The 113,900-nt window shown below is 66.1% G+C and carries 102 protein-coding genes and 1 pseudogene (1 of these 103 running past the window's edge); 38 read left to right on the top strand and 65 right to left on the bottom strand.

Annotated elements, in window-relative coordinates; translation table 11 throughout:
* Nucleotides 1-129: the 5' portion of a class II aldolase/adducin family protein gene (locus FOZ70_RS10530; RefSeq protein ID WP_059556137.1), read on the bottom strand. 552 nt of this gene lie to the left of the window's left edge; the window shows 129 of its 681 coding nt (coding positions 1-129); it begins with the start codon at nt 127-129; its stop codon lies beyond the left edge, outside the window.
* 380 nt (nt 130-509) lie between these two features.
* Here FOZ70_RS10530 and FOZ70_RS10525 point away from each other — a divergent pair, with 380 nt between their 5' ends.
* The 8 genes from FOZ70_RS10525 to FOZ70_RS10490 all read left to right on the top strand — a co-directional run bounded on the left by FOZ70_RS10525 (nt 510) and on the right by FOZ70_RS10490 (nt 8,019).
* Nucleotides 510-1,793: a lipase family protein gene (locus FOZ70_RS10525; RefSeq protein WP_219705809.1), complete on the top strand. Its 1,284-nt coding sequence runs from the start codon at nt 510-512 to the stop codon at nt 1,791-1,793.
* A 142-nt stretch (nt 1,794-1,935) separates the two neighbouring features.
* Nucleotides 1,936-2,226, top strand: coding sequence for a co-chaperone GroES (groES, locus tag FOZ70_RS10520; RefSeq protein WP_027790739.1), 291 nt, complete (start codon nt 1,936-1,938; stop codon nt 2,224-2,226).
* Nucleotides 2,227-2,238: 12 nt separating this feature from the next.
* On the top strand, nt 2,239-3,879 hold the full coding sequence (gene groL, locus FOZ70_RS10515) for a chaperonin GroEL (RefSeq protein WP_021156751.1): 1,641 nt from the start codon (nt 2,239-2,241) through the stop codon (nt 3,877-3,879).
* A gap of 177 nt (nt 3,880-4,056) precedes the next feature.
* Entirely contained in the window at nt 4,057-5,349 is a 1,293-nt protein-coding gene (locus FOZ70_RS10510) for a hypothetical protein (RefSeq protein WP_219705807.1), read from the top strand.
* 431 nt (nt 5,350-5,780) lie between these two features.
* Complete coding sequence (locus FOZ70_RS10505; protein WP_021156747.1) at nt 5,781-6,152, top strand: DUF6697 family protein; 372 nt, start codon at nt 5,781-5,783, stop codon at nt 6,150-6,152.
* Nucleotides 6,153-6,199: 47 nt separating this feature from the next.
* On the top strand, nt 6,200-6,418 hold the full coding sequence (locus FOZ70_RS10500; RefSeq protein WP_021156746.1) for a hypothetical protein: 219 nt from the start codon (nt 6,200-6,202) through the stop codon (nt 6,416-6,418).
* A 137-nt stretch (nt 6,419-6,555) separates the two neighbouring features.
* The gene (locus tag FOZ70_RS10495) at nt 6,556-7,077 is read left to right on the top strand and encodes a PTS sugar transporter subunit IIA (protein WP_219705805.1); all 522 of its coding nucleotides are present in this window, start codon (nt 6,556-6,558) and stop codon (nt 7,075-7,077) included.
* Between the two features lie 48 nt (nt 7,078-7,125).
* A complete protein-coding gene (locus FOZ70_RS10490) occupies nt 7,126-8,019 on the top strand; it encodes an acetylglutamate kinase (protein WP_219705803.1) in 894 nt (297 codons plus the stop codon).
* 41 nt (nt 8,020-8,060) lie between these two features.
* Here the strand turns inward: FOZ70_RS10490 and FOZ70_RS10485 are convergent, their stop codons facing one another.
* The 10 genes from FOZ70_RS10485 to FOZ70_RS10440 form a co-directional block, all read right to left on the bottom strand.
* Entirely contained in the window at nt 8,061-9,209 is a 1,149-nt protein-coding gene (locus FOZ70_RS10485) for a porin (protein WP_219705802.1), read from the bottom strand.
* A gap of 363 nt (nt 9,210-9,572) precedes the next feature.
* Nucleotides 9,573-11,132 (bottom strand): methyl-accepting chemotaxis protein, encoded by a 1,560-nt coding sequence (locus FOZ70_RS10480; protein WP_111999559.1) that lies wholly within the window; start codon nt 11,130-11,132, stop codon nt 9,573-9,575.
* Nucleotides 11,133-11,867: 735 nt separating this feature from the next.
* On the bottom strand, nt 11,868-13,868 hold the full coding sequence (locus FOZ70_RS10475; protein WP_059653971.1) for a family 2A encapsulin nanocompartment cargo protein cysteine desulfurase: 2,001 nt from the start codon (nt 13,866-13,868) through the stop codon (nt 11,868-11,870).
* On the bottom strand, nt 13,843-14,775 hold the full coding sequence (locus tag FOZ70_RS10470; RefSeq protein WP_021156739.1) for a family 2A encapsulin nanocompartment shell protein: 933 nt from the start codon (nt 14,773-14,775) through the stop codon (nt 13,843-13,845). Before FOZ70_RS10470 ends, FOZ70_RS10475 begins: the two co-directional genes overlap by 26 nt.
* A 138-nt stretch (nt 14,776-14,913) precedes the next feature.
* Complete coding sequence (locus tag FOZ70_RS10465; RefSeq protein WP_021156738.1) at nt 14,914-15,135, bottom strand: helix-turn-helix transcriptional regulator; 222 nt, start codon at nt 15,133-15,135, stop codon at nt 14,914-14,916.
* 8 nt (nt 15,136-15,143) lie between these two features.
* Nucleotides 15,144-16,082: a serine O-acetyltransferase EpsC gene (epsC, locus tag FOZ70_RS10460; RefSeq protein WP_059653974.1), complete on the bottom strand. Its 939-nt coding sequence runs from the start codon at nt 16,080-16,082 to the stop codon at nt 15,144-15,146.
* A gap of 28 nt (nt 16,083-16,110) precedes the next feature.
* The gene (locus FOZ70_RS10455) at nt 16,111-16,581 is read right to left on the bottom strand and encodes a rhodanese-like domain-containing protein (RefSeq protein ID WP_021156736.1); all 471 of its coding nucleotides are present in this window, start codon (nt 16,579-16,581) and stop codon (nt 16,111-16,113) included.
* Between the two features lie 422 nt (nt 16,582-17,003).
* Nucleotides 17,004-18,404, bottom strand: a complete 1,401-nt coding sequence (locus FOZ70_RS10450; protein WP_219705800.1) for an amidase family protein — start codon at nt 18,402-18,404, stop codon at nt 17,004-17,006.
* Between the two features lie 76 nt (nt 18,405-18,480).
* Nucleotides 18,481-19,272: an alpha/beta hydrolase gene (locus FOZ70_RS10445; protein WP_219705798.1), complete on the bottom strand. Its 792-nt coding sequence runs from the start codon at nt 19,270-19,272 to the stop codon at nt 18,481-18,483.
* An 83-nt stretch (nt 19,273-19,355) separates the two neighbouring features.
* On the bottom strand, nt 19,356-19,682 hold the full coding sequence (locus tag FOZ70_RS10440; RefSeq protein WP_059817577.1) for a DUF4148 domain-containing protein: 327 nt from the start codon (nt 19,680-19,682) through the stop codon (nt 19,356-19,358).
* A gap of 593 nt (nt 19,683-20,275) precedes the next feature.
* Between FOZ70_RS10440 and FOZ70_RS38030 the strand changes: the two genes are divergently transcribed.
* On the top strand, nt 20,276-20,407 hold the full coding sequence (locus FOZ70_RS38030) for a hypothetical protein (protein WP_258025592.1): 132 nt from the start codon (nt 20,276-20,278) through the stop codon (nt 20,405-20,407).
* A gap of 134 nt (nt 20,408-20,541) precedes the next feature.
* Complete coding sequence (locus FOZ70_RS10435) at nt 20,542-21,885, top strand: virulence factor (protein ID WP_219705797.1); 1,344 nt, start codon at nt 20,542-20,544, stop codon at nt 21,883-21,885.
* 235 nt (nt 21,886-22,120) lie between these two features.
* Here FOZ70_RS10435 and FOZ70_RS10430 read toward each other — a convergent pair whose 3' ends face one another.
* Both FOZ70_RS10430 and FOZ70_RS10425 read right to left on the bottom strand, forming a co-directional pair.
* Entirely contained in the window at nt 22,121-22,666 is a 546-nt protein-coding gene (locus FOZ70_RS10430) for a cytochrome P460 family protein (protein ID WP_219705795.1), read from the bottom strand.
* Nucleotides 22,666-23,709: an alpha/beta hydrolase gene (locus FOZ70_RS10425; protein ID WP_219705793.1), complete on the bottom strand. Its 1,044-nt coding sequence runs from the start codon at nt 23,707-23,709 to the stop codon at nt 22,666-22,668. The genes FOZ70_RS10430 and FOZ70_RS10425 overlap by 1 nt, the downstream gene beginning before the upstream one ends.
* Before the next feature lie 339 nt (nt 23,710-24,048).
* Between FOZ70_RS10425 and FOZ70_RS10420 the strand changes: the two genes are divergently transcribed.
* Nucleotides 24,049-24,453, top strand: a complete 405-nt coding sequence (locus FOZ70_RS10420; protein ID WP_219705791.1) for a hypothetical protein — start codon at nt 24,049-24,051, stop codon at nt 24,451-24,453.
* Nucleotides 24,454-24,573: 120 nt separating this feature from the next.
* On the opposite strand, the gene FOZ70_RS10415 is transcribed toward FOZ70_RS10420, so the two are convergent.
* From FOZ70_RS10415 to FOZ70_RS10385, 7 genes are all read right to left on the bottom strand, one after another.
* Complete coding sequence (locus FOZ70_RS10415; protein WP_021156724.1) at nt 24,574-24,828, bottom strand: hypothetical protein; 255 nt, start codon at nt 24,826-24,828, stop codon at nt 24,574-24,576.
* A 24-nt stretch (nt 24,829-24,852) separates the two neighbouring features.
* Nucleotides 24,853-26,031 carry an acetate/propionate family kinase gene (locus FOZ70_RS10410; RefSeq protein WP_048021656.1) on the bottom strand — a complete coding sequence of 393 codons (1,179 nt, stop codon included), beginning with the start codon at nt 26,029-26,031 and terminating at the stop codon, nt 24,853-24,855.
* 4 nt (nt 26,032-26,035) lie between these two features.
* On the bottom strand, nt 26,036-26,974 hold the full coding sequence (locus FOZ70_RS10405) for a phosphate acetyltransferase (protein WP_060230116.1): 939 nt from the start codon (nt 26,972-26,974) through the stop codon (nt 26,036-26,038).
* A gap of 19 nt (nt 26,975-26,993) precedes the next feature.
* Entirely contained in the window at nt 26,994-29,342 is a 2,349-nt protein-coding gene (locus tag FOZ70_RS10400) for a DUF3141 domain-containing protein (protein WP_219705789.1), read from the bottom strand.
* A 68-nt stretch (nt 29,343-29,410) separates the two neighbouring features.
* Nucleotides 29,411-30,190: an enoyl-ACP reductase FabI gene (fabI, locus tag FOZ70_RS10395; protein ID WP_196481696.1), complete on the bottom strand. Its 780-nt coding sequence runs from the start codon at nt 30,188-30,190 to the stop codon at nt 29,411-29,413.
* Between the two features lie 441 nt (nt 30,191-30,631).
* Nucleotides 30,632-31,909 (bottom strand): epoxide hydrolase, encoded by a 1,278-nt coding sequence (locus FOZ70_RS10390; RefSeq protein WP_021156719.1) that lies wholly within the window; start codon nt 31,907-31,909, stop codon nt 30,632-30,634.
* A gap of 203 nt (nt 31,910-32,112) precedes the next feature.
* Complete coding sequence (locus FOZ70_RS10385; RefSeq protein ID WP_027790713.1) at nt 32,113-32,817, bottom strand: SDR family oxidoreductase; 705 nt, start codon at nt 32,815-32,817, stop codon at nt 32,113-32,115.
* Between the two features lie 134 nt (nt 32,818-32,951).
* Here FOZ70_RS10385 and gcvA point away from each other — a divergent pair, with 134 nt between their 5' ends.
* Entirely contained in the window at nt 32,952-33,893 is a 942-nt protein-coding gene (gene gcvA / locus FOZ70_RS10380) for a transcriptional regulator GcvA (RefSeq protein ID WP_059556132.1), read from the top strand.
* A gap of 26 nt (nt 33,894-33,919) precedes the next feature.
* Nucleotides 33,920-34,201 (top strand): hypothetical protein, encoded by a 282-nt coding sequence (locus FOZ70_RS10375; RefSeq protein WP_219705787.1) that lies wholly within the window; start codon nt 33,920-33,922, stop codon nt 34,199-34,201.
* 10 nt (nt 34,202-34,211) lie between these two features.
* Here the strand turns inward: FOZ70_RS10375 and FOZ70_RS10370 are convergent, their stop codons facing one another.
* The 6 genes from FOZ70_RS10370 to FOZ70_RS10345 form a co-directional block, all read right to left on the bottom strand.
* Nucleotides 34,212-34,808: a pyridoxamine 5'-phosphate oxidase family protein gene (locus FOZ70_RS10370; RefSeq protein WP_219705785.1), complete on the bottom strand. Its 597-nt coding sequence runs from the start codon at nt 34,806-34,808 to the stop codon at nt 34,212-34,214.
* Between the two features lie 95 nt (nt 34,809-34,903).
* Complete coding sequence (locus FOZ70_RS10365) at nt 34,904-35,095, bottom strand: hypothetical protein (RefSeq protein WP_048021647.1); 192 nt, start codon at nt 35,093-35,095, stop codon at nt 34,904-34,906.
* A 12-nt stretch (nt 35,096-35,107) separates the two neighbouring features.
* The gene (locus FOZ70_RS10360; RefSeq protein ID WP_219705783.1) at nt 35,108-36,307 is read right to left on the bottom strand and encodes a PLP-dependent aminotransferase family protein; all 1,200 of its coding nucleotides are present in this window, start codon (nt 36,305-36,307) and stop codon (nt 35,108-35,110) included.
* Nucleotides 36,308-36,614: 307 nt separating this feature from the next.
* Nucleotides 36,615-37,583, bottom strand: coding sequence for a hypothetical protein (locus FOZ70_RS10355; protein WP_219705859.1), 969 nt, complete (start codon nt 37,581-37,583; stop codon nt 36,615-36,617).
* Nucleotides 37,584-37,689: 106 nt separating this feature from the next.
* Entirely contained in the window at nt 37,690-39,333 is a 1,644-nt protein-coding gene (locus FOZ70_RS10350) for a DUF2334 domain-containing protein (protein WP_176129778.1), read from the bottom strand.
* Nucleotides 39,334-39,345: 12 nt separating this feature from the next.
* A complete protein-coding gene (locus FOZ70_RS10345) occupies nt 39,346-39,642 on the bottom strand; it encodes a hypothetical protein (RefSeq protein ID WP_048021737.1) in 297 nt (98 codons plus the stop codon).
* 973 nt (nt 39,643-40,615) lie between these two features.
* Between FOZ70_RS10345 and FOZ70_RS10340 the strand changes: the two genes are divergently transcribed.
* Both FOZ70_RS10340 and FOZ70_RS10335 read left to right on the top strand, forming a co-directional pair.
* The gene (locus tag FOZ70_RS10340) at nt 40,616-42,574 is read left to right on the top strand and encodes a glycosyl transferase family protein (protein ID WP_258025591.1); all 1,959 of its coding nucleotides are present in this window, start codon (nt 40,616-40,618) and stop codon (nt 42,572-42,574) included.
* Entirely contained in the window at nt 42,571-44,265 is a 1,695-nt protein-coding gene (locus FOZ70_RS10335; RefSeq protein ID WP_219705778.1) for a bacteriophage N4 adsorption protein A, read from the top strand. The genes FOZ70_RS10340 and FOZ70_RS10335 overlap by 4 nt, the downstream gene beginning before the upstream one ends.
* A 40-nt stretch (nt 44,266-44,305) precedes the next feature.
* On the opposite strand, the gene FOZ70_RS10330 is transcribed toward FOZ70_RS10335, so the two are convergent.
* Nucleotides 44,306-45,208, bottom strand: coding sequence for a hypothetical protein (locus FOZ70_RS10330; protein ID WP_224052045.1), 903 nt, complete (start codon nt 45,206-45,208; stop codon nt 44,306-44,308).
* 745 nt (nt 45,209-45,953) lie between these two features.
* Complete coding sequence (fabF, locus tag FOZ70_RS10325; RefSeq protein ID WP_219705858.1) at nt 45,954-47,243, bottom strand: beta-ketoacyl-ACP synthase II; 1,290 nt, start codon at nt 47,241-47,243, stop codon at nt 45,954-45,956.
* A gap of 99 nt (nt 47,244-47,342) precedes the next feature.
* Here fabF and FOZ70_RS10320 point away from each other — a divergent pair, with 99 nt between their 5' ends.
* Nucleotides 47,343-47,978, top strand: coding sequence for a TetR/AcrR family transcriptional regulator (locus FOZ70_RS10320; RefSeq protein WP_060129648.1), 636 nt, complete (start codon nt 47,343-47,345; stop codon nt 47,976-47,978).
* 74 nt (nt 47,979-48,052) lie between these two features.
* On the opposite strand, the gene FOZ70_RS10315 is transcribed toward FOZ70_RS10320, so the two are convergent.
* Nucleotides 48,053-50,353 (bottom strand): NADP-dependent malic enzyme, encoded by a 2,301-nt coding sequence (locus FOZ70_RS10315; protein WP_021156702.1) that lies wholly within the window; start codon nt 50,351-50,353, stop codon nt 48,053-48,055.
* A gap of 136 nt (nt 50,354-50,489) precedes the next feature.
* Here FOZ70_RS10315 and FOZ70_RS10310 point away from each other — a divergent pair, with 136 nt between their 5' ends.
* Nucleotides 50,490-51,461: a LysR substrate-binding domain-containing protein gene (locus tag FOZ70_RS10310; protein WP_021156700.1), complete on the top strand. Its 972-nt coding sequence runs from the start codon at nt 50,490-50,492 to the stop codon at nt 51,459-51,461.
* An 86-nt stretch (nt 51,462-51,547) separates the two neighbouring features.
* Here FOZ70_RS10310 and FOZ70_RS10305 read toward each other — a convergent pair whose 3' ends face one another.
* From FOZ70_RS10305 to FOZ70_RS10270, 8 genes are all read right to left on the bottom strand, one after another.
* Nucleotides 51,548-52,225, bottom strand: coding sequence for a hypothetical protein (locus tag FOZ70_RS10305; RefSeq protein WP_219705776.1), 678 nt, complete (start codon nt 52,223-52,225; stop codon nt 51,548-51,550).
* A 105-nt stretch (nt 52,226-52,330) separates the two neighbouring features.
* The gene (locus FOZ70_RS10300) at nt 52,331-54,223 is read right to left on the bottom strand and encodes an SAM-dependent methyltransferase (protein ID WP_104765749.1); all 1,893 of its coding nucleotides are present in this window, start codon (nt 54,221-54,223) and stop codon (nt 52,331-52,333) included.
* A 44-nt stretch (nt 54,224-54,267) separates the two neighbouring features.
* Complete coding sequence (locus FOZ70_RS10295; protein ID WP_258025590.1) at nt 54,268-54,852, bottom strand: GNAT family protein; 585 nt, start codon at nt 54,850-54,852, stop codon at nt 54,268-54,270.
* Between the two features lie 60 nt (nt 54,853-54,912).
* Complete coding sequence (locus FOZ70_RS10290; RefSeq protein WP_059627684.1) at nt 54,913-55,356, bottom strand: hypothetical protein; 444 nt, start codon at nt 55,354-55,356, stop codon at nt 54,913-54,915.
* A gap of 157 nt (nt 55,357-55,513) precedes the next feature.
* On the bottom strand, nt 55,514-55,741 hold the full coding sequence (locus FOZ70_RS10285; protein ID WP_021156695.1) for a hypothetical protein: 228 nt from the start codon (nt 55,739-55,741) through the stop codon (nt 55,514-55,516).
* 127 nt (nt 55,742-55,868) lie between these two features.
* On the bottom strand, nt 55,869-56,243 hold the full coding sequence (locus FOZ70_RS10280; RefSeq protein WP_021156694.1) for a VOC family protein: 375 nt from the start codon (nt 56,241-56,243) through the stop codon (nt 55,869-55,871).
* Nucleotides 56,244-56,985: 742 nt separating this feature from the next.
* The gene (locus FOZ70_RS10275) at nt 56,986-57,900 is read right to left on the bottom strand and encodes an alpha/beta hydrolase (RefSeq protein ID WP_060160006.1); all 915 of its coding nucleotides are present in this window, start codon (nt 57,898-57,900) and stop codon (nt 56,986-56,988) included.
* Between the two features lie 87 nt (nt 57,901-57,987).
* Nucleotides 57,988-58,854, bottom strand: a complete 867-nt coding sequence (locus tag FOZ70_RS10270; protein WP_081052753.1) for a helix-turn-helix transcriptional regulator — start codon at nt 58,852-58,854, stop codon at nt 57,988-57,990.
* A gap of 196 nt (nt 58,855-59,050) precedes the next feature.
* On the opposite strand from FOZ70_RS10270, the gene FOZ70_RS10265 reads away from it, so the two are divergent.
* Both FOZ70_RS10265 and FOZ70_RS10260 read left to right on the top strand, forming a co-directional pair.
* The gene (locus tag FOZ70_RS10265) at nt 59,051-59,557 is read left to right on the top strand and encodes a GNAT family N-acetyltransferase (RefSeq protein WP_219705774.1); all 507 of its coding nucleotides are present in this window, start codon (nt 59,051-59,053) and stop codon (nt 59,555-59,557) included.
* Nucleotides 59,558-59,886: 329 nt separating this feature from the next.
* A complete protein-coding gene (locus FOZ70_RS10260; RefSeq protein ID WP_021156690.1) occupies nt 59,887-60,798 on the top strand; it encodes a LysR family transcriptional regulator in 912 nt (303 codons plus the stop codon).
* 129 nt (nt 60,799-60,927) lie between these two features.
* On the opposite strand, the gene FOZ70_RS10255 is transcribed toward FOZ70_RS10260, so the two are convergent.
* From FOZ70_RS10255 to FOZ70_RS10205, 11 genes are all read right to left on the bottom strand, one after another.
* Entirely contained in the window at nt 60,928-62,088 is a 1,161-nt protein-coding gene (locus FOZ70_RS10255; RefSeq protein ID WP_059488899.1) for a mandelate racemase/muconate lactonizing enzyme family protein, read from the bottom strand.
* A gap of 59 nt (nt 62,089-62,147) precedes the next feature.
* The gene (locus FOZ70_RS10250; protein ID WP_048021618.1) at nt 62,148-63,338 is read right to left on the bottom strand and encodes a benzoate/H(+) symporter BenE family transporter; all 1,191 of its coding nucleotides are present in this window, start codon (nt 63,336-63,338) and stop codon (nt 62,148-62,150) included.
* A gap of 39 nt (nt 63,339-63,377) precedes the next feature.
* Nucleotides 63,378-65,009, bottom strand: coding sequence for a glutamate--cysteine ligase (gene gshA / locus FOZ70_RS10245; RefSeq protein WP_219705856.1), 1,632 nt, complete (start codon nt 65,007-65,009; stop codon nt 63,378-63,380).
* A gap of 66 nt (nt 65,010-65,075) precedes the next feature.
* A complete protein-coding gene (locus tag FOZ70_RS10240) occupies nt 65,076-66,392 on the bottom strand; it encodes an LLM class flavin-dependent oxidoreductase (protein ID WP_021156686.1) in 1,317 nt (438 codons plus the stop codon).
* Between the two features lie 68 nt (nt 66,393-66,460).
* A complete protein-coding gene (metC, locus tag FOZ70_RS10235) occupies nt 66,461-67,651 on the bottom strand; it encodes a cystathionine beta-lyase (RefSeq protein WP_219705772.1) in 1,191 nt (396 codons plus the stop codon).
* A gap of 2 nt (nt 67,652-67,653) precedes the next feature.
* Nucleotides 67,654-69,495 carry a dihydroxy-acid dehydratase gene (gene ilvD, locus FOZ70_RS10230; protein ID WP_219705770.1) on the bottom strand — a complete coding sequence of 614 codons (1,842 nt, stop codon included), beginning with the start codon at nt 69,493-69,495 and terminating at the stop codon, nt 67,654-67,656.
* Between the two features lie 51 nt (nt 69,496-69,546).
* On the bottom strand, nt 69,547-70,617 hold the full coding sequence (locus FOZ70_RS10225) for a DUF6421 family protein (RefSeq protein WP_258025589.1): 1,071 nt from the start codon (nt 70,615-70,617) through the stop codon (nt 69,547-69,549).
* A gap of 26 nt (nt 70,618-70,643) precedes the next feature.
* Nucleotides 70,644-71,168 (bottom strand): flavin reductase, encoded by a 525-nt coding sequence (locus FOZ70_RS10220; protein WP_027790681.1) that lies wholly within the window; start codon nt 71,166-71,168, stop codon nt 70,644-70,646.
* Nucleotides 71,169-71,205: 37 nt separating this feature from the next.
* Nucleotides 71,206-72,510, bottom strand: a complete 1,305-nt coding sequence (locus tag FOZ70_RS10215) for an MFS transporter (RefSeq protein WP_059589336.1) — start codon at nt 72,508-72,510, stop codon at nt 71,206-71,208.
* Between the two features lie 467 nt (nt 72,511-72,977).
* The gene (locus FOZ70_RS10210) at nt 72,978-73,493 is read right to left on the bottom strand and encodes a gamma-glutamylcyclotransferase family protein (RefSeq protein WP_219705766.1); all 516 of its coding nucleotides are present in this window, start codon (nt 73,491-73,493) and stop codon (nt 72,978-72,980) included.
* A complete protein-coding gene (locus tag FOZ70_RS10205; RefSeq protein WP_175850750.1) occupies nt 73,490-73,798 on the bottom strand; it encodes an acyl carrier protein in 309 nt (102 codons plus the stop codon). The genes FOZ70_RS10210 and FOZ70_RS10205 overlap by 4 nt, the downstream gene beginning before the upstream one ends.
* A 169-nt stretch (nt 73,799-73,967) precedes the next feature.
* Between FOZ70_RS10205 and FOZ70_RS10200 the strand changes: the two genes are divergently transcribed.
* Nucleotides 73,968-74,603: a glutathione S-transferase N-terminal domain-containing protein gene (locus FOZ70_RS10200; RefSeq protein ID WP_048021612.1), complete on the top strand. Its 636-nt coding sequence runs from the start codon at nt 73,968-73,970 to the stop codon at nt 74,601-74,603.
* 463 nt (nt 74,604-75,066) lie between these two features.
* Here FOZ70_RS10200 and FOZ70_RS10195 read toward each other — a convergent pair.
* The 3 genes and pseudogenes from FOZ70_RS10195 to FOZ70_RS10185 all read right to left on the bottom strand — a co-directional run.
* Nucleotides 75,067-75,186 (bottom strand): annotated as a pseudogene (locus tag FOZ70_RS10195) (IS3 family transposase); the annotation flags it as partial.
* Between the two features lie 400 nt (nt 75,187-75,586).
* Nucleotides 75,587-75,997, bottom strand: a complete 411-nt coding sequence (locus tag FOZ70_RS10190; protein ID WP_059624121.1) for a GNAT family N-acetyltransferase — start codon at nt 75,995-75,997, stop codon at nt 75,587-75,589.
* 178 nt (nt 75,998-76,175) lie between these two features.
* The gene (locus tag FOZ70_RS10185) at nt 76,176-77,303 is read right to left on the bottom strand and encodes an aminotransferase class V-fold PLP-dependent enzyme (RefSeq protein ID WP_219705765.1); all 1,128 of its coding nucleotides are present in this window, start codon (nt 77,301-77,303) and stop codon (nt 76,176-76,178) included.
* A gap of 335 nt (nt 77,304-77,638) precedes the next feature.
* On the opposite strand from FOZ70_RS10185, the gene FOZ70_RS10180 reads away from it, so the two are divergent.
* Nucleotides 77,639-78,820: a serine hydrolase domain-containing protein gene (locus FOZ70_RS10180; RefSeq protein ID WP_219705763.1), complete on the top strand. Its 1,182-nt coding sequence runs from the start codon at nt 77,639-77,641 to the stop codon at nt 78,818-78,820.
* Nucleotides 78,821-78,912: 92 nt separating this feature from the next.
* On the opposite strand, the gene FOZ70_RS10175 is transcribed toward FOZ70_RS10180, so the two are convergent.
* The 4 genes from FOZ70_RS10175 to FOZ70_RS10160 all read right to left on the bottom strand — a co-directional run bounded on the left by FOZ70_RS10175 (nt 78,913) and on the right by FOZ70_RS10160 (nt 83,714).
* Nucleotides 78,913-80,085, bottom strand: coding sequence for an FAD-binding oxidoreductase (locus FOZ70_RS10175; RefSeq protein WP_175925175.1), 1,173 nt, complete (start codon nt 80,083-80,085; stop codon nt 78,913-78,915).
* A gap of 195 nt (nt 80,086-80,280) precedes the next feature.
* A complete protein-coding gene (locus FOZ70_RS10170; protein WP_021162611.1) occupies nt 80,281-81,432 on the bottom strand; it encodes a branched-chain amino acid ABC transporter substrate-binding protein in 1,152 nt (383 codons plus the stop codon).
* A 416-nt stretch (nt 81,433-81,848) separates the two neighbouring features.
* On the bottom strand, nt 81,849-82,040 hold the full coding sequence (locus tag FOZ70_RS10165) for a CsbD family protein (RefSeq protein ID WP_021162612.1): 192 nt from the start codon (nt 82,038-82,040) through the stop codon (nt 81,849-81,851).
* 141 nt (nt 82,041-82,181) lie between these two features.
* Nucleotides 82,182-83,714, bottom strand: coding sequence for a PAS domain S-box protein (locus tag FOZ70_RS10160; RefSeq protein WP_021162613.1), 1,533 nt, complete (start codon nt 83,712-83,714; stop codon nt 82,182-82,184).
* Between the two features lie 371 nt (nt 83,715-84,085).
* Between FOZ70_RS10160 and FOZ70_RS10155 the strand changes: the two genes are divergently transcribed.
* The 3 genes from FOZ70_RS10155 to FOZ70_RS10145 all read left to right on the top strand — a co-directional run bounded on the left by FOZ70_RS10155 (nt 84,086) and on the right by FOZ70_RS10145 (nt 84,937).
* The gene (locus FOZ70_RS10155; protein ID WP_021162615.1) at nt 84,086-84,250 is read left to right on the top strand and encodes a hypothetical protein; all 165 of its coding nucleotides are present in this window, start codon (nt 84,086-84,088) and stop codon (nt 84,248-84,250) included.
* A gap of 82 nt (nt 84,251-84,332) precedes the next feature.
* Nucleotides 84,333-84,683: a BON domain-containing protein gene (locus FOZ70_RS10150; protein ID WP_021162616.1), complete on the top strand. Its 351-nt coding sequence runs from the start codon at nt 84,333-84,335 to the stop codon at nt 84,681-84,683.
* Nucleotides 84,684-84,739: 56 nt separating this feature from the next.
* Entirely contained in the window at nt 84,740-84,937 is a 198-nt protein-coding gene (locus FOZ70_RS10145; RefSeq protein WP_021162617.1) for a CsbD family protein, read from the top strand.
* A gap of 371 nt (nt 84,938-85,308) precedes the next feature.
* Here FOZ70_RS10145 and FOZ70_RS10140 read toward each other — a convergent pair whose 3' ends face one another.
* Nucleotides 85,309-86,337: a DUF1338 domain-containing protein gene (locus tag FOZ70_RS10140; RefSeq protein WP_059488881.1), complete on the bottom strand. Its 1,029-nt coding sequence runs from the start codon at nt 86,335-86,337 to the stop codon at nt 85,309-85,311.
* A 226-nt stretch (nt 86,338-86,563) separates the two neighbouring features.
* On the opposite strand from FOZ70_RS10140, the gene FOZ70_RS10135 reads away from it, so the two are divergent.
* Nucleotides 86,564-87,511 carry a LysR family transcriptional regulator gene (locus FOZ70_RS10135; RefSeq protein WP_021162619.1) on the top strand — a complete coding sequence of 316 codons (948 nt, stop codon included), beginning with the start codon at nt 86,564-86,566 and terminating at the stop codon, nt 87,509-87,511.
* An 89-nt stretch (nt 87,512-87,600) separates the two neighbouring features.
* Here the strand turns inward: FOZ70_RS10135 and FOZ70_RS10130 are convergent, their stop codons facing one another.
* From FOZ70_RS10130 to FOZ70_RS10115, 4 genes are all read right to left on the bottom strand, one after another.
* Nucleotides 87,601-88,092 (bottom strand): hypothetical protein, encoded by a 492-nt coding sequence (locus FOZ70_RS10130; protein ID WP_048021602.1) that lies wholly within the window; start codon nt 88,090-88,092, stop codon nt 87,601-87,603.
* Nucleotides 88,073-89,326, bottom strand: coding sequence for a hypothetical protein (locus FOZ70_RS10125; protein ID WP_048021600.1), 1,254 nt, complete (start codon nt 89,324-89,326; stop codon nt 88,073-88,075). Before FOZ70_RS10125 ends, FOZ70_RS10130 begins: the two co-directional genes overlap by 20 nt.
* Before the next feature lie 12 nt (nt 89,327-89,338).
* Nucleotides 89,339-92,152 carry a type VI secretion system Vgr family protein gene (locus FOZ70_RS10120; protein ID WP_219705761.1) on the bottom strand — a complete coding sequence of 938 codons (2,814 nt, stop codon included), beginning with the start codon at nt 92,150-92,152 and terminating at the stop codon, nt 89,339-89,341.
* A gap of 729 nt (nt 92,153-92,881) precedes the next feature.
* A complete protein-coding gene (locus FOZ70_RS10115; RefSeq protein WP_219705759.1) occupies nt 92,882-95,011 on the bottom strand; it encodes a TonB-dependent siderophore receptor in 2,130 nt (709 codons plus the stop codon).
* 925 nt (nt 95,012-95,936) lie between these two features.
* On the opposite strand from FOZ70_RS10115, the gene FOZ70_RS10110 reads away from it, so the two are divergent.
* Complete coding sequence (locus FOZ70_RS10110) at nt 95,937-97,565, top strand: NADP-dependent glyceraldehyde-3-phosphate dehydrogenase (RefSeq protein ID WP_048021595.1); 1,629 nt, start codon at nt 95,937-95,939, stop codon at nt 97,563-97,565.
* Nucleotides 97,566-97,644: 79 nt separating this feature from the next.
* Here FOZ70_RS10110 and FOZ70_RS10105 read toward each other — a convergent pair whose 3' ends face one another.
* Nucleotides 97,645-98,277, bottom strand: a complete 633-nt coding sequence (locus FOZ70_RS10105; RefSeq protein WP_060275560.1) for a LysE family translocator — start codon at nt 98,275-98,277, stop codon at nt 97,645-97,647.
* A 297-nt stretch (nt 98,278-98,574) separates the two neighbouring features.
* The gene (locus FOZ70_RS10100; protein WP_185633901.1) at nt 98,575-98,724 is read right to left on the bottom strand and encodes a hypothetical protein; all 150 of its coding nucleotides are present in this window, start codon (nt 98,722-98,724) and stop codon (nt 98,575-98,577) included.
* Nucleotides 98,725-98,872: 148 nt separating this feature from the next.
* Here FOZ70_RS10100 and FOZ70_RS10095 point away from each other — a divergent pair, with 148 nt between their 5' ends.
* The 8 genes from FOZ70_RS10095 (at nt 98,873) to FOZ70_RS10060 (ending at nt 107,219) form a co-directional block, all read left to right on the top strand.
* Nucleotides 98,873-99,196 carry a hypothetical protein gene (locus FOZ70_RS10095; RefSeq protein WP_021162626.1) on the top strand — a complete coding sequence of 108 codons (324 nt, stop codon included), beginning with the start codon at nt 98,873-98,875 and terminating at the stop codon, nt 99,194-99,196.
* A gap of 88 nt (nt 99,197-99,284) precedes the next feature.
* A complete protein-coding gene (locus FOZ70_RS10090; RefSeq protein WP_059488873.1) occupies nt 99,285-99,518 on the top strand; it encodes a hypothetical protein in 234 nt (77 codons plus the stop codon).
* Nucleotides 99,515-100,060 carry a hypothetical protein gene (locus tag FOZ70_RS10085; RefSeq protein ID WP_027789773.1) on the top strand — a complete coding sequence of 182 codons (546 nt, stop codon included), beginning with the start codon at nt 99,515-99,517 and terminating at the stop codon, nt 100,058-100,060. Before FOZ70_RS10090 ends, FOZ70_RS10085 begins: the two co-directional genes overlap by 4 nt.
* Nucleotides 100,061-100,165: 105 nt before the next feature.
* The gene (locus tag FOZ70_RS10080) at nt 100,166-100,651 is read left to right on the top strand and encodes a hypothetical protein (RefSeq protein WP_219705757.1); all 486 of its coding nucleotides are present in this window, start codon (nt 100,166-100,168) and stop codon (nt 100,649-100,651) included.
* A 242-nt stretch (nt 100,652-100,893) separates the two neighbouring features.
* Nucleotides 100,894-102,363 carry a PepSY domain-containing protein gene (locus tag FOZ70_RS10075; protein ID WP_219705755.1) on the top strand — a complete coding sequence of 490 codons (1,470 nt, stop codon included), beginning with the start codon at nt 100,894-100,896 and terminating at the stop codon, nt 102,361-102,363.
* On the top strand, nt 102,341-102,766 hold the full coding sequence (locus FOZ70_RS10070) for a DUF2946 domain-containing protein (protein ID WP_219705753.1): 426 nt from the start codon (nt 102,341-102,343) through the stop codon (nt 102,764-102,766). Before FOZ70_RS10075 ends, FOZ70_RS10070 begins: the two co-directional genes overlap by 23 nt.
* Nucleotides 102,767-102,939: 173 nt before the next feature.
* Nucleotides 102,940-105,051 carry a TonB-dependent receptor gene (locus FOZ70_RS10065; RefSeq protein ID WP_219705752.1) on the top strand — a complete coding sequence of 704 codons (2,112 nt, stop codon included), beginning with the start codon at nt 102,940-102,942 and terminating at the stop codon, nt 105,049-105,051.
* 50 nt (nt 105,052-105,101) lie between these two features.
* Nucleotides 105,102-107,219, top strand: a complete 2,118-nt coding sequence (locus FOZ70_RS10060; RefSeq protein WP_219705750.1) for a TonB-dependent receptor — start codon at nt 105,102-105,104, stop codon at nt 107,217-107,219.
* Nucleotides 107,220-107,261: 42 nt separating this feature from the next.
* On the opposite strand, the gene FOZ70_RS10055 is transcribed toward FOZ70_RS10060, so the two are convergent.
* Nucleotides 107,262-108,506: an NADH:flavin oxidoreductase/NADH oxidase family protein gene (locus FOZ70_RS10055; protein WP_219705748.1), complete on the bottom strand. Its 1,245-nt coding sequence runs from the start codon at nt 108,504-108,506 to the stop codon at nt 107,262-107,264.
* Between the two features lie 77 nt (nt 108,507-108,583).
* On the opposite strand from FOZ70_RS10055, the gene FOZ70_RS10050 reads away from it, so the two are divergent.
* From FOZ70_RS10050 to FOZ70_RS10040, 3 genes are all read left to right on the top strand, one after another.
* Nucleotides 108,584-109,048, top strand: coding sequence for a MerR family transcriptional regulator (locus FOZ70_RS10050; protein WP_193094911.1), 465 nt, complete (start codon nt 108,584-108,586; stop codon nt 109,046-109,048).
* Nucleotides 109,049-109,151: 103 nt separating this feature from the next.
* The gene (locus tag FOZ70_RS10045; protein ID WP_219705746.1) at nt 109,152-109,850 is read left to right on the top strand and encodes a hypothetical protein; all 699 of its coding nucleotides are present in this window, start codon (nt 109,152-109,154) and stop codon (nt 109,848-109,850) included.
* A gap of 212 nt (nt 109,851-110,062) precedes the next feature.
* Nucleotides 110,063-110,383, top strand: a complete 321-nt coding sequence (locus FOZ70_RS10040) for a DUF1330 domain-containing protein (protein WP_059488857.1) — start codon at nt 110,063-110,065, stop codon at nt 110,381-110,383.
* Between the two features lie 25 nt (nt 110,384-110,408).
* Here FOZ70_RS10040 and FOZ70_RS10035 read toward each other — a convergent pair whose 3' ends face one another.
* Nucleotides 110,409-111,245, bottom strand: a complete 837-nt coding sequence (locus tag FOZ70_RS10035; protein WP_021160051.1) for an NAD(P)-dependent oxidoreductase — start codon at nt 111,243-111,245, stop codon at nt 110,409-110,411.
* An 82-nt stretch (nt 111,246-111,327) separates the two neighbouring features.
* Here FOZ70_RS10035 and FOZ70_RS10030 point away from each other — a divergent pair, with 82 nt between their 5' ends.
* Complete coding sequence (locus FOZ70_RS10030; protein ID WP_021160050.1) at nt 111,328-112,431, top strand: LacI family DNA-binding transcriptional regulator; 1,104 nt, start codon at nt 111,328-111,330, stop codon at nt 112,429-112,431.
* A gap of 93 nt (nt 112,432-112,524) precedes the next feature.
* Here FOZ70_RS10030 and FOZ70_RS10025 read toward each other — a convergent pair whose 3' ends face one another.
* On the bottom strand, nt 112,525-113,817 hold the full coding sequence (locus FOZ70_RS10025) for an MFS transporter (protein ID WP_059589565.1): 1,293 nt from the start codon (nt 113,815-113,817) through the stop codon (nt 112,525-112,527).
* Nucleotides 113,818-113,900 lie beyond the last annotated feature (83 nt).

Here is a 113,900-nt window from a genome sequence, read left to right as displayed (position 1 = left end):
CTGGAACGTGTTGGTCGCGGACAGCGTGCGCGTGTCCTTCAGCACGCGTGCAGCCTGCGTGAATTCGCGCGTGGCGCGCTCGACGAATGCCACGAGTTCGCCGCTGTCGATGGTTGGGGTGACGGACATGAGGACGGTTTCCTTGATCGGGTGGACGGAAAGGATCGCAACGCAACGTCGCGACTCACGCCGACCGGATCAGCAGCAATCGTGCCAGCCGGGCGCGCACGCATCGAACGCCCGCGCCGCGGTGCGGGCCTGTCATGCACGACGCACGCGGCACGATCCATGCACCCGCCTTTGTTGCGGGAGCAACAGCCCGCCGGCCCGAATTGCTGCGCGACGCGCAGCCGGCGCATGCGCGCGGCGCACGCGGTACGACGCAACGGCCCGTCGCGCGGCGCGCCGCACACGCAACGGGTGCGCTGGTTCGAAACTTGCGTCGTGGTCGGCCCGCGCCATGCACCGTCCGGCGCTTCCGATCCGATCTCATCGACCTCCATCCGACCATGACGCTTCTCCCCCTGCGCGGCTGGGCCGCGCGCGCACTGCTGGCTTCGGCGCTCGCCGTATCGTCCTTCCTCTCGCACGCGGCTTCGCCCGGCCGTGTTCCCGCGCCCGACCCGCTGCAGGGCGACGGCCGCGTGTCCGCGTTCTATACGTGGGACCGCGACATTCCGGCGACGCCCGGCGCGCTGCTGCGCACCGAGCCGCTGCCCGCGACGCTCGGGCTCGCGAGCGCAGCGCGCCAGTTGCGGATCCTCTACGCGTCGACCGACGGTGTCGGCGGTCACACGCCGATCGCCGTGTCGGGTGCGCTGTTCGTGCCGCGCGGCACGCCGCCCGCCGGCGGCTGGCCGATCGTCGCGTGGGCGCACGGCACGTTCGGGATGGCCGACATCTGCGCGCCGTCGTGGTTCGGCCGCTCGTATCGCGACGTGCGCTACCTTAACGCGTGGCTTCAGCAGGGGTTCGCCGTCGTCGCGACCGACTATCAGGGGCTCGGCACGCCGGGCCCGAATCCGCAGCTCAACAACCGCTCGAACAGCTACACGCTGCTCGACAGCGTGCGCGCGGTGCTCGGCGGCGTGCCGGGGCTCGCGAACGAGGTCGTGCTCGTCGGCCAGTCGCAAGGCGGCTCGGCCGTATTCGCGGCGGCCGGCTACGCGCCCGCGTATGCGCCGGAACTCGCGATCCGCGCGACCGTCGCCACCGGCACGATCTACAACGCATCGCCCGCCACGCTCGCGTCGCTGCCGAAGTTCGACAGTGCCTACCGGCGCGACCCCGAGCGCGTCGATCCGACACTCGCGTACCAGTTCTACTCGGTGCTCTCCGCCCAGCAGACCGACCCGTCGCTGCGCGCGGACGAAGTGCTGACCGACCAGGCGTTGCCGATCCTCGAACAGGCGCGCATCGGTTGCCTCGCGTCGCTCGAGGACGATGCGGCGCTCGCGCACCTCACGCATGCGAACACCGTGAAGCCCGGCGGCGATGCCCGGCTGAAAGCGTGGTGGGACGCGTACCTGACGTACCCGACGCTGAAGATCGCGACACCCGTCTTCATCGGCGCGGGCGCGGACGACGGGCTCGCGCCGCTCGAACTCGCGCTCGCGAAGGACGCGTGCGCGGCGGGCACGACCGTCGAGGCGCACCTGTATGCGGGCCGCGAACACAACGGCACCGTGAACGCGTCGCTCGCCGATTCGATTCCGTTCGTGAAGCGCGTGCTTGCCGGCGAGACGATCCACCCGGTCTGCACGCCCGCCGCGCAGCAGGCCGTGTCGCGGTAACGCGCGCCGCGCGCTTTGCACGCCGGCGCGAATGCATTTCCGAATCCGTTATTGGATCGCGCCGCCGCGCATTTTTATACTCGTCAGCACTCTCTTCCAAAGAGTGCCAGCCAATCTCGACAGAACAGCACAGGACGAACCTATGAGCCTACGCCCCTTGCACGACCGCGTAATCGTGAAGCGACTCGACCAGGAAACCACCACCGCGTCGGGCATCGTGATCCCCGACAGCGCCGCGGAAAAACCCGACCAGGGTGAAGTGATCGCCGTTGGCCCCGGCCGCAAGGATGCGGACGGCCAGCGCATCGTGCCCGACCTGCAGGTCGGCGAGCGCGTGCTGTTCGGCAAGTACGCGGGCCAGGCCGTCAAGCTCGACGGCACCGAGTTTCTCGTGCTGCGCGAGGAAGACATCGTCGCAGTCGTCAACCAGTAACGGAGCGCAATCATGGCAGCGAAGGAAATCATTTTCAGCGACGTCGCACGGGCCAGGCTGACCGAAGGCGTGAACATTCTCGCGAACGCGGTAAAGGTCACGCTCGGGCCGAAGGGCCGCAACGTCGTGCTCGAACGCAGCTTCGGCGCGCCGGTCGTCACGAAGGACGGCGTGTCGGTCGCGAAGGAAATCGAACTCGCGGACAAGCTGCAGAACATCGGCGCGCAGCTCGTGAAGGAAGTCGCGTCGCGCACCAGCGATGCGGCAGGCGACGGCACCACGACGGCCACCGTGCTGGCGCAGGCGATCGTCCGCGAAGGCCAGAAGTACGTTGCGGCCGGGCTCAATCCGCTCGACCTGAAGCGCGGCATCGACAAGGCCGTCGCGGCGGCCGTCGACGAGCTGAAGAAGATCAGCCGTCCGACCACCACGAGCAAGGAAATCGCGCAGGTCGCGACGATCTCCGCGAACGGCGAGGAATCGATCGGCCAGCGCATCGCGGAAGCGATCGACCGCGTCGGCAAGGAAGGCGTGATCACCGTCGAGGACGGCAAGTCGCTCGCGGACGAGCTCGATGTCGTCGAAGGGCTGCAGTTCGATCGCGGCTACCTGTCGCCGTATTTCATCAACAATCCCGACAAGCAGATCGCCGAGATCGAAAGCCCGTACATCCTGCTGCACGACAAGAAGATCTCGAACATCCGCGACCTGCTGCCGGTGCTCGAACAGGTCGCGAAATCGGGCCGGCCGCTGCTGATCATCGCGGAAGACGTCGAAGGCGAAGCGCTCGCGACGCTGGTCGTCAACAACATCCGCGGCATCCTGAAGACGGTGGCCGTGAAGGCGCCGGGCTTCGGCGACCGCCGCAAGGCGCTGCTCGAAGACATCGCGATCCTGACCGGCGGCCAGGTGATCGCCGAGGAAACTGGCCTGACGCTCGAGAAGGCGACGCTGGCGGAACTCGGCCAGGCGAAACGCATCGAGGTCGGCAAGGAAAACACGACGGTGATCGACGGCGCGGGCGATGCGAAGAACATCGAGGCGCGCGTGAAGCAGATCCGCGTGCAGATCGAGGAAGCGACGTCGGACTACGACCGTGAAAAGCTGCAGGAACGCGTCGCGAAGCTCGCGGGCGGCGTTGCAGTGATCAAGGTCGGCGGGGCCACCGAGATCGAGGTGAAGGAGAAGAAGGACCGCGTCGACGACGCGCTGCACGCCACGCGCGCGGCCGTCGAGGAAGGCATCGTGCCGGGCGGCGGCGTCGCGCTGATCCGCGTGCGGCAGGCGATCCGCGAACTGCAGGGCGTGAACGCCGACCAGAACGCGGGCATCAAGATCGTGCTGCGCGCGCTCGAGGAACCGCTGCGCCAGATCGTCACGAACGCGGGCGAGGAAGCGAGCGTCGTCGTCGCGAAGGTGGCTGAAGGCTCGGGCAACTTCGGGTACAACGCGCAGACCGGCGAATACGGCGACCTCGTCGAATCGGGCGTGCTCGATCCGACCAAGGTCACGCGCACGGCGCTGCAGAACGCGGCGTCGGTCGCGGGGCTGCTGCTGACGACCGATGCAACCGTCTTCGAAGCGCCGAAGGATGCGGCGCCGGCGGCTGCGCCGGGCGGCCCGGGCGCGGGCGGGCCGGGGTTCGATTTCTGACGGCGTGTCGCGTGTGCCGGTTCGCCGGCATGCGCGACTGGCACGCACAGCAAAACGCAGGCAACGCGTGGCGACGAAAGTCGTCACGCGTTTTTTGCATGTGACTGGCGAAAACGGGCGGCGTGCCGGCACGCTCGGGTAAGATGAACGCCCGTCCGCCGCGCCGCCGTCCACGCCATGCCGACCGTACAAACCATTCTCGACGACTACGAACGCCTCGGCTGGAGAGGCAACGATCCGATGTCGCAGATGCTGGCGCTGCGACGCGACAGTCCGGCCGCGCTCGCCGACCTCGTGATCGCATCGTTCGATCGCGATCTGTCGCATGCGACGTTCCTCGATGCCGCACTCGACCTGATGGACGACCTCGCTTTCGCGCAGATTGCGGCCGAAGCGTGGCAAGACGTCCGCAACGGCGCGTGGAACGAGCGGCTCGCGAGCGTGTTGTCGAGCGTGGTGATGCAGACGCCGCAGGTATTTTCCGATCACTGGGACGTGTTCCTCGACATCGCCACCACGAAGCGGTCGCCGCGCGTGTACTACGAGGAAAACGCGTGGCGGATGCTCGATCCGGCGACGGTCGATGCATGGCGCGGCCGGCTTGCCGAGCCCCCCTCCGGCGACGACGCGGCGCGCGAACGCGCCATCGCGCTGCTTCATTCGCGACACCCCGCGGCCGTTCGCGACGCGGCGGCGTGGCTGTTTTCCGACGATCCGGGCAAGTGCGCCAACTGGCTTATGTCTGCCGGCTATGCGCAGGAATACGACACGTTGCGCGCGCTGCATGGCGAGTCGCCGCTACACATCGACTTCGGCCCGACGCTGCGTGCGCCGAGGCTCCGCGAGATGCCGAAGTGGAAACGCGAGATTGACGCGCATCACCCGACCTGGCACGCACGCGATTCGCATCGATCTGGCGCGCGCTTCGGCGGCGTGTCGACGCATCGATGCGGCCTGTGTCACGAGCCGCTGCATCGGTTGCTGACGCTACCGCAACCCGCGGCAGCCGGCATCGACAGCGCGACGCCGGTATCGTTCGACACCTGCCTGTCGTGCGTCGGCTGGGAGAGCGACGGCCCGCTGTTCCACCGGCACGACGACGCAGGCAACGCCTGCGCGCACCCGTCCCAGCAACGCGACATCGCGATCCAGCCCGAGTATCCGGCGGCCGCGTTCGTGGAAGCAGACGTTGCACTCTTCGCCGCGCCGGCACGCTGGACGCGGCAGGAATGGGGCGAATCGAACGACAGGCAGAACCTGAGCCGTGTCGGCGGCGCACCGTCGTGGGTACAGTCGGCGTGGTATCCCGACTGTCCGGATTGCGGCCGCAAGATGTCATTCGTCATGCAACTCGACTCCCACTTTCCGCAAACGGACGGCGGCGAATGGCTGTGGGGCAGCGGCGGCGCGAACTACACGTTCTGGTGCGCGCCGTGCCGCACCAGCGCGCATCTCTGGCAGTGCACGTAACACGCACCGGCCACGCAACCTTTACGACCTTTTTACTTGCGCCCGCGCATGCGTTCACTAGAATGTGTTCGCAATCGATCCATCACCGAGTACGCACCATGCGCATCCGAAGTCCTCGCCCTCCGAGTTGCTTTTCTGCCTGACAGGCAGGACGCCTGCGTCTCTCTTTTCCCGAGCCACCGTCCTGCCCGCAGGCGGACGGTGCGCGCCGCAGTCATTCCCGTGCACGCTTGAACACGACGTCGATGCGTTGATCGCGCGTCGTGCGATGCGAACGTGTTCGCACGGAAATTCCCGCATCACGACGCGCCGCCGATCCGCCACCCCGGCAACGGTCGATTGGCATGCCTGGCACCCCGCATGCCGATCCAGCCTTATTGCTTTGCATACCTAATTTAACCCACGGAAGTTCCCGATACCGGAGCCCGATCATGTTCGAGATCGACAAGCAGTACACCCGCGAATTCATCCATACCGCGTGCGGTGGCAGCAAACAGGCATTCCTGCCGACGAAGAACGGCAAGGTCGTGGCCGCCTGCCTGCGCACGGACCTCAACCCGCACGCACCCGACGTGATCCTCTGCGACGGCAGTGCATCCGCGCGCGCGGCCGGCAGGACGCTCGCCGCGCAACGCGATGCGATTCCGGTGTTCATCCGCATGGCAACCGACGCATACCGCTTCGTCGGCCGGTACGTCGTCAGCGAATCGCTCACCGCACCGCTCGACTGCGCACCCTACGTGCGCAACAGCGGCTTCACGCCCGGGCAGATCTCGCGCGTGCTGAAGCTCAAGCGTTGCTGACGCGCGCAGCGCGCGCCTTTCCGGTCGCCTTTCATCAAGGAGCAATCATGCTTGGCCTGACGTTCTGGAAACACGTGATCGGCACACGACCCGATGCCGCCCGCGACGATCGCGCAACGGCACTCGGCCGCCACCGCGTGCGCTCGAGGACGCTGGTGCTGACGAGCGCCGCGGTGGCATTTGCGGCGATCGCGTTCGGTGCGCCGGTCGTCGGCATTTCGGTGTTCCTGCTCACGACGTTGCCGTTCGTGCTGTCGGGTACCTGACGATGTCCTTGTCGGACACGCGGCGGACGCCGTCGCAATCGATACGAAATTTTAATGCGGCGCCCCCGCGTCTCTGACACCGTCTTTACGCGCTTTTGTCTAGGATTTCCCTGTCATCCCGACACGGAGAGATCCGCATGCAAACGCAGCAGGCCGCCATCGGCGGCCACCCCGACCTTCCCCGCCGCCGCGTCGCCACGCCTGCCGCGATCCGGCTGGCCGACGCGTGCCCGCCGCACAACATCCTGCTCGACGTGCCGGTCGAAAGCGCGATCCAGTTGTTCGACCTCGCCGCGCGATACATCGAGCGCGGCAGCGGTATGCCGGCGGAGCACATCAGGGCCGAACTGATCAGGCGCGAACAGCTGGGCTCGACCGGCCTCGGGCAGGGCGTCGCGATTCCGCATGCGCGCATCGACGGGCTCGGCTCGGCCGTCGCGCTGTTCGTGCGCGCACTGTACCCGTTCGCGTTCAACGCGCCGGACCGCAAGCCCGTGCGCGAATTCATCGTGCTCGCCCTGCCGAAAACGGACGATCGCGCGCACCTCGAACTGCTCGCCGACGCGGCGCGGTGTTTCAGCGATCGCCCGTTCCGGCAAGCGTCGCGCGACGCGCTGACGCCCGACGAGATTCACCGGCTGATGCAACGCACGCATTGACGCCGCACCGTGCGGCGTCAGGCACTCCCTTCATCCATTCGAATTCCCATGTTCCCAGCCCCTGAAAGCTCCACCCTTACGTCGCATCGCGTGGCCGGCCTGGCGCGCTCGCTGCCGTTCATGCAGGCCCTGCACGGGCAGACCGTCGTCATCGTCGAAGGCGGCGCCGCGAGCGACGCACGCGCCCGCCACGCATTCGCGCAGGACGTCGCGCTGCTCGCACTCACCGGTGTTCGCCCGATCGTCGTGCAGGGCGTGCCGGCCGCATCCCGTACGCAATCGATCCACGCCGTTCATGCGGCGATGGCGGGCGTCAATCATGAACTGGTGCGCCTGATCGGCAGTCACGGCGCCAAGGCGATCGGCATCGACGGCCACGACGGCGGCCTGCTGGTGGCGAGCGCCCGTTCCGACCGCACTGACACGAGCGCAGTCGCCCGCTTCGACGGCACAGCGCTGAACGCGTTTCTCGAGAACGGGCTCGTGCCCGTCGTGATGCCGGTCGCCCCGGACGATGCAGGCCATGATCACCTGCTGCGCGCGGAACGGCTCGGCAGCCTCTTCGCGCAGCGCACGGGCGCCGTGACGCTGGTGATGATGGTCGACGGCACGCTGCTGCGCGAACTCGGCGAGCTCGCCGGGCTCTATGGCATCACGGAACTCGAGCAATGGCTGGCCGAGCATCCGGCCGCAACCGCAGCGCCTTGCGTGCGGGACGCGCTCGATGCGCTCGCGCACGGCGTGCAGAACGTCCATCTCGCCGATATCGGGCAACCCGAATCGCTGATCGACGAACTGCTGACCGAGGAAGGATCGGGGGTCGTGTTCTGCCGGCGCGGCAACACCGACCTGCTAGCGGAAACCCGCCGCTACTTCGCGGATTCGGCGAGCGTGCTGCGCGACGGCTTCAACGTCGAGCAGAAGCAGGTCGTGCGGTTCTGAATCTTCCAGCAGAAACGCTCGCCGCGCGGTGCGCAGTGCCGTCAGAACATCTGGCGCAGGCCGACGGCAGCCCCGACGTTGTTGGTCCTGCCGATCTGGTCGACCTTGCCGGTGAGCCGGTTGGTGGCACCCGGATAGTCGGCCGCGAACGCACCGTTGCCGCGCGAGAAATCGACCGTGCCGTAGACCTCCGTATGCTTGGACAGCGCATACTCGGCCAGCACGGTCGCCGAGTAGTTGATCCCCGAGCCGAGCGTGCCGTCGAGCCGCTCCGCGTTGCGTGCGTGGCCGTAATAGCCGGCCACCGTGATCAGCAGCGGCGCGGTGGCCTGCCAGTTGGCGCCGACGTAGAACGTGTCGTCGATGCGGTTCGGGCTCCCGCCGCTCAACGCCGGTGCGCCGGCCTGCTGCATGTTGAAGTCGGTCGTGCCTGTCTTGTCCTGGCCGTGCAGCCAGCCGGCCAGCAGGCGGACGGAGGGCGTCACCTGATACGCGCCGCTCACGTGCAGAAAGTTCACCTTCGCGCCGTTGGTCGCACTGCCGTTCACGGACGACACCGAGGTCTGCTGGAAGCCTGCGTTGATCGACGCGGGCCCTTGCGCGTAGGTGAGCTCGGCGCCGTACGTGCTGTCGAGGCCCATCGCACCGGCATGATTGCCGAAGCCGTAGATCGCATCGACGCTGAACCCGTTGTACGTGAATGCGTACTTCACCGAGTTCGGCACCGTCAGGTAGTTGCCAATGCCGTTGTACGCCCAGCTGTCTTGCCAGTAGTCGCCGACGGTCATCGGATCGAATACGTCGCCCATCGTGTCGTACAGCGGCGCGTACTGGTTGCCGAACGTCAGCGTGCCGTATCGGCCGCTCGACAGGCCCACGTAGGCCTGCCGGCTGAACAGCGTGTTCGCGACGTGCAGCTTGCCATCGCCCAGCTCGAAACCGTTCTCGAGACGGAAGATCGCCGACAGCCCGCCGCCGAGATCCTCGCTGCCGCGCAAGCCCCAGCGGCTGTGCGTTTCCGGGCCGACCGTCATTCCGATCAGGTCCTTGCCGTCAGGGCCGGCATTGGTCTGATAACGGATCGCCGTATCGACGAGGCCATACAACGTAACCGAACTCTGCGCGAACGCGCACGATGCCGACATGGTGAAAGCGGCGCCGATACAACCGGTGACAACGGTGCGTCTCATGAAAGGCCTCCCTGAGCCATTGATTTTGTAAGCAGTCCGACAGTATTCGTGGACGGACGCCATTACTGCGAACGGGAGAATAATCGGCCATATTCGCGGCACCTATTACCACTTCTGGATTGGACCTTTCCAGCGTCGTCAACAATCGCTGTCGTGCACGATGCGGCGGCCCGGCGCGATCGAGATCCGCTGTCGCGGCCTGCCGGACGGCGGGCGAATCACGTGCCGCCCCGATGAATCGCACCGTGCCGAAACGCGGCACCGACAGTTCGATGCCCGGCTGTCGGAGCATGGCCACCGCGCGCGGAGCAGGAACGATCCCGACACGGTGCGTCCTTCGCGACCGGATGCCCCGGCGTCGAATCAGGCGCAGGCGGCATCGATCCGGAATACCGCGATCGTCGCTTCCAGCTGCCCCGCCTGCGCTTTCAGCGCCGCCGCAGCAGCCGATGCCTGCTGCACCAGCGCGGCATTCTGCTGCGTCACCTGATCCATCTGCGCGACGGCCTGATTGACTTGCTCGATGCCTCGCGACTGCTCGTCGGACGCGGCGGTAATCTCGCTCATCAGTACGTCGACCCGTCGCACCGACGCCAGTATTTCCGTCATCGTCCCCGTCGCGCGATCGACCTGCCGTGCGCCGGTGTCGACGCGCCTGAGCGAATCCGTGATCAGTTCCTTGATTTCACGCGATGCCGCGGCACTGCGCTGGGCCAGCGAGCGCACTTCGCCCGCCACGACCGCGAACCCGCGCCCCTGTTCGCCGGCCCGGGCCGCTTCGACCGCGGCGTTCAACGACAGGATGTTGGTCTGGAAAGCGATGCCTTCGATCACCGTGATGATCTCGGCGATCTTGCCTGACGATTCCGACAGCCCCCGCATCGTCCTGACGACCTCTTGCGCGGCCTGATTGCCCTGCTCGGTCAGCAGCGCCGCGTCGCTCACCACCTGGCTGGCCTGCTTCGCGTTCTCGGCGTTCTGGCGAACCGTCGACGTCAGCTGCTCCATGGACGCGGCCGTCTCCTCCAGCGACGCGGCCTGCTCCTCGGTCCGTTGGGATAGATCCATGTTGCCCTCCGCGATCTCCCGAGCGGCAGCGTCGATCGCGTGCGAGCCGTTCTGCACCGCCCGGATCGTCTGGAGCAGTTCGCCCTGCATCGTCTGCAAGCCGGTCAGCAGTTGCCCCATTTCGTCGGTCGAATGAACCTCCACCCGGGTCGTCAGGTCGCCTTCGGCGATGGCGCCGAAATGGCCCAGTGCGTTCGCCAGCGGTGTGCCGATCGCCCGTTGCAGCGACCACCATGTCAGCGTGGCCGCCCCGAGCGCGACCAGGCTCCCGGCAAACGCCATGCCGATGAACCAGTGGAAGCGCGCCTGCGCGGCATCGAATGTCGCCCGCGAAGCCGTGATCTGGAGCTGTCCGAGCGCATCCATGGCGTCGGACGCGTCGATGAACAGCGACGGCGGGATGCGTCGCCAGACTTCCGGAATCTTGGCCGCATCATGGGTGGCGATGACCTCGAACATCGGCTCCAGACCGTTGTCGACCAGCGCCTTGAACTTGCTGCCGGCGTCGGCCGCGCGGCGGGCCTCTTCGGGGCCGGAAAACGGCAGCGCACGATAGGCGTCCCATGCCTTCCTCGATGCGGCCAGCATGTCGCGGGCCACACCGGTTTCCTGCGGAACTTCGTCACTGGCCGGATCGAGCGCGATGCGATACAGCCACAGGCGCGTCCTCGACAGCGCGACATTCGCCTGCCCGAGCGCCTCCGACGAAGCGAGCCGTTCGGAATAGAGCGTCTTCACGTCGTTGTTTCCGATTGCCATGCCGACCACGCCGATGATGCCGCCGACGACCAGCAATACTCCGAGAAAACCCATCGCCAGCGCCAGACGGGTGCGAATGCTGAAATTCTTGATCATGGTCAGGAGAGCGTTGAGCACGCCGCCGGTGCATGCGACGCATGCGCGTGAAACCAGTCGGGTACGGCACGTGCAAGGTCGACTTCCCGATAACGACCAAAGTGACGCCGGGATTAACGCGGAATCCGTAACGGACGTTTCCAGAAGCGGCGAGTTGTGGTCCGCGCGAGTCCGTGATAGCGAGGCGTGCAACGCTTGCACGCCGAATCGTCCGATGAATATCCGGGTGCCCGGGCGCCGGCGGGCGCACGTGTCGCGTGATCGCATGCCGATGCGCCCCTGCGCTCACGTCGGGATGCTTTCGACCGTGCTCGCTGCGTACCGGATTCCACGCATATTGATCTGGATGCCAAACTATTCAGCCGCCCTGCCCGAAGCGCGCCGATAATGCCGCAGCCACCCGGCGAGCAATCGATCCGCAGGACCGCTGCTCGCCAGCGTCCCGCTGCGCAGCCTGGCCGGGCCATGCCCGAACTTCGTGACCACCGCTTCGACCGCGATCGCGCAGCGCAGCGCGGCGGGATGCCAGGCGCAACGCACGGCGCAATGGCGCTCCCGTCGATGCGCCGGTTGCCGATCCGGTGCCAGCGGCCGGGCTATGGAGGATGAAGCGCGACGGATAGATGCTCACGGAACGTCGAGCGGCGCGCCATGCCCGCATCGCCATGCAAATGAGCCCGCTTGCGACAGCCCGTTGCCGGGCGCCACAAGCGGGCTCCTCGCGGACGACATGCGTCAGCGTCGCGTCGCCAGCCTTCTCACGACGCTAACCAGCGCGTCGACTTCGTCGCACGTGTTGTAGAACGCGAGCGACGGCCGCACCGTTGCCTCGAGCCCGAACCGCCGCAGGATCGGCTGCGCGCAGTGATGCCCCGAGCGCACCGCGATGCCCTCTTCGTTCAGCGCCTGCCCGACTTCCTCGGTCTCATAGCCCTTCAGCACGAACGACAGCACGCTCGCCTTGTCGCGCGCGGTGCCGACGAGGCGCACGCCCGGCACCGGTGCGAGCACGCTCGTCGCATACGCGAGCAGGTCGTGCTCGTAGCGCGCGATGTTCTCGATGCCGACCCGGCTCACGTAGTCGAGCGCGGCACCCAGCCCCACCGCATCCGCGATGTTGCCGGTGCCGGCCTCGAACCGGTTCGGCGGCGGCTGGAACACCGTGCGCTCGAACGTCACGTCCGCGATCATGTTGCCGCCGCCCTGCCAGGGCGGCATGTCGTCGAGGATCGCGCGCTTGCCGTACACGACGCCGATCCCGGTCGGCCCGTAGATCTTGTGCCCGGAGAACACGAAGAAATCCGCATCGAGCGCCTGCACGTCCACGCGCATGTGCGAGATCGACTGTGCGCCGTCGACGAGCGCCTTCGCGCCCGCCCGATGCGCAAGCTCGACGATCTCCTTCACCGGCACGACCGTGCCCAGCGCGTTCGACACCTGCGTGACGGACACGATCTTCGTGCGGTCGTTGAGCAGCTTCCGGTATTCGTCGAGCAGCACCTGCCCCGAATCGTCGACCGGAATCACGCGCAGCTTCGCACCCTTGAGCGCGGCAAGCTGCTGCCACGGCACGATGTTCGCGTGATGCTCGAGGTTCGACACGATGATCTCGTCGCCTTCGCCGACGTTCTGCACACCCCACGACTTCGCGATCAGGTTGATCGCCTCGGTCGTGCCGCGCACGAACACGATCTCGTCCGGCGACGAGGCGCCGATGAAGCGCTGCACGGTTTCCCGCGCATGCTCGTAAGCATCCGTCGCGCGGCCGGCCAACGCATGTGCCGCGCGGTGGATGTTCGAGTTCTCGTGCGCGTAGAAGTATGCGAGGCGGTCGATCACGGCCTGCGGCTTGTGCGTCGTCGCCGCATTGTCGAACCAGACGAGCTGCTTGCCGTTCACGCGCTCCTGCAGGATCGGGAAATCGCGGCGAATCGCGTTCACGTCGAACGGCGGGTGCGCGCCGCGATACAACTGACCTTGCGGCTCGGCTGCGTGCGTCTCGTCGATGAAATAACGCGGCACCTCGCTGCCCGATGCGCGCGACGCCGGCACGTCGCGATGCACGGCGAGCAGTTCGCGCAGCGCGTCGTCGCCCGGCAGCCCGAACGCTTCCGGCGACGCGAGGCCGTTCGACGGCACGACGATGTCCTGCGGCGTCCCCTGCCAGCCCTGCAGCGAACCGTCGGTGAAGTAGTACGGCGATGCCTTCGCCGCACCGTCCGGCGCCGGCGCATTCACTTGCGGCACACCGAGCGCCGCGCCGCCGACGCGCGGTTCGAGCGCGGGCGCGATCGACACGGCGTTGTCGGGCAGCCCGTTCTGCGCGGCCGCATGCGGCGCGAGCGCCGGTGCGCGGTTGCCGAGCGACAACACGTGGGTCGGTGCGGACGGCGCGAGGTTCGCGCCGGGCACTTTCCCTTGCGGGAGCGCGAGACCGGGCACGCCGGTGCCCGCGCCGCCCGGCCCCGCGAGCGGCGAGCCGCCCGGAACCGGGTTGCTCACCGACGCAAGGATCGGCGCGGCGGCCGGCAAGGCCGACGGCACGCCGCCGACCGCACCGCTGCCCGCCGACACCCCGGGCGCGGTGGCCTGACCGGGCGGCGTCGAGAAGAACTCGGACGCGAGCCGCGCCAGCGTCGCGGGATCGGGCAAGCCGGCCGGCAACGGCGCGTGCGGCAGCGCGTGCGCGTCGCCGCCGGCCAGGCCGGGATTAACGGTAGGTGTCGGGATAGTCATGGAACTTGGCGATTTCGACGTCATCGAGGACAGCCAGCGCATCCGGCGAATGGACCGCGAGCGAGCAATACAGCGAGATCAGGTACGACGCGATCGCCTGGTTGTTGATCCCCATGAAGCGCACCGACAGGCCCGGCCCCTGCTCGCCCGCGACACCCGGCTGATAGAGGCCGACCACGCCCTGGCGCTTGTCGCCGACGCGCAGCAGCAGGATCTTGGTCTTGCCGTCCGCGACCGGCACCTTGTCCGACGGGATCAGCGGAATGCCGCGCCACGTGAGGAACTGCGAGCCGAACAGGCTGACCGTCGGCGGCGGCACGCCGCGCCGCGTGCATTCGCGGCCGAACGCGGCGATCGCGAGCGGGTGCGTGAGGAAGAACGCCGGTTCCTTCCACACCTTCGTCAGCAGTTCGTCGAGGTCGTCCGGCGTCGGCGCACCCGTCAGCGGGAAGATCCGCTGGTCGTCGGTCACGTTCGCGAGCAGCCCGTAGTCGGGGTTGTTGATCAGCTGGCTTTCCTGCAGCTCCTTGATCGTCTCGATCGTCAGGCGCAGCTGTTCCTTGATCTGGTCATGAGGACTACTGTAAAGATCGGAGATCCGCGTATGCACGTCGAGCACGGTGCTCACCGCGTTCAGGAAATACTCGCGCGGCTGTTCTTCATACGGCACGAAGGTCTGCGGCAGCACGCTTTCGTCCTCGAGCTGCGTGCACGCGGCACGCACGGCTTCCGGGTTCTTCACCTGGTTCAGGCGATAGATGCCCGCTTCGACCGGCACCCATTGCAGCAGATGGGTCAGCCAGCGCGGCGTGATCGTGGAAAGCTGGGGGACGGTCTTGGTAGCGTTCGCTAGTTGGCGGGCGGCGTGATCGCTCAGCGCAGCCGTGCCGCTTGCAACGGTCGACATGTGTGGCTCCGGGTTCTTAAGATGAAAAACGGGATTGCTTATGACGCTGGGTGATTATCGGAAGCACGCACCTGCCGGCTCAACATGCTATAGCCGTCATGCCGCGTGCGACCGAAAGGGAAAGGTGACGAGGCGGCCTCAGGTGACGAACGTGCCCGGCAGCAGCGTCGAGATCGATACGTCGAACGCGCGCGCGATCTTGTCGGCCGTGACGATCGACGCGATCGCCTCGCCTCGCTCGATCTCGCCGACATACGAACGGTTCAGCCCCGCATGCTCGGCCAGTTGTTCCTGCGACCACGTGCGCGCTTCGCGCAGCCTGCGCACGTTGGCGCCGAAGTGATGGATGAGGTCGCTCATCGCGCCTCCTAGGCGACACGCGCCGCCGCGCGCGGCGCGGCGTTCGCTTCGCTGCGCAGCACCGCCTGCGTGACGTTCTCGCCGGCCGCCACGTCCTGCGTGAGCCACACGTTGCCGCCGATCACCGCGCCGCGCCCGATCGTCACGCGGCCGAGGATCGTCGCGCCCGCGTAGATCACCACGTCGTCCTCGACGATCGGATGCCGGGCGAGCCCTTTCTCGAGATGGCCGGCCGCGTCGCGCGGAAAGCGTTTCGCCCCGAGCGTGACGGCCTGGTACACGCGCACGCGCTCGCCGATGATCGCCGTCTCGCCGATCACGACGCCGGTGCCGTGGTCGATGAAGAAGCCCGCGCCGATGCGCGCGCCCGGATGGATGTCGATGCCGGTCTCCGCATGCGCCTGTTCGGCGATGATCCGCGCGAGCAGCGGCAGGCCGAGCCCGTACAGCTCGTGCGCGAGCCGATGGTGGATCATCGCGAGGATGCCCGGATAACACAGCAGCACCTCGTCGACGCTGCCGGCCGCCGGATCGCCGTGGAACGCGGCCAGCACGTCGCTGTCGAGCAGCCGGCGGATCTCGGGCAGGCGCGTGGCGAACGCCTGCACGGCCGTCGACGCGACTTCGTCGACATGATCGACCGGCCCGTCGGCATTGCGCTGCCGCGCCGCGTAGCGCAATTCCAGCTTGACCTGCGTGAGCAGCGCGTTCAGCGCCGCGTCGAGTGCATGGGCCACGTGGAAGTTCTCGCTCTCCTGGCGCAGCTCGGGCGGCCCGAGCCGCATCGGGAACAGCACGCCCTTCAGCGCGCCGATGATCTGCGCGAGCGCTTCGCGCGCCGGCAGGTCGCGCCCGCCCGGTTCGAGCGAGCGCCGCTGCTTCTCGCGCCATGCGCGGCGTACGGTCTGCAGCGATTGAACGATGTCGTCGATGTCGAATGCGGCCATGCTGCGTTCTCCCTGTCTCGGCCGTGAATCAGTCCTGTGCCCACGGCAGGCCGCGAAAGCGCCAGCCGTTGCTGCCGCCGCGATGCTGCCGTTCGTCGAGGTCGCCCTCGAACCCTTCGAGCACGTTGAATACCTGCGTGAAGCCGCCCTTCGTCGCGGCCTCGGCCGCCTGCGCCGAGCGGTTGCCGCTCCGGCACAACAGCAGCACGACGGCCGCCTTGCCCGTCTTCGCTTCCAGTTCGCGCACGAAGCGCGGGTTGCGCGTCAGGCTCGTGCCGGTCGCCCACGGCACGTGCAGCGATTCCGGCACGTGACCGACGAATTTCCGTTCCTCGGCGGTGCGCACATCCACCAGCAGCGCATCGCCGGACGAGAACAGCGCCCACGCGACTTCCGGCGCGACACCGCCCGCATAGGGCGTGCCGGCCGCCGCAGCGGCCGCGCGCGCGTCTTCGAGCGCCTGCTGCGCGGCAGTTCGTTCTTCCAGTTCAACCGTCATGACACTTCCTTGTTTTCGCGGATTCGTATGAACAAAAACACCGGGAATGCGGCCGTTGCAGCTTGCGTGCTGTCTATAGCCGTCAGCGCCACTATGCGAGGGCGGCCGGGGAAGCTGAACCAATAAAAATTCATTTCCTAATCAGCGTTGCGGGGAATGCAATAGCAGACGCGCGCTATCGCCGCGGGCTCGCGGGTGAGCAGAACAGGCGCAAAGGTGGCCGTTCGATGTCGCGCATCGAAGGCATTCGAAAGGAATCGCGGGAGACGATCAACGCGGCGGGTGGCGCGTTGCGATGAAATCCGAAACGGGATGCAGGCGCTGGCGCGCCTGCATGGATGATGCAAGAAGTCCTGCTGTCGGCATGCGTCTGCACGATGCCTGACGGGCATCGCCGACGCATTCGCTTGTGCGTCTGCCGGTCACTGTACCGGGTCGACCGGCGCAACCGGCACGCCGCGCGCTTCGATGTCGCGCCCGGCGAGCAGGCACAGATCCTCGCGATGGAGCGCGGCGACCACCTGCACGCCGACCGGCACGCCATTCTCGAGCGACGTCGTCACGGCAAGCCCCGGCAGCCCCATCGCCGGCAGCGCGCGCAACGTGAGCTGCGCCTCCCACACGCGATCGAATCCGTCCTGCCCCTGCCGGTCGAGATCGTCCGGGAACGGCAGCTCCGACGATACCGGCAGCAACACGACCGCATATTCATCGAGAAACAGCCGCCACTGCCGTGTCAGCGTCGTACGCCGGACGAGCGCGCGGCCGATCACGTCGGCCGGCAGGTCGCGCACCTTGCCGCGCACGGCCTCGACCACCGCCGCCGCACCCGGATCGCCGTTGCCGGCAACCGCGTTCGCCAGTGCATCGAAACCGTCGCCGAGCCAGAGCTGCTCCTGCAACAGCGCGGCCTCACGCATCGGCGGCGTGTCGTCGATCTCGTCGACGGTCCAGCCCGCATCGACCAGCCGTCGCGCGGCATCGCGCAACGCGGCCTCGACTTCGGGCACGACCTGCAAGCCGCCCGGCCGCACGCATAGTGCCGCGCGCTTCGGCACCTCGCGCCCGTCGAACGGCACCGCCACGTGCCACGGGTCGCGTGGGTCGGGCGCGGCGAGCGCACGCAGCGCGAGCGCGAGATCGTCGATCGTGCGTGCGATCGGGCCGGCCGTCGACATCAACTGCGCACCGATCGCCCGCTCGGGCGACGACGCGTTGAACGCCGGCACGCGCCCGAGCGACGGCCGGATTCCGTGCACGCCGCATGCGTAGGCGGGGTAACGCACCGAGCCGCCGATGTCGGTGCCGACGGCAAGCGGGCCGATTCCCGCGGCCACGGCCGCCGCCGCGCCGCCGCTCGATCCGCCCGGCGTCAGCGACGGATGACGCGGATTGCGCGTGTGGCCGTGCACGAGATTCGACGTGAACCAGCGCAGCGCGAACGTCGGCGAATTGGTGCGGCCGAGCAGGATCGCGCCGGCTTTTCTGAGGTTGCCGACCACCGGGCTGTCGGCATGCGCGATCAGGTTCTCCTGCAGGCGCGTGCCGTTGGTCGTCGCGAAACCCGCCTGGTCGACGTTGATCTTCACGGTGACGGGCACGCCCGAGAGCGGCCCCGGATCGTCGCCGCGCGCGATCGCGCGATCGACTTCGTCGGCCTGACGCCGCACGTCGTCGGGCCGGTGTTCGATCACCGCGTTGATCGCCGGATTCACCGCGTCGAGACGATCGAGCACGGCGTCCGCGACTTCGCGCGCGGACACGTCACGATGCCGGACGCGTTTCGCGAGTTCGGTTGCCGGCAGTTGCCACAGTTGCGTCATGACTCCCCCTCGTGAAAAGACATCTCCGTCACTCGCGCCACCGCGCTTTCCTGCGAAAGCGCGGCGCCGCGTTCACTCACTGCGTTTCCTGCTTCGCCCGTTCCGCCGCCGCGATGATCGCGTCGGCCACGGCCTTCGGCTGGCTCAGCATCGACACATGGCTGCCGTTCACGCGCGCGACCGTCGCGCCGATCCGCTTCGCCATCGTTTCCTGCAGCTTCGGATCGATCATCCGGTCCTGCGTCGCGACGACGAACGTCGACGGCTTCACATGCCACGCGGCCTGCGTGACCCTCTCCGAAATGCACCCGCCGTACCACGGCCCCTGGGTCGCCGCGACGATGCGCTGCTGTGCGGGCGGCAGGTCCGGCGCGAAATCCTGCGCGATCGCCTTGTCCGACAACGTGGCGAAGCCGCCCGCGTCCTTGCGCAGTTCGCCGGCCCATGCGGGTGCCGGCAGCCCCTGCGTGACGTCCGCGATCGACTGGCCGTTGTCGGGTGCGAACGCGGCGACGTACACGAGCGACTTCACCTTGTCGTCATTGCCCGCGTCGCTGATCACGACGCCGGCCCACGAATGGCCGACCAGCACGACCGGCCCCTTCTGTTCGTCGATCGCGCGCTTCGTCGCGGCTGCATCGTCGGCGAGCGAGCTCAGCGGATTCTGCACCGACACCACGTGCAGCCCGCGCGCCTCGAGCAGCGGAATCACGCGGTTCCAGCTCGACCCGTCGGCGAATGCGCCGTGCACGAGCACGACGTTCGTGCCCTTCAGGTCGTCCTTCTGCGCAGCCTGCGCCGCGACCGCACCGAACAGTCCGCCGATCACCGCGGCGGACACCAGAACGCGCTTCATCAAACCGGCCATCGTCTTGCTCCTTGCTCTGTTGTGTTGTCTGAATGTGCCGCGGTGGCGGCTGCGCCTGCGCACGAGGCAGGCGCGGCACCGGATCACGAATGCGCGTACAGGTCGTCGTATGCGTTGTGCGTGGCGTGCGCTTGCGCCGCGTCGCGATGGCCGGCACGCGTCGATGCGTCGGCCACGTTGTCGCCTTGCGACTTCGACGGGCCGTTCTGGTCGGAACGCGCGACCTGCAGCGCGGCGGCGACGTCTTCCGGGTAATGCGGTTCGCTACGCGCCGGGTTGTAGCCGGCCTGTTCCAGGCGGACGAGTTCGGCGCGCACGTCGGCACGCGTGAGGCCGTGGCCGGTATCGGCAAACGACAGGGCGGGGACGGCGGCGAGGACCGCAACGGCGAGGATGCGAGCGGCTTTCATGAGGGTTCTCCTTGAAGGAAGTAGGTCGGTCGATCATTCGGCATCCGATCCAGATCGCCTGGCATCGAACGTTTCCTGCATGTCGACAGTAGAACCCGCCCACGTATCCGGCATGTTTCTGAAGCAGGGTTTCAGTGCAATCCGATGTTTCCGGAGCAGCGCTAGATACAGTGCGATACAAACTCGTCGAATTCGCCATGCAGGTACGGACGATAACGACTCAATCACCGGCCGATCAGGACACGGCGCCGAGTACAAGTGCGTCACCCGGCGGCATCGGCGGATGACGAACCCGACCATCTCGACGGATTGAAAAACCGCTCGCTTCTGCCGCGCTTTTCCAGTGACGAAGCAACACGCCTGATTCCTGCCCGGAAACACATTCTGACAATATCCGTTCGTCGCCATCGCCCCTGAGCGCATTTTCACGGCATCCGCATTTCACACACGACGATGGGCGGCGGTGCCGGTCGCGATGCGGCTGCGTCCGGCGTAGCGGCCGTTGCCGCCGGTTCGTCGGTGCGCACCGACGACGGTCGCGGATCGAGAAATGATTCGACGGCAATCCGAGAGAGAAGTACTTCGACTATTTCATGCGCGGCAAACTTGACGATCTACCGATACAGGAATGGGTGCATATGGAAAACGGAGAAGGAAATATGCCCGACGCGATTGTCGATGAACGTGAAGGGGCGTTTTATCTGAAGGTCGGGGGTGCATTTTGAAGGCACTCATCGCTACATGGCAGCGACGTGTCGCTGTTGCCGTTTCGGTATGGCCCATTGCCGCAGTACTCATGGCGTCGCTGGTGACGCACGTCGAACAACCCGATCCAGCCCATCTGGAAATAGGAGAATGGATGAAACGAATCGTTGTCGTGCCCGCCCTGGCTGCGCTCATGGTGTTTCTGTTTATCACGGCCATGACGCGTCCTGCACAAGCCGCGCCTGCCCAGGAGCAAGTAGGGAGTATGGTGCTTGAAGATGCAGCGTCGGCGAAGCCGTTCGTCGCGCAGGTTGTCGGCCTGATCTGGATGAATCCGTTGCAACGGAGGGACTACCCGACCGAATGGCAATTGTTGTGGACGCAGGGGCTCGCCGCGCCAAACAAGAACGACGATATGGTCCGCACCGATCCGAAGTCCTTTACTACGCTGCAATCGGTAGCGGGTATCGCGTACGGCAACGAAGGCGCGGAGACGTTCAAGGGTTTCTATCACAAGTACATGAAGAGGTTCCCTCTGCTGCTTCATTCTCGCTACGCCTCCAATCCAAAATACTTCTACACGGTGAACCCCGACAACAAGAAAGATTGGCGCGAATTGGCAGGCATTCGCGTCGAGCTTGCGATTCCGGATCGACTCGAGGCGGACGAATCGCAGAGCTATTTGCAAAACTCGATTCGAAAGACGTTTTCGATCGGCAATCGGTATTTCCCGACGATGTGGAGCCGCGACACACTGCCCGATGTGCAAATCACGCAAGGCGGCGCAAACGCCGGCTTCGCGGCGCTGAACAAGGCGTTGGACTACCTGCGGGACAACCCCGACAAGACCGTGTGGGTGGTGAACTGGGATGCGCCGAATTTTCCGCCGCTCGACGCGCAGATCAACGAGAACCTCGTCGTGCTGTTTCTCGCCGGCCCGAACTTCGACACGCAGCGCGAACCGCTCGCCTGGATCGGCAAGGCCGCCACCGGCAACACGCGAGCGTTCTCGCCGAAGGTCGGCACGACGCGAACCGTGCAGGCGTGGAAAGCGACCATCGACCAGGCAGCGCGCAATGCCGGCGTCGCAGTCCCGGATCTCGAGTACATCGTGCACGACGCAGGGAAAGGCAGTGACGCGGCCTCGTCACGTCTCGTCGCACTCGCGCAGACCTTGACGGAAACGCTCCCGGAATACGATCCCCGGCAACAGGCCTTCAACACGGCCGCCCTGCTCGGTGACATGGGAACCGGCAGCGCCTTGACCGACGTTGCGCTGGCGATCGGCCGGATCAATCACTTCGGCGGTAACGCATTGGTCGCCGGCACGACCGACCCGGAGCATCCCGTCGCGGTCGTCGTCAGGCCACCGTCGACGCTCACGCCGATCGATCCGGACAAGGACTGGTTCCGCGCGCGTGGCGGGAACAATGCTTACCTGCCGTGGTGGGGTCGCCGGCACGACACCAATTACGGAATGCAGGGCTATTCGTGGTGACGCAGATGGCTCGGAGGCGCGATCCGTGGAACCAGGATCGCGTCGCCGAGTCATTCACGGGAATGGACGCAATACGGGAATCGGCCACGCAGGCGACGCGCCTACGGCGGCCGGGTCGAATCCAGAGCCGGCACGAGCGGGGTTATGGGGCGGGCAGTCGCACACCATTCGCCACCGATGACGGGACGTTAATGAGCCGCGTGTATCCCGGCGACTCACCTTGCTCACGCCTCCGTCACGGCGCCAGCCGCGTGAACACGTAATCGTGATTCTTCACCCGCGCCTGGTGGCACGCAAAGCACGTCTGGTGCTGGCCGATATCGGCCGGCACGCCGTTGATGAACCGCCCGAAGCCCCAGCCGCCCGTCGACGCATAGCGGCGCGAGTCCTTCACCATCACCTGCACGGTCGTCGCCTGTCCGGGCACCGTCGCGGGCGCGAACTCGTCGGACTGCTTGCGCTTGTACGCGAGCTTCACCAGGATCGTACCGTCCGGAAACGGCAGTGTCGCCTGTTCGAGCGCGCGGATCGCGACGGGATTGCCGAGCACGACACGCAGTTCATCGAGCGGCGCGGCTTCTTCGGCCGGGGCGACCACTTCCCACTTCCGGTAGCCGGGCGGGATCGTCACGCCGTAAATCGGCGACGCGGCGGCGGCAGCCGGCTTCGGCTGCTCCGCGAACGCGGCCGGGCCGCTCCCCGACCACGCGCCGGCCAGCAGCACGCCCGCGACGAACCCGCGGCGCACGCCGCGCCGCACGCCACCCATGCGCGCCCGCATCACAGGTGCTCCACTTGCAGGATCGCATCCGCGAACGCCTGCGGCGCTTCCTGCGGCAGGTTGTGGCCGATGCCGCCGGCGATCGTGCGGTGCTGGTACTTGCCGGTGAACTTCTTCGCGTACGCGGCCGGTTCCGGATGCGGCGCGCCGTTCGCATCGCCTTCCATCGTGATCGTCGGCACCGTAATCGCAGGGCCTGCCGCAAGGCGCCGCTCGAGGTCGTCGTATTGCGCCTCGCCCTTCGCGAGCCCGAGACGCCAGCGATAGTTGTGGATCACGACGGCCACGTGATCGGGGTTCTGGAACGACGCGGCCGTGCGCGCGTAGGTTTCGTCGGAGAACTGCCATTTCGGCGATGCGAGCTGCCAGATCAGCTTGTTGAACGCATCGCGGTTCGCCGCGTAGCCCAGCGCGCCACGCTCGGTCGTGAAGTAGAACTGATACCACCACTGGAATTCGGCCTGCGGCGGCAGCGGCTTGCGGTTCGCCTCCTGGCTGCCGATCAGGTAGCCGCTCACCGACACCAGCGCCTTCACGCGCTGCGGCCACAGCGCCGCGATGATGTCGGCCGTGCGCGCGCCCCAGTCGTAACCGCCGAACACCGCGCGGTCGATCTTCAGCGCATCCATCAGCGCAACGATGTCGACGGCCGTCACGGCCTGCTGGCCGTTGCGCACCGTGTCGGCCGAGCGGAACGTCGTCGACCCGTAGCCGCGCAGGTAAGGCACGATCACGCGATAGCCGGCCGCGACGAGCAGCGGCGCGACTTCCGCGTAGCTGTAGATGTCGTACGGCCAGCCGTGCAGCAGGAACACGACCGGGCCGTTCTTCGGCCCGAGGTCCGCATACCCGACGTTGAGCACGCCCGCGTCGATCTGGTGGATCGTCCCCAGCGACGCGGCGCCGGCCGCGCGCTTCGCAGGCGCTGCATCGGGCGCCGACTGCGCGTGCGCCAGGGCGCTGAAGCCGAGGTCGGCGAGGCTGAGGCTCGCCAGCGTCGTACCCAGGATCAGGCGGCGGCGGGTGTTCACGGTTTCGGGCATGACTCGTTCTCCAGTGTCGATCGCTAAGGAAGGTGACCGCGGCACGTGCGGGCACTCGGGAATCTGCATTCTCGGCAGCGGCGCATGGCATCGCGCCGCCGTGTGAATCGCTTCACCGGTTTTATACCCGAGCCCTGGCGAGGCTTTGTATCCCAACGTATCTGTCGGCGAACACGACACACGACGATTCAAAAATCGCTCGGGAAATGCGGGTTCGCAGGGGTCACGTGCCACGCGCCGGCCTGCCCCGCCGATGGCATGGCCACGCACCGCCTCTCGCTTCGGCGCCGAAACGCGGCGATACTACGCCGCTTGCCGTGACAACCCGCCCGATTGCAGGTGACCGAATTGACCGATGCCGACCAACAAGACGCTCCCGTGCGACAGGCGGGCACGCACGGGCCGCCGCTCTGGCTCGCGACCATCCTGACCGCGTTCGGGCTTGCGGCGCTTCTGCTCGCGTGGTTCTCCGGATACGCCACCGCCTACTGCGACACCCTGGGCGGTGCCGTGGTCTGGGTCGTGTTTTTCACGGCGGCTTTCGTTTTTGCCGCCTTCAGGGACAACTGGAACATCTTGCCGGTCGGGCTGGTTGCCTGCATCGCGCTCGCCGTGGTCGTCCGGCGGCTTCCGCGTTTCAAGGTAACGTGGCGTCGATTTTTGATCGTGCTGCCCTGTGTCTATGCCGCGATGATGCTTCTCACGTGGCTGAGGGACGTACACGGCACGTGCCGGATCATCTGACGGTGACGCCGCCCCGAGACACCGCGGAGGTATGACACCGCCCCACTCCGCCGATGAACACGGGCCGCATGCCGGCCTGCGCGCATTCACCGCTCGAACCACGCCGCCGCACGCAGCCGTTCAGTCCTTCCGGTCCGGCAGGATATGCGCGCGAATCGAGCGGCCCCGCCACGAGATGTGATCGATCCGGGCGCGCAGCGAGTAAAGCGCGACCGACGACAGCGTGTTGAACCGGAGCAGCGCGATGGGGGTGCCGATCCCGGCCGGCACGCGCTCGATCGCATCGAACTGCGGGAATCCATGCCGCGCCAGGAACGCGCCGACCTCGTCGTCGCGCGCGTGTTCTTCGACATTGACCAGCAGTAGTTCAGCCATGAGGATTCCTTGCTCGTTCACCCGTCACCGGATCAGCCGGTGCGTATGGCGCGCGATCATCAGTTCTTCGTCGGTCGGGATCACCCACGCCGATACGCGGCTCGATGCCGTCGTGATCAGCGGCCCGCCCGTGCCGTTCGCGTCGACGTCGATCTCGACGCCGAGCCACGCCGCACGGCGCAACACCCCCTCGCGAATCGCCGCCGCGTGCTCGCCGATCCCCGCCGTGAACACGACGGCGTCGATTCCCTCCATCGCGGCCGCGAGCGAACCGAGTTCGCGCGCGATGCGGTAGACGTACAGCTCGATGGCGAAGCGTGCGTGCGGGTCGTCGCTCGCGAGCAGGGTGCGCATGTCGCTCGACAGGCCGGACACGCCGAGCAACCCGGAACGCCGATAGAGCAGATCCTCGACGGCGCGCACGTCCATCCGGAGTGCTTCCATCAGGAAGATCACGACACCGGGATCGAGGTTGCCGCAACGCGTGCCCATCGGCAGCCCGTCGAGCGCCGTGAACCCCATCGTGCTCGCGACGCTCTTGCCTGCCACGAGCGCGCACATGCTCGCGCCGTTGCCGAGATGGGCGACGACCGTGCGCCCGCGCGCTGCCGCCGGCGCGACGTCGGGCAGCACGCTCGCGATGTACTCGTACGAGAGCCCGTGGAAACCGTAACGGCGCACGCCCCGGCTGGTGATCGACGCGGGCAGCGCGAACGCCTGGGTCACCGCGGGCTGCGTGCAGTGGAACGCCGTGTCGAAGCAGGCCACCTGCTCGACGCCGGGCCGCATCGTTTCGAGGATACGAATCGGCGTCAGGTTGTGCGGCTGATGCAACGGCGCGAGCGGGGTGAGTTTCTCCAGCTCGGCCACGATCTCGGGCGTGACGCGCACCGGGCCGCTGAAGCGTTGTCCGCCGTGCACGACGCGATGGCCCACCGCCGCGAGACGGTGCCCTTCCTGATGCGCGCCCAGGAACGCGGCGATCTGCTCGAGCCCTTCCTGATGGCCGAACGTATCGCCGCCGGCCCATTGCCGTTCGTGACGCTCCGCGTGGCGGTCGACAGCGCTGAAGTGCGCCGTGGCCGTGTACAGGCCCTCGACCTGGCCATGCACGATCAGGCCGAGCGTGTCGCCGTGCACGTCGAATGCGGAAAACTTGATGCTCGACGAGCCGGCATTCAACACCAGAATCACGTCTGCCATGGCGTCACCCCACGCGCCGGGCCGCTTCGCGCTGCACGTTCGCGACGAGCATCGCGACCGCGCAGGAAGCCAGCCGGGTGATCAACGAATCGGCACGACTCGTCAGGATGACCGGCACGCGCGCGCCGAGCACGATGCCCGCCGCGTCTGCACCGGCCAGGAACGACAGGCTCTTGGCAAGCATGTTGCCCGCTTCGAGGTTCGGCACCATCAGCACGTTCGCGTGCCCGGCCACCGGCGAATCGATCTGCTTGATGCGCGCGGCTTCGGGATCGATCGCGTTGTCGAGCGCCAGCGGGCCGTCGACGAGCGCGCCGGTAATCTGCCGCCGATCCACCATCTTGCACAGCGCGGCGGCTTCGAGCGTCGACGGCACTTTCGGGTTGACCGTCTCCATGGCCGAGAGGATCGCCACACGAACCTGCGGAAAATCCAGCGCATGCGCGAGATCGATCGCGTTCTGCAGGATGTCGACCTTTTCCTCGAGCGTCGGCGCGATATTGATCGCCGCGTCGGTCACGATCAGCGGGTCGGCGTGCGCGGGCACGTCCATCACGAAGCAATGGCTGATGCGCCGGCCCGTGCGCAACCCGGAATCGTGCCGCACCACTTCGGCCATGAGTTCGTCGGTGTGAAGGCTGCCCTTCATCAGCGCGGACGCGCGGCCGTCGCGTACGAGCCGCACCGCCGCCGCTGCCGACGCCTCGCTGTACGGCGCATCGACGATCTCGTGATCGCCGATCGGCAGCTGCAACTCCGCGGCGGTCGCTTCGATACGCGCACGCGGGCCGACCAGGATCGGCTCGATCAGCCCCTTGCGCGCCGCCTCCAGCGCGCCCTCGAGCGAGCTTCGATCGCACGGATGCGCGACGGCCGTCGGCATCGGCGCGAGTGTCTGGCAATGTTCGATGAGGCGGCGATATTTCTCGTGTCGGGTTTCCATTGCGGTTCCTTGCTGTCCGTCACTGCACGCGTTCGAGTGTCGCCAGCGCCCCCCTGGCCGGCAGCGTGGCAGGCGGCGCGCCCAGTACCGCGCGAATGCGTTGCAGCGCCGCCCACTGTTGCTCGCTCACCGACGCGCTTTGCACGCGCGCATCGCCCAGCAGCTTGTCCAGCAGCGTCAGCAGCCGCTGGCGGTCTTCCGGCCGGGCAAGCAGCACCGGCAGCGTGGCGACGGCCTGTTGGGGCGCGTAAGTCGCGATGATCTCCTGCTCGCCATAGATGCGCCGCCACTGGTCGGGCGGCAGGTTCGGCAGGTATTCGGCGTAGGTTTCGGCAAGCTCGCGCTCGGCCGCAAGCTGCGCCAGCGGAAACGGTTCGCCGTTGCGCTCGAGCAGGAACGCCGCCCGCGCAACCGCTTCGGTGTAGCCGCCACGGTCGATCGACGCGAGCGCCGCCTTCACGAACGGCAGGTCGCGGGGGTCCGCCGCCGCCGGCGCAGCCGCGTGGCGGTCGCGATACTGCTCCCCGAAATGAAGCAAGGCCGGCTGGGTGTACAGCGTGAAGAACAGCGACTCGATGCTTGCATCGCGCATCGCGCGGAAACAGTCGAGCGACGCGCTGACGATATCCGAGCCACGCCGTTCGAGCTTGCGCCATGGCTCGATGTCGTCGGCCGGCTGGCGGTGGGCCCTGAGCGTGTCGGCGGCGGGCTTCAGCCAGCGAAGCCAGGGATTCAGGTCCGAAAACGCCCAGCGCTGGAAGCGCAGCGGATGAAAGTCGCGCAACAGGTGCGCGGTGGTCTCGTTCGATGCCTGCTGCACGTATGGCTGCATGAACAGTTCATACGCGCGCTGCGTGAATTCGGACAGCGCGGCGACGGCCTCGAACGCTTGTTCGTCCTTGCGCCCGAAGCGGTTGAAGTATTGCGCGATCTCTTCCAGACGGTGCTCGGCGAAGGTGACGTCGTACGTGACCTTCCCGTCGGCGCCCTTCACTTCCTCGATCGACATCGCATAGAGGCCGGGCGGCAGCGTTTCGACGGCATCCAGCACGCTGACGATCTGCGCGTGCTCCTTCTTCGCGACCTTGCCGGAGACGAAGATGCCGAGATGCCCCACGTCCTCTTCCACCAACCCGATGATGACCTGCCCGCGCGCCTTGATCTCCTCCGTGCTGCCGTAGATGTCCGCGACCCAGTTGAACGCCTGCTGCGGCGGCGTGATGTTGTCGCCCATCGACGCGAAAAGGATGATCGGCGAGCGGATCTCGCGCAGGTCGAACGCCTTGCCCGATCCGTCTTTCACTTCGCCGGACCAGAGCTTGTTGCCGATGAACAGGTTGCGCGTGATCCATTCGATCTCGTCGCGGTTCATCAGGTAGTAGCCGCCCCACCAGCGCTCGAACTCGAGGAAGCGCGGCGGCTCGGTGTCGATGTGGTCGTACACGTGGTAATACTTGTCCCACAACGTGTTCGCCGGGTTCAGGTTCTCGAAGTTCTGCACGAGATAGGCGCCGTCGAACTTGCCGTTGCCCAGGTCCGACGCAAACGACGCGAGCCACGTGCCGCCGAGTATGCCGCCGGCATAGCGCATCGGATTGTCGCCGGGCCCCTCGCTCCACGCTCCGCTCCAGTACGACATCGGGGCGCCGTTGATGACGATCGGGCCCGTATCGTCCGCCGACGAACTCGCGAGCATCATCGCGGCCCAGCCGCCCTGGCAGTTGCCAACGATGGCCGGCTTGAGGCTGTCCGGATGCAGTTCCCGCACTTTCCGGACGAACGCCTGTTCCGCGGCACACACGTCGAGCAACGTCTGGCCGGGCTCGGGCTCCTGGAAGAACACGACGAAATACACGGGATGCCCCGCGCGCAACGCCACGCCGACTTGCGAATCGTCCTTGAAGCCGCCGATACCCGGGCCGTGCCCCGCGCGCGGATCGATGATCAGGTAGGGCCGCTTGCCGGCGTCGACGATCACGCCATCCGGCGGCTGGATGTGAACGAGCGCGTAATTGACGGGCCGTGCGAACTGCCGGCCGTCGAGCACGACGTCGTAGTCGAAATGCAGCACCGGCTTGAGCCCCTCGGCCATGCGCTCGACATATTGCGTGCCGCGCTCGCGCAGCGTGTCCCAGAACAGCAGCGCGCGCTGTGCGGCGTCGACCGCGTAATGCCACGCGCCCAGCGGCGAGAATGGCATGGCAAACGGGTCGGCGCCCGGCGCCCGGCCGGGGCCGTCGCTGCCGTCGAACGCTTCGCCCAACCGTTTCCCGTACTGTTCCAGCGCGTGCTGCGTGCGCTTTTGCAGGACGTGGACAATCTCCGTGGCGATCTCATGACTGCGCGCCAGTTGCGTGGCAGCATCCATAACACTGTTCTCCAGAGGGGCAAGGTGAATCTCGACGCATTCCGGGAGCGGCCGCCTCGCGCCAGGCGTCAGCCGAGCACGTGCATCCCCGCGTCGATGTAGTGAATACCGCCGGTCATCGCGCGTGCGGCATCGCCGGCGAGAAAGGTGCACAACGCACCGACGTCGTCGATGTCGAGCGGACGGCGCAATGGCGCACGCCGGGCGGTGTCGTCAAGCAGATGATCGAAGTTCGGCAGCCCGGAGGCCGCCCGCGTGGCCAGTGCACCGGGCGACACCGCATGCACGCGAATGCCGGCCGGCCCCAGCTCGACAGCGAGGTATCGGACGGTGGCCTCCAGCGCCGCCTTGACCGGGCCCATCACGCCGTACTCCGCGATGACCTGGTCGGCCCCGATATAGGTCATCGCCATCAGGCTTCCACCGGACGTCATCAACGGCTCGGCCAGTTTCGCCATCCTGATGAACGAGTGGCAGGAGGTATCCATCGCGAGCGCGAACCCTTCCGGCGAACTGTCGACGACGCGCCCGTGCAGATCGGCCCTGGGTGCATAGGCAACGGCATGCAACAGAAAATCGAGGCCGCCCCACTGTTCGCCGATCGTGTCGAACACCTCGCGCATCTGGTCGGCCCGGCTCACATCGAGCGGCATCGCAATCGCCGGCTTCAGCTGGTCCAGCAGCGGCTCGATGTACGGCAACGCCCGGTCGGATTGCCAGGTCACCGCCAGTTCGGCACCCGCCGCGCGAAATGCGCGCGCACATCCCCACGCGATGCTCTGCTCGTTCGCCAGGCCGACGACGATGCCTCTCCGACCTTCAAGCGGGCGCATGCCGTCGCAAGCCATGCGTGACTCGCGCACGTCGTTATTCGTCATCGCGAAACCTCGGGTCGTATTTTTTCACCGGACGAAACCGTGAAAAAGCCGATACGGCTTTTTGCCGCGTGCCAATAAACAGGATGATTTGTCCGCACTCAGGTGCAGTCGCGGATCATTGTATTGAGGGTTTCAATACATCAGTCAATTCACGCGACATATTTTGATTTTTATCAAAATCGCTTTTTAATCAAATAATTACGATGGAATGTTTCTTCCAGAACGGGTTTTGTTCATCGATATGTCATTCAATCGTGAACGGAAGCGCCGTGCTGTTTCTGCCGTAAAACGGCCGCTTAAACAGGTAACGCCGGCAGCAATAACGACGCTACGGTGAATTCAGGAACGTGCACGACGGAAGCAAACGCCGGCCGCATCCGCGCCGGCCCGCGTTCGCCCGTCCTCCCTCGCTTACACGCGCCGCAACGGCCGGAACCCGGCGCGCACTTCACGCGCGAACAACTCCGGTTCCTCCCATGCCGCGAAATGCCCGCCCTTGTCGACTTCGTTGAAGTAGATCAGGTTGTGATAGCTGCGCTCGGCCCAGCTGCGCGGCGCCTGGTAGATCTCGCCCGGAAACACCGTGATCGCGGCCGGCAACGCGATATCCACCGCGTTGAAGTTGTTCGAGTGATCCTCCCAGTAGATCTGCGCGGCGGACGTCGCGGTGTTCGTCAACCAGTACAGCGAGATGTCGTCGAGAATCTCGTCGCGCGGAATCGAACGCTCGGGCACGCCGCCGCTATAAGTCCACTGCGAAATCTTGTCGTACATCCATGCGGCCTGCCCGGACGGCGAATCGGCGAGTGCATAGCCGACCGTCTGCGGGCGCGTGACCATCATCGCCGAGTACCCGCAGTTGTCGCGATAGAACGTCGCGAGCTTCTCGTACGCGGCCTTCTCCTTCGGCGACAGCGACGCCGGCGCGGGTGCATCGGTCGCGAGCAGCGTCGCGATATCCGGCGGCACCGTCGCCGGCATGTTCACGTGAATCCCGGCCAGGCCCTGCACGCGCTGCATCGCCATCCGGTGCGAGATCACCGAGCCGCAGTCGCCGCCCTGCGACACGAAGCGCGTATAACCGAGCCGCGCCATCAGCTCGCCCCACGCGCGCGCGATGTGGTCGGAACCCCAGCCGGTCTGCGTCGGCCGGCCCGAGAAGCCGAAACCCGGCAACGACGGCACGACGACATGGAACGCATCGTCGGCGCTCGCGCCGTGCGCGGTCGGGTCGGTCAGCGGGCCGATCGCCTTCAGCAGCTCGAAGATCGAACCCGGCCAGCCGTGCGTCATGATCATCGGCATCGCGTTCTCGTGCCGCGAGCGCACGTGGATGAAATGAATGTCGAGCCCGTCGATTTCCGTGATGAACATCGGGAAACCGTTCAGGCGCGCCTCGCCCTTGCGCCAGTCGTAATCGGTGCCCCAGTAGCGCAGCAGCGCCTGCATGCGCGCCAGCCGCACACCCTGCGATTCGTCGGCGACGGTCTCGCGGCCCGGCCAGCGTGTTGCCGCGATGCGGCGGCGCAGGTCGGCGACGGCTTCGTCGGGAATGTGCGCGGTGAACGGGCGTATGCCGCTCGCGCCGGTCGCGGCATGCAGCGCCGTGGGCAGCATCGCGGAGACCCCTGCGGCCACGGACGTGGCAAGCAGGTGGCGACGCATCGGGGAAAACGGTGTGGAAGACATCGTTCGGCATCTCCTTTCGTGAAGTGGAAAGTGAACATGCCGCGCGCGGGGCCGCGCCTTCGCTTTCAATCCGGCGCGCCCGGCTCACGCGGCGTCGCCCATTTGAAAGGTCTGATGTATCCCGGATTTGTCTGGTTTGTACGCGTTTGTAGCGGCTGCGCGGCGAGCGGCCCGGCCGCTTCGGCCGCTCGCCCGCGCGACGTTCACAGCGCCTTGACGATCGCGCCGTCGACGCGAATGTTCTGCCCGGTGATGTAACCCGCGCCGTCGGACAGCAGGAACGCGACCGTCTTCGCGATCTCGCCGGTCTTGCCGAAGCGGCCGGCCGGGATGCGTGCGACGATCTCCGGCGTTTCCGGCCAGCTGTCGATGAAGCCCGGCAGCACCGCGTTCATCCGGATGTGCTCGGCCGCGTAACGTTCCGCGTAAAGACGCGTCCATGCGCTCAGCGCCGCGCGCAGTGCCGACGAAACGGGCATCGGCTGCTCGGGCGCGTCCGCCGCGAAGCTCGAGATGTTCACCACCGCGCCGCCGCCCTGCTTCTGGAAGACCGGCGTCACACGGCGCATCACGCGCACCACGTTCAGCAGGATCAGGTCGAGCCCGGCATGCCAGTTGTCGTCGGTGATCGCCAGCAGCTCGCCCTTCGGCGGATGCCCGGTGTTGTTCACGACCGCATCGATGCGGCCGTAGCGCGCGAGCGTTTCCTGCACCAGCCGGTCAATGTCGGCTTCTTCCGTCACCGAGCCCTGGATGCCGAACCCGCCCAGTTCCTCGCCGAGCGCCACCGCGCTGCCCGACGGCGACATCAGCGCGACGCGATAACCCGTCGCCGCCAGTTCGCGCGCGATCGCCGCGCCCATGCCCTTGCCCGCCGCCGTGATCAACGCCACTTTTTCTACAGTCACGATCTGCTCCTCATTCGAATCCTGCCGCCGCGCAACCGCCGTTCGGTGCGCCATGGTGGTAATGTAGGCGCATCGATACCGACTGTCGAACCAGTATTTCTGCCTCCAGCCGATAGTTTTTCTACAGCCTGACGATGCCGCCTCGCCCCTCCCGCCTGCCGCCGCTGAATGCGCTCCGCGCGTTCGAAGTGTCCGCGCGGCACCTCAATTTCCGCGCCGCCGCCGACGAGATCGGCGTCACGCAGGGCGCCGTCGCGCAGCAGGTGCGCCACCTCGAGGACGTGCTCGGCCTGAAGCTGTTCGAACGCCTGCCGCGCGGCCTCGCGCTGACGCACGACGGCGCCGCGTATTTCTCCGACGTGCAGCGCGCGCTGCACGCGATCGCCGACGCGACCGACAAGCTCGTGAAGCGGCGCGCCGCGCTGACCATCAGCACGACGCCGTCGTTCGCGTCGAAGTGGCTGATTCCGCGGCTCGCGCAGTTCACCGACGCACACCCCGACTACGACGTGCGGGTGATCGCCGACCCGCAGATCGCGACGTTCCGCCACGACGGCGTCGATCTCGCGATCCGTTACGGCAAGCCGCCGTTCGGCAAGCATCTCGCCACGCATGCGCTGTTCCCGCTCGACGTGTGTGCCGTGTGCAGCCCCGCGCTGCTGACCGCGCCGGCGTCGCCGCGCGCGCTTGCAAGCCACGTGCTGCTGCACGACGCGCACGACCTGTGGCCCGAGTTCCTCGCCGCGATGCCGGAGCCCGTCGACCTCGATCCGCACAAGGGGCTGCGCTTCAACCAGACGTCGCTCGCGATCGATGCGGCCGTCGCCGGCCAGGGCATCGCGCTCGCCACCGATCCGCTCGTCGAGCGCGACATCGCCGCGGGCCGCCTGTGCAAGCCGTTCGATTTCGCGTTTCCGCTGTCGATGGGGTTTTATCTCGTGTATCCGGCCGAGCGGCGCGACGACGACGCCATCGTCGTGATGCGCGAATGGATGACCGCGCAGGCGGCATCGGACGGGCGGCCGCCCGATTCACCCGACTCGGCGGGCAGCCGCGGCGCGAGAAAGAGCGCTTAGGGCGATATGCCGCGAGGAGACACTCGATGGGATGGGAAGAACGACACGGCGGCATCTGGACGGGCGTGCTGATGCCCGGCGAGCACCCCGTTGCCGAAACGCACCTCGCCGATCGGCATCTGGTCACGCTGATTGCGCAACGGCCCGATGGCCTGTATCGGGCCGTCGTCCTGGGGCATCACCCCGATCCGCAGTGGCGTCTGCCGTTCTGGGGAGAAGTCAGCGCGCCCGCGATCGTCGGGTCGATCGACGACGGCGAGCAGTACCTCGCCGCGGCATTGGCCCGTCACGTCGAAAGCGGCGCGTGAGCAGTCCGGCTCAGGGCGCGATCCACCGCCCTTCGTAGCCGCCTTCGTGCAGGTCGAACACCGCGCGGCGATGGCCGGCGCGCGCGAGTTCGAGCCAGTCGATGCGCGTCACGCTCACGTGAAGCAGGCAGAAGTTCTCGTAACCGTCGTCGTCGGGATTGGCGCGCGGGCTCGCCGACACATGCGCGGCTTCAGGCGACTCGACCGGCGCACCCGGCGGCAACGGTGCGCGATACAGCAGCAGCGTATGCGGGCGACTCGATTGCCAGATCGCGCGGCGCTGCGCTTCGTCGTCGCAGATCGAAGCAACGCCCTCCACGCGAATCTGCACGAGCGCATCGAGATCGCTGGCGACGAGCGCGATGCGCGGATCGCGGCGCAGCTCCGCGACCTTCTCCGAACGCGCATCGGTATGAAACGACAGCACACGATCGGCACGGTTCACCTGACGCAACACGATCGTGCGTACCTTCGGCGCGCCGTCGATACCGAGCGTCGCGGCCTGCAGCATCGTGAACGGCGAACGCTGCGCGCTCACGCCGGATGCGAGGCAGGACCAGAGGCGCTCGTATGTTTGCGCGAGCGATTCGGAAGTTGAGTCGGACATGGCGAAGCGGCGATCGTGCGTGTTGCGATCGCGCAAGCTTAACCGCTTGCGGCGGCGCCGGCACACGTGCGGCGCGCCGGCCGTCGCCGCGCGGCTCAGTTGTAGCCGAGCACGACCGATGCCGCATCGCCGATGTCGTCCGCCGGCTGTGCGCCGAAGCGGCCGAGCACGTCGGCCACATACTGCGGCCCTGCGCTGATCTGCGACGAGCGGTGCGCGACGGGCCGGTTATCGCCCGCGCGCGGTGCCGCGCCCATCGGTACGGTGTCGTTGACGGTGATGTTCACGTTGCTGTCTCCTCACGCGGCGAACGCCGCTCCATACGCGCGCACGAGGCGCGCGACGCCTTCCCGGATCGCATCGACGTCCGGCGCGGCGAACGACAGGCGCAGCGATGCCGCGTCGACGTTGTCCGCGAAGAATGCCTTGCCCGGCACGAACACGACCTTGTTCGCGATCGCCTGTTGCAGCAGCACGTCCGACGACACCGCGCCGATCCGCGCCCACACGAACATCCCGCCTTCGGGACGATGAAACTCGATCGCATCGCCGAGGCCGTCGCGCAATGCGTCGCACATCGCAGCGCATTTGCGCTGGTAAGCGGCCGTGATGCGCGGCAGATGGCGTTCGAGCGCGCCGTCGGCCAGATACTCGGCGGCGGTCGCCTGCGTCCACGGCGTGCTGCACAGGTCGACCGTCTGCTTCGCGATCACGCAGCGGCGCACGATCTCGGCCGGCGCGATCGTCCAGCCCACGCGCAGCCCCGGCGCGACGATCTTCGACAGGCTCGCGAAATGCACGATCCAGTCGCGTGCGCCGTCCACTTCGTCGGCCAGCGCAAGCATCGACGGCACGGCTTCGCCCGCGAAACGCAGGTCGCCGTACGGATCGTCCTCGACGATCAGGAAGCGGTATTGCACCGCGAGACGCAGCAGCTTCAGCCGTCGTTCGCGCGTGAGCGTTGCGCCCGTCGGGTTCGCGAAGGTCGGGACCGTGTAGAGCAGCTTCGGCTGCGCGATCGCGCCGGAGGAAAGCTGTTCGCCGAGACGATCGACGTCGAGCCCCGCGCCGTCGACCGGAATCGTCACGATGCGCGCCTGCTGCAGACGCATCGCCTGCAGCGTCGCCGGATAGGCCGGCTGCTCGGTCAGCACGACGTCGCCGGCCGACACCATCACGCGCAGCAACAGGTCGAGCCCCTGCTGCGAACCGGTCGTGACGAGCAGCTCCGCCGCCGTGCACGCCACACCGCGACGCGCCATCAACGCGATCAGCTGCTGCTTCAGTTCGGCAAGGCCATCGGTCGGGCCGTATTGCAGGCAGCGCACCGGCTGCGCATACGCGCGCCCGGCGGCCGCGTTCAGGCCGTCGACGTCGAACAGGTCGCTGGCCGGATAGCCGCCCGCGAAGGAAATCATGCCCGGTTCGGACAGGTACTTGAACAGTTCGCGGATCGGCGAGCCGGCGGGATTCTGGAATGAGGGAGTGAACGCGTACATGTCGTCGTGAGCTGGATGGCGCGGACGGCCGGGATAGCCGCCAGGTACCGGCCACCGCGGCACTTCTGGCGCCACGGCGGCGAAATCGAGCCACGATTGTCGATAGTCATTAAGGCCGCGGCAAACGATATCTATGCACTAGGTCTTGCGGTTTGGTCATCAAATGGGGCGTGGGGCAGGAGCAGCGAATGGGCGATCGGCCGCGTACGCCGCGTGCCGGGCACGCGTTGCCGCCGGAAAGCCGATCCGCCCGATTGTTTCGCCGCACGCGCGCCCTGGCCGCCCCGCTCGCCGGGTCCGAACCGGGTCAGTGCGCCGTGCCCACCGGCGCGGCCGGCGGCGGCTTCGGCTTCCACGTCGAGAGCGTGCGCGTGAGGTCGTCCGACACATAGTGCGGACCATCGAACAGGTAGACCGGATAACCGCGATACGCCAGCAGTTGCTTGCCCAGCTCGTCGGCGCTGGCTGAACGGAATCCGCCCCGCTCGGCAGGCCTGAACGCCTCGGCGATGACCCGCACGCGCCGTTTGCCCAATTTTGCAACCAGTTCGTCGAGGTAGGCGCGCGCGACATACGGCTCGCGGGCATAGACACCGCAGCCGTCCTGGAAGAACACGCCGACGTCCGCGGGCAGCCACGCCGCGAGCCAGTCCGCGAGCGCCTTTCCGCCGATGTTGGTCTGGTCGTACACGCTCACCCAGAGCGGCCGCGGCAGCCGTTGCAGGACGGCGGCGAGCTTTGGCGCGTCCTGCCAGGTCGGATCGATCTCGACCGGAAAGTAGTAGCCGGCGACATGCAGCGGAACCGGTGCGCGCGCCACTTCCAGCGACTGGTCGGCGAGCGTCGACAGATGGGTGCGCGCCCGTTTTTCGTCCTGGTAGCCGGCCAGCCCCAGGATGACGTTCCTGGCCCACGGCTCACGACCGATGCGCTCCCAGTCGGGCAGGTGCGCGGCAGGCTGGATCGAGGTGCCGGCGATGAACGCGGTGTCGTCGACGACGGTCCATTGAATCAGCAGATCGTGAATGCCGAGCATCTGCCAGTTGCCGACCGGATTCGTCGTCGAGTTGTCCACCTGCCAGACGATGCCGTCCGCGTGCACGTCGTGCGCGGTCCAGCTGCAGGCGGCCACGACGAGCGAGGCGCCGATCGCCGCGAGCGTCGCCGCCCGGGATGAACGCGGCGCGACTGAAAGCGGGCCCGGTCGCGCGGCGAGCCGAAGCCGGCCCATACGCCGTTGAATCCTGCGCCAGGCCGGGATCGCGTACGTGGTCATCGCTGGCTCTCCGGAAGCATGCCTGCGCGTCATCGTAGCCGATCGAACGCAAACGTGCGACCCGCATCGGCGATGCGGGTCGCACGGGGCTTTCGCTACACCTGCATCACTTGGCCGTCGTGCCGTCCACCCACGTGTAGCCGAGATTCGTAATGCCGGTAATCATGCTCTGGAAGTCCTGGAACGCCGGCAATCCGAGATCCGGTTCAAGCCAGTACGGATGGAAGAAGAACGACGCGAAACCGTCGCGTACCGCCAGGCCATACCGGGCATTGGTCACGATTTGCTGCCACGTGTACGTGATGCACGAGAACGGGTCGATATTGCAGATGTTGTACTGCACGCTGCCCAGGTTCTCCGGAACGATCCGCTGCCCGTAGTAATCGGCGTTGATGATGTACGGGAAAAACTGCCCGGCCGAAAAGTCCTGGTTGGCGGCACCCGTTCCGAGTTGGGGCTTGGTCGACGTGTAGTACACGGCCCGCTGGAACGTGGTCGGGAACGTGAGGGCTGTCGCCGACGACGCGGCCGGCGACATCTGGTACTGCGGCGCGGCCCAGCCGACGATCTTGTAGCCGTTGAGCGTGAACTCGAGCAGGCCGTCGGCCATTCGGCCTTCCGCCCATGGGATGGAGTCCTCATCAACCGGCCGGTTCTGCACCGCGTACCAGAACTCGTAGTCGCTGCCGCTGACTGCATTCAGCAGGTTCGGCGTCGAATCGTACTGGTGCGTATAACCGTGCATCACGATCGAGCCGCCGCGCGCGAGCGCGTAGTTCAGCGCCTTCTTGAGGCCCGTTGCCTGCGCCAGATGGATCGTCTCCGGCACGCCGCCGTTGTAATAGCCGTTCGGGTCCGTATACAACGGGATGGTTGCCATCGTGAACGGAATGTGCTTCGAGTACATGTAATTCGTCAGCTGCTGCATCGAACTCGTCGTCGTATACGCGTCGAGGTCTTCCAGACGGACGAGCGCACGATGATTCACCGGTGCATTGGTCTGCAGGATGTCGTGCAGGATGTCGCAGATCACCAGGTAGCGATCCGTCGGGCCGATGTAGGAAAACGGCATGTCCGCGAAGTACCAGAAGTTGCCCGAGCGCATGATGTACGGCGCGGTTGCGCCGCTCTGGCTGTTCTTGATGGTGACGAGCGCTTGCGCCTTGGTGGAATCGACGACCTGGGTCAATCCGATGTCCGGATCCGCGCTGATGACGCCCGTCGACGCGTTATAGGCGTAGTACTTGACCATCGACAGGTTCTTGTACGTGACCGTATCGTAGAAGCCCGGATTCGGATTGCTCGCCGACGGCGTCGCGTTCATCCCCGCGAGGCCCAGGAAGCTGAACCCGAAGGTCTGATTGAACGTGAACGCCGTGTTCCAGGCCAGTTGCCACAGGTTGTACTTGAACCAGACCACCGTCTTCTTGGTGGTCATCACGTCGCTCATGAACGCCGTCGGAATCGGGTTGTTGTAGTAGTCGCCGATATAGAACGTGACGTCGTGGCTGCCGACCATGCCGGACGTGTAGTTCTGGATCGGAACCAGATCGATCGTCGCATTGAAATGGCCAAGCAGGTTCCTCAGCATGATGCTGTACATCAGGCCGAGCTTCGAATAGGGGTCGTTGGCCGGGTTGTCGTACAGCACGAGCGTATGGGCAGTAGTGGCCTGCGCGTGCGCGGTGCCCGGCAATGTCATTTGCGCGAGCCCCGCTAGCAGGGCGATGACGAGCAAGATCTTTTTCATGGCCGTTTCTCCCTAGTCGCGTTCCACATTGCCGTTGAGTTTCTTGACGGAATTCTTGGTGAACTTCGGGCGCCCCGTTTCCTTGTATGCCTTCTCCCAATCCTCGTCGGCCATCCCTGCTTTCACGTTGACGTGGGCCGAGCCGTTCGGGAGCGGAGGCGGCTTGATGTTCATGACGGAAGCGTTGCCTGTCGCCTGCGCATTCGCATCCTGAACGCCGACGGCGATGGCGAACGTGGTGATCAATGCGACGAGTGATCCGGCGATGCTCAACCCGTTTCGAAAAGATTCATTGCGATGCGAAGGCATGATTTTCATCCTTTGATATGCAAAATAAGTTCATCTCGCTCACGAGACGAGCATGGAGAATCACCCTCCGGAATCGGGGCGCCATGTCGTTGACTTTTGCTGCGCAATTGAAACCAGACAAATAAATCCGGGAGGAGATGGCTTTACTTTCAAGCTAGATCCGTACCATCGGTCGCAAATGGGCTTGCGCCAAGGGGGTGAAATTGACGCATCGACGCCACTCAAAAATTGCGTCGATAAAACGTTTCAGGCGTGCAACGCGGCGGTGTCATGAATTTAATCGGACAAACGCGCGAACCCTGTTCGTACGATTCAGGGAAAACCAGTCAATCGCCGAGCTTCGCCGAGCACGACGCGAAAATTTCCTCCGATGACATGCATGTGCAATGACGACTGAAGCACCGGCTTTCCGGTTCGACGCCGGTTCATCCGGCTGGTCACCGCCGGAATCGCGTGACGATTTCCCGACAGCGACAATCGGGGCCCGGCAGCGGGTCGGGAAACGATGTGTCATCCGGTCGATCGACGGCGTGTTTCAGCACTGAAACATTTGGCTCGGATTCGGCGGGCCGATCCCGTTCGGCTAGCCGCGATGTACGTAACGTCAAGGGTCGCGCAGCGATGGCGCACGACTTGCTACATGACCTGTGTGCTGCGGAGTCGGTGCGCGGGGGCACTGCGCAAGCGTCGGGTGGAGAGCGGCTGCAGGCGATCAGGAATGCAGGGACGGAGGCAGGCAGGCAAGCGATAAACGGGCAGTCAAAAAGTCATCCACTGAACACGTTGCATCGTTCGCGATGCAACGTGACCACATCGGGAAAGCTCGCGTGCTGCCGGCTTTTTCGAACGGCGGGAATTCGCGCGGCGCAAGCCACGGAGTGGACGTGACGGGGCCGGCGAGGACGGGGAACTTTCGTCTTTCGTCGATACGAGGGGAAATAATCAAATAAAAGATAAAATCGCGGAAAAAATGATGGATAACATGATTTGGAGTGCGTACTTATACGCACTTAACCTTGTCGCCATTGTGACCGCAATTGTCATCCTGGTGAGCACACTGGATGACCTCACGCTGGATGCCTGTTACTGGTCGTTTGAAATCCGGCGCATCCTGCGCCGTGAAAAATCGCAAACGATCGATATCGGCATGCTGCGCGGGCTGGAAGAACGGCATCTGGCGCTGATGGTTCCGGCCTGGAAGGAATACGACGTGATCGCCAAGATGATCGAAAACACCTTGGCGACCCTCGAGTACGAGCGCTACGTGATATTCGTCGGCACCTATCACAACGATGCCGAAACCACGGCCGAGGTCGAACGCATGGTCCGCCGGTACCCGGGCAGGGTCACGCGCGCGACCGTGATGAACGACGGGCCGACCTGCAAGGCGGACTGCCTGAACTGGATCATCGAAGCGATCCTGCGCTACGAAGCGGTCCACCGGATTCAATTCGCGGGCGTCGTCATGCACGACTGCGAGGACGTCATTCATCCGGTCGAACTCAAGTACCTCAACCACGCGGTGGCGGATAGCGACCTGGTCCAGCTTCCCGTGCTGTCCTTGCCGCGAAAATGGAACGAGTTCGTCGCCGGATGCTACCTGGACGATTTCAGCGAAACGCACCAGAAGGACGTGCCGGTTCGGGCCCGCCTGACCGGCATCGTCCCGGGCGCGGGCGTTGCATCGTGCTACAGCAGGCGCTCGATCGAAGCGGCGATGAAGGAACGCAACGGCTCGCCGTTCAACACCAGTTCGCTGACCGAGGACTACGACTTCAGCTTCCGGTTGAGAGACCTGGGGATGAAGGAAACCTTTGCATGCATTCCATTGACGGGCATCACGCGCGATGCAGCGGAAAGACGCGCAACGGGTCGCGTCGCCAATCGCAACCTGCTGGCCACGCGCGAGTATTTTCCGAAGACATTTCGTACCGCGTACCGTCAGCGCACGCGCTGGATCCTCGGCATCGCCTTTCAGGGCTGGGAGCAACTCGGCTGGAAAGGCAATCTTCTCACCCGATACATGTTCTTCCACGATCGCAAGGGCATCGTGACCTCGCTGTTCTCGGTCATTGCCTATGGCGTGCTGGTCAACTTCCTGTTGCTCGGCGCACTTCAGCGATCCCTCCATGTCATCCCCGTCGGCGCCCCGCTCTTCATGGCGAGCCAATGGGTCGCGCCGCTGCTGTGGATCAACACCGCCATGCTGTTCGCGCGGGCCGGCCAGCGCTTCCATTTCGTCAGCAAGCTGAACGGCCCGACCCAGGGGCTGTTGTCGATCCCGCGAATGTTCGTCAACAACCTGATCAATTTCTATGCGGTTTGCCGCGCGTGGCGCATCTATATCGGCCACCTGGTGACCGGCAAGCCCATCGCGTGGGACAAGACCAGCCATACCTACCTGTCGAACGAAGCGCTCGGGAAAGCGCGCATGAAAGTCGGCGAGATCCTGGTCGGCTGGGGCGTGGTCACGCTGGAGCAATTGCAGGCAAGCCTCGAGAAGCAGCTGACCTGCGGCAAACGTCTCGGTGAACTGCTGGTCGAAGGCTGCGCGATATCCGCCGAATCGCTCGCGGATGCAATCGCCGAGCAAGCCGAACTGCCCCGGGTGAGCCTCGGCAACGTCGCGGTGGGCCACTTCGCGGATTCGCTGGCATTCGAGCTGCAGTACGCGTACCACGCCGTGCCGTTTTCGACCGCGGAAGACGGCACGTTGAACGTTGCGGTCGGGCGACCGCTCACGCCGGACGAACAGGACGTCGTGCGGCGCGGCGCCCGATCGAATGTGGCCTACTTCATCGCCTGCGATGCGGAGATTGCCGCCGAACTCTCGCGGCACTCGCGCTTCGTCGAACTCGCCCGCGCACGCGACGGCGACCCGGCGGCGCAGCAGGGCGCCCTCGTGACGAAACCGTCGGGAGAACAGGCATGAAGCATTCGAAACCCCCGATCGCGGCCGGCCTCAAGCGCTGCGCCCGGTTGAGCGCACTGGCGATCGCCGTGTCGCTGGTGTGGCACGCGCCGGCCTCCGCCGCGCAGCCGCTGACGCCCAAGGCCTACCGGCTCGCCGACAGCGCCTACAAGGCGATCAATGCCGGCGACCTGCCCCTCGCGGAAGTGTATGCGTCGCGCGCCATCCGGATTCAGCCCGGTAGCGAACAGCTCGGGCTGCTGCTCGTCGACGTATACAGGCGGGAAGGAAAGGTCGACGAAGCGGACGCATTGGTGGAATCGCTGATGGTTCGTTTTCCGAAAAGTGCGGCGGTGCGCGCGCAGCACGGCTACCTGGCGCAGCGGCAGATGCGCTACGACGTCGCCTGCAGCGATTTCTCGGCCGCCGTCGCAACCGGGACATGGAGCAAGGAGCAGCAGCGCAACCTGCGTCTCGCCTGGTCGGACAGCGCGCTCGCGGCGAATCGTCCGCATGAAGCCGGCATTGCGCTGGCCCCGCTCGCCGATGAAAAATCGGCCGTGGTGCAGCTGCGCATCGCGCAGTTGAGCCTGCAGGCGGGCGACCGCGATACCGCGATCCGGATGGCGGATCTCGCGGCCGGCGATGCGACGACCGAAGGCGAGCGCAACATGGCCGCGTCGATCGCGGCGCAGGCGCGGCAGGAAGACCAGCCCACCCAGGCGCCGGTGGACAATACCGCGCAACAGAAATTGCAGGAAGCCTATGACCTGCTGCGCGACCACAAGGATCGCGAGGCACTCGACGCATTCCAGGAGGGATTCGCCGGCGGCGCCGGCAACGCGATGAACTACGCGGACGCGGGTTATGCCGCCAAGCGGATCGGGTTGAACGACGAGTCCATCGACCTGTTCGAGCACAGCCTCGACGCCGACGAGAACGAACACAAATTCGATGCGCAGCACAAGTTCGGCTATCGACGGGAAGTCGAGCAGCTTCAGCGCACCTGGGGCTTCGTGCTGAGCGCGCCGTACCAGTCGGCCGCGTTCGGCCCGCAAGGCACGATCAGCGTGTTGCAGCCGGGTATCGAAGCGTATTGGCAGCCGCCGAAGATCGGCTACCAGAACGGCCGCATCTTCCAGTTCTTCGTGCGCGGATACGGCACGGCCTACGACGGGACGGGCAACGTGACCGGCATGCCGACCGTGCAGGGTTCGGTGGGCGCGCGCTACAAGCCGCTGCCCGACCAGAACGTCGTGCTGACCGCCGAGCGGCTGTTCCACGTCGGCAGCCTGTCGATGACGGACTGGCTGATGCGCGTGGGTTATTCGTCGGAGGCCGGGACCGACCTGAGGGTGACCGAACCGAGCTGGCGCAGCTGGCAGGCGTATGTCGAGGGCGCGTACTTCATCAGCGCGGGTCGATACATCATTTATTCAGAGCTGCGTTACGGGCACACCTGGCGTTTGCCGATGATCAGCGATCGGCTGACCATCTACCCGCACGCGGCGGTGGCCGGCGATCACGACAATCGACAGCCGGAAAAGACGGCGATCGGCGCCGGGCCCGGCATCCAGTTGCGGTACTGGTTCCGCGAAGGGCGGTACAGCGCGCCGGCAAGTTATCTGGATGTCACGGTGCAATACCGGTTCGGATTGACGTCAGCGGCACGCGCACGTGGTCTCGTGGTACGCGCGACATTGTGGTTCTAACCAACGACGCTGACGCTTGCTCCTGGATGGCGCTGTTCGCTTAGTTGGGCGCCTTGAGCGTGATGATCGTCTGACGCAACAGCTGGAAGTACGAGCTCGTCGAATACGGGAGCATTTGCTCGACGTAGTTCCACCAGAAGAATCCGCCGATGAAACGCGGATCGGCCATGCTGTTGACCATCGGGTAGTAGGTCTTGATCAGGTTCTGCTGCACCGATGCGGGCGCGGAGGTATCCGAGGTGCCGATTTCGCCGAAGCCGACCTTCGCGTTCGGGAAGATGCTTTCCAGCGCCGCGAAATCGTTCTTCCACGTCGGGTTCAGCCCCGGGCAATCCTGATACGGGTAGTAGCTGAACAGCGCGTAGTCGGCCTGCTGGCGAACCGTCGACGACAGGAACGTGGTCGGCCACGTCTTCCAGTAATCCTGCGGCTTCTCCCAGCAGTTGTTGCCCTTGCTGTCGTCGTTGTAGTACAGCGTGATGGCCGTCTTGCCGCCGTTCGATTTGACGATCTGGTTGGCCGCCGCGACCATCTGGCCGATCTGCTGCTCTTGCGAGTTGACCACGGAATTCGTGCCGCTCGGGTTGTTACGCAGCCATTCGCCGTTGATTTCGTTCGCGATCTCCCAGACGTCGACGGTGTTCTTCAGCTGCGACACCAGTTCCTGCGTTCGCGCCTGATACGTGGCGAGATCCGTCGGGAAATAGTAGGAATCGTAGACTTCGCCCATCACGTACGCGACTGCGTGCAGGCGCAGCAGAGGCGCGTAGTAGTCGGCGGCCGACGTACCCGGATCGAACACGACACGCACGGTGGGCTTGTACGGCAGGTTCTGCAGCGACGCGACGATGGCGTCCAGTTTGGTCAGGTCGTCGAGGGTCACACCGTAGACGGGATTCTTCAGAGGTTCGACCTGGGCTTCGGCGGGCCGGGATAAAGGCATGAGCCCGGCATAAGCGACGCATGCGGCGATGGCCGTGCGCGAGATATTTTTCGTCAGTCCTTTCAAAACGCTTTCCGTTATAAAGTAAGAGGAAGCGCGATTTTAGACGAAAATAAAAGCTAATTATCGGATGATAGGCGAAGTAGCGGGCCCTAAAACTTCGTTAGGATTGGTATCGAATACGTGCTATCCGGCGTGTCGCCACGGGCGATTGTTACGAAATACTGATTAAATCGGCGCGAGGCGCAGAGACGCGGCAGAGGCGTCCAAGGGTTTAGCCGATATCCGGGTGGTTGCTTGCAAACGATTGCGGACATCCCAAGCCGGTAGCAACGGATTTCGACTGACAAGCGCGGCAGCGTGAAGGGAGCCGCTCGCCAGGGCCGCGCCTCGAGGTTGAAACGGCCCGAAGAAATCAGGGCGGCCGGAACGTCCGTCGCGAGAGTGAGATCAGACGGGTAAGTCAAAACCCTGATCTCTCGGCCTGCGTCAGATCAGACCTGGGATTGCTTCGCCGTCACGCCACCACGGGCCGTGATCGACCCGAAGCCGACGTACGCCGGCGCATTCGCTGATGCCGAGAGCGAATGCTCAATTGAATATTCCGATTAGTCCGCGCCCCGAAGGGTTTCGGCGAATGGCCCGGACTTCAGGCATCCGCCGAGCGTTCGACCGTGAACCGATCGCCGATCGAGGAGCCGACCGGGCCACTGGCACCCGGCAGGCTTCGCAGACGCATGCGACATCACGCTTCCCAACGCTTGAAGACGACGCTGGCGTTCACGCCGCCGAAGCCGAAACCGTTGGCCATCGCGTGAACGATCGGCATGTGCCGCGGCGCATCGCGCACGATGTCCAGGCCCTCGGCGAGTGCGTCCGGCTGTTCGAGGTTCAGCGTCATCGGGACGACCTGATCGCGCAAGGCCAGGGCGGTGAAGATCGCCGCTACGCCACCGGCCGCGCCCAGCAAGTGGCCCGTCGCCGACTTGGTGGAGGTGATGGCGAGCGGGACGTCGACGCCGAACAGGTCGCGCACCGCGGCCAATTCGCCCAGGTCGCCGACCGGCGTCGAGGTGGCATGAGCGTTGAGATGCTGCAGGTCGGACGGAGTCAGGCCGGCCTGCGTCAGCGCCGTCTGCATCGAGCGTCGCGCGCCGCTGCCGTCTTCGGGGCCGGAGGTAATGTGAAACGCATCGGCGCTGGTGCCATATCCAATGAGTTCGACCAGGGGCGCGGCGCCGCGCGCAAGCGCGTGCTCGAGCGATTCGATCACCAGCATGCCGGCGCCTTCGCCCATCACGAAACCGTCGCGGGCCCGGTCGAAGGGTCGCGATGCGCGGGTGGGTGTGTCATTGAAGCCGGTGGACAAGGTCTTCGCTGCGGCGAAGGCGCCCAGGCTGACGCGATCGATTGCGGCCTCGGCGCCACCGCACACCGCGATGTCGGCCTCGCCGCAGCGAATCAGCCGCGCCGCGTCGCCGATGGCCTGGATGCTCGCGGCACAAGCCGTCACCGGGGCACCCATCGGCCCCTTCAGGCCGTGCCGGATCGACACGTGGCCCGCCGCAAGGTTGACGAGGAACGAGGGGATCGTGAACGGCGACAGACGCTTCGGTCCGCGCGTCTCGGTCGTCCGCACCGCGCCCGCAATCGCCGGAAATCCACCGATGCCCGACGCGATGACCGTGGCGGCGCGCCGCTGGGACGCTTCGTCGGCCGGAGCCCATTGCGCCTGCGCGAGTGCCTCTTGCGCGGCGGCGAGCGCGAAGGCGATGAAGCGGTCGATCTTGCGCTGGTCCTTGGTCGACACGAAGCGGTCGATGTCGAAGCCGCCGCACCCGTCCTCGTGCACGTCGGGCACCACACCGCCCACGCGGGCCGCGATGTCTGCCGTCATCGAATCCGGTAGCCGGCGCAAGCCCGACTGGCCGGCCAGCAGCCGCTGCCACGCCAGCTCGACTCCGCACCCCAGCGGCGAGACCATTCCCATCCCGGTGACGACGATTCGGCGGTTCGCAGTGGGCGTGATGTGCATGGATTCTGTCCTGGTCGATCTATTGATGATGATCGACATCATACAGTATTGAGTATGATTGTCATCAACACGCAATGCCATGCGCACGAAAGGATCTTCATGAAAGTCTCGAAAACGCAGGTGGCCGAGAACCGCCTGGCCATCCTGCAGGCTGCGGCCCGGCTATATCGCGAACGCGGTTTCACCGGCGTGGGAGTGGCCGACATCACACGCGAAGCCGGACTCACGCACGGCGGGCTGTACCGGCACTTCGAATCGAAGGATGCACTGGCGGCGGAGGCCGCGGAATATGCGTTCGAGTGGAAACTCTCCGAGCTGGAGACACCGGATGCCGATGCGAACACCGACGCCGACGGGTTCCTTCGAACCGGCGTCGCGAATTACCTGTCGCCGCAGCATCGCGACAGCGTCGGCCAGGGCTGCCCGGTGGCCGCGCTCGCGGCAGACGCGGCACGCGAAACGGGTGCGATCGCAGACGCTTTCGCCCAAGGCATCGGGCGCTACATGACGCTATTCGCGCAGCGGAGGCCCGATGGCACCGAGGCTGCGCAGATCGAACCCGAGGACCGGGTACGAGCAATTTCGATGCTGTCGACAATGGTGGGCGGATTGATCCTCGCCCGAGCCACCGCGCGGGGATTGCCCGAGCTATCGGACGAGATTCTCGCGACCTTGCGCGATCATCTTGCGGCCACATGGGGCCTCGATGAAGTCAACGTCGACGGGCGCGACTAGAAAGCCATCGCCGAAGGGGCGAGTCCCCCCGAACCACACCGCGTCCGGTGAACCCGCCCCCTTCCGGTTTCCGCTCAAACAGACGCGTTCCGGTTCGCCTCGATCACCGTCAACGCCGTCATGTTCACGATCCGCCGCACCGTCGCGCTGGACGTCAGAATGTTCACCGGCGCGTTGACGCCCAGCAGGAACGGTCCCACCGCCACATTGCTGCCCGCCTCCGTCTTGAGCAGGTTGTACGCGATATTCCCCGCATCCACGTTCGGGCACACGAGCAGGTTCGCCGCCCCCTTCAGTGGCGACATCGGCAGCAGCCTCGACCGCAAGCCCTCGTCGAGCGCGCAGTCGCCATGCATCTCGCCGTCCGCCTCGATATCGGGCGCCTGCTCCCGGATGATCTCCAGCGCCCGGCGCATCTTCACGCCCGACGCCGCACTCCCCGACCCGAAGTTCGACCGCGACAGCAACGCCGCCTTCGGCGTGAGGTTCAGCCATTCCATCTGACGAGCCGCGGCAATCGTGAATTCCGCGATCTGCCCGGCATCGGGATTGTCGTTGACGTGCGTGTCCACCAGCGCGACCGTCCGCTGGTCGAGCAACAGGATGTTCATCGCCGCATACGTGGACGCACCCGGCTTCCTGCCGATCACCTCGTCGACGAACCGCAGGTGGTTGTGATATTCGCCGACCGTGCCGCAAATCATCCCGTCCGCATCGCCGAGCCGCACCATCATCGCGCCGATCAGCGTCAGGCGGCGCCGCATCTCGACCCGCGCCATTTCCTTCGAGATGCCGTCCCGGCAGCGCAGCTCCCAATACGTCGTCCAGTACTGCGGGAACCGCTCGTCGTACTCGGGGTTCGTCACCTCGACATCCTGGCCGAGCCGGATCCGCAAGCCGAACCGCTCGATACGCGCCAGCAGCACTTCCGGGCGCCCGACCAGGATCGGACGCGCCAGCTTCTCGTCGACGATCACCTGCACCGCGCGGAGCACGCGCTCGTCCTCGCCTTCGGTGAAGACGATCCGCGCCTTGCCGCCGTCACGCACCAGCCGGCGCGCCGTCGCGAACAGCGGCTTCATGAACGCGCCGGAGTGGTAGACGAATTGCTGCAGTTGCTCGACATACGCGTCGAGATCCGTCAGCGGGCGCTTCGCCACGCCGCCTTCCATCGCCGCCTTCGCCACGGCCGGCGCGATACGGACGATCAGGCGCGGGTCGAACGGCTTCGGAATCAGGTATTGCGCGCCGAACGCCACGTCGTATGCGCCGTAGGCCGCCGCGACGACTTCGTTCTGCTCTTCCTCGGCCAGCCCCGCGATCGCGTGCACCGCGGCGATCTCCATGTCGCGGGTGATCGTCGTCGCGCCCACGTCCAGCGCGCCGCGGAAGATGTACGGGAAGCAGAGGACGTTGTTGACCTGGTTCGGGTAGTCCGAGCGGCCCGTCGCGATGACGACGTCGTCGCGCGTCGCATGCGCCAGTTCCGGGAAGATTTCCGGCGTGGGATTGGCCAGTGCGAGAATCAGCGGGCGCGGCGCCATCTCCTTCAGCATCTCGGCACTCAGGATGCCGCCGACCGACAGGCCCAGGAACACGTCCGCGCCGCCGATCACGTCGGCCAGCTTGCGCGCATCGGTTTCCTGCGCAAAGCGCGACTTGGCCGGGTCCATCAGCGCGGTGCGCCCGCGATAGACGACGCCTTCGATATCGGTCACCCACACGTTCTCGACCGGCAGCCCGAGGTCGACCAGCAGGTCCAGGCAGGCCAGCGCGGCGGCCCCTGCGCCCGACGTCACGACCTTCACTTCCGAAATCGACTTCCCGACGACCTTCAGCCCGTTGATGAACGCGGCGGACACGGTGATGGCGGTGCCGTGCTGATCGTCATGGAAGACCGGGATCTTCATGCGTTCGCGCAGCTTCTGCTCGACCGTGAAGCATTCGGGCGCCTTGATGTCCTCGAGGTTGATGCCGCCGAAGGTGGGCTCGAGGCCCGCGATGATGTCGACCAGCTTGTCCGGATCGGTCTCGTTGATCTCGATGTCGAAGACATCGATCCCCGCGAACTTCTTGAAGAGCACGGCCTTGCCTTCCATGACCGGCTTGGACGCGAGCGGGCCGATGTTGCCCAGACCCAGCACGGCCGTGCCGTTCGTGATCACGCCGACCAGGTTGCCGCGGCTGGTGAAGCGGTGCGCCTGCAGCGGATCGGCGGCGATGGCCTCGCACACGCCCGCCACGCCCGGCGTGTACGCCAGCGCGAGATCGCGCTGCGTCACGAGCGGCTTGCTGGCGACGACCGAGATCTTTCCCGGGGTCGGAAATTCGTGATAGTCGAACGCTGCCTGCTGCTGTGTCTCAGTCTGTTTCATGTTTTTCGATCCGGGCACGGGCGCCAGGCCAGTCCCGGCGCGATCCATGAAGGTGATTCTAGGGATCCGCCATAAGGTGATGATTCTGTTTTAATATCGCTCCATCACTTTTTCATGATGAATACGTGACCAGTCAATGACTTTTGACGCGAACGACGTGGTCAGGCGGCTGGGCGCGCGCCTGAAGATGCGGCACCTGGTGCTGTTGCTGCAGATCCAGCAGCACGGGTCGCTGACGCGTGTCGCGGAGCACATGGCCAGCAGCCAGCCGGCCGTGACGAATGCGCTGTCCGAGCTGGAGAGCATGTTCGGCACGCCGCTCTTCGAGCGCTCGTCGCGCGGCATGCGGCCTACCGCGCTCGGCGCGGTCGTGCTCGAGCGGGCGAAGGCGATGATCAAGGATCTCGACCACCTCGCCCGCGAAATGGAGGCCGTCGCCGCCGGGCATGCGGCCCACCTGCACATCGGCGTGATTCCGTTCATTTCCGGGCAGATGCTGTCGGCGGCGCTCAAGCGGCTGCAGGCGCGCATGGAACGGCGCCTGACCGTGACGATTCACGAAGGCACCAGCGATCAGCTCCTGCTGCAGCTCAAGGACCACAGCGTCGACATCGTGATCGGGCGGGCGTCGTCGGCGATCGACCTGGGGCAGGTTTCCTTCGAGGTGCTGTACCAGCAGCAGCCGCGCATGATCGCGAGCCGGCGTCTTGCCGCGAAACTGGCCCGCACCGCGCTGGACTGGCACAAGCTGCACGCGCTCGACTGGATTCTCGGCGCCCCGCATACGCCGATGCGGGAACAGGTCACCGACCTGTTCCTGTCGGCCGGCATCCCGCCGCCCGTGCCGATCGTCGAAAGTTACTCGTCCAAGCTGATCGGCGAGATGATCGCGTCGAGCGACGAGGCCGTATCGATCGTGCCCGCCGACATCGCGGAAGAACTGGTGCGGATCGCCGGCGTGGCGATCGTGCCGTACTCGCTGGTCTGGACGCTCCCGCCCATCGCGCTCTTTACCCGCGCCGCCGATTCGCGCTCGCCGGCGCGGGATCTCCTGGTCGACGCGTTGCGCGAGGTATGCAGGGAGACTTACGGGGAAGCGCAGCGATGAGGCTGCGGGCGGCCGCCTGAACGGCGGTTCGCCCTCGCCGGCAACCCACGCGCGCGGCGGCGGAGGCTCGCCGCACCGGCTGCGCGCTACTTGCTGGCGGCGAGGTGACGCAGAATGTCCGCACGCTCGGCGCTCAACACATGATCCGAGCCCTCGCCGCGGTCATAACGCTTCGCGATGCGGTAGGAAAACCGCTTCCTGTACTGCCCGATGGCGGGGTCGAACGTCCACGCGTCGACGACGAAAAAGTGCTTGCCGAAATGATCCTCGTCGTCGGCCCACACGAAGTCCGCCCGCACGAACACCGGATAGGGCGACACGTCCGGCACCTTCCACATCGCGCGATCGGCCGTCTCGGTCTGGGTGACTTCCGGCATCAGGTTCTCGATCTTGCCGTTCGCGCCATAACGCAATATCGCCACGCGCTCCAGCATCCCGCTGCCCCCGCCCGAGAACATCCCCGAGAAGAACACCCACGAGCCGCCCGACGCAATCGGCAGCCGCTCGGACCGCGGCATCAGTCCGAACTGGTAAAGCTCCTTCGACGAATGGGGAACCGGCTCGGGCGGCATCTCGAAGCATGGCGCACGATCGGGGAGCACGCAGAGTTTCACGCCGGACAGCGGAAGCCCGTCCGCATCCTGCCGGCCCTCCGCCTGGGTGAAACGCGGGAATGCCGGTTCGCTCGGGGCGGCCTGCGCACCCGCGATGCCGGCGAAGGAAATGCCCAGGATCACCCCGAGCGACTTGACGACCCTGCGCATGCACCTGCCCTCTCTCTCATGTTTTGATAGCCGCGAATTGTCGATGATCCGGCCGCTTCTGTCGAATGGGCGGTTGCGGCCGGCGCTGCGCGTCGCGCCGGTTCGTCAGACCGTCGCCAGAACCAGACGCCCCGGCGACGCGCCGATGTGCAGCCCGTCGGCGCGATTCGCGAGATAACGCCGGTTCAACTCGTCCGGCGTCCATGTGTTGCTGTGGCTGAAGCCCAGCGCGGCGAGCCTCGCGGTCAAGGCGTCGGGTTCGAAGAAGCTTTTCCACGGCTCGCCACGCTCGGCGAATCGCGCCGTCATCTGCTCCATCGCGATGCGCATGATCGGCGGCAGGCTCGACAACGGGACCACATATTCGAGCAGGACCGCGCTGCCTTTGGCACACCCGGCGATGAAGCGCAGCGTGTCGATCACTGCGGCCTCGTCGAGATACATCGTCACGCCGAGCCAGCTGAACAGCGCCGGTGCATCGGCATCGAAACCGGCGCGCGCCAGCCCTTGCGCGAGACCGACCCGCTCGAAATCGACCGGCACGAATTGCAGCGACGGCGGCACCGCCATGCCCGCCTCGCGCAGACGAGCCTGCTTCCACGCCTGCGTCGCCGGCAGGTCGACCTCGAACACGCGCCCCGGCGCATCGGCTCGCCGGTATGCGCTGGTATCGAGCCCCGCACCCAGCACCACATACTGGCGGATGCCGCGTTCGATCGCGTCGGCCCACACGTCGTCGGCAAGCCGGCTGCGTACCACCACCGTGCTGCGCATGCCCACCGTCATTGGCTGGCGGAACTTGTCGAGATTGTCGCGCAAGGCTTGCGCCTCAGCCGCACCGAGCACGGTCAGCGCGGCCGGATCGTCGAGCACCAGCGGCCGGTCGAGCAGCTGGTGCGCGGCCCGCTGCGTGGCCACCAGCAACGCGCTCGGCTTGGGCCCGGCGTTCACCGGCGTCGTGTCGTGGCCGACGACATGCGCCCGGTTCAGATAAGCAAGCAGCGCATCGTCGAGGCCGATGCCCAGTTGCAGATCCGGTTCGCGCATCATCGCATCGCGCACGCGTGCTTCGAGCGCCGCGTCGTCGCCGCAGAAGCTGTCGAGAAACAGCTGCTGCCAACGCTTGACGATCGCCTGCACCGGTGCGGCGCCGGCGTCGACGCCCGCATCCATTTGCGCTCTCAGTTCGGCCACCAGCGCCGGCCACGCTCGATGCTTCATGGCGGCGAACTGGCGCCGCCGCACCTCGTCGGCCTGGGTCGGGTCGAGGTGTTTCGCAAGCAGCGCGCAGCGCGCGTGCACGAACGCTTCGTCGATCCATGCCAGCATCTCCGCCGTAATGCCGACGATTTGCGGAGCACGCGGTTCGTCGAGCTGAATCGCCATCAGCTTGGTCGCGAGCGTCGGGTCGTTGCGGGTCATCCGGACCACGAGCCGGATCCAGCGCCATGCCAGTGCCTGGGCGGCCTCGCTGCCGGCCGGCAGCGCCTGCTGCCGGGCAACGCGAACTTCTTCGATCAGCGCGGCCCACGACGGATCCGTCGGCGCGATCGTATCCGGCCCGGATGCGAGCAACGCATCGAGTTCGTCGTCTTCAAGGTGTTTTTGGATCATGTTCATCCACTCCAGAGCGTTCAGCCAGTCGGTCGCCGTGGTCTCGTCGCCGGCGGCGATCATGTCCACGATGTATTGCAGGTGACGACTCAGGCGCTGCGCGCGCGATGCCTGTGCATCGAGTTCCGCGATCTGGCGCTGCAGAAGCTGGAGCGGCGAGCCGGCCAGTTGGCCGTCGAGGCTCGCCTTGATGTCCGGCAGCGAATACCCGAAGCGTTTCAGCGCCTCGATCCGATGCAGCCGGATGAGGTCGTCCCGCCCATACAGGCGCGCGCCGCCGTCCGTGCGCTGCGTCGGCGACAGCAGCCCGATCGCATCGTAGTGGTGCAACGCACGGACGCTCAGTCCCGCCTTCTTCGCCAGATCGCCGATTTTCAGTCGCATTTTTTTCCCGGTCGTCGGTGTCGACCATAAAAGCTGACGTAGCGTCAGGTGCAAGGGAAATCGAACGGGGCGTATCCAGTTGAACGCCAAGGAGCGGGTTTCTCGTACAGCGACCAGACAATCCCGTCCGATATCAACCCCACGCGAGTGAAGCCAAGCGACTCGTAATAAGCGCAGAGCGTCACGTTTTCGACGGCGCAATCGAGCCGGACATAATGCCGGTTCAAGCTGCTCACCTGGCGAGCGCACCAGTCGAGCATGAAACCGCCGAGCCCGAGCCCGTTGAAGCCTTGCCGCACGCACAACCCGTGCACGTAACCGGCGATCGGCTCCTGCGGCCCCCAGTGCCGGTCCTCGTCGAAGCCGAGCGAGAACGTTCCGGCCGGCGTGCCGTCCAGCTCGACGACATACACGTCCTTTTCAGAAACGTTGCTCCGCACCCACCGTTCGGAGAATCCGTCGCCTTCCTTGCCCCACGCATGGTCGCCGTACGTGAGCTTCTTCGCGTGTGCGTCGTTCCGGATCCGCGTCAGCGCCGGTACGTCGTCTGCCGTTGCCCTGCGGATGCTTGTCGAAGTCATCGCCCGTTTCTCCGTGGCGTCGTCACGTCGCGGCTCGACAGCCGCCATCCCGTCACGCCGCATTTTCGACAGCGGGCACTCGCCCGGTCAGCCGAAGGGACGACGCTCTCATGAAGCTGCCGCCTGGAACCAGCGCGTACACGGGCCCGTGTAAATAAGCACGGTCGCGATCGCATTGGCGAGAAAGCCCACTTCGATCAGGCTCAGCCTGAAAGGGAGCCCCATCACGAGAAGGGCCATCGTCGTGACGACCGTGAGCCCCAGTTCCAGCACACGCGCCAGCTTTTGTCGCTGGCACAGGCCCACGATCAGGCTCGCGTTCAGCAAAAGCCAGAAGGCCTGGATGATCCCGATCATCGCAGCACCTTTGCGCATGAGCACGGCTTTCGCCGCGGGGATTTCGCCAGCCTGGTCGAAACCCAGCATCGTGAGCCAGACGGCGAATCCGGCCTCGATGAGCCAGACAATCGTGAAGAGCGCGATAGCGTGACGGATCTGCAGCGGTGCGTCGGCGCGAAACGCCGGCATGGCCTTCAACTTGCTGATTGGCATCGTCTCTTTCAGGAAGCTTGCGCTCCCCGCCCCGGATTGTGTTCGTATCGTATTTGCCGCTTGCCGATTTCACGACGCAGCGAGTTTCGGCCGAGTGTAGTCCATCCGCGATCGCCGCAGACGCGTACGCGTACGCGCACGCACGCCGAACACGCGTCTAGTGCGAAGCATTCAAGCCCTGCCGGAGAGCCTCGTAGATCCCCGCGCCGGCATCAACGATGAACAGGAGGGCAATGGCGACGCACACAACGCGCCCGATACCGCGCAGGCGCGCCACGCCGACATACAACCCGACAGCGCCGACGCAAAGCGTCACGGGCCAGTAGATGGCCCCCATGAGAATCGCGATGACGGGAAAAGGCAGGTCAATGGCGATGTCACTCATCCCGGAAAGCTCCGTTGCTCGCATGAAGCAAGCGTTCGCTCATCGATTCGACGGCGTCGGTCGACCGCCGTCCCTCCGCACCTGACCTTGCAAGCCGCCGCGCCGCCCCATGCTGCCCGACAGGGCATCACCCCTGCGCCTGATGGCACACCACCTCGATATTGTGTCCATCCGGCCCGATGACAAATGCCGCGTAGTAGTTCGCGTGATAATGCGGCCGCAGCCCCGGCGCGCCATTGTCCTTCCCGCCCGCCTCCAGCGCCGCGCGATAGAACGCATCGACCTGCTGCCGGTCGTCGGCCACGAACGCGATGTGAAGATGCGCCGGCTTCTCCGACGTCTGGAACAGGCACAACGATGGTTTGCCAGGTGGTGACATCTCGATGCCGTACGACGGATCGCCCTCACCCACCACCACGACGCCAAGCGGTTCAAGTGCGTTGAGGAAAAACGTCTTGCTGGCTGCAAAGTCGCTTACGCCGAATTTGACATGGTCAAACATGACTCCCCCTTCGGATGGATGGGTCTGCCGGCACCCGGATCGGATATGCAAATCACCGCGATGTTGCCACATGCAGCGATCGGTGGCACACCTGCCCGCCCTCGAACATAAAAAGCCCGACACGGTCGGGCCAACGAGCGGGATACAAGAAGAATCCCGCTCACCCCTCATCGAGCGGTCACACCGCGCTGCCTGACGTCATCACGATCCGGGCAAGAGCCGACGATTGCACACGACGTTGCGACCGATCGTCGATCGTCAGGATTCCATGAAAGGGTTCGGAAAGAATGGCTATGGCGAAACGGGGGTGCCGGATGACGCACCCGCCGGCACGGTCGGGAGCGGAACGGCCGGTGGCGCCCGCCCGAAAAAATTGGCCCGCACCTGAAAACCTGAAAGCGCGGGCCAAGCCGAGAACACACAACACCTTGGGGGGGATCAAGGCGAGACCAGTCTAGCCCGAGTCGCCGGAAAGAAAATTTCAGGCCGGATTACAGCTATTACTCCATATGACGAAGCATCGGCCGCCGCCGTGTGCGGGCCAAGGGGCGACACATCGTCCGCGAGCGCGTGCGGCATCGCGGCGTGCCGTTCGCCGGTGTCGCTTCGTGCGGGCGATGGATGCAGTCGCGCCTCGGCATGCGTTGCCGCCTTCCCCGCAAACGCAGGCACCATCGAAGCCGGCGGTATCGCCATTCGCGCAAGCCGTGGACACCGCACGCACGCGCCGCAACCGGTCAGGTCAGCACGCGCCGGACAGATGCAGCGTGAACCACTCCACCGCTGCCCGGCTCGTTTCGTCGAAATGCTCGATATACGGCGTGAAATGCCCGCCCTTGATCTGCAGCAGGCGCTTCGGCTCCAGCGCGTTCTCCCACGCCTTGAGGCACAGGTCGGTCGGCGTCAGCAGATCCTCGTTGGCCACGATCATCAGCAACGGGGTTGGCGAGATGCGATCGACATACTGGCCCGGCTCATTCTCGCGCGACATCTCGGCGCTGCGCAGCGTCACTTCGTTTTTCCAGTTCGGCGCACACCGCGCCGCCGACTCGGTGAAGAACCGGTACGCATCCGCGCCCGCCATCGCGCAGGCTGTCGCGGGGTCCGCACTGACTGCCGGTAACATCGCCGGCACGCCGCCCGCGAATCGCTGCCTGCGATCTTCATCGAAGCGAGCCAGCGCCGCGGGCACCAGATCGGAACGCGTGCGGCGCAACGCCGACTGATATCCGCTGATCGTCGGCACCTGCGACACCACGCATTTGACGCGCCGGTCGATGGCCGCGACTTCGAGCACGTGGCCGCCGCTGTAGCTGGTGCCCCAGATGCCGATGCGTGCGGCATCGACGTCCGGGCGCGTCAGCAGATAGCTGATCGCATCGCGATAACCGCGCTTCTGCTGCACGGGGTCGATCTCCTGACGCGGGTACCCGTCGCTCGCGCCGAAATTCCGGTGATCGTAGAGCAGCACGCCAAAACCGCCGGCGGCAAATACCTCGGCGTAGCGGTCCAGATATTGTTCCTTCACGCCGGAGAAGCCGTGCGCCATCACGATGGCCGGATACGCCTGCGTGCCGGCGATGCGCTGCGCCGGTTCGTAGTACCAGCCTCGCAGCGTGGCGGCTTCGGACAGGAATTCGATGTCGTGTCGCGTCATGTCGGCTTGCCTCGTTCGGTCGGTGGATTCGATGACCGACACGATAAGCGTGCGCGCCGCGCCCCGCGTTTGCTGGAAAGACGTTTGCTACGCGGAATCGGACAGTTTCGCGTACGCGCTGGGTGTCATGCCGGCAAACCGGCGAAACACGGTCGAGAAGGCGCTCGTGGTTTCGTAGCCGAGCTCGGCCGCGACGGCGATCACGGAGCGCCCCGAGGCCAGCAGCGGACGCGCGGCCGAAATCCTGGCCTGCTGGCGCCACTGGCTGAACGACAGCCCGGTTTCGGCAGTGAACAGCCGGGCCAGTGTCCGGCTCGACGCACCGACTTCGTCGGCCCATTGCGTCAGCGTTCGCTGATCGGCCGGATTCGCGAGCATCGCGTCGCAGACCCGGGCAAGACGCCGGTCCTGGCCGGACGGCAGCCGCAACGGTTGCTCGGGAGACCACTCGATTTCCGCGAGCATGAGCTGGATGACGAGCGCGTCGCGTCCGTCGGGATCGACCTCGACCGGGAACGACGACGCACGCACGATCAACTCGCGCAGCAGCGGCGAAACGTTGACCAGGCCCGGCTGATCCGGGTACGCGGATCGGCAGGCTCGCGGGTCGACGTAGGCGGTGCGCATTTCGAGTTGCCCGTGTGCGCGCATCGCGTGCGGCAGGTCGGGCGGAATCCAGAGTGCGCGATGCGGCGGGATCATCCACAGCGACTGGCAGGCGATGACTTCGGCGATGCCTGTCGTGGTGTAGACGAGTTGCGCGCGCGTGTGCCGGTGCTCCGCGACGACGAAGCCGTCGGGAAATGCTTTCGGCATGACGGCCGCGATGGCGGGTGCATGCTGGTAGTCGCGCGGGTCGGTACTCTTCGTGACCGGTGGGACGCCGGCCCGCTTCGGATCCGCCGCCTCGCCGTGCCCGATCGCTTTGCCGTGGCCGCGCCTTTCGACCTTCATCGCTCGTCCTTTCATGTGTGCGGAATCGCCGGCGCGTGCGATCCGGCGAACCGGACGGATGATACGGGAATGTCGGAATGAAGCAGTAAATCGGCAACCCGATCTCACTGCCATACCGCAAACTCGACAAGCAGCGCCGGACTTCCGGTGTCGCCGGTTTCAGCGGCATGCCGCGCGAACTTGGAAGTTCGATTCCGTGCTGCTATCGTTGTGCACGCAATTAATTTTCCGGAGCAGCCGATACATGCCCTTGATCTTGCGCCGTGCGATGGCGGCCGATGCCGCGGAGGTGGCTGACGTGTATCTGCGGTCGCGCAACACGCTCGCCTCCTACGCGCCGCTCGCGCACTCCGAAGCCGCCGTCCGCGACTGGATTGCCGACGTACTCGTACCGTCGGGCAACGTGACCGTTGCGATGAACGACGATCGCATGGTCGGCATGGCCGCACACGTCATCACCGACGGTACGGCATGGCTCGACCAGTTGTACGTGTGCCCCGAATTCAAACGACAAGGGATCGGTTCCGCCCTCCTGGAATCGGTGAAGTCGCAGACGGTTGGCAAGCTCCAGCTCTATACGTTCCAGATGAATCGCGATGCCGCCGCGTTTTATGAACGGCATGGTTTCGTAGCCATTGCATATAACGACGGAAGCAGGAACGAGGAAGGTTGTCCCGATGTGTTGTATTGCCTGACGCGGTAGCTTCCGTCCGCATGCTCCACGTCGCCGGTCTGTCGTCGGCGGGATTGAAGCGGGCTCGGAGCCGGAAAAGACGGGTAAATTCGTCGGCGAACGGCCGTGTTGCGCCGGCCATCTCGATCCAGTGTTGCCATCACGTGTCACAAAAGCCGTAGCGACACGCGATCCGTCAATTGCCGGCTGGTTTTCCCGGCGTTTGCGTCGCATGAAGTGGCGCGCTGGCCATCGGCTTATGCGCCCCGCACACACAAGAACGAACCGGCTCCCGATGCGCCACAGGCCGCTGGTCCAATATATGATTCATCACCATTCAGCCGCTTCAGGTCGAACGAATGCCCAACTTCCCCCCGGATCTTCGCCAGTGGTATTACTTCGCGGCCGTTGCCGAGGAGCGGCACTTCGGCCGTGCGGCTGCGCGCCTCTCGATGACCCAGCCGCCGCTGTCGCAGGCAATACGCTCGCTGGAACGCGAGCTCGGCGTCGAGCTCTTCGCACGCACGAAGCGTGCGGTCGCGCTCACGGCAGTCGGCGAGGCGTTGCTTCCGACGGTGCTGAAACTGCTTGCCGCGGCCGAGGAGCTTCCCGCGCTGGCAAAGAGCCTCGCCCTCGGCGAGACCGGAAGACTGTCGCTCGCGTTCGTCTCGATTGCCGATTACGGGCTGCTGCCCTCGCTGCTGCGCGAATTCGGCATGCGCTATCCGCTGGTGCGATTGCAACTGACCGAAGCGACGAGCGACGTGCAGATCGAAGAGCTGGTCGCGGGCCACATCGACGCGGGCCTGATCATTCCGCCGTTGCCGCCACGCTACGTGGCCGAGCTGTCGTATCTGCCGCTCCTGAGCGAGCCGCTCGTGCTCGCGATGCCGAGCGCCGCGTCGACGGCACCCGACGATGTGCCGATTCACCTGAAGGAAGTTGCGGACCTTCCGCTCGTGATTTTTCCGCGCCGTCTCGCCCCGAGGTTTTACGACGCGATCATGGAGTGCTATAGCGACGTCGGTGTCGTCCCGCACATCGGTCAGGAAGCAATCCAGATGCAGACGATCGTCAGCCTCGTGTCCGCCGGTATGGGCGTCGCGCTGGTGCCGCAATCGTTGCGCAATCTGCGACGAACGGGTGTCGTCTATCGCCCGCTCGCACACGGCTCGTTCGTCGTCGAAACCGGCCTCGTCTGGCGCAAAGGCGATATCGGGCACGTCCTTGCCAGCTTCATCAATATCGTGCGGACACTGGCCTCGGCATGACGCCGGCCGCACGCAGATCCGTTCCGGCATGTCAGGGCCGATTCGCAGGCCACTCGCCGCGCGACGACGCGCGGGAAGCCGTCGACGCACGGCCGGCGCGTTCTCGCTCGCGGACGCGCCGGCCGACGCTCACGCCTTGCCGTGCCCCTGCGATCCCGGGCCCGACGAGAATTCGCGGACACCATCGCGATTGATGCCGAAGCCGAGGCCCGGCGTGTCGGGCAGTGCCAGCGTCCCGTTCTGCTCGGCCGGCAGGCCGGTAAACAGGTTCCGGCAGATCTCGACCGCGACGACGTGCCACTCGACCGAGCCGCCGTTCGCGAGCCCGCCGTGCAGATGCATGTTGTGGAACGGGAACGTGCCGCCATTGTCGATCGGCACGCCGAACGCCTGCGCGAGCGCGGCCGCGCGCGCCGCGACGGAGAACCCGCCGCACACGCACACGTTTGGCTGCAGGATGTCGACGGCGTCGTTCACGAGGAAATCCCTGAACCGGAACAACTGTCCCTCGCTTTGCCCGGTGGCGATCGGAATGCCGCCGCGCTTTCTCAGGTCGGCGAGCTTCGCGGGGTCGTTCTCGGCGATCGGCTCCTCGAAGAAACCGATGTCGCAATCGGCCACGCGCTCGGCAAGCCGCAGCGCGTGATAGTGGTCGAGCCCGCAGTTCGCGTCGATGTAAATCTCGGCGGCTGCGCCCACCGCATCGCGCACCGCGCGCACGCGCGCGACGTCGTCCGCGACGACCTGGTCGAGCGAGCGCCCTTCGTCGCGGCGCGCCAGCGCGTGATAACCGACGATCATCTTGATGCGGCGATGTCCGGCGCCGACGAGCGCACGCGCGGCATGTATCAGCTCCGGGCGCTCGAGCGACGCGAAGCCGAACGTCGTATACAGCGGCACGACCGGGCGCGCGCCGCCGAGCATTTTCCACACCGGCAGCCCGGCGATCTTGCCGATCGCATCCCAGACCGCGATGTCGATCGCGGAAATCACGTGCCCCGCATAGCCGGTCTGCCCGCGCGGGCATAACAGCCAGTACAGCTTGTCGAGAATCCGCTCGCGCTCGACGACGTTCATCCCGACCAGGTTGGGTGCGGCGACGTGATCGATCGCCGCGGCCACGACCGCTTCGTCGGTGATCGCCGTGAAGCCGTGGCCGACCACGCCCTGCGACGTCTCGATTTCGACGATGACGCCCGACAGCTTGCCGGACAACCGCACGCCGGCGATCTCAGCGTCGCCGCGCGCGAACACCGGCGTCGCGGTCACTTTCACGATGTTGTGCTGCATCTCTTCTCCGTTTTTTTGAGGGAATGGCAGAACTGCGGGGGCCGCGTCGTCGCGCGGCATCACCGGCCCTTCTCGCGACGCAGCACGAACGTCAGCCCGATGCCGGTCAGCAGGCCCCAGAACGCGCCGCCGATGCCGAGAAACGCATGGCCCGCCATCGTCACGAGGAAGGTCAGGATCGCGGCCTCGCGCGCGTCCTTGTCGGTGAATGCGTTGAGCAGCGCGCCGCCGAGGGCGTTCATCAGCGCGAGGCCGGCAACCGCTTCGATGATGATCGGCGGCGCGACCGCGATGAACAGCGTCGCGGCGCTCGCCGCGAACCCGTACACGATGTACGCGGCACCGCAGACGATGCCGGCCCAGTAGCGCCGCGATTCGTCGGGGCCGGCCTCCTCGCCGGCGCACAGCGCGGCGGTGATCGCGGCCAGCCCGATCGGCGGCGCGCCGAAAGGCGCCGCGAGCAGGCTGCACAGCCCCGTGGCCGTGAACAGCCGCGACGCCTCGGGCCGGTAGCCGTTGACGTTGAGCACCGCGACGCCCGGGATGTTCTGCGACGCCATCGTCACGATGAAGAGCGGCACCGCGACGCTCACCATCGTCGACGCCGAGAACACGGGCCCGACGAGCGCAAGGTGCGGCAACATCCCGGTCGCGCCGACGCCACCCGTCTTCGCGATGAATGCGATCACGACCAGCGTCGCGACCGCGGCGCACGGCACCGCGAGAATCTTGCGAACCCGCATCATCACGACCCACACGAGCAGGACCGGCGCGACGTACAGCGGATACTGCTCGAGTGCGTGCACCGGGGCGACGCAGAGGTTCAGGATGATCCCCGCGAGCATCGCGTTGGCGATCGGCAGCGGAATCCTCGAGATCGCGCGGCCGAGCGGCTTCCACAGCCCGGCCAGCGTGAGCAGCACGCCGGTCAGCACGAGCGCGCCGACCGCGGCCGGATAGCCGCCCTTCACGGCGCCCAGGCCGAGCAGCAGCGCGGCGCCGGGCGTCGACCACGCAGCGCTGACGGGCATCCGGGTCCGGTAGCTGAGCACGATGCCGGCCAGCCCCATCACGATCGAGACGGCCATCAGGCCGGACGCGGCCTGCGCGCGCGTTGCACCGACGTTCATGAGCGCATTCACGATCAGCGTGAACGTCGATGCAAAGCCGACGAACGACGCCAGCGCGCCCGCGCCGGCCGCCCGCGCCGAGAACCCGCGATCGGTCTTCATTTCCGCGATACTGCTCATCTGTCCTCCGTGAGATGGATTCGATACGGCGACGCCGTATCAGTGCGCACCATGTGTCGGCTCGCCGCACTCCTGGTTCAGCGTTCCCGCGTGATACGCGGCGAGAAACGCGTCGAAGTTGCCGATCTGCGTGCGCTCCAGGTCGGCCTGCCGGCTCAGCGATTCGGCCGCGATTGCGTCGAAATGCGCCTGCACGTCGGCCGGCAGCGGACGCGCGCGGAACGCCCCGGTATGCGCGAGCGTCTGCCGCATCCCGAACGCGAAGCACGCGCCGCCCGGATCGTCGCGCAGCGTGTGCAGTGCATCGAGTACGCGCGCCGACGGCGTCGCCCGCGGATCGTCGAGCTTCGCGTATTGCGCATCGAGCGCGGCGGTCGTGCGTGTGTCGCCGCGCTGCAGGTCCAGCACGCCGGCCGCCTCGTTGATTCGCGCGAGCAGTTCGTGCGCCCACACGCGCAACGCGACGCGCTCGCCGCCACGCTGCAACTCGAGCCCCGGGCGCCGGCCTTCCCGCGCAACCGCCGCGAAGTTGCGCCGGCACGCGTCCTGCTCGGCACCGGCGAGGCACGGACTGTCGTCGAGCGCGCAGAACAGCAGGAACGCGTCGACAAAGCGCAGCGTCGTCTCGGCGACGCCGTGCGGCGCGAACGGATCGATGTCGAGACAACGCACCTCGACGTATTCGACGCCGCGGCTGCGCAGCGCGTCGAGCGGCCGCTCGCCGCTGCGCACCGTGCGCTTCGGGCGGATCGACGAGTAGAACTCGTTCTCCATCTGCAGCAAGTGCGTGCTGAGCTGCAGCCATTCTCCGTCGCGCTTCGCGCCGATCGCCTGGTACTCGGGGCACGGCTGCGCGACGGCTCGAGCAAGGCCGTCCAGGTACGCAGGCAGGTTGTCGAGGCACGGCGCGAACGCACCCTGCACCCGGTTCTGGTAGCCGAGGTCGCTCATCCGCAAGCTCGTCGCGTGCGGCAGGTACAGCGTCTGCGCATCGAATGCGTCGAGCCCGTGCCGGTCGCCGGCGACGAAACCCGCGCACAGCGCCGGCGACGCGCCGAACAGATACAGCAGCAGCCAGCCGTAGCGATGGAAATTGCGGATCAGGGCGAGATAGCCTGCCGAGCGCATGTCGCGCGCGTCGCGGCCGGCCGGCTCGCATCCGTCGCGCACGTCGCGCAGCAGCGGCCACACGGCATCGGCGAGCGAATAGTTGTAGTGGATCCCGGCGATGCACTGCATCGCCTTGCCGTAGCGGAACGCCAGCCCGCGCCGGTACACGTGCTTCAGGATGCCGATGTTCGACGTGCCGTACCACGCGATCGGAATGCGCCGGTCGTCGTCGAGCGGGCACGGCATCGACTGACTCCACAGCAGCTCGTCGCCGATCGCGCGGCACGCGAAGCGGTGCAGCTCGTCGAGCCGCTCGATCACGTCGGCCGCGTCGTGCTGCGGCGGCGTGACGAACTCGAGCAGCGGCTCCGCGTAGTCGGTCGTGATCGACGGGTGCGTGAGCGCCGCGCCGAGCGCGTGCGGGTGTTGCGTCAGCGCGAGCCGGCCGGCGGCATCGACGCGCAGCGTCTCGCGCTCGACGCCGCATAACCCGTCGCCGAGCAGCGGCAGGTGTGCGGCGTCGCTCAGCACGCCGAGCCGGCGGCGGTACGGCGTCGTCATCCATGTGGATCGGGGTGAATCGTGGGTCATTGCGGTCTCCCGGAACGAAATCTGGCGGCGCGCCGCTCAGTCGAGCGGGCTCTTCGGCCGCGGCAGGCCGATGTGTTCGCGCAGCGTCGTGCCTTCGTAGCGGGTGCGAAACAGCCCGCGCCGCTGCAGCTCCGGCACCACCATCGTCACGAAGTCGTCGTAGCCGTCAGGCACCGTATAGAACACGACGATGAAGCCGTCGCACGCCTCCGTCATCAGCCACTCCTCCATCTGGTCGGCGATCTCGGACGCCGTGCCGACCATCTCGCCGGTGCCGGATTCGGCCGCCCGCTTCGCCAGCTCGCGCACCGTCAATCCCTCGCGGCGCGCGAGCGCCGCCCATTCGCGCTGGTTGCCCTGCCCCTGTTCCGTGTGCGGCAGCTCGGGCAACGGCTTGTCGGGATCGAACTTCGAGCAGTCGACGCCGAGCCGGATCGACAGGTTCGGGATGTTGCTGTCCACGTGGACGAGATCGTCCATGTAGCGCTTCTTCGCGAGCGCCTCCGCGCGCGTGCGGCCGACATACACCTGGTTGGCGGGCAGGATCTTCACGTGATCGGGGTTGCGCCCGGCCGCGACCGCGCGCGACTTCACGTCGCGGTAGAACGCACGGCCCGTCTCGATGCTGCGCGCGTTGCCGAACACCAGGTCGGCCGAACGCGCGGCCATGTCGCGCGCTTCCTCCGACGCACCGGCGAGCGCGATCACCGGCCAGCCCTGCACGGGCCGCGCGATGTTCAGCGGCCCCTTGACCGAGAAGAACTTGCCCTTGTGGTTGAGCGGCCGGATCTTGTCGAGATCGGAGAACACGCCCGCCTCCTTGTCCATCACGAGCGCGTGATCGGACCAGCCGTCCCACAGCCCCGTCACGACGTCGAAGAACTCCTCGGCGCGCTCGTAGCGTTCGGCGTGGCGCAGCGCGGTCTCGAGACCGAAGTTGAGCGCGGCCTCCGGGTTCACCGTCGTGACGATGTTCCAGCCCGCGCGGCCGCCGCTCAGGTGGTCGAGCGACGCGAAGCGGCGCGCAAGCAGGTACGGATCCTCGTAGCTCGTCGTGCCGGTCGCGATCAGGCCGATGCGGTCGGTGCATGCGGCGATCGCCGACAGCATCACGAGCGGGTCGTACGACGTGATCGTGCCGCTGCGCTTGAGCGCATTCGGCGGCATCGGCATCACCGCGAGGTGGTCGGCGGTGAAGACCGCGTCGAAGCACGCGTGCTCGAGCTTCTGCGCGAGCGACCGGATCACCGGCCAGTTGAAGTTCGCGAGCGTCGGCGCGCTCGGGTGCCGCCACCACGCCGTGTGCAGGCAGATGGGGCGCATGAATCCACCCAGGCAGAGTTGCTTCGTCATACGGGGTTCCTCGTCATTGGAATGCGGCGCGAAACGTGCGGGCCGTGCGCGTGCTGCTCGTGTCGGCGTCAGCGCGCGGCGTTGAAGCGGGCGAAGCCGGTCTCGAGGTCGCCGATCAGGTCGTCGACGTTTTCGAGCCCGATGTGAAAGCGCACGCACGGGCCGCCCGGGTCCCAGTGCGACGCGGTGCGGTACGCACTGCAGTCGAACGGCATCGCGAGGCTTTCATAGCCGCCCCATGAATAACCGAGCCCGAAATACGCGAGCCCCTCGAGCAGCGCGGCGACGGCCTGCGCGGGCGCCGGGCGCAGCACGACGGAGAACAGCCCCGTCGCGCCGCCGAAGTCGCGCACCCACAGCGCATGGCCGGGATCGTCCTCGAGCGCCGGATGGCACACGCGCCGCACTTCCGGACGCGCGGCGAGCCAGCGTGCGACACGCAGCGCGTTCGCCTGGTGCTGGCGAAGCCGCACGCCGAGCGTCCGGATGCCGCGCAGCGTGAGAAACGCGTCGTCCGAGCCGACGCACTGCCCCGTGTCGCGCTGATACTGTTCGAGCGCCGGCAGCGCGCGCGCGGACGCCGACACCATGCCGATCATCACGTCCGCATGACCGGCGAGGTACTTGGTGCCGGCCTGGATCACGAGATCGGCGCCGTGCGCGAACGCGTCGAAGAACAGCGGCGTCGCCCACGTGTTGTCGAACAGCACCACGAGCCCGCGGTCGCGCGCGAGCGCGGCGAACGCCGGCACGTCGCACAGCTCCATGCTCTGCGACGCGGGCGCTTCGAGATACAGCGCGCGCGTGTTCGGCCGGATCAGCGCGGCGAGCGCGTCAACCGACGCGAGCGGATCGAAGTAGGTCGTCTCGATGCCCGCGCGCCGCAGCACGCCGTCGCACAGCTGGCGCGCGGGCTTGTACACCGCATCCGTCATCAGCAGATGGTCGCCGGCCGACAGGCACGACGACAGCGCGGTCGTGATCGCGGCAAGCCCCGACGGGCACAGCACGACACCCGCGCCGTGATCGAGCGCGCGCACCGCGTCCTGCAGCGCGGCCGTGGTCGGCGTGCCGCGCCGGCCGTACACGTACGGCTGCGTGTAGCCGAGCAGGTCGGCCACGCTCGGCGCGAGCACCGTCGAGCCGCGATACACCGGCGGGTTGACGAAGCCGTGATGCGCGGCCGGCGCGCGGCCGCCCGTGACGAGCACGGTGTCGACCTGCGCATCGGCCGCCGGATGGTTCGGGGCGGGCCGCACGGTCAGCCCTTCACGATCCGCACGGCGCCGCGCGCCGCGCTCGTCGTCATCGCCGCGTATGCGCGCAGCGCGCCCGACACGCGGCGCTGCCGCTTCTCGGGCTGCCACGCACGCGCGCCGCGCTCCTCCATCGCCGCGCGGCGCCGCCGCAGTTCGTCGTCGGACACGAGGACGTTGATCGAGCGGTTCGGGATGTCGATCTCGATCGCGTCGCCGTTCTCGAGCAGCCCGATCTCGCCGCCCTCCGCCGCCTCGGGCGACACGTGCCCGATCGACAGCCCCGACGAGCCGCCGGAGAAACGACCGTCGGTGATCAGCGCGCACTGCTTCGCGAGCCCCTTCGATTTCAGGTAGCTGGTCGGATAGAGCATCTCCTGCATGCCCGGGCCGCCCCGCGGCCCCTCGTAGCGGACGATCACGATGTCGCCCGGGCCGACCGCACCGCCGAGGATGCCTTCGACCGCCTCCTCCTGCCCTTCGAACACGCGCGCGGTGCCGGTGAATTTCAGCATCCCGCCGTCGACGCCCGCGGTCTTCACGATGCAGCCGTCGCGCGCGATGTTGCCGAACAGCACCGCGAGCCCGCCGTCGCGCGAGAACGCGTGCTCGGCATCGCGGATGCAGCCGTTCGCGCGGTCGAGATCGAGTTCGTCGTAGCGGTTGTCCTGGCTGAACGCGACGTGCGTGCGCACGCCGCCGGGCGCCGCGCGATAGAAGCGCGACACCGAATCGACGCGGTTGCGCATCACGTCCCAGCGCGCGAGCACGTGCGCGACGCTCGGCGCATGAACGGTCGGCAGCGTCGTGTTCAGCAGCCCCGCGCGATCGAGTTCGCCCATGATCCCGATCACGCCGCCGGCCCGGTGCACGTCCTCCATGTGGACGTCCTGCACCGACGGCGCGACCTTGCACAGCACCGGCACGCGGCGCGACAGCCGGTCGATGTCGGCCATCGTGAAGTGCACGTCGCCTTCGTGCGCGGCGGCGAGCAGGTGCAATACCGTATTGGTCGAGCCGCCCATCGCGATGTCGAGCGTCATCGCGTTCTCGAACGCATCGCGCGTCGCGATCGAGCGCGGCAGCACGCTCGCGTCGTCCTGCTCGTAGTAGCGGCGCGCGAGATCGACGATCGTGCGCCCAGCCTCGATGAACAGGCGCTTGCGCTCGGCATGCGTCGCCAGCACCGAGCCGTTGCCGGGCAGCGCGAGCCCGAGCGCCTCGGCGAGGCAGTTCATCGAGTTCGCGGTAAACATCCCGGAACACGAGCCGCAGGTCGGGCACGCGACGTTCTCGACCGCGCGCACCTCGTCGTCCGTCACCTGGGAGTCGGCCGCCACCACCATTGCGTCGATCAGGTCGAACGCGCGGCGCTTGCCGCGGAACGTCAGCTTGCCGGATTCCATCGGGCCGCCGGACACGAAGACCACCGGGATGTTCAGGCGCATCGCGGCCATCAGCATTCCCGGCGTGATCTTGTCGCAGTTCGAGATGCAGACCATCGCGTCCGCGCAGTGCGCGTTGACCATGTACTCGACGCTGTCGGCGATCAGCTCGCGCGACGGCAGGCTGTACAGCATGCCGTCGTGGCCCATCGCGATGCCGTCGTCGATCGCGATCGTGTTGAACTCCTTCGCGACCGCGCCGGCCGCTTCGATCTCGCGCGCGACCAGCTGGCCGAGATCCTTCAGGTGCACGTGACCGGGCACGAACTGCGTGAACGAATTGACGACCGCGATGATCGGCTTGTCGAAATCGGCGTCGGTCATCCCGGTGGCGCGCCACAGGCTGCGCGCGCCCGCCATGTTGCGGCCGTGCGTGGAAGTGCGTGAACGATAGGTGGGCATCGTGATCCTCGGTTGATTCGTTGCGAAATGGGGGCGGGCGGCGGGCTTCCGTCAATGCGGCCTGCCGGCCGCGCCCCAGTTGTTGTCGTTCTTCGCGAGCGTCGGCAGCACGAACGACAGGATCTTTCTCCGGTCGAGATCGGACGACACGCTGAGCTTGTATTCGAGCGCCGTCAGCTTGATCACGATGGACCTGAGCGCCTGGGTCAGGCGTTCGTAGCCCCCTTCGAAATAGAGTGAGCCGCCACGCTGCGCGATCACGCCGTGACGGGACAGGTAATGAAACAGCGCGACCGACGAGCGCGCGTCGTAGTTGTCGAGCGGCGGCGCCTGCAGCGGGTAGCGGATCAGGCGCTCGGCCAGGATGTACTGGATCGAGGCGCGCAGCACGCGGTCGTCCGAGCGCAGCCGGAACAGCGCGAGGATCGACAGGATGTCGACCCGCAACTCCTCCGCGCCCGCACCGTTGCGCGTGCTCTTCGCATCGAGGTACTCCGGGATCGGCAGGAAGCCCGTGCGATGGTGGTACTCGTGCAGATGGACCCAGATCGCGCTCGCCTGCGTCAGCAGCTCGTCGTCCGCCGAGAGCAGATCCGGGAACGCGGTGGGCGACCAGTTCGCTTCGATTGCCGGGCGCGTATGGCGCTTGAAGCGCTCGACGAACTTGTCGATGAAGTAGTACGCCTTGTGATACGCGCGCAGGTCGGCGTCGATGAAGTTCTCGCCGAATACCGCGACCGCGAGCGGATTGAGAAAGCCGTCCGTGCACATGCGGATCTGCACCGGCAACGCGTTGCCGTCCGGCGCGATCGCGAGCACGCTCGGCGGAATCGGCACGGGCGCGATCGCGGCCGCCTCGAGGAACGCGTCGGCGTTGTAGGGCACGTCGAAGAACCCGAGGATGAAGCTCGGGTCCACCGAGTACGTGAGATCGAGCAGGCGCCCCGATGCGAGGCAGCGGTTCTCCAGCGCCACGAGCAGCGCTCGCACATGCGGGTTGTCGGCATAGTCGCCGAGATGCGCGCGTGCGCACTGCGCGATGCGCACGACGTCGGTGCGAAAACCGCCGGCGAGGATCTCGCCGCGGCAGCGGTTGGTGGCTAGTACGATTTCGCGTTTCATGTCGGTCATCCTGTCGGCACGCGTCGTCACACGACGCGGAACTCCCGCTGCAGATAGACGAGCGTGTCGTCGTCGGGCGCCGCACAGTGCAGCGCCACGACTTCGCCGACCAGCAGTTCATGCGTCGCCGCGCTCATCGACGCGACGAGCCGGCAGTCGAGCGCGATGCGCGCGCTCGCCAGCACCGGCGCGCGCGTCGCGAGCTCGCCCCATTCGCCCACCGTGAAGCGCGCGTCGCGCTCGTGCGCGGTCCGGCCCGCGAACACGTCGGCGAGAAACCGGTCGGCGGCGCCGAGCGTGTTCACGCAGAACACCTCGTTCGCGATCAGCCGCTGCGCCGATACGCTGCCGCGATTGACGGACACGAGCACCGTCGGCGGCGCATCGGACACCGACAGCACGGCGGTCGCCGTCATGCCGCAGCGCCCGGCAGGTCCGTCGCTCGTGAGTACGTGAACGGCCGACGCCACGCGGCACATCGCGTCGCGAAAGCGCTGCGGCGAGGCGCCCATCGACTGGTCGGGGAACAGTGCGGGTTCGTTGTGGATCATGTCCTGTCTCCGTGCATGGGGGAAAAGCCGCGCATCGCTACCGGTTCACCAGCGCCTTCGGCAGCGACAGCGCGAGCAGTCCGCCCAGCGCCATGCAGCCGGCCATCATGTAGAGGCCCGCGTCGTTCGATGCGGTCAGTTGCTTGAGCAGCCCCATCAGGTAAGGGCCGAGGAAACCTGCGAGGTTGCCGACGGAATTGATCATCGCGATCCCGGCGGCGGCCGCGGTGCCGCCGAGGAACGCGGTCGGCAGGCTCCAGAACAGCGGGATCGCGGTGAGGATGCCCATCGTCGCGAGCGTCAGCGCCGCGATCGCAAGCCCCGTCTGATGCGCCCAGCCGACCGCGAGCACGAGCCCCACCGTGCCCATCGCACCGGGCACCGCAAGGTGCCAGCGGCGTTCGCGAAGGCGATCCGAACTGCGTGCGATCGCGATCATCGCGACCACCGCAAGCGCATACGGCACCGTCGACAGCAGCCCGATCGTCAGCGGATCGGCCACGCCCGTCGCATGGATGAGCGTCGGCAGCCAGAAGCCGACGCCGTACAGGCCGATCACGAACGAGAAGTAGATCGCGCACATCAGCCACACGCGCGGATTCGCGAGCACCGCCCCGAGCGACAGGTGAGACTTGACCGCGTCCTCGGCATTCACGTTGCGTTCGAGCAGCGCGCGCTCCTCGTCGCTCAGCCACTTCGCCTGCGCGATCCGGTCGTCGAGCAGCGCGTAGACGAGCAAGCCTGCGACGATCGACGGCAGCCCTTCGAGCAGATACAGCCACTGCCAGCCGTGCCACCCGTTGATGCCGTCGAATGCTTTCAGGATGTAGCCGGAAATCGGGCCGCCGACGACGCCCGACAGCGCAACGGCCGTCATGAACACCGTCGTGATCCGCCCGCGCCGATGGGCCGGATACCAGTAGGTCAGGTACAGGATCACGCCCGGAAAGAAACCGGCCTCGGCGGCGCCGAGCAGGAACCGCATCGCGTAGAACGCCGTCGGCGTCGTGACGAACATCGTCAGCGCGGACACCGCGCCCCACGTCACCATGATTCGCGCGATCCAGACGCGTGCGCCGATGCGGTGGAGGATCAGGTTGCTCGGCACCTCGAAGATGAAATAACCGAAGAAGAAGATGCCGGCGCCGAGCCCGTAGGCCGCGTCGGACAGCCCGAGATCGCCGGCCATCTGCAGCTTCGCGAAGCCCACGTTCACGCGGTCGAGATACGACACCAGGTAACAGAACAGCAGCAACGGCATCAGCCGCCACGCGACCTTGCGATAGGCGGCGTCTTCCGACACCCCCGCTGCGGGCAATACGGTCGATACGAGCGTCTCCATGATTTTTTTCCTTGTTTGCGATCGATTGTCATTCGTTGCGCACGGCGCCTTGCACGCGTCGCCCGACGGCGGCACCCGCGATCCGGCGCACGAGGCAGCGAGCCGTCCTCCTCCGGTCGGCGCGTTCTCGCATGCGGGGTGCCGCGTGCCGCACACCTGTGTGCGGCACGCCGGGCGGGTGTCGATCCGGCTCGCGGGCGCGGATCAGGTGCGCATCGGCCTCGCGAGGTTCGTTCGTGGCGTTGCCGCGGATCCGGGGGCTCGTTGTACGTCGTTGTGCCCGGGCGCTGCGTCGCGGGCAACGCGCAAGATGCGCATGACGCGCGGATGGTCGAAAGCCTGGTTCATGTTCAACCTTTTGCTCACATGCCCGCTTAGGGCGCCTTTAAAACGCTCGTCGACGTTCGAAGTCGCGAACGCACCGCTGGATCGGGCGCTCTTGTGGAGCGCACGATGCCTTGATTCCGTCATGCCGCACGCGGCGGCCGATCGCGCAGCCCCGCCATGTAGGCGACCGTGCGCTCGCAATACGCCGCCGACACGCCCGCGTCGGCCAGCCCGCGAACCAGCAGGTCGCGGTAGCGCGCGCTCGGCGCGGCGTCGCAATCGAGCGTGACCGCACCGCGATATGTCAGCGCATGTACGCGCCGCCCGCCGGACGCCAGCACCTCGACCGCGTAGCGCACGTAGCGGCCGAGATGCACGCCTTCGCGACGCTCGAGCGCGTCGAGCATGCGCATCGGCAACCGATACAGCGCGCCCTCGACGATCGCACCGGCCGCCGGCTCGATGTTCGCGCAGCAGACCGGCTCGTTGAGCGACGCGTAATTGAACGCGAGGCGATGGCCGTCGAGCTGCGCCGCGCCCGCGAAGTACGTCGCCGCGTCGCAGCCGAGCGACGTCGACAGGCTCGCGAGGTTCATGCACGAGCCGTATGCGAAATACGTGAACGCCTCGTCACGAAGCAGGTCGTCCGGCGTCATCGCGACGCGCTCGCGGCATGCGGCGTGCCGAGCACGTAGTGGTCGTAGATCGCCGCGACCGACGCGATCGAGTCGAGCACGAAGTCGCCGATCGGGATGTCGATCCTGAGCGTCTGCTCGATGAACAGCACGAAGTGCACGAGCGACAGCGAGTCGAGCAGATTGGCGTCGAGCAGGTTCGTCTGCGCGGTCACGCACGCCGGCGCGCCCGGGTCGATCCCGGCCAGAAACGTCTTCACGCTGTCGATCAATTCGTCGAGGCTCATCATCCGCATCACGATCACGCTCCAGAAACGCACGTTCATCCCGGCCCGCGCGCATCGCACTGGCCGGCTTCGTCTTCACCGAACCGCAAGATCCTTCACATCGTCCTTCGCTTTTGACTTTCGATCGGGCGTCATGCACCATGCGACGCGTCGACACGACAAACCCGGTCAGCATCTCCACCAGAGATAAATAGGAGACTTAATCAATATGACAACTCATACGCTGTTCTACTGCCCAGGCCATCTTTCGTTTGCACCGCACGTCATCCTGCGCGAGCTGGGCGAACCATTCGAACTCGCACTCGTCTCGATCAAGGACGGTGCGACGCAGAGCGCCGAATTCCGGCAGCTCAACCCGAAAGGCAAGGTGCCCGTGCTGCACACCGGCGACGACGTGCTGACGGAGTCGTCGGCGATCCTGCTTTATCTCGCGCTGCGCTTTCCGCAGGCGCGGCTCGTGCCCGATACCCCGATGGGCCTCGCACGTGCCGTCGAGTGGATGAACTGGCTGGCGTCAGTGTTGCCCGGAACGGTCGCGCTCAACTTCCATCCGTCGCGTTTCAGCGAGGACCCGGCCGCGCACGACGGCATTCGCGCGAAAGGCCGCGCGGGCATCCTCGCTGCGTATGCGCAGATCGACGAACGACTCGCGGCGCGCGACTGGGCGCTCGGCGAGCACTACTCGATCGTCGATCCGATGCTGCTGATATTTTTCAAATGGGGGAACATGCTGAAGCTCGACATGCGCGGGTTCGAACATTGGGCCGCGCATACGGAGCGCATGCTCCGCCGCCCTGCCGTCGCGACCGCGTTGTCGGTCGAACAGATTTCGATCTGGGCGTAGCGGCGAAGCCGGGTCGGGTTTGCGCCCGATCCGGAATGCCGCCCGCGTCCGTCGCGTCTCCTTCATCTTCTCAGGTCCTTTTCGCCGCTTTTCTTTGTCTGTTGCGCCGATCCTGCATACGCGCGCGCACAGGCGTCGCGCACGCCGCGGATCGTCCAGGCCGCGACTCCGGGAACAGGAGCCACGACCGCAATCGCATATGACGTTCTCTGCTTGTGCGGCGCTACACCGCTCAGCTCATTTTCTGCGATCGCATCGAATGCGTGAACAATGCAACATCCATTTCGTGACGTCCAATATATTTTTCGTCTTCCACTAAGTCGCCACGCATATTAATCAGCGATTGGCCGGCGAGTCCGATATTGCCAATCCTTGCGAATTGATTGCAACGGATGGAGCGGGATTAGCGTGCATTGCCGGGGCAAAATTGGCTTCAACTGGCGAGTAACCCCGAGCGGTTTCGATATAGCAGGTCAGCAACGCAATCGAGCTTCCGGATTTCGTTGAGTGCATTCGCTGAATGCTTCGGCTGCCGACGTCGTGCCGACTTGTTCCGCCGAGGTCGTTGTTAGCGCAACGAAAGCCACGATGGCCATGCGGAACAGCGGCCCGCCGCTCGCGAACGACAAAGTCGAGCCCGGCTGCGTATTGCTGGGTATTGCTGGATATCGCCGGGTATTGCCGAACGCACGGCGCCAGCTGACCTGTGGCCCATTCGGATCGCCGATGCCGACACGGCGGCGCAGGTGCGCCGTGCCGCCGAATAAAAGGAAATTGACCGGCTCGCCATCGGCAGCAAACGCGTCGCCGCCTGGGGCCGTGAGCATGACAACGAAAAGCACGCGCGCTCAGTGCAAAAGCGTGTCGACAAACTCGAGGAAGACCGGACCGTCGCCACGATGAGCGGCGGTGAGCGCGCACATCTGCTGTCTCCGGCACTGTCGACGGCCAGCGATCACCCGCGACGATCGGCCTCCCGCACGCTACGCAATCCGCAGGAACATCCCCGCCTTCTCCGGCAGCGACGACGGCTGGAAACCATAACGTTCATAGAACTTCGGCGTGCCGTGATCGGCCATCAGGCTGACATACGCGGTCGGCGGTGCATTCTCGTGAACGTAGCCCATCAGCGCCCGCATGATCAGGTCACCTACGCCTTTCTTCTGGTGAGCGGGCAACACCGCGATGTCCACGATCTCGAAGAAGCAGCCGCCGTCGCCGATGACCCTGCCGATTCCGACCGGCGCATCGTCGCGGTAAGCCACGACGCTGAAGAGCCCGTTCTTCAACCCGATCGTCGCGGCCTGTTCCGACTTCCTGCTCAACCCTGCGGCGAGACGAATGTCGATGTAGGTGGATACCGGCGGAACTTCGTGTCGAACGATGTAAGCCATGCGAGCCTTTCAGGTAAGCCGTACAGGCGGATGGACCGACCCCGCCGCGGATGAGTCCGTCGAACCCGGAGCCCGGGCGCGCGCATCGAACGAGACCATGACGATGAATGTGGCGAGGCGGCAGGCCCCGGGTACAACGCCCCAGCGCCCACGGCCTCGCCCAAATCCGCAAAGCGGCTTAGAGAATCCGCTCCAGCGCGTCGGCAAACCGCGCAACCGCACCGTCGACATCATGCAGCTTGTCCAAACCGAACAACCCCAGACGGAAGGTCTTGAAATCCTCCGGCTCGTCGCATTGCAGCGGCACGCCGGCCGCGATCTGCAAGCCCACGTCGGCGAACTTCTTCCCCGATCGAATCCCGTCGTCGTCCGTGTAGCTGACCACGACACCCGGCGCCTCGAAGCCTTCAGCCGCCACGCTCCGGAAACCCTTGTCGGCCAGCAGCGCGCGAATGCGCTTGCCGAGCTCGAGCTGCTCCGCCTTCACCTTGTCGAACCCGTATGCCTCGGTTTCCTTCATCACGTCGCGCAGCGTCGTGAGGCTGTCCGTGGGCATCGTCGCGTGGTACGCGAACCCGCCGCCCTCGTAGGCTTCCATGATCTGCAGCCACTTGCGGAGATCGCACGCGAAGCTGGTGCTGGTCGTGCCGTCGATGCGCTCGCGGGCGAGCGGGCTCAGCATGACCATCGCGCAGCACGGCGACGCACTCCAGCCCTTCTGCGGCGCGCTGATCAGGATGTCGACGCCGCTCGCCTGCATGTCGACCCACACCGTGCCGGACGCGATGCAATCCAGCACGAACATGCCGCCGACCGCATGCACGGCGTCGGCCACCGCGCGCAGATACGCATCGGGCAGCATCATCCCGGACGCGGTCTCGACATGCGGCGCAAAGACCAGATCCGGCTTGTGTTCCTTGATCGCGGCGACCACTTCGTCGAGCGGGGCCGGCGCATACGCGGCCTGCCGCCCCGCTTCGACCGGGCGCGCCTTCAGCACCGTCGTTTCGGACGGAATGCTGCCCATGTCGAAAATCTGCGACCAGCGGAAACTGAACCAGCCGTTGCGGATGACCAGGCACTTCTTGTTCGTTGCAAACTGCCGCGCGACGGCTTCCATGCCGAACGTCCCGCTGCCCGGGACGATCACGACCGACTTCGCGTTGTAGACTTTTTTCAGGGTGTCGGAGATGTCGCGCATGACGCCCTGAAAGCGCTGCGACATATGGTTGACCGAGCGATCGGTGTACACCACCGAATATTCGAGGAGCCCCTCGCGGTCAACATCGGGAAGTAAACCTGGCATGCTCGCCTCCGGTGAAAAATGAACGATGAATTCCGGGCAAGCAGTGTCCGTGACGCGATACCGCCCTGCCCCAATGCAATTGCGCTGTTTCCTCGACGACAGCTGATTCTAACGAACGCCGCCCGCCGCTTGGGGCATATTTTGGCGGCTGCCCGGCGCAGGCCCGGCATGACGCACCGCAACGCGGCTGCCGTGGCGCCCGGTTCAATCTCCTGCCCCGTGGCCGCCCGCGCCGGCCGGTGCGGCGCACGAAGCCCTGTTCGACGTATGGATAAACGCCACTTCCGGCGCATGCCGCCTACCATGTCGGCACACCTTTCACGACAGAGTCTTCGATGATCCCCAACCGCGCATCATCCCGGCAGCCGTCGGCCGATCCCGCACTCGCCGAGCGCGTCGATGCGGTACTGTCCCGTCAACTCGAAACACATCGCCTCGTCGGTGTGGTCGTCCTGATCGCACGCGACGGCGAACTCGTCTATCGCCGCGCGGCCGGGTTCGCCGATCGCGAAGCGCGCACGCCGATGCGCGAGGACACGCTGTTCAGGCTCGCATCGGTGACGAAGCCGATCGTCTCGGCGGCCGCGATGGCGCTCGTCGCGCAACACAAGCTGTCGCTCGACGACGACGTCACGCGCTGGCTGCCCGAGTTCCGCCCGGCGCTGCGCGACGGCAGCATGCCGGTGATCAGGGTGCGCCACCTGCTCACGCACACGGCCGGCCTCGGCTATCGCTTCACGGAAGCCGACGCGACCGGCCCCTATGCGCGCGCGGGCGCCTCCGACGGGCTCGATGCCGCATCGATCACGCTCGCCGAAAACCTGCGCAGGATCGCGAGCGTGCCGCTGCAGTTCGCGCCGGGAACCGGCTGGAACTATTCGCTTTCCATCGACGTGGTCGGCGCGCTGATCGAGGCCGTCAGCGGGCTGCCGCTCGCCGACGCCATCGACACGCTCGTGCTCCGCCCGCTCGGCGCCCGCGACACGGGATTCGTCGCACGCGATCCCGCGCGGCTCGCGACGCCCTACGTCAACGACACGCCGCAACCGCACCGGCTCGCCGAAAACGAGACCGTACCCATCTTCGACGGAACCGTCGGCGTGACGTATTCGCCGTCGCGCGCGCTCGACGCGGATGCCTTCCCGTCGGGCGGCGCCGGGATGGTCGGCACCGCCGGCGACGTGCTGAACGTGCTGGACACGCTGCGTGCCGGTGGCGGCTCGCTATTGCCGGCCGACCTGGTCGACGAGATGGGCCGCATCCACACCGGCAACCTCGAATTGCCCGACCTTCCCGGCGCGGGGTTCGGAATCGGGTTCTCGGTATTGCGCGACCCGCTCGCGGCAGCATCGCCGGAGTCGGTGGGCACGTGGCGCTGGGGCGGCGTGTACGGGCATTCGTGGTTCGTCGACCGCGCCCGGGGGCTCACCGTCGTGTCGCTGTCGAACACGCTTTACGAAGGGATGAACGGCCAGTACACGATCGATCTGCGCGACGCGATCTACGGCGCCGGCTGACACGCGCAACAAAAAAAGGCCCGACACGGTCGGGCCAACGAGTCGAGACACAAGGAGAATCCCGCCCACCACACGGGGCGGGGTACGCCGCGCTACACGACGTTCTTTTCGACGATCGGCCGGTTTTCCAGCACCCGCGCCCAGCCGAGCGTCGACAGGTCGAGCGTGTCGTAACGCCCGCCCAGAATGAGTTCGCTGACCCCGCGCCCCGTCGCCGGCCCCTGCTGCAGCCCGTGGCCGCTGTAGCCGTTCGCGAACACGACGTTGTCGAGGTCCGGGTGATACCCGATGATCGCGTTGTGGTCGAACACGTTGTACTCGTAGTACCCGGACCAGCAGTTCTCCACGCGCAGCGCCTCGAACTCCGGCACGCGGTTCGCGAGCGTCGGCCAGATCACCTCGTCGAACAGGTCGTGGTCGACTTCGTCGAGCGGCAGGTCGTCCGGATCGCGATCCGGGCTCGGCGACGTCCCGCAGATGTACGTGCGCCCTTCCGGCCGGAAATACACGCCGGTCGGGTCGATCAGCAGCGGGCAATCCGTGAGCCTGGCGGGCGACGACACGTTGAAGATGCTGCGCCGCCGCGCATGGACGGGGATGTCGATGCCCATCATCGACGACAGCGTGCGGGCCCATGCACCGGCCGCGTTGACGAGCGTGTCGCACGCATGGCGTTCGCCGTCGGCCGTGACCGCATGCGTCACCTTGCGGCCGTCGCGCACCACCGCCGTCACGTCGGACGGCACGTAGCGCGCGCCCAGCGCCTGCGCCTTCTTGCGCAATGCCTGCACGAGCCCGTAGCCGTCGAACCAGCCTTCGCCGCTCACGCCATATGAGCCCGACACGAGATCGTCGACGTTCAGCCACGGAAACTTCGCGCGCAGCGCATCGCGGTCCATCAGCCGGATATCCGCGCCGAGGCTCGTCTGCAGCGCATGGTTCTCGCGCAGCGTCGCGTCGCCGGCCGGCGTCGCGAGGAACAGGTAGCCGCCTTCGTGCAGGTCGATCGACGGCTGGTGGCCGTCCACTTCGAGCCGCTCGCCGATCGTGCGCAGGAAGTCGATGCCGAACAGCGACATCTGGATCGACAGCGGCGTCGAGAACTGCTGACGAATCGACGCGGCCGACAACGCCGACGACGATCTCGCATAGGTGGGGTCGCGCTCGATGACGGTCACGGATACCGTGGGATCGGTGGCGCGCAGGAAATAGGCGATCGAGCTGCCGATCACACCACCGCCGACGATGACGACTTGAGAACTCACGACTGACTCCAGTTGCACATGAAGGGCGCGGCCGGCCGGCTGCGCCCGTGGGTTGTTCGTGCCGCGTCGCACGCGGCGTCGCGCGCGCGGACTCGTGCGGCTGCCGCACCGGCGTGCGCCGCGATCGCAACCGATCGCCGATGGCATTTCAGCACGTCCGGCAGCACCGCGAAAGTCCGCGCGCGCCTGTTGCGTTCAATCCGCCGATTTCGTCGTGACGGGCTGCCACGCGGCGTTCTTCACCTCGTAAAGCGTCGAGCTCGGGTTCTTCAGGTCGCCCGTGTTCGTGAACGCGATCGTGCCCGTGATGCCGTCGTAGCGCGTGCCCTTCAGCGCGCCGTTGAAATCGGCCGGCTTCGTCGAGTTCGCCTTCTGCATCGCGTTGATCGCGATCCATGTCGCGTCGTACGCGAACGGCGCATACGCGAGCATGTCGACACCGTACTTCTGCCGGAATTTCGTTTCGAACGTCTTGCCCTTCGCGAGACGCGACAGCGGCTGCCCGTATTCCCACACGGCCGCGCCTTCCGCCGCGTTGCCGGCCAGCTTGATGAAGTTCGCGTTCATCACGCCGCCGCCCGCGAGGAACTGCGCGCGAATGCCGAGCTGACGCATGCGTTTCACGAGCATCGCGGCCTGCGCGTCGAGGCCGCCGAAGAACACGAGATCGGCGTTGGTGCTCTTGATCTTCGTGAGCTGCGCGCTGAAATCCACCGCCTTGTCGTTCGTGAATTCGCGCGCGACGATCGTGCCGCCGTTCGCCTTCACGGCCTTCTCGAATTCGTCGGCTTCGCCCTGGCCGAACGCCGTGCGGTCGTCGATGATCGCGATGCGCTTCGCCTTGGTCACGCTCGCCGCATAGGCGCCTGCATTGCCGGCGTTCTGCGTATCGGTCGCGATCACGCGATACACGGTGCCGAGCCCGGCGCGCGTGATGTCGGGATTGGTCGCCGACGGCGTGATCATCGGAATGCCGGCCTTCGCGTAGATCTTCGACGCGGGCAGCGTCGTGCCCGAATTGAAGTGGCCGATCACGACGGCCACCTGCGCGTCGGCGAGCTGCTGCGCGGCCTGCACGCCGGTGCGCGGATCGCTCTGATCGTCCTGCGACGCGACGACGAACTTCACGGGCTTGCCGCCCACCGTCGGATGCGCGGCATTCGCTTCGTCGACTGCCATGCGCACGCCGTTCTCGATGTCCTTGCCGTAGGCGGCGCCGCCTCCCGTCAGCGGGCCGGCGACGCCGACCTTGACGACCGTCTCCTGCGCGTGGGCCGCGCCCGTCTGGAGCGCGAGAATCGCGGCGGTCAATGCGACGCCGGAAAGCGAACGAATGCGGAACGTCATGACAATCCTTGTTCTGGGGGCCGGGATGCAACGCGCGACCACCGCGCGTCGGCGCCCTCTCGCGTGCCGGTCGTCTCGTCCGCTACCGGGGCGTCGTGCAACGCACCTGGCCGGTCGATCGCCGCAGCTCCGTCTCCGAAGAGCCTTTCATCGCGAAAGAGGTGAATGGATTGTGGGCAGCCAATACCCGTGCAGCAAACGAAATATCGGAACTATGTTGTGAGGATTTGTCATCAAGTTCCGCATGCGCGGCCGGCCCGCGGCCCGCGCAACCGTGAACCGCGGGCAGGCAGTTTTCATGGGAAGCGGCGCCGGCGCCCGTCCATCAAGGCCGGTCGTGGTCATGCCGGCAGCGCATCATCGTTGCGATGACGGCCCGGCCGGCCACCGCGACGCCCGCGGCGCCGCGTCATCGGTCAGTGCCGATCGGCGTCCGTCTGCTTGCGCGCCGCATCCGCCGCCTCGCCGGCCTGCTCCTGAAGCTTGCCGGCCTGCTGTTCGGCGACGCCTTCCAGTTCCGTCTTGCGGTCGCCCGTGACCTTGCCGAGCGCTTCCTTGACCGAACCCTTGACCTGTTTCAGCTTGCCTTCGATCCGATTCCTGTCCATGGTCGTCTCCTGCGATGGTTGGGGAGAACCGGCGGCGTGACGGCCAGCGCCGCACCGCCGAGTGGACAGGATCGCAAGCGGGCGCCGCGCGCGGCAGATGCGGATGCACCAGCGCGCATGGTGCATTCGTACCGACGAACGTCAGTCCTTGCCGTTTTCGCCCGCCTTCGCGCCGCGCGTGCCGTTCGCATCGGCCGCGCCGACGATCCCGCGTTCGCGCGCCCACACGATCGCCTCGGCGCGGCTGTGCACGTCGAGCTTCGCGTAGATCGTCGCGACGTGATTGCGCACGGTGTTCGGCGCGAGCCCGAGGCGGCCGGCGATTTCCTTGTCGGCGAGACCGTGGCACAGCAGGTCGAACACGTCGCGCTCGCGCGCGGTCAGGTCCGACAGTTGCGCGCCCGCATCCGGCGCGTTCGCGCGCCGCACGTTCGCCAGCTTCTCGATCAGCGTGCGGCTGAACCATGACGCATCCTGCATCGCCGTTTCGATCGCGTACACGAGTTCCATCTCCGTGCGCTTGCGATCGCTGATGTCGAGCAGCGCGACGAGCAGGCAGTCGCGCCCGTGTATCGCGACGGGGTCGGCCGACACGACGCAATCGCGCACGTCACCGTCGCGCGTGCGAATCTGCACGTCGGCGTTGCGCACGTTGCCGTCGCGCGCGAGCCGGCCTTCGATGCGCTGCCACGCGCCGCGTTCGGCCCACAACCCGATTTCCTCCGCGGATTTGCCGAGCAGGTCGTCCTGCGCATGGCCCGTCATCGCGGCGAACGCGTCGTTCACGTCGAGCAATTCGAAGCGGTCGGCCGTGACGATCGCGGTGGCGACCGGCGCCATCCGGAACGCCGTCGCGAAGCGTTCCTCGCTCTGCCGCAGCGCGCGCTCGGCCTGCTTGCGCGGCTCGAGATCCATGAACGTAAACAGCATGCATGCCTCGTCGTTCATGTCGATCGGCTGCCCGGCGACGACCACGGCCTTCGTGCTGCCGTCCGCGAGTTTCAGCACGGCCTCCATCTGCGGAATCGTCGCGCCTTCGCCGAGCCGCTCGATCGCGAGCTCGCGCCGTTCGGCCTGTTCGAGCACGTCGACCTCGTATACCGAGCGGCCGAGCACGTCGTCGCGCGCGTGGCCGGTCATGTCCAGAAAACCCTGGTTGACCTTCACGTAGCGCAGGTCGTCGAGCCGGCAGATCACGGCCGGCGCCGGGTTTGCGTTGAAGGTGCGCTCGAAGCGCTCCTCGGCGCTCGCCCATTCGGTCGCGTCGTGCAGCACCAGCGCGAGGCAGTCGGGTTCGCCGGCCGCGTTCGTCAGCACGAGGCTGCGGATGCGGTGGACCCAGCTCACGGTTTCGTCGGCGGCCGATTCCACTTCGACCGTCACGTCGCTGAACTCCTCGCCCGCGATCACGCGATCCATCGGATAGTGGCCGTCGCGCACCGGATGGTTGTTCCGGTAGCGCAGCCGGAAGCGCTCGCGGTAATCGGTGACGGTCTCGCCGAGCGCCTTCAGCTCGGTCACGCCGTGCATCGCGAGCGCGGCCTCGTTCGCCCAGACGATCCGCTGGTCGGGCTCGACCAGGATCACGCCCTCGGTGAGCCCCGCGATGATCTGGTGCAGCTGGCGCCGGTCGGTATGCGACTTCAGCGCCTGTTCGTTTACCTGTTCGTTCATCGAATGGTTGTCCATGTCGTCAGCATGACCGCCGGCCCGGTCGCCGCTTCGTCGGCACGCGCCGGCCGGCGCGTGTGGCGATGATCGCGCGCCGCATCCGTGCGCGACAGGCGCGGATGCACTAACCGCCATAGTACATTCGCATCGCGTGCCGCCACCGTGCGGCATCCCGCCGATCCCCGAAGCATTCTCCGCGCCTGCTTTGCGCGCGCCGCAACCCGCGGGCGCACCCCCTCCCCTTCACGATGCCCCCGTGCAAACGCACTAGCCGATCAGGTGAATTTGCGCGATGCCCGTGCACGTTCGACCCGGTACGCTGGTTCTGCATCGGCGCTCATGCGCTGCCATCCGAACCGCAGAGGAGAAGCACGATGAAGCTGCATCAGACACCCGATCCGACGCGGCCTGAACCGCCTCCGGACAACCCGCCCGAACCGCCGCCCGGCACCGATCCGCCGGTTCCGCTGCCGCCCGACGTGCCGCGCCCGGACATGCCGCCGCGCGAGCCCGGCTACGACACGCCGATCGCCGGGTAATGAAGTCACGCGGTAGTAACGCGCGGCACGATCCGTGCTCCACGATCGGTCCACTCACCCCATCAATCGAAGGAGAACATCAATGAACAAAATCTCGCCCCTTTCGACACTGCTCGCCGTCAGCGCGGCTTTCCTGCTCGGCGCCGCGCCGCTCACGAACGCGGTTGCGCAGGACGCATCCACCGACAACGGCGTGAAGACCGAATCGAACCAGCCCGTCACCGACACATGGATCACGACCAAGGTGAAGGGCCAGCTGGCCGCCACCGACGGCCTGAAGAGCGTCGACATCAGCGTGAAGACCGTCGACGGCGTCGTCACGCTGACGGGCGTGCTGCCGACGAAGATCGCCGTGAAGAAGGCGATTGCCGTGTCGCGCGCGGTCAAGGGCGTGAAGCACGTCGACGCATCCGGCCTGAAGGCGAAGGCCTGACCTCCCGGCGCGGCACGCCGCCGCGCTTTTTATCCCTGCACGACAAGGAGCACATGATGAACGAGGACAAGATCAAGGGCCAGTGGAAGCAGCTCACCGGCAAGCTGAAGGCCAAGTGGGGCAAGCTGACCGACGACGACCTGGCCGTCGCCGACGGCAATCGCGAGTATCTCGCCGGGAAGATCCAGGAACGGTACGGGATCGCCCGCGACGCGGCCGAGAAGCAGCTGAAGGAATTCGACCGCGAGCTGTGACACGACAGCACATTCATCCAACCGCCGCGGCGCCGACGGCGTCGCGGCCACCAGGACCTACGACATGGGCAAATACCTGATCGCCTGGCTGCTCGGCGTGCCGGTCGGGCTGCTGGTGCTGTTCTTTCTGATCACGCACGTGTTCTGACGGCACGGCGCGCGGCATGCGCCGGCCGCTATGCCGCTTTCCAATCTCCACTTTCCACTTTCCCCCATCGCATCGATGACCGTGACGCCGCGATCCGGCATTCGCCCGATCGCGCGTATTGCACGGCATCGCGGGGCCCCCAACGCAAATCGGGCAGGACGCCCTTGCGCCCCGCCCGATCCGCTCGTCTCTTCCGAAAGCGACGAACCGCGCTTTCGCTTCGTTACTTCGCCGCGTTCGCCGTCATCTTGAAGATGCCCTGCGCGTTGCCCGCATCGAAACGCAGATCGGTCACCCAGCGGCGCGCCGCCTGGTCGAACGTGCGCTTGCGCGTGATGAACTCGTAGAACGAGCCCGGCACATTGCGCTTCACCGTGCCGCCGTCGCGCGTGCGGAACTCGCGCTCGACGGTGTCGGCACGATACGCGGTCTGGAACACGCGGCCCGAGCGCGAACGCTCGACTTCCGGCTTCATCGGCCGGCCCTTCGCCTTCTCGTCGTCGGACAGCTTGAACACGTCCGCGACGCGGTCGGTCGCATGGTTGAACGCGTTGCCTTCGGTCGCGATCCACGCCATTTCCGCCGATTCCAGCAGCAGCGTTTCGTAATCGAGTTCGTTCGGCACATCGTGCTGGCGCGCGAACGCACCGACGATCTCCGGCAGCAGCGCGTGCGCGGCGTCGAGCGACAGCCAGCCTTCGCGCTCGACTTCCCACAGCAGCGCGACGGCCGCCGGCGACAGCGGATCGCGCGACGAGCTGACGACGTTCGTCACGGCCTGCTGGAATTCCTTCGAGAAACGTTCCGGATGCAGTTCGCTGACGAAGAACTGCGCGATTTCGTCCGGCGCGTCTTCATGCGCATACGCGCGGCCCGTCATGCCGAGCTTGTCGAGCGGGTAACGACCGTTCAGGCGGAAACCGAGCGGACGCAGGATGCGCGTGAACGCGGCCTCGCCCGGCGGCAGCGCGCCCGTGTGCGGCCAGCGCACCGTGCGCAGCGCACCGTGGTCGAAATAAACCGAGCCGCCGCTTTCGATCGCGTCGGCCGTATACGCACGGCCGTTCGCCGAACGCTCGAGCAGCCCTTCGAACAGCGCCATGTTCATCGCCTGCGCGATTTCCGCGCGCGTCACGACACCTTCTTCCCATTCTTCCAGGATGGCAGGCATGTTCAGGGTCGAGAACAGGGCGTCGGTCTTCGCCTGTCCCAGCAGCTTCGTCAGCAAGCTCTCGATATTCGGATTGCGCATCAGGATTCTCGTCTCGGGGGACCGCCGGCAAACGTGCCGGCAACTCGTCGGCCGGCTGCCCAGCGGGCGCCTGACCTTGCGTGGGGAGCATTATTCAAAGGGTTGCAGCCGGGCGTAAAGCGAGATTAAATTGATACGTGATGAGTTTTTGGAATTATCAGCCGTTCCTCGGCCCCGCCTTCCGCCCGGCGCCGCGCGGGCCTGACCGTCAGACGAATCGAACATCATGCGCAAATTCAAGATCCCCAACATGGGCGCGCTCGTGGCTTTCGAAGCCGCCGCCCGCCACGAGAGCTTCACGCACGCGGCCAAGGAGCTGTTCCTGACGGAAAGCGCGGTCTCGCGCCAGATCGCGACGCTGGAAGCCAGCCTCGGCGTGCGGCTGTTCGCACGCGTGAAGCAGCGCGTCGTGCTGACGCGCGCCGGCAAGCTCTACGGCACGCAGGTGCGCCGCGCGCTGGAGGCGCTCGACCGCGACACGCTGTCGATCATCGCGCACGGCAGCGGCGGCGGCTACCTGGAGCTGGCGGTGCTGCCGACCTTCGCGTCGCACTGGCTGATCCCGCGTATCAAGAGCTTCTACGACCGCACGCCCGACGTGCGCGTGAACATGGGCAGCCGCACCGACCTGTTCTCGTTCGAGGACACGCACTTCGAGGCCGCGATCCACTACGGCAAGCCGACCTGGCCCGGTACGTCGTCCGACTACCTGTTCGGCGAGGAAGTCGTGCCGATCTGCTCGCCCGCGCTGCTCGACCGGCCCGTCGAGCGCGTCGAGGATCTGCTCGCCTACCCGCTGCTGCACTCGACGACACGCCCCGGCGCGTGGGCGCAGTGGTTCGAGACACACGGCGTCGAGGACATCCGCACGATGCAGGGCGTGCGCTACGAGCTGCACACGATGCTGATCAGCGCGGCCGCGGCCGGGCTCGGCGTCGCGCTCGTGCCGAAATTCTTCGTCGAGGAACAGTTGCAGCAGCTCGGCCTGGTCGTGCCGTGCGATGCGGCGACGGTCGGCGATTCGGCGTACTACCTCGTGTATCCGACGGAGTTCAGCCACAGCAAGCCGCTCGAACTGTTTCGCGGCTGGCTGCTCGAGCAGGCGAGCGCGTATGCGGCGCCGGAGTGCGCGGAAGAGGATGCCGATCTGGAGGATGACGAGGACGTCGAGTAACGAAACACGGAGGCAAATCGCCGCCGCCAATCCCACCGGCAGCCCGGTCGTCAATCATGCGTCGCGACCGGGCATCACGAAAGCGACGCTCATCGCGTCGCCGCATCGCATGGACTCTGCGTTGGCGAGCCTGCGGAAACAACTCTTTTCAGGATCGCACGATCCGTTGCCTCTTGCCCCGGACAAACCGTTTCAAGGTCGCTAATCACGATTGTCGCTCGCCCATTGAGTCGGCACACACCATCGGGCTGTGCAATGGGAAGTCGCAGGTAGCGCAGCGCATCTTGCTGATTCGAAAAGACGATCAGACCGGCGCGCTGCGAGCGGTCCGGCAGTTGGCTGGCCGAAGCGCCGTCCTCCACGAACCAGACTTCGGATCCGTTGAATTCGTCGTCGTAGTCGATCGAGTAAGTGCCCGACAAGGTGATCTCTTGCACGATCCGGACCTCTGCGCAGGCCAATTCGTCGTCAACCGGGATCGACCACGCGCCCCCCAGGGCGGGTCCAGAAACAAGAAGCAACATGCACAGCGCGTGGGCACATCGCACCTTTCTCGACGACTCAATAAATTTCAGGATCATTGGCCGTGATGTGCAGGTGATCGTTATGGATTTGCTCGTTTCGAGACTGCCCACGGTTCATATCGCCCGTACGATCTTCAACGTTCGGATTCGTAGCCCGCATGAACCATGGTGCAAACAGCTGGCGGATATGTGGACTCTGTTTCAGCATCGTGCGATATGCGGTAACAAGCGACTTTTCTTCGAGTGAAGCAACCTGAGCACGCAATTGCGCAAGCTTTTCGTTCTGCTCCGGCGTACGACTAGTCATGCTCTCCAGTTCGTCGATCTGGACATGCTTTCTGTAGCGATCCTGAGCGTTCTGACTCGACATCGCCACACGGTCCATCTTCAAACCGTCATCCAGCAAATAATTTACGTCCAGCCCCACTCCGACTCGATGCAGCACGCTCCCAATCATTGGGCGCCATCCACTGCTCAGGTGAACCTCGTCTATCCGTGCGTCGACAGCTGCCTTGAATGCCGCGTAGTAGCAAAGAGGCGATACGCGCCCGATATATTCGATCAGCGGAACGGTTGCCGGCGGGTCTGCCGACATATAGACACCTCGTATATTTTCCCTGCAGTTGTTGAACGCGCTCGCTTCCCAAAAGATCGTGGTCGGGTCATCCGGCACCATTTCGATCCTCAATCGCTTGACACCTGTCAACGTGCCTCGCAACTGCGCATACTGCAATTCACCAGCATCGTCGAGATCATCTTCGTACACGCGACTAATAAGCGCGATCCATTCGTCTGATGCTCCAACATCCTCAAGAATCGACGCCGCCTCAAGTGCCGTGTATTTGGGGCTAAACAACGCCCAGGTATCTCCCCAGAGTTGTCCCTGCCATTGCCCTGCCTTATCGGGTGCAACCTTGAACGCACGCTTTCCGACCGCATCGTCATTCCACGCGTTCAAGTCAACCTTGCCACGACGCTCACTGATTTTAACGATGTTAACCCCTGAATCAGCCACGATCTCGTACAAAACCTGACGCCGGAACATGGGCTTCGTGTCCGCTCCGAGCTGAATACCAATTCGGTCCCCTGCATTGACGCGTACAGCAACAGTCCTCCCGTCCGCACCCAACTTGTCCAGTTTCAACTGTTCGGTACCATCCTTGACGATTCGGTACTTGAGCGACGTCAATTTCGAGGTGGCATGCGCAAACTCATACCGAACCGTCGAGGCGGTCAGAGTCGCGACCTGCTCGGTTCCCTCGGCGGACAAGACTAGATTGCTCTGTGTCATTTTCTTCCCCCATCAACAGGTAAGCACCTCGTCCCCCGCACCAGACTCATCGAACTGATCCGGATCCCAGACCACGTGCAACTGATCTGCCAGAGCAGCCGTTACCGCGAGCGTCCGGCCCTCCTCATCTGTGTAGCCGTAATACACGCGCGAACCATCCGCATGCTGAATCCGGTATCGAATGCCAGCTACCGGCCGCCCGGCGTGGTCGACTGCCTTGAACCAACCCGAGTACACCTCGTTCGTCGCAAGCACCGGCAATGGGTAGTCCAGGCGTTTCGGACCGTCGAAGCTGAATGAAGCCCCTTTGAAGTCCAACTTTCCGGGCGCATGGAGTTCAATGTCGCCGCCTTTCAATCGAATGTAAGCCCCACCGGCTGTCATTAGAATTTCGCCCTTCGCACCCATCTCGATCTTGTCCGCAATAGACAAGAGCTTGATGGCAGCCTGTGCCAGCAATTCGATCGCTCCAGTGTGCGTCGCTGTTCTCACATCGCCTTTGTTCGCAACGAACTGCATCCCTCCGTTCTGTGCGAACAAGCTAACGAGTTCGCGTGCAGCCACATTCAGAGATTGCCCCGAAGCGATGTTCGTGTCTCGACAACTGACCAGATTGATGTTTCGATCGGCGGTATAGTGAATTGATTTCTGTGTAGATGCGGAGATTCCAGCCGGACCGGCAATCGCAATTAGCGGCTCCTTGAATGCGTTGGCAGTTCCTGTCCCACCGTTCGCGGTCCGCCCGCCCATGGGCTGCGGTGTCACTGGTCTTTGCATCGAATCGACGAACAGGGACAAGGCTTCGTGACCGGTTCTCATACTTCCCGCCTGACTCCGCTCGCTCGCCTCAGACAGTGACTTCATCAACGCGGTCGATCCGATAATTTGTCGACACACCTCGGTCACATCGAGTTGTTCGCCGTCGTAGTGACGGTGATACGTCGTGATGAGCGCCCCTTTATTTGCCCCTACCGCCAAATAGTCATCGGTATGAATCTTGATTCCCATTCCAACGTACCGCCCGCGCACATTGCCTTCGTGCTGAATCAGGTAACCTTGATGAATCAAGCTGTAGCTGCCGTTTGAATAACTGGTAAATCGTTGCCCACCCTGGTGTGTGGCATCGTCCTGAACGATGCTATTGAAGTATCCGGTGTTCCCGAATCCCCGCGAGCGAAAGCCCGAAAGGAGAGCATTGTCGTGCCATTGTGGAGAACTAGTAGAACCGTACAGCCGCCCCAGTACATACGGCCTGTCACAGTCGTTCCCCCAAAATCCGACGATGACCCATTCCCCCGCTCTCGGTACGTGAACCGAACCGTATCCGTTGCCTGTATCGGCCTGCAGAGATAGCAGCGGCGGTGACGTTCTCGAATCGCCGGGCTTGCTACGTCGATCCCACCGAAACCGCACGTATATCCGATTTCGCCCGTCAGTCCAGGCTTCCTCATTGCCCGGTGCGCAAACAAGCGCATGCTCGGTATGCATGTCCGGCTTTTTGTGCTGTAGCGGACTTCGATATGGAAGATCAGTTCGCTGGGCTTCGATCTCGACCAAGTAGAATCCGCGTGCACCATCGACAATGTGCGCCTGGGAATCGAATCGGTTGCCGTGTATTGCCTTGACAGTGGCAAGCATGTCTTGAAGGCTGAGCGGATAGGCCGCTCCGTGGCCGATAGGTATGTTGTTTTCGATGACAGACCGAACTTCGATAGCCACGAACTCACGATCGTTTGGATCTGCCGAGGCGTGTCGAGGGTGATTCTCCAGCGTAAAACGCATCCCGGCATCGGTCCAGCGCATGCCGCCCAATCCGTAATATCGACACGCCGCCGAATCCCATGCTTCGGTTCGAATTTTCGCATGCCTGTTTCCCGCAAGTGAGTCTGGATAGCCATACGACAGCGATTCAAAGACCTCCATTGGCGCGGCTGGAACGCTACGGACTTCGTCAGATCGATATTGCCGGACGGTGTAGGTGACAGTGCTCAGATCCCTTTCTCTCAGTATCGAATACGGATATTCAATATTCTTGTAATTCGTCGAGGTCGACGCATACGTCATGCTCTGCGCAGTTTGCATCGTGGCCCATCGCGTAAGGCTATCTGTGCCGTCACTTTCACCTCCACGATAGAACTCGGCACGTCTGGCTTCCGGCAACGACCAGACGCTATCGACAACAACAAGTGTTGACCCCTTAAAATGATCATCATGACGAGTCGGTGCATGATCCCAATAGAAGTACCATCCTTCCGATTCGAGAATGCGATGCAGGAAATTCAGATCTGTTTCGCTTTGCCGTGTATAAGAGCGCTTCACCGGCTGTCGCGTGAGTGCGAATCTAAAGCGCCCTTGAAGTTGTGGATACTTGTTGAGAAGATCGGAAACGATCTCGCGCGCAGTCATGTCGAACCATTGATTTTCATCTCTCGCATACTCGAGAAAAAACAATGCTGACTGAAACTCCAGTTGATAGAGCGAAAGGCCTCCATCGTATCCAATCGATCCAAATCGCCTCACAAACCCGTGAACAGCCCTATATTCCACATCTGCATAGATTTGAGTGAATTGCTGGATAGACAGTGAGACCTGCTGATGCATCAGCTCGCGCCCATCGATGTCATTTCGCGTTGACGCAACATCGACGACCCAGCCATAACCTCGTCCGACTTTGGACCACCCCTGCGCACGCAACGGAATCAAAGTATTTTCTCCGAGCGGCGTATGAAGCATCAATAGCCGACCGCGCTGCATCATCCCCCGATGAATCGCTTGAAAAATGTCACGAAACGTCAACGATTTATCATTGGCCTGACGATCTATCATCCTGCCGCTCCTTTTCTCCTGAACCTCCGTTGTAGCTGAGCTACGTACCCCGGAGCTTCGTCAAGGAGCTGTGAAGCACCGATTCGGCAAGCGCGACCCTCGTATCGCGCTTCCGACTTACGGTTCAGCATCGCTAGTTTTAAAAAGTCGGTCATTTATCGGATCGTCCAAGTAGGATCATCGAACAAGATAGTTCTGGAATACCTTATTACGATATTTCCGCAACGACTCGATTAGCAAGATCTTCTTGCCAGGCTATCTCGATAGTGCCTCCTGGAAAGGCACCCTCATTTCCTGGGCACTTCTGAAATATTCAACCGATACCATTAACAGCGTACTTCACTTCACACTTCAATCACTGACCCGCCTAAATGCAATTGACTGTGAAATATCGTTTCGCTGCTGGCTGCCCGGACATATGAGAGCGCGAAAGCGGTGCCGGAGCACGACGCAGATAACGCCGGCGAAAAGGATGACGAGGACGTTGAGTAGTCCGCCCCTCGCTTCAGATCACGGCACGGCGACGTCGCAAATGCGCAGCGTCGGCGTATTGACACACATCGAACTGCGACCTAGCGCGCAGCCGCCAGTCCGCTCACTGCTGCGCAAACGCGCGCCATGCATGCGCGACACATCAAGCGCTTGGCTGATCATGGGTAGCGGAAGGCGGGCCATCGTGACGACGACCCGCATTGTCGCGCATCGCACGCGTGATGCGCGTGACGAGCGTTACATGTGCCACTTCACCGTCGCGGTGAGCGTGCGCGGGTCGCCGGGCATGTTGTACAGGTCCGCATTGCCGTGTGCGGCAATGAAGTAGCGACGATCGAACAGGTTGTCGAGCGTGAGCGTCACGTCGACCTTCTTGCTGCGATAGCCGGCGCCGAGATTGAACGCGGTAAACGACGGCAGCGTGACGAGATCGCTCGCCGACGTATAACGCGCCGACTGGAACTGCATGCCGGCCGCCGCATAGAAGCCGTACGGCAACTCGCGCTTGATCCACAGGTTCGCGCTGTGGCGCGGCATCAGCCCGGGCGTGTTGCTCGCCACCGTGACGCCCGCTGCCGTCGATTGCGCCGAGCCGTCGACCGTCCCGTTCAGGTACGCGTAACCCGCATACACCGACCACTTCGGCGCGATCTCGCCGGTGAAGCCCAGCTCCATCCCGTGCACGTGCTGCGTGCCGATCGGCAGCGCGTAGCCGGGATTGTTCGGGTCGCCGATCTGCTGGTTGGTCTGTCGCATGTCGAACAGCGCGACGCTCGCCGTCGCCTTGCCGCCGAGGTCGAAGCGCGAGCCGACTTCATACGCGGTGGTCTTCTGCGGCGCGAGCGCGGCGCCGTTCGCGAACGCGCCGGCACTGATCAGCGTATCGGCGAGCGGCGAGAACGACTGGCTGAACGACCCGTACAGCGTCAGCCAGTCGAGCGGTTCGTAGATCAGCCCGACGCGCGGGCTCCACGCGTGATCGGTACGGTCGAGGTTGACGTTCGACGACGTGTAGTCGTGGCGGATCTGGTTCAGGTAGTCGAAACGCAGCCCCGCGAGCACCTTCCAGTGCTCGGTCAGCGAGATCAGGTCCTGCGCGTAGACGCCCGCGAGCCCGATGACGGTCGACGCGTTCGTCTTCGCCCGCGCGCCGGTCGGCACGCCGGGCAGGATCACCTGCTGCGGATTGAACAGATCGTAGGTCGCGACCTTCGACACGCTGTAGATCGTGTCGAACTTCTGCTGCTGCGACAGCTCGAGCCCGTACAGCAGCTCGTGGCGCATGCCGAACAGCGAGGTCTTCTGCGTGAGCTCGAACAGGCCGTCGATGCCGTGGTCGGTGCGCTGGCGCGTCGACTGGTCGAGCGTGACGACCGGGTGCGCGGCGGTCTTGATCGGCTCGTACGTCACGTAGTTCTTGCGTTCGAGCGAAAAGTCGTACGCGCGGATCGCGCCGTGAAACGACAGCGAATCGCTGAAGCGGTGATCGAGCGACACCGTCGCGCTCTTCGCGGAGATGTCGTTGTACGAGCTGTTCGCCGCGTCCGCCGAGCCGTAATACGTGTTGATCGGCACGTCGACCGGCCGGCCGAGATACGCCGGCAGCCCCTGGTCGGACGTGCGGCGGTCGTGCAGGTAGTCGAATTCGACGTTCAGCACCGTGTCGCGGTCGAGCTTGAACTGCGCGGACGGCGCGAACGCCTGGCGGTTGAGCTGGAACTGGTCGCGGAAACTGTTCGAATTCTCGGCCGCGCCGGTCATGCGGAAACGCGCCGCATCGTTCGCGTTCCAGCCGAGGTCGAATTCGCCGCGCCGCTCGCCGCGCGTGCCGAGCGTCACGCCCACGTCGCGCACCGGGTTCGCTTCCGGCCGCTTCAGCACGCGATTCACGATGCCGCCCGCCGAGCCGCGCCCGTACAGCACGGCCGCCGGCCCCTTCAGCACCTCGACGCGATCGACGTTCGACAGGTCGCGGTAGTACAGCGCGTCGTCGCGGATGCCGTCGACGTACTGGTCCGTGATGCTGTTGAAGCCGCGGATCGTGATCTGGTCGCGCTGGCCGTCGCCGACCGAAAAGCCGATGCCCGGCACGTTGCGCAGCGCATCCTGCATCGACGTCGCGTTCTGGTCCTCGATCACCGCGTGCGGAACGACGTTCACCGTCTGCGGCACGTCCATCAGCGACATGTCGGTCTTGGTCGCCGCGCGCGAGTGGCCGCCGTCGTACGACGCATGCTCGGCAGCCGCATTGACGGAGATCGCGGGCAGGGTCGCCGCAGTGTCGCTCGCCTGCGCGAACGAGGTGCGTGCGCCGGCCAGCGACGTGGCGATCAGAAGCGCATGGCAGGCGCTCTTGTTGAGTTTCATCGTGAACGTAGGGGCTGAAGGAAAAACGGCGAACGAAAACGCATCCGGCCAACGCGCGCATCACGCGGCGAATCGACCGACGAAGCGTTCCGTGAAAGAGACGATGCGCGGGGGATCTCCCCGTCGCATCCGCCGGCCGACGCACAGCCGGCGCGGGTGGCTGCCGGCCGGCGGAACCGGCACGAAACGAGCCGCGGCGTTCTGTCGCGACTTGTAACGGAGCGAAATATTAAACGAGAATGATTCGTGTTTTTAGTAAATTTTCGACGTGTCGCCTGCCCGCAACGTGCATGCGCTCGGCGCTCTGCATTCCTGACGAATACCTTTCTGTTTCGCGCTTTGGCGCGGCTTTGGCGTAATTAAAACGAAAGAATTTCATCTCCCCCATCGGGCGATGAAGGGCCGGGCACCAGACGGGATTCGGGATTTGACGACTAAGAGACTGGAGAGGATCACGAAGCATCCGTCGAAGCAGACGGCATGCATTCGAAGTCCGGTGCGCGCCGGACCGGGCAACCCCGACCCGGCGCTCCGGGCAGCCGACCTCGCATCGGCGGTGCGGCGGATCTTCTTCTGTTCACTGCGTGTGCTCTCAGGTTCGCTACATTTTTTTCTTCGCCGCGCCGAGCCATTATCCGCGCAATCCGGCCACAGGGAAACGTTTGCGGGTGCCTGTGGCGTGTTATATCCAGCATTCCGCAACAGTCTTTCCGGATGCTCTCAAGGCATGCGGCACGATTCGGCAAATCTTGCATTCACGCCGGCGTTCCTTTTTAATGGAACTGGTTCCATTTGCTGATTCGGCCATGTTTCCCCGTGACGCTTCGTCGTGCGCGCGTCATCATGCCGATTCAGGATCGAGGATCGCTCAGCTCAGGATTCGCATCGCCCGTCCTTCCCGGACACCCCGTCAAACGAGACCGTCATGCCCGATTCCGCCTCCCTGCAACAGCTGTTTCCCGCCCTTGAGGACATCCCCGCCGAGTACCGGCTCGCTTCGCCGATCCACCAGCGCGTGTCGCTCGTCGACGGCGAATTGCGCCCGTGGGACGGCGCGACCAAGACCGTGCTGTCGCCCGTGTGCGTGCGACAGGCGGACGGCAGCGTCGAGCAGGTCGAGATCGGCAGCTATCCCGTGATGGGCGAGCCGGAAAGCGACGCGGCGCTCGACGCCGCGGTGCGCGCGTACGATTCGGGCCGCGGCGAGTGGCCGACGATGAAGGTCGAGCAGCGCATCGCGTGCATGCAGGACTTCATCAAGCGGATGGTCGCGCAGCGCGAACTGGTGGTGAACCTGATCATGTGGGAGATCGGCAAGAGCCTCGCCGATTCGCAGAAGGAGTTCGACCGTACCGTCACGTACATGACGCAGACGATCGACGCGCTGAAGGAGCTCGACAACGCGAACTCGCGCTTCGTGATCGCGGAAGGCACGATCGGCCAGATCCGCCGCACGCCGCTCGGCGTCGTGCTGTGCATGGGCCCGTACAACTATCCGCTGAACGAGACGTTCGCGACGCTGATCCCCGCGCTGCTGATGGGCAACACCGTGGTGTTCAAGCCGCCGCAATACGGCACGCTGCTGTTCGAGCCGCTGCTCGAGGCGTTCCGCGACGCGTTCCCGAAGGGCGTGATCAACACGATCTACGCGCCCGGCGCGGTGGTCGTGCCGCACATGCTCGCGTCGGGCAAGATCAACGTGCTCGCGCTGATCGGCTCCAGCAAGGTGGCCGACCACCTGAAGAAGCAGCACCCGAAGTCGCACCGGCTGCGCGCGATCCTCGGCCTCGATGCGAAGAACGCGGCGATCGTGCTGCCCGACGCCGATCTCGACCTCACCGTGAAGGAGTGCCTGCTCGGCGCGCTGTCGTTCAACGGTCAGCGCTGCACCGCGCTGAAGATGCTGCTCGTGCACCGCTCGATCGTCGACGAATTCCTGAAGCGCTTCACCGCCGCGCTCGAGCAGCTGAAGATCGGCATGCCGTGGGAGAAGGGTGTCAGCATCACGCCGCTGCCCGGCATGCATCGCACGGCCTACATGACGGACGCGATCGACGACGCGAAGGCCAGGGGCGCGCAGGTCGTCAACCATTCGGGCGGCGAGTTCAGCAAGACGCTGTTCTATCCGGCCGTCGTGTACCCGGTGTCGGAAGGGATGAAACTGTACCGCGAGGAACAGTTCGGGCCGATCATTCCGGTCGCGCCGTTCGACGACGTCGAGACGGCGCTCGACTACGTGACGACGTCGGATCACGGCCAGCAGGTCAGCATCTTCGGCTCCGATCCGGTGCAGATCGGCGCGCTCGTCGATCCGCTCGTGAACCAGGTGTGCCGCGTGAACCTCAACTGCCAGTGCCAGCGCGGGCCCGACGTGTTCCCGTTCGCGGGCCGCAAGGATTCGGCGGAAGGCACGCTGTCGGTGAGCGACGCGCTGCGCGCGTTCTCGATCCGCTCGATGGTCGCGGCGAAGCAGACCGACAGCAGCAAGCAGCTGCTCGATTCGATCGTGTCGGATCACACGTCGAAGTTCATCAACACGGGCTTCATTTTCTGAGTACGGCGGCCGCGCGGCACGGCTCGCTCACTCGCGAGCCGCTTGCGCCGGCCGTGCGCCCGCATGGCGAGCGCATGCGCTACACGTTCGACACCAGCAGCCGAATCCCCGCCACGCCGAACACGACGGCGAGACACGCTTCCATCGCGCGCCGGCCGCGCACGTACAGCCGGCGCGCGCCGTTCATCGAGAACACGAGCGCATAGCCGCCGAACACCAGGCACCCGATCACGAGGCAGCCCGGCACGACGGCGCCGTGCGACGCGCCCGCGCCATTCGACGACAGCGCGACGATCGACACCCACACGAGGATCGCCTTCGGATTGGTCAGGTGCAGCATTGCGCCGCGTACGTAGAAACGCGACAGCCGTTGCTCGCCCGCTGCGTTCAGCGACGCCGCCGCCTTGCCCGACCATGCCGTGCGCCCCGACTTGAATGCCAGCCACATCAGGTACAACCCGCCGAAGATCTTGATCGCGACCAGCAGCTTCGACCATGCCAGCAGCGCGGCCGACACGCCGAGCGCCGCCACCGTCGCCCAGACCATCGACCCTGAAATCACGCCGAGCGCAAACGCGAGCGCCGCCTTGCGGCCCTGGTTCGCGGCGACCGACATGATCGCGAGATTGCTCGGCCCGGGGCTGGCCGTCCCGATGAAATAGGCCGTGTAGGCCAGCAGCAGGTTGGCCGAGAAAAAAGAGTGGACGCTCATGTCGAACCTCGCAGGGATGATCAATGCATTGTTGGCAAACGCGCGCCGTCTGCCCATGGACAATTGGCCGGCAATTCGCTGGGCCAGTTGGACAGGTCGTGCAGCCGGCTCGCCGTGGGCGAATCCGTCTCGGTTTTGAAACACCCGTCACGTTCGCCGCCGGTTTTCGCCGCCGGTGGCGGCCATCCCGCAGCGCCGCCTCCGGCCGGCCGAACGCCTGACAGGCGCAGGCGGCAGGCGCGCGGCGGCCCGTTTCGTCGGCCCGCCATGGAACGCGCGACGCAATTTATCCCCGCGTTACGTTACATCCGTGAAGCATTTCGCTTCGCCGGACCGCCCCGCGCGCCCGACATGCATCGCGCCGCGCAGGTAGACGGCCTCCTCGATCGCCGCCACGATCCAGTACCGGCGGGACTCGCCGCCCGGCATCGCACCGTCGCTCAACATTGCTCAACAATCGTCCCGCTGCGCTGGTACGGAACCTGCATTCCATTCGGGCGAGACAGCCGCGCCGGTCATCGCGCGGACACAAACCCACCCTCGGGCGCGTCCAGCCGATACGCCCGAACGATTCGCGCAAGCAACGAGGCCTTTCATGGATGCGCTGCCCAATTCGTCCGACACGTCGTTCCAGCTCTTTCTCGCGAAACTGCTCGAACAGCCGTTGCCCGACTGGACCGAAAAACAGCAGATGGAACTCGAGATGGCGCGCTCGCTGTCGACCGAAATGGTCCACCTCGCCGAGGACATGCGCGGCCGCACGCCCGATCTCGCGCGCTGCCTCGTGCTGCTCCGCTACGCGAAGGTGCTCGACTTCATGCTGACGTCGCTCGCCGCGCACCGCGACATTCATCCGCAGACGCTGCGCACGCTGTTCCGCCTCGCGAACCTGAAAGTCGACGATGCGTACCCGGCCTGAGCCGGCACCACGCAGCGGCTGCCGCGGGCGGCAAGCACGGCCACGGCGGCCATTCCCGATTCGCGCGCACGCCCGATAATCTCGCCGCATGAGCATCAGGAACCGGACATCCCGGCTGGCCGGCGCGCTCGGCGTGTTCGTGAAACGCTACGGGCGCAAGGCTCAAAAGCATCTCGACCCGAACGACCGCCGCTACGATCGCGACGTCGAGCGGGCGATGCGGCGCATGTCGCCCGGCGACCTGTCCGCGCTGCTCGCCGGCGACGACGACACCGCGAACGACCTCCGGGCCGGTTTCGCCGACACGAGACGCACGCCGTGAACGCCGCCGACTTCGACCGGATCTGGCCGGCCATCTGCGACACTCCGGCCTGGTCGGTGACGAAGGGCCAGGGCAGCTTTCTCACGTTCGAATTCGGGCAGCCCGCGCTGCATGTCAGGGAGCCGCTCGCCGGCTCGCCGGGCCTGTCCGCGGCGTCCCGGGACAGGCTCGCGTCGCGGCACGTGACGGTCGCCGGCAGCGGGCATCTGTGGATCTGCTACTGCCACTGGTCGATCGCGCTCGACGGCCTCGAACTCGCGCACAGCGAATCCCGCTCCGGCGACATCGCCGCCGCCGCGCAGCGTCTCGACGGACAGATCCTGCAATCGGTCGCGCCGCACGCCCAGCCGGGTTCGTGGGCATTCGACTTCGACCTCGGCGGCAAGCTGACGACCTGGCCGTACGGCGACGATCCGGCCGACGAGCAGTGGCATCTCTACGACCGGCGCTCGGGCAACGTGCTCACCGCCCGCGCGGACGGCACCTGGTCGTATGGCCCGGCGAACGCGCCGCCGGAAAGCGGATCGCCCGGTTCCGGATAGCCGCCGCGCGCGCGCCGCCTCCGCTTCCGGCAGCACGCCGGCCTGATGCCGTGCATCAGCGTGACGAGCGGCCCCGCACCGCAAACGGAGGTACAATCGCGCGCCATGAACGCACTTCGCCGCTTCCTGCTCCGGCCAGGCGTCGCGCGACAGCTTCTGTGGGGGTTCCTCCTCGTGACGCTGCTGTCCCGCGCGCTGATGTCGGGCGCCGTGATGCTCGATCCGGACGGTCCGGATGCGGGCTCGGTGGTGCTGTGTTCGGGCCGCGGCCCGCTGATCGTCGACGTGGCCGCGCTGGCTGCCCGTTTCGATGCCGGCGCGCCGATCACGCCGGCCAACGATGCGCACGCGCTTGCCGATGCGCTCAAGCATGACGCGCACGCCGACAACCCGGCTTCCGCCGGAGGCGGCGACAGCCTGTGCGCATTCGGCGCCGCGCTGTTCACGGCGCTCGCGTCGTTCGTGCTGCTGGTGCTGCTGTTTCCGGCCGCGATACCGCGGCGCTTCCGGATTCACGTCGCCCCTCTTCCGTTCGTGCGATCGATCTTCGACGATCGCCCTCCTTCCCGCGCGCCTCCCCTGTTCTGCTGACGGTTCCGCCTCGCGGCCTGCGCGCATCGATATGCACGGGCCTGCACGCCGTTCGTCTCATACGACCTGATTCAAGCGTTCATCCGCCTGCCCGCACCGCGCGGGCGACGCCGTCATGCGCACCGTCCGCGCATGGCGCCGCGCCGCCCGCTCCGTCGCTGCGCGCAGGCGGGCGCAACGCACGTTGACGTCCGCCGGCACGCGCCGGCGTGGCCGCTCAACGAACACGAGGAGCTGACACCATGTCGACCACCGTCGAGCGGGCCCTCTCGCCCGCCCATTCCGCCCACGCGGGTTACCGGACGCTCTGGCGCTGGCACTTCTATGCCGGCCTGTTCGTCATGCCTTTCCTGGTGATCCTCGCGATCACGGGCACGCTGTATTGCTTCCAGCCGCAGATCGAGCCGCTGCTGTATCCGCACCGGCTCGTCGTCGAGCCGCGTGCCACGCCGCGCCTCGATCCCGACGTGCTGCTCGCGAGTGCGCGCACCGCGATGCCGGCCGGCGCGACGCCGGTTTCCGTCCAGGTCTCGACCGCGCCGGACCACAGCGCCGAATACGTGTTCCGGCTGCGCGACGGCAGCCGCGAGAGCGTGTACGTGAACCCGTACGACGGTAGCGTGCTCGGTACGCTGAGCGTCGAGAACCGCTTCATGCAGATCGACCGGATGCTGCATCGCAAGCTGCTGCTCGGCAAGACGGGCGAACTGCTGATGGAGCTCGCCGCGTGCTGGACCTTCGTGATGATCGGCACCGGCATCGCACTGTGGTGGCCGCGCGGCACGGCGCGCGTCGGGCGCGCATTGCGGCCCGACCTGTCGCTGCGCGGCCGGCCGCTGTGGAAAAACCTCCACGCGACGGCCGGCATCTGGCTCGCGGCCGGCACGGTGGCATTCATCCTGACGGGGCTGCCGTGGTCGGGTTCGTGGGGCAAGAATTTCAAGGCGCTGGCCGCGACCGTGAACCTCGGCGCACCGGAAGGCGCATGGGGCGGCGCGTCGGTGCGCTCGACGCGCCCGGGTGCCGCCGCGGCGCCCGGGCATGCGCCCGCGCAGGCCGCCGCACCCTCGGGCCATCACCACGAATCCGGCGAGTCGATGCCGGGGATGGTGATGGACGACCTGCCGTTGCCGCAAACGCCGTGGGCGGTCGGCAACGTGCCCGTCCCGCATTCGCCGTCGGCGCCGACCCCGGCCCCGCTGCCGCTGGCCCGCGCGATCGCAATCGTCGCGGGCCTCGGCGTGACGAGCGGCTACACGCTCGCGCTGCCGTCCGGCGCGGACGGCGTGTTCACCGCGTCGTACTTCCCCGACGACCCGCAGGCCGAGCGGACGATCTACCTCGACCAGTACAACGGCGCCGTGTTGAAGGACATCCGCTACGACGACTACGGCGCGGTATCGCGCGCCGTGTCGTACGGCACGTCGCTGCACATGGGCCGCTACTTCGGGCTCGCGAACCAGATCGTCTGCGCGGTGTTGTCGCTCGGGCTGGCCGCGATGGCCGTCACCGGCACCGTGATGTGGTGGAAACGGCGCCCGGCCGGCAAGCTCGGCGCGCCGTCGCGCGAACGCGGCACGCCGCCGATGCGCGGCTGGATCGCGGGGCTCGTGCTGCTCGGCATCGTCTTTCCGCTGATGGGCGCGACGATCGTCGCGGTCTGGTTGATCGACCGTCTGCTGTTCGGCCGTGCGGCACGCGCGGCAGCCTGATTCGTCACGCGCCGGCGCACGCCGCGCGCCGACACGGCAAGCCCGGGCCACGGCGTGGCTCGGGCTGTTCGCGCTCGTGCTCGCGCTGGTCGCGCCGCTGATCTCGCAACTGCGCGCGAGCGCATCCGAATCCGTTGGCGGCCTGCCGGCCGCGCCGATCTGCTCGGCAACCGGCAATACGCTCGTGGCGCACGCGGAACCGCATGCGCCCGCCGATGCGCATTTCGAACGCTGCGGTTATTGCGGCCTGCTCGCCGGCCATCCGCCGTTGCAGTACGCGGCGTTCCTGTCCGCCGCCCCGGCCGTGCGGCATGCGACGCCCGCGCCGCCGATCCCCGCGGCCCGCCCCCCTTCGAAGCGCTACGCGCTCGCCGCCCGCGGGCCACCCTCCTCCCGCGCCTGACGCACCTCGCGACCGCGTCGCCGCACATCGCGCGGCGCCGTCCGCTTCGCCTGCCCGCCTTGCTGCTGCCCGATGCCGAGCCCGCGCGCGTGACCACGCGCGGCGGCCGGCGCCGCGCATGGCGCGCATCGTGTCCGTTTCATCATCGTCATTCCAACCCTACGTACAACGACATGTTTCCCTCGACCCGTATTGCCGTCGCGCTGTCCGGCGCGATCTCCGTGCTCTCCGCGTCAGCCGCATGCGCACAAGGCGCCGCGCCGACCGACGCGCCGACCGCATCGACGCTGCCCGCGATCAACGTCAACGCGACTCGCGCGGCAGACTCCCTGACGTCGAAATCGACCGTCGACCTGAAGCGCACGCTCGACCAGACGGTCGGCTCGGTGGGCTTCGTCGATGCCGACAGCTACCAGAACACCTACGCCTTCACACTGCGCGACGTGCTGAAGGACGTGCCCGGCGTGTTCGTCGAGAACCGCTACGGCCAGGAGTTGCGCCTGTCGATCCGCGGCTCGGGGATTGCCCGCTCGTATCACACGCGCGGCCTCGAGATCCTGCAGGACGGCATCCCGACCAACCTCGCCGACGGCAGCGGCGACTACTACCAGATCGATCCGCTCGCGCTGCAGGCGGTGCAGGTCTACAAGGGCGGCAACGGCCTCGCGTACGGCGCATCGACCCTCGGCGGCGCGATCGACTTCATCACACCGACCGCCCACACCGCCGACGCGCCGAACATCGTGCGCGTGGAAGGCGGCAGCTACGGCACGGTGCGCACGAGCGCGCAGATCTCGCGCGTGCTCGGCCCGCTCGACTTCCTCGCGAACTTCAGCGTCAATCATTCGGACGGTTATCGCGATCATTCGAAGGGGCAATACGAGCAGTTCAACGCGAACGTCGGCTACCGGTTCAGCCCGGCCGTCGAAACGCGCTTCTACGTCGGCGTGTACGTCGTCGACCAGCTGCTGCCGGGCACGCTGTCGCTGTCCGACGCGCTGAACGATCCGACCAGGGCAGCGCCGAACGCGATATCGGGCGATCAGGCGCGCAACACGCGCACCGAGCGGATCGCCAACCGCACGACGGTGAAGCTCGATTCGGGCGAACTGCAATTCGACACGTGGGCGATTCACAAGAGCCTCTATCACCCGATCTTCCAGGCGCTCGACCAGGACGGCTGGACCTACGGTTTCGCACCGCGCTACACCGGCCGCCTGACGCTCGGCGGGATGCGCAACGACCTGATCGTCGGCGCGCGCTTCTTCGGCGGCCGCACGCAGGCGAACCAGTACGTGAACGTCAACGGCAACAAGGGCGCGCAGACGCTCGACTCGACGCAGACGGCGTTCAACTATGAAGCGTACGTCGAGAACCGGCTGTTCTTCATGCCGACCGTCGCGCTGATGACCGGCGTGAAGGCGCTGCATTCGGTGCGCGAGTACATCGACAACGGCGGGCTGCCGCGCGACCCGAACTACAAGTCGACGAACGCGAGCTACAGCGGCGTCAATCCGAAGCTCGGGCTGCTGTGGCAGCCGGACGCGAACACCCAGGCCTACGTCGATATCACGCGCAGCCAGGACGTGCCCGACTTCACCGACCTCACGCAGACCTTCTCGAACACGACGCGCTTCACGCCGCTCGCGGCGCAGCACGCATGGACGATCGAGTTCGGCACGCGCGGCTCGCGCGAGCGCGTGAGCTGGGACGTGACCGCCTATCGCTCGCTCGTGCGCGACCAGTTGCTGCAGTACACGACGAACCCGGACGTGCCGGCGGCGACGTTCAATGCGAACAGGACGGTGCTGCAGGGGATCGAGGCCGGTGCGTCGGTCGAGCTGTTGCGCAACGTCACCGGCCGCGGCGTGGGCGACAAGATCACGCTGTCCGGCATCTGGAACCTGAACGACTTCCGCTTCAAGAACGACCCGCAGTACGGCAACAACCGGATCGCGGGCGTGCCGCTGAACGTGCTGCGCGCGACGCTGGGTTACGCGCGCCCGAGCGGCTTCCACATCGCGGCCACGCTCGACTGGGTGCCGTCGGGCGCATGGGCCGACGATGCGAACACGTTGCGCGTGCCGAGCTACGCGCTGCTCGGGCTGCAGGCCGGCTACGACTTTCGCAATGGACTGTCGCTGTTCGTCGACGCGCGCAACCTGACCAACAAGCGCTACGTCAGCGACATCAGCACCGTCGCGAATGCGCGCACCGCGAACACCGCGATCTTCTATCCGGGCGAAGGACGCAGCGTGTTCGCCGGCATGCGGTACGCGTTCTGACGCGCCGCCTGCGGTATCGCTCGTTACACAGATTCAAAGGAAACCGAAACATGAAGTTCAGTTCGATGCTGCCCGCCGCCTTGCTCGCGGCCTTCGCGCCGGCCGGGCAGGCCCAGGAAAGCGACGCCGCGAACACCGGCGCCACGCTTGCGCCGATTCGCGTCAACGCGCAGAAGGCAACGCCGCTCACGCAACCGCTGGATACCGGCAGCCGTCTCGGCCTGTCGTCGCTCGAAACGCCCGCGAGCGTCGAACAGATCGATCGCAAGACGCTCGACACGCGCGGCGACAGTTCGATCGTCGACGCCGTGAGCCGCGCCGCCGGCATCAGCGCATCACCGCATCCCGGCAACGGCGGCTCGGAGCTCGGCGCGCGCGGCTTCGTCGGCGCGTCGTCGGTCACGCAGCTCTATGACGGCGTGCGCCCGTACGGCGCGATCGGCATCACCTTTCCGTTCGATACGTGGTCGGTCGACCATATCGACGTGCTGCGCGGCCCGGCTTCGGTGATCTACGGCGAAGGGGCGATCGGCGGTGTCGTCAACATCGTCCCGAAGAAGCCGACGCGCGGCCCGATCCGCAACGAGCTGCAGGCGGGCGGCGGCACCGAGGGCACCGCGCGGGTCGCGTTCGGCAGCGGCGGCGCGATCAACGACAGGCTGTCGTACCGCTTCGACATCAGCGGCAACCGCTCGTCGAACTGGGTGGACCGCGGCAATTCCCGCAACCTGTCGATCTCCGGTGCGCTGCGCTACGACGTGACGTCCGACCTGTACGTGACGGCGTCGTACGCGCAGGGCTTCCAGCATCCGATGCAGTATTTCGGCGTGCCGCTCGTCAACGGCGCGCGCGATCGTGCGCTCGACAAGAAGAACTACAACGTCGGCGACAGCGACATCGCGTTCCGCGACAGCTGGGCGACGGTATCGGCGAACTGGCAGCCGAGCGACAGCCTGAACGTGACGACCACGCTGTACCGGATGAAAAGCAACCGTCACTGGAAGGATGCGGAGTACTACACGTATCTGCCGTCGACCACGCAGGTCCGGCGCAGCAGCTACACGGAAATCTTCCACGACCAGGAGCAGTACGGGAACGTGACGGCGGCGACCGTGACCACCGCGCTGCTCGGCATGCGCAACACGTTCTCGACGGGTGTCGAGTTCAATCACACGACGTTCCAGCACGACAACAACGCGCCCTATTCGGGCACGTCGACGGTCGACCCGTTCAGCTTCGATCCGGGCAGCTTCATCAACACGGCCGGCACCTATCCGAAGTACCGCAGCCAGGCGAACCAGTACGCGCTGTTCGCCGAGAACCGGCTGGCCATCACGCCGCGCTGGTCGGTGATCGGCGGGCTGCGCTACGACCACGCGAGCGTGAATCGCGACGATCTCGTGAACGGCGGCGCGTTCACGAAGGTGTTCGCGAACACGGGCTGGCGCATCGGCACCGTGTACGACGTGCAGCCGGGCCTCGCCGTGTACGGCCAGTATTCGGTCGCGGCCGACCCGATCAGCTCGCTGCTGTCGCTGAATGCGTCGAAGGCGAACTTCACGCTCGCGACCGGCCGGCAGATCGAAATCGGCGTGAAGCAGTCGTTCCTGGACGGCAAGGCGGAATGGACGCTCGCGGCATACCGGATCGTCAAGAGCAATCTGCTGACGGCCGATCCGCTGAACCCGAACCAGTCGATCCAGGTCGGCCGGCAGTCGTCGCGCGGGCTCGAGGCGACGGTCGGCGCGGAGATCGCGAAGGACTGGCGCGTCGACGCGAACGTGTCGATCCTGCGCGCGAAATACGATGACTTCCAGCAGACGTCCGGCGGCACGACGGTCTCGCGCGCGGGCAACGTGCCGGTGTCGGTGCCACAGCGGCTCGCGAACCTGTGGGTGAGCTGGCGCTTCGCGCCGGACTGGACGGGCATCGCGGGCGTCAAGTACGTCGGCAAGCGCTTCGCCGATACCGCGAACCAGCTCGTGATGCCGTCGTATACCACCGTCGACCTCGGCCTCGCATGGAAACCGCGCAAGGACACGACGATCACGGCGCGCGCGTACAACGTGTTCAATCGCCGCTTCGTGCAGTCCGCGTACTACAACGAGACGCAGTACCTGCTCGGCAACGACCGGCGGCTCGAAGTGCTCGCGAGCTACCGGTTCTGACGCGGCGCGCGTGCCGCCGGAACAGGCACGGCGGCGCGCACATCACGCACGCGTGGCCGCCGCGCGCCCCGCCATCCACTTGCGGTAGCGCCGCGTCTGGCACTGCGCGGCCAGTTGCTGCCCGACCAGCGCGCGGAGCGGCGACACCTGCGGATGCGTGCGCCGGCCTTCGCTGAGCCGCGTCAGCTGGAACTTGACGACGGCCATGTTCGCCAGCGAGCCCAGCACCTTGTTCTTCCATCGGATCGGCTGCAGCACCGGCGCGCTGTCCTTGCCGGCTCGCCAGTCGCGCGGCAGGTTCGGGTCGATCGACAGCGCGGTCGCGATGCCGACCATCGCCACGCCGCTGTCCACCACCTGCTCGGCCACCGCGCGGCGCCGGATGCCGCCCGTGACCATCAGCGGCATCTGCGCGACCGCCGTGATATCGCGCGCGAATTCGAGGAAATACGCTTCGCGGGCCAGCGTGCGCCCGTCGCGCGCCTCGCCCTGCATCGCCGGCACTTCATAGCTGCCGCCCGACAGTTCGACGAGATCGACGCCGAGCGGATTCAGCAGTTCGACCACGCGCTTCGCATCGTCCGCGCTGAAGCCGCCGCGCTGGAAATCGGCCGAGTTCAGCTTCACCGCGACGACGAATGCCGGCGACACCGCCGCGCGCACCGCCTTCACGATGTCGAGCAGCAGGCGCGCGCGATTCTCGATGCTGCCGCCCCACTGATCCTGCCGACGGTTCGTCAGCGGCGACAGGAACTGGCTCAGCAGATAGCCGTGCGCCGCGTGCACTTGCACGCCGGTGAAGCCGCTTTGCTCCGCGAGCTGCGCGGCGCGCACGAAGCGCTGCTGCACGTCCGCGATATCGGCTGCCGTCATTTCCTTCGGCACCGGAAACTGCTTCGACAGCGCGCCGAGCGCGAGCGGCACGGCCGACGGCGCGAGCGTCGTCTGGCCGAGCGCCGCCTGCATCTGGCGCCCCGGGTGATTGATCTGCATCCACACGTGCGCGCCGTTCGAGCGCGCGATCTGCGCCCAGCGGCGGAAACGGTCGAGATGCGCGTCGCTTTCGAGCACGACGCCGTTCGGTCCCGTCATCGCGCGACCGTCCACCATCACGTTGCCGGTCAGGATCAGCCCGACCTGACCGTCGGCCCACGCCTGGTACAGGCGCAGCAGTGCGTCGGATGGCGCGTGGTTCGCATCGGCCATGTTCTCTTCCATCGCGGCCTTGGCCAGACGGTTCGGAATCACCGCCCCGTTGGGCAGTGTCAGCGGCGTAAACAGGTTCATGGAGGGCACCCTCGATTGACGATGCCCAACGATAACTTTAAAGTCAACTTTAAGGTCAAGCCCTTTTGGAGCCCACCATGAAAATCGGCGAACTGGCGAAGGCGAGCGGCCTCGCGGCGTCGCGCATCCGCTTCTACGAAGCGAGCGGCCTGCTCGAGCCGGCCCGCCGCCAGGCGAACGGCTATCGGGAATACGGGCCGGAAGCGTTGACGCGGCTCGCGATCATCGACCGCGCGCAGGGCGCGGGCTTCTCGCTCGACGAGATCCGCGCGGTGCTGCCGCCGAATCTCGGTGCATGGCCGCACGACGAACTGCTGGTCGCGCTGCGCCACAAGGTCGACGAAATCGCGCTGCTCGAACGGCGTCTCGCGCAGAACCGGCAGCATCTGGAAACGCTGATCGACGAGATCGAAAACAAGCCGGCGGGCGAGGATTGCGCGGACGCCGCGCAGCGGATGCTCGATCGGCTGTGCGAGCAGGCCGACGCACCGCCGGCGCCCGCGCCCGTGCCGGCCCCGAGGCCGACGCGCAAGCGCGCATGACCGGTTACACTGCGCCCCCGACGAACGATCAACCCGCGCTGCGGCGAGACGAGTCGGCGCGTGTGCGCCGGCTTTCGCGGCGCGACCTCCAGACCCGATCCGCATGACGATCTCCCGCATCACAGGATGCCTCGTCGCCGCGCTGCTGACGTCCGGCATCGGCGGCACCTACGCCGCGACGTGCGGCGACACGCCTTCTTCAATCCGTTGCCCGGATACACCCGCCCTTCCGGACGATATCGTCGCGCAGCTTCCCGCCGGCTACGAAGCGCTGGATGCCGCGTCGGGACGCCTGACCGACAGCTCCCGCATCGGCTATGTGGTCGTCGCGCACCAGCCCGGCGATTCGATGCGCAACGCATCGCTGCGTCCGCTGATGATCTTCCTGCCGGGCAAGGACGGGCACTACCGGCTCGCGGCGCGCAACGACACCGTGATCATGAAAGCCGACGAAGGCGGGATGGGCGACCCGTATCTCGATGGCGTCGCCGAGAACGCGCTCACGATCGAACCCCGCACCTTCACGGTCGAACAGGGCGTATTCGCGGGGCCGAGCCACTGGCGCGACCGCGTGACGTTTCGCTACGACGCCGCGCACCGCACGTGGGTGTTTCATCGCGAAGTCATGCGGAACTGGCGGCTCAACGACGACCCGAACGGCGATGCGCTGAAAGCCGACCCGGTGCGCGTCACGCGCGCCGATGCGGCAAAAGCCGTCACGTTCGAAGCGTGGCGGCCGGGTTACTGGTGCGATTCGGCCGAGCGGCGCGGAACCGATCCGGCTTGCAGCAAGCCGCGTTGACGAATGCGTAGCTGTACGAATGACGCTGCGTGCGGGCGCGCTTGCGGGCAAGCGATATGCGTAGATGCTGCCGCACCACCCGGGCGGCGTGTCTGCCGGCACGTGCCATCGTTAGCGGCCGCGCGGATTTCCTTACGTCGCAGGTAATCGACGCGCGCCGCCCGCACCGTGATCATGGCTCCATCGACTCACCTCACGCCACGGAGCCCGCCATGACCGCCTACGCCATCGCCCACCTGCACGACGTCGAGATGTGCGACGACATCGTCGAGTACCTCGAACGCATCGACGGCACGCTCGCGCCGTATGACGGCCATTTCGTGATTCACGGCGCACGGCCGGAAGTACGCGAAGGCGTGTGGCGCGGCGACCTGATCGCGATCGCGTTCCCCGATCTCGCCACCGCGCGTGCATGGTACGAATCGGATGCGTATCGGCAGATCCAGCCGCTGCGCGCGCGTCACGCGAGCGGCCCGCTGATCCTGATCGACGGTGTCGACGCGCGGCACCGCGCGACCGACATCCTGCGCTGAACCGCCGCCGCGACGCCGGCGGCGCTTACGACGCGTTGCGCTCCATCGGCTCGCCGACGACGAACCCGCCGCCCTGGAACCGCTGCGCGGGATCGTCGTAGTCGGCGGTCGGCGCCGCCACCGGGAACAACCCGGCGAACTGCTCCGAACTGTCGCGCGGGCGGAAGCCGAGGAAGCCGGCCTTCGTGTTGTCCCACCACTTCACCGGGTTGTCCGACGCGCCGTACACGATCGCATGCCCGACGCGGTTCGTCAGCAGCGAGCAGCGCACGAGCTCGATGAAGTCGCGATAGCTGAGGAACGTCACCAGCATGCGCGGATTCTTCGGTACTTCGAACGACGAGCCGATCCGCAGGCATACCGTCTCGATCCCGAAGCGGTCGAAGTAATAGCGCGACAGCGATTCGCCGAAGCACTTCGTCACGCCATACAGGCTGTCGGGGCGCAGCGGCGAATCGGCATCGAGCACTTCCGTGACCGGATGGAAACCGATCGCATGATTCGAGCTCGCGAACACGACGCGCTTCACGCCATGCTTGCGCGCGGCTTCGTACAGGTTGTACGTGCCGGTGATGTTCGCACCGACGAGGTCGTCGAACGGTGCATCGACCGAAATGCCGCCGAGGTGGACGATCGCGTCCACGCCGTCGACGAGCTGCATCACGGCCGGGCGATCGGCCAGGTCGACGACGCGGGTTTCTTCATGCGCGGCCGCGTCGCCGAGCGTCGCGATGTCGCTGACGCGCACGACGTCGGCCCAGTCGGCGAGCGCGCCGCGCAACTGGCGGCCGAGGTTGCCGGCCGCGCCCGTCAGCAGCAGGCGCCCGAACGGTTTGCGCGCGCCGGTGGATGAGGCGTTCATCGAATCTCCTTGAATCTGACCTGAAATCTGACTGGATCGGAAAACGTTTTCCAACTATACGCGGGAGCGCGGCCGAACGTCAATGGCCGAACCCGCTCGCAGCCATCCGCACTTTCCCGATATCGGCGCGTGGCCGCACGGCCCCGTTTTCTGCCACAATCCGGCGTTATCGAACGAAAACGTTACCCTCCGCATGAAAAAAGTTTCCCCGACGATCCGCGACGTGGCGGCGGAAGCCGGCGTGTCGGTCGCGACGGTATCGAAGTACGTGAACGGCACGCAGCGCTTTTCGCCGACCGTCGAGGCCCGGCTCAAGGAGGCGATCGAGCGGCTCGGCTACCGTTCGAACCCGCTCGCGCGCTCGATGATCACCGGCCGCACGCGCACCATCGGCCTCGTGATCCTCGACATCAGCAACCCGCACTTCACGAACGTGGTGAAGGGGGCGAACCGCGTCGCGCTGCAGCACGACTACACGCTGCTGCTCGTCGATACCGAGGAGAACCAGGCACGCGAACGCTCGCTGATCGAGGCGCTCGCGCAGCGCGTCGACGGGCTGATCGTCAGCACGCGGATGCCCGACGACGAAGCCGGCTGGATGCTCGACCTCAACAAGCCGCTCGTGCTGCTGCGCCGCAGCCCCGGCCTGCCGATTCCGAGCGTCGGCATCGACAACCGGCTGTCGACCTACATGCTCGCGCGCCATCTGCTCAATCTCGGCCACACGCGCATCGCGTATCTCGGCTTCGGCACCGCGCGCGTGAACGACGAGCGGATCCAGGGCGCGCGCGACTGCCTCGCCGAAGCCGGGCTCACGCTCGACGTGCACGATGCGCATGCGCCGACCGCCGAGGCCGGCGAGCGCGCGTGTTCGCGCGTGATGCTCGGGCCGCAGCGTCCGCAAGCCGTGATCTGCTACAACGACCTGATCGCGCTCGGCTTCATGAAGGAAGCCGCGTCGCTCGGCTTCCGGCTGCCGCAAGACGTATCGGTCGCGGGCATCGACAACGTGCCGTACGGCGAATACGCGGCGCCCGCGCTGACGACCGTCGACATCCAGAGCGAGAACATGGGCGAGCTCGCGATGCAGAAGCTGATCGACGCGCTCGCGGGGCGCACCGATGCGAGTTATTCGACGTTCGAGCCGCGGCTGATCATGCGCGCGTCGACGGCCGCGGCCGGTTGAGTTCCCCGCCTCGAGCCACCAAACGAAACGCGCCGCCCAAGGGCGGCGCGTTCGTTTTCGGATATGCGATGCCGTGAATACGCGATCACGCCTTCACGCGTCGAGTTGCGCCGGCTTCATCTTCGGCGTGAGCATGTGCATCACGGCCAGCGCGAGCAGGTAGGCCGACGCGCCGATCGCGAACAGCACCCAGTAGTGGCCCGTGCGCTGCAGCACCTGGCCGATCACTTCCGAGAACAGCACGCCGCCGATCGAACCGGCCATCCCGCCGATCCCGACCACCGAGGCAACCGCGCGGCGCGGAAACAGGTCGGACGCCGTCGTGAACAGGTTCGCCGACCAGCCCTGGTGCGCGGCGGCGGCGAGGCCGACGATCAGCACCGCGACCCACAGGCTCTGCACCTGCGACACGAACGCGATCGGCAGCACGCAGCACGCGCAGATCAGCATCGCCGTCTTGCGCGCGCGGTTCACGCTCCAGCCCGCGCGCAGCAGCATCGACGACAGCCAGCCGCCGCCGATGCTGCCGACCGTCGTCAACGCATAGATGCAGACGAGCGGCAGGCCGATGTGCTGCATGTCCATCCCGCGCGATTCGTTGAGCCACTTCGGCAGCCAGAACAGGTAGAACCACCACACCGGGTCGGTCAGGAACTTGCCGATCAGGAACGCCCACGTTTCGCGCTTGCGGATCAGTTCGCCCCAGCGCGGCGCGCCGGCGTTCGCGTTCGCCGCGTCGAGCGCTTCCGCTTCATCGCGCGGCTCGTCGTATTCCGCGGCGAGCGCGCGCGTATCGGCCTGGCGATAGAGCACGAGCCACACCGCGAGCCACACGATGCCGATCGCGCCGATGATCACGAACGCCGCACGCCAGCCGTAGGCCACCGCGATGGCCGGGATGATCGCCGGCGCGAACACCGCGCCGATGTTCGCGCCCGAGTTGAAGATGCCGGTGGCGAGCGCACGTTCGCGGCGCGGAAACCATTCGGCCGTCGTCTTGATCGCGGCCGGGAAGTTGCCGCCCTCGCCGATCCCGAGCAGCGCACGCACGAACGCGAAACCCATGACCGAGCCGACCGCCGCGTGCAGCATCGCGGCGATGCTCCACACGAGCATCGCGACCGCGTACGAGACGCGCGTGCCGAGCCAGTCGACGATCCGCCCGAAGCCGAGCAGGCCGAGGGCATAGAACGCGGAAAACGCCATCACGATCCGGCCGTACTGCACCTGGGTCCAGCCGATGTCGTGCTGGAGCATCGGTGCGAGCAGGCCGAGGATCTGCCGGTCCATGTAGTTGATCACGGTCGCGAAAAACAGCAGCGCACAGACGGTCCAGCGGTAGCGGCTGGCGGCCGCGCGCACGGCGCCGACGACGGCAGATTGCATGAATGTCTCCGATGCGCGGCCGCGCCCGTCGCGCCGCACGGTATTCGTTGACCGGCGACCGGCGCCGGGGCGGACGGCGGCGC

It is taken from the genome of Burkholderia sp. COPS (assembly GCF_019425585.1).
Taxonomy (GTDB): Bacteria; Pseudomonadota; Gammaproteobacteria; order Burkholderiales; family Burkholderiaceae; genus Burkholderia; species Burkholderia cepacia.
This window is presented reverse-complemented; position numbering and strand designations above follow the sequence as displayed.

What these genes read in the sequence shown, in the direction of transcription:
- FOZ70_RS10525 (WP_219705809.1), top strand. Translation starts at nt 510, where the DNA reads ATGACGCTTCTCCCCCTGCGCGGCTGGGCCGCGCGCGCACTGCTGGCT.
- groES (WP_027790739.1), top strand. Translation starts at nt 1,936, where the DNA reads ATGAGCCTACGCCCCTTGCACGACCGCGTAATCGTGAAGCGACTCGAC.
- groL (WP_021156751.1), top strand. Translation starts at nt 2,239, where the DNA reads ATGGCAGCGAAGGAAATCATTTTCAGCGACGTCGCACGGGCCAGGCTG.
- FOZ70_RS10510 (WP_219705807.1), top strand. Translation starts at nt 4,057, where the DNA reads ATGCCGACCGTACAAACCATTCTCGACGACTACGAACGCCTCGGCTGG.
- FOZ70_RS10505 (WP_021156747.1), top strand. Translation starts at nt 5,781, where the DNA reads ATGTTCGAGATCGACAAGCAGTACACCCGCGAATTCATCCATACCGCG.
- FOZ70_RS10500 (WP_021156746.1), top strand. Translation starts at nt 6,200, where the DNA reads ATGCTTGGCCTGACGTTCTGGAAACACGTGATCGGCACACGACCCGAT.
- FOZ70_RS10495 (WP_219705805.1), top strand. Translation starts at nt 6,556, where the DNA reads ATGCAAACGCAGCAGGCCGCCATCGGCGGCCACCCCGACCTTCCCCGC.
- FOZ70_RS10490 (WP_219705803.1), top strand. Translation starts at nt 7,126, where the DNA reads ATGTTCCCAGCCCCTGAAAGCTCCACCCTTACGTCGCATCGCGTGGCC.
- FOZ70_RS10485 (WP_219705802.1), bottom strand. Translation starts at nt 9,209, where the DNA reads ATGAGACGCACCGTTGTCACCGGTTGTATCGGCGCCGCTTTCACCATG.
- FOZ70_RS10480 (WP_111999559.1), bottom strand. Translation starts at nt 11,132, where the DNA reads ATGATCAAGAATTTCAGCATTCGCACCCGTCTGGCGCTGGCGATGGGT.
- FOZ70_RS10475 (WP_059653971.1), bottom strand. Translation starts at nt 13,868, where the DNA reads ATGACTATCCCGACACCTACCGTTAATCCCGGCCTGGCCGGCGGCGAC.
- FOZ70_RS10470 (WP_021156739.1), bottom strand. Translation starts at nt 14,775, where the DNA reads ATGTCGACCGTTGCAAGCGGCACGGCTGCGCTGAGCGATCACGCCGCC.
- FOZ70_RS10465 (WP_021156738.1), bottom strand. Translation starts at nt 15,135, where the DNA reads ATGAGCGACCTCATCCATCACTTCGGCGCCAACGTGCGCAGGCTGCGC.
- epsC (WP_059653974.1), bottom strand. Translation starts at nt 16,082, where the DNA reads ATGGCCGCATTCGACATCGACGACATCGTTCAATCGCTGCAGACCGTA.
- FOZ70_RS10455 (WP_021156736.1), bottom strand. Translation starts at nt 16,581, where the DNA reads ATGACGGTTGAACTGGAAGAACGAACTGCCGCGCAGCAGGCGCTCGAA.
- FOZ70_RS10450 (WP_219705800.1), bottom strand. Translation starts at nt 18,404, where the DNA reads ATGACGCAACTGTGGCAACTGCCGGCAACCGAACTCGCGAAACGCGTC.
- FOZ70_RS10445 (WP_219705798.1), bottom strand. Translation starts at nt 19,272, where the DNA reads ATGGCCGGTTTGATGAAGCGCGTTCTGGTGTCCGCCGCGGTGATCGGC.
- FOZ70_RS10440 (WP_059817577.1), bottom strand. Translation starts at nt 19,682, where the DNA reads ATGAAAGCCGCTCGCATCCTCGCCGTTGCGGTCCTCGCCGCCGTCCCC.
- FOZ70_RS38030 (WP_258025592.1), top strand. Translation starts at nt 20,276, where the DNA reads ATGCGCGGCAAACTTGACGATCTACCGATACAGGAATGGGTGCATATG.
- FOZ70_RS10435 (WP_219705797.1), top strand. Translation starts at nt 20,542, where the DNA reads ATGAAACGAATCGTTGTCGTGCCCGCCCTGGCTGCGCTCATGGTGTTT.
- FOZ70_RS10430 (WP_219705795.1), bottom strand. Translation starts at nt 22,666, where the DNA reads ATGCGGGCGCGCATGGGTGGCGTGCGGCGCGGCGTGCGCCGCGGGTTC.
- FOZ70_RS10425 (WP_219705793.1), bottom strand. Translation starts at nt 23,709, where the DNA reads ATGCCCGAAACCGTGAACACCCGCCGCCGCCTGATCCTGGGTACGACG.
- FOZ70_RS10415 (WP_021156724.1), bottom strand. Translation starts at nt 24,828, where the DNA reads ATGGCTGAACTACTGCTGGTCAATGTCGAAGAACACGCGCGCGACGAC.
- FOZ70_RS10410 (WP_048021656.1), bottom strand. Translation starts at nt 26,031, where the DNA reads ATGGCAGACGTGATTCTGGTGTTGAATGCCGGCTCGTCGAGCATCAAG.
- FOZ70_RS10405 (WP_060230116.1), bottom strand. Translation starts at nt 26,974, where the DNA reads ATGGAAACCCGACACGAGAAATATCGCCGCCTCATCGAACATTGCCAG.
- FOZ70_RS10400 (WP_219705789.1), bottom strand. Translation starts at nt 29,342, where the DNA reads ATGGATGCTGCCACGCAACTGGCGCGCAGTCATGAGATCGCCACGGAG.
- fabI (WP_196481696.1), bottom strand. Translation starts at nt 30,190, where the DNA reads ATGGCTTGCGACGGCATGCGCCCGCTTGAAGGTCGGAGAGGCATCGTC.
- FOZ70_RS10390 (WP_021156719.1), bottom strand. Translation starts at nt 31,909, where the DNA reads ATGTCTTCCACACCGTTTTCCCCGATGCGTCGCCACCTGCTTGCCACG.
- gcvA (WP_059556132.1), top strand. Translation starts at nt 32,952, where the DNA reads ATGCCGCCTCGCCCCTCCCGCCTGCCGCCGCTGAATGCGCTCCGCGCG.
- FOZ70_RS10375 (WP_219705787.1), top strand. Translation starts at nt 33,920, where the DNA reads ATGGGATGGGAAGAACGACACGGCGGCATCTGGACGGGCGTGCTGATG.
- FOZ70_RS10370 (WP_219705785.1), bottom strand. Translation starts at nt 34,808, where the DNA reads ATGTCCGACTCAACTTCCGAATCGCTCGCGCAAACATACGAGCGCCTC.
- FOZ70_RS10360 (WP_219705783.1), bottom strand. Translation starts at nt 36,307, where the DNA reads ATGTACGCGTTCACTCCCTCATTCCAGAATCCCGCCGGCTCGCCGATC.
- FOZ70_RS10355 (WP_219705859.1), bottom strand. Translation starts at nt 37,583, where the DNA reads ATGACCACGTACGCGATCCCGGCCTGGCGCAGGATTCAACGGCGTATG.
- FOZ70_RS10350 (WP_176129778.1), bottom strand. Translation starts at nt 39,333, where the DNA reads ATGAAAAAGATCTTGCTCGTCATCGCCCTGCTAGCGGGGCTCGCGCAA.
- FOZ70_RS10345 (WP_048021737.1), bottom strand. Translation starts at nt 39,642, where the DNA reads ATGCCTTCGCATCGCAATGAATCTTTTCGAAACGGGTTGAGCATCGCC.
- FOZ70_RS10340 (WP_258025591.1), top strand. Translation starts at nt 40,616, where the DNA reads ATGGATAACATGATTTGGAGTGCGTACTTATACGCACTTAACCTTGTC.
- FOZ70_RS10335 (WP_219705778.1), top strand. Translation starts at nt 42,571, where the DNA reads ATGAAGCATTCGAAACCCCCGATCGCGGCCGGCCTCAAGCGCTGCGCC.
- FOZ70_RS10330 (WP_224052045.1), bottom strand. Translation starts at nt 45,208, where the DNA reads ATGCCTTTATCCCGGCCCGCCGAAGCCCAGGTCGAACCTCTGAAGAAT.
- fabF (WP_219705858.1), bottom strand. Translation starts at nt 47,243, where the DNA reads ATGCACATCACGCCCACTGCGAACCGCCGAATCGTCGTCACCGGGATG.
- FOZ70_RS10320 (WP_060129648.1), top strand. Translation starts at nt 47,343, where the DNA reads ATGAAAGTCTCGAAAACGCAGGTGGCCGAGAACCGCCTGGCCATCCTG.
- FOZ70_RS10315 (WP_021156702.1), bottom strand. Translation starts at nt 50,353, where the DNA reads ATGAAACAGACTGAGACACAGCAGCAGGCAGCGTTCGACTATCACGAA.
- FOZ70_RS10310 (WP_021156700.1), top strand. Translation starts at nt 50,490, where the DNA reads ATGACTTTTGACGCGAACGACGTGGTCAGGCGGCTGGGCGCGCGCCTG.
- FOZ70_RS10305 (WP_219705776.1), bottom strand. Translation starts at nt 52,225, where the DNA reads ATGCGCAGGGTCGTCAAGTCGCTCGGGGTGATCCTGGGCATTTCCTTC.
- FOZ70_RS10300 (WP_104765749.1), bottom strand. Translation starts at nt 54,223, where the DNA reads ATGCGACTGAAAATCGGCGATCTGGCGAAGAAGGCGGGACTGAGCGTC.
- FOZ70_RS10295 (WP_258025590.1), bottom strand. Translation starts at nt 54,852, where the DNA reads ATGGCGGCTGTCGAGCCGCGACGTGACGACGCCACGGAGAAACGGGCG.
- FOZ70_RS10290 (WP_059627684.1), bottom strand. Translation starts at nt 55,356, where the DNA reads ATGCCAATCAGCAAGTTGAAGGCCATGCCGGCGTTTCGCGCCGACGCA.
- FOZ70_RS10285 (WP_021156695.1), bottom strand. Translation starts at nt 55,741, where the DNA reads ATGAGTGACATCGCCATTGACCTGCCTTTTCCCGTCATCGCGATTCTC.
- FOZ70_RS10280 (WP_021156694.1), bottom strand. Translation starts at nt 56,243, where the DNA reads ATGTTTGACCATGTCAAATTCGGCGTAAGCGACTTTGCAGCCAGCAAG.
- FOZ70_RS10275 (WP_060160006.1), bottom strand. Translation starts at nt 57,900, where the DNA reads ATGACGCGACACGACATCGAATTCCTGTCCGAAGCCGCCACGCTGCGA.
- FOZ70_RS10270 (WP_081052753.1), bottom strand. Translation starts at nt 58,854, where the DNA reads ATGAAGGTCGAAAGGCGCGGCCACGGCAAAGCGATCGGGCACGGCGAG.
- FOZ70_RS10260 (WP_021156690.1), top strand. Translation starts at nt 59,887, where the DNA reads ATGCCCAACTTCCCCCCGGATCTTCGCCAGTGGTATTACTTCGCGGCC.
- FOZ70_RS10255 (WP_059488899.1), bottom strand. Translation starts at nt 62,088, where the DNA reads ATGCAGCACAACATCGTGAAAGTGACCGCGACGCCGGTGTTCGCGCGC.
- FOZ70_RS10250 (WP_048021618.1), bottom strand. Translation starts at nt 63,338, where the DNA reads ATGAGCAGTATCGCGGAAATGAAGACCGATCGCGGGTTCTCGGCGCGG.
- gshA (WP_219705856.1), bottom strand. Translation starts at nt 65,009, where the DNA reads ATGACGACGCCGTACCGCCGCCGGCTCGGCGTGCTGAGCGACGCCGCA.
- FOZ70_RS10240 (WP_021156686.1), bottom strand. Translation starts at nt 66,392, where the DNA reads ATGACGAAGCAACTCTGCCTGGGTGGATTCATGCGCCCCATCTGCCTG.
- ilvD (WP_219705770.1), bottom strand. Translation starts at nt 69,495, where the DNA reads ATGCCCACCTATCGTTCACGCACTTCCACGCACGGCCGCAACATGGCG.
- FOZ70_RS10225 (WP_258025589.1), bottom strand. Translation starts at nt 70,617, where the DNA reads ATGAAACGCGAAATCGTACTAGCCACCAACCGCTGCCGCGGCGAGATC.
- FOZ70_RS10220 (WP_027790681.1), bottom strand. Translation starts at nt 71,168, where the DNA reads ATGATCCACAACGAACCCGCACTGTTCCCCGACCAGTCGATGGGCGCC.
- FOZ70_RS10215 (WP_059589336.1), bottom strand. Translation starts at nt 72,510, where the DNA reads ATGGAGACGCTCGTATCGACCGTATTGCCCGCAGCGGGGGTGTCGGAA.
- FOZ70_RS10210 (WP_219705766.1), bottom strand. Translation starts at nt 73,493, where the DNA reads ATGACGCCGGACGACCTGCTTCGTGACGAGGCGTTCACGTATTTCGCA.
- FOZ70_RS10205 (WP_175850750.1), bottom strand. Translation starts at nt 73,798, where the DNA reads ATGAACGTGCGTTTCTGGAGCGTGATCGTGATGCGGATGATGAGCCTC.
- FOZ70_RS10200 (WP_048021612.1), top strand. Translation starts at nt 73,968, where the DNA reads ATGACAACTCATACGCTGTTCTACTGCCCAGGCCATCTTTCGTTTGCA.
- FOZ70_RS10190 (WP_059624121.1), bottom strand. Translation starts at nt 75,997, where the DNA reads ATGGCTTACATCGTTCGACACGAAGTTCCGCCGGTATCCACCTACATC.
- FOZ70_RS10185 (WP_219705765.1), bottom strand. Translation starts at nt 77,303, where the DNA reads ATGCCAGGTTTACTTCCCGATGTTGACCGCGAGGGGCTCCTCGAATAT.
- FOZ70_RS10180 (WP_219705763.1), top strand. Translation starts at nt 77,639, where the DNA reads ATGATCCCCAACCGCGCATCATCCCGGCAGCCGTCGGCCGATCCCGCA.
- FOZ70_RS10170 (WP_021162611.1), bottom strand. Translation starts at nt 81,432, where the DNA reads ATGACGTTCCGCATTCGTTCGCTTTCCGGCGTCGCATTGACCGCCGCG.
- FOZ70_RS10165 (WP_021162612.1), bottom strand. Translation starts at nt 82,040, where the DNA reads ATGGACAGGAATCGGATCGAAGGCAAGCTGAAACAGGTCAAGGGTTCG.
- FOZ70_RS10160 (WP_021162613.1), bottom strand. Translation starts at nt 83,714, where the DNA reads ATGAACGAACAGGTAAACGAACAGGCGCTGAAGTCGCATACCGACCGG.
- FOZ70_RS10155 (WP_021162615.1), top strand. Translation starts at nt 84,086, where the DNA reads ATGAAGCTGCATCAGACACCCGATCCGACGCGGCCTGAACCGCCTCCG.
- FOZ70_RS10150 (WP_021162616.1), top strand. Translation starts at nt 84,333, where the DNA reads ATGAACAAAATCTCGCCCCTTTCGACACTGCTCGCCGTCAGCGCGGCT.
- FOZ70_RS10145 (WP_021162617.1), top strand. Translation starts at nt 84,740, where the DNA reads ATGAACGAGGACAAGATCAAGGGCCAGTGGAAGCAGCTCACCGGCAAG.
- FOZ70_RS10140 (WP_059488881.1), bottom strand. Translation starts at nt 86,337, where the DNA reads ATGCGCAATCCGAATATCGAGAGCTTGCTGACGAAGCTGCTGGGACAG.
- FOZ70_RS10135 (WP_021162619.1), top strand. Translation starts at nt 86,564, where the DNA reads ATGCGCAAATTCAAGATCCCCAACATGGGCGCGCTCGTGGCTTTCGAA.
- FOZ70_RS10130 (WP_048021602.1), bottom strand. Translation starts at nt 88,092, where the DNA reads ATGATCCTGAAATTTATTGAGTCGTCGAGAAAGGTGCGATGTGCCCAC.
- FOZ70_RS10125 (WP_048021600.1), bottom strand. Translation starts at nt 89,326, where the DNA reads ATGACACAGAGCAATCTAGTCTTGTCCGCCGAGGGAACCGAGCAGGTC.
- FOZ70_RS10120 (WP_219705761.1), bottom strand. Translation starts at nt 92,152, where the DNA reads ATGATAGATCGTCAGGCCAATGATAAATCGTTGACGTTTCGTGACATT.
- FOZ70_RS10115 (WP_219705759.1), bottom strand. Translation starts at nt 95,011, where the DNA reads ATGAAACTCAACAAGAGCGCCTGCCATGCGCTTCTGATCGCCACGTCG.
- FOZ70_RS10110 (WP_048021595.1), top strand. Translation starts at nt 95,937, where the DNA reads ATGCCCGATTCCGCCTCCCTGCAACAGCTGTTTCCCGCCCTTGAGGAC.
- FOZ70_RS10105 (WP_060275560.1), bottom strand. Translation starts at nt 98,277, where the DNA reads ATGAGCGTCCACTCTTTTTTCTCGGCCAACCTGCTGCTGGCCTACACG.
- FOZ70_RS10100 (WP_185633901.1), bottom strand. Translation starts at nt 98,724, where the DNA reads ATGTTGAGCGACGGTGCGATGCCGGGCGGCGAGTCCCGCCGGTACTGG.
- FOZ70_RS10095 (WP_021162626.1), top strand. Translation starts at nt 98,873, where the DNA reads ATGGATGCGCTGCCCAATTCGTCCGACACGTCGTTCCAGCTCTTTCTC.
- FOZ70_RS10090 (WP_059488873.1), top strand. Translation starts at nt 99,285, where the DNA reads ATGAGCATCAGGAACCGGACATCCCGGCTGGCCGGCGCGCTCGGCGTG.
- FOZ70_RS10080 (WP_219705757.1), top strand. Translation starts at nt 100,166, where the DNA reads ATGAACGCACTTCGCCGCTTCCTGCTCCGGCCAGGCGTCGCGCGACAG.
- FOZ70_RS10075 (WP_219705755.1), top strand. Translation starts at nt 100,894, where the DNA reads ATGTCGACCACCGTCGAGCGGGCCCTCTCGCCCGCCCATTCCGCCCAC.
- FOZ70_RS10065 (WP_219705752.1), top strand. Translation starts at nt 102,940, where the DNA reads ATGTTTCCCTCGACCCGTATTGCCGTCGCGCTGTCCGGCGCGATCTCC.
- FOZ70_RS10060 (WP_219705750.1), top strand. Translation starts at nt 105,102, where the DNA reads ATGAAGTTCAGTTCGATGCTGCCCGCCGCCTTGCTCGCGGCCTTCGCG.
- FOZ70_RS10055 (WP_219705748.1), bottom strand. Translation starts at nt 108,506, where the DNA reads ATGAACCTGTTTACGCCGCTGACACTGCCCAACGGGGCGGTGATTCCG.
- FOZ70_RS10050 (WP_193094911.1), top strand. Translation starts at nt 108,584, where the DNA reads ATGAAAATCGGCGAACTGGCGAAGGCGAGCGGCCTCGCGGCGTCGCGC.
- FOZ70_RS10045 (WP_219705746.1), top strand. Translation starts at nt 109,152, where the DNA reads ATGACGATCTCCCGCATCACAGGATGCCTCGTCGCCGCGCTGCTGACG.
- FOZ70_RS10040 (WP_059488857.1), top strand. Translation starts at nt 110,063, where the DNA reads ATGACCGCCTACGCCATCGCCCACCTGCACGACGTCGAGATGTGCGAC.
- FOZ70_RS10035 (WP_021160051.1), bottom strand. Translation starts at nt 111,245, where the DNA reads ATGAACGCCTCATCCACCGGCGCGCGCAAACCGTTCGGGCGCCTGCTG.
- FOZ70_RS10030 (WP_021160050.1), top strand. Translation starts at nt 111,328, where the DNA reads ATGGCCGAACCCGCTCGCAGCCATCCGCACTTTCCCGATATCGGCGCG.
- FOZ70_RS10025 (WP_059589565.1), bottom strand. Translation starts at nt 113,817, where the DNA reads ATGCAATCTGCCGTCGTCGGCGCCGTGCGCGCGGCCGCCAGCCGCTAC.